The organism is Bacillus cereus group sp. BfR-BA-01453, assembly GCF_022662915.1.
GTDB lineage: Bacteria > Bacillota > Bacilli > Bacillales > Bacillaceae_G > Bacillus_A > Bacillus_A paranthracis.
In genome coordinates this window covers 230,686-346,028 of record NZ_JAKUEN010000003.1, presented here as the reverse complement: position 1 = coordinate 346,028, position 115,343 = coordinate 230,686, and the positions used below count along the sequence as shown (strand labels likewise).

The following is a 115,343-nucleotide window of genomic DNA, read 5'->3' as shown; positions in this document are numbered from 1 at the left end:
TATACAAAGATACACTGTTATACACTATACCTTCTATACTCATGTTAAGAGTAAAAAGGAGGAAGAGTAATGGTCATTTTTAATTATATTTTAGTATGTATTATTTTCGGAACAACATTTTTAACGATAAAAATCGGAATTGAAGCAGGAGCGCCCCCATTATTTTCAGCGGGAATTCGTTTCTTTTTAGCAGGAGTAATCTTAATGATTATATTTAAGATAAAACGAAAAAAAATTATGCCACACATATTTTCAAGACGAATTATATATGCTGGTTTTTGCTTAACATTTATGACATTCGCAACATTATATTGGGCAGAACAATATATTTCTTCAGGGTTAGCTGCTGTGTTATCTGCTACGGGACCGATGATGATTTTGTTATTACAGGCAAAGAGAAATAAGACAAAATTACAAAAGGAGCAACTTCTTGCTTTAATTATTGCACTAATAGGTGTTGTTTTTGTTTCTTTACCTGGAATTCACCAAGAAATAAGTTTCATATGGAGTATTGCTTGTTTTGTATTAATAATAGGAGAGTTATTTTACGGAATAGGCTCAATTCGCTCAAAAGAAATACTTTCGGATTTACAAAGTGTATCGCCATTTCTCATAAATGGTATTCAAATGTTTTATGGAGGAGTGTTACTACTAATCGTCTCCATCATAGTAGAACAACCGAATGTAACTGTATTAGCTTCATGGAGTGTACAGTGGCCTATTTTATATCTCATATTTATCGGATCAATTGGTGGGCACGGATTATATTATTGGCTCTTATCAAAAACAAATCCTGTATTCCCGTCAACCTGGTTATATGTCTCACCATTAATTGCTATTATTGTAGGATATATCATATTAGGAGAACCTTTAAACCCTACAATGGGAATAGGTGCTTGTTTCATTTTGGTTGGTGTATTTTTAGCTAATCGATCCACACTCCGGTCTTATTTCAAACAAGGAAGATTATTTGAAAAAGAAATGTAGTTGTATAAAGTAGCAGCCCTGCATATAACAGGGCTGCTTTCATTTTATTCATGATACGGATTGACCTTATTTATTGGAAAGGCGTAATATTATTAAGCTATATGAAAGAAATCTGTAAGAAGAGGGGAGTTATTATGAAAATAAATTGGACTGAAGTAAAGGAAAAATTCGGCCGCAAATTTCAAAACCATCATATGAAACTTGGTTTACGAATACTACTGTTTATTTAGAGGATGATATATTAACAATTTATTGTCCAAATGAATTTGCACGTGACTGGTTAGAATCTCATTATAAAGAATTAGTATTTAATACATTAAGAGAAATGTTTAATACGACGTTTGAAATTCAGTTTGATCTATGTAATGGCGAGCCATCTAACTTGAAAGATGCTCAAAAAGAAAAGCTTAGTAGCTGGGATGAAGTAAAGAAAGCATTAAGACCTAAAATAGCAGAGAAAACATTTATGACATGGATTAGAAATACAAACGCTACGATAAAAGATAGTAAAGTAATAATCTTTTGTGAAGATGCGTTTCATCGTGATTTGCTTGAAGGGGAGTATAAAAATATAATTTCAAGTACCGTACAGAAAATTACTGATGAAGAATATTAAATTTGGTTCGAAATAGGATCAAGTGCTACTTCTAAAGCACAGATCCATCACGTGCAAAATAATCAACGTACTTCCGGACAAGAGGAATCAAAAACAATTTGGAATAAAATAAAAGATAAAATGCAATTAAAAATTTCGAGACCGTCATATGAAACTTGGGTCAAAGAAACGACAGCTAGAATAAATGAAGATTCATTGATCATTTATTTTGAAAACGAATTCCAACAAGAGTGGGTTAAAAAGTCTTATAAAGATTTAATTTCGCAAATAGCTAAAGAGTTAACTGGAAATACATATGAAATTCAATTTGAATTAAAATCAAATACAACCAGTAATAATGAAAAATCAACAATTGAAGATATCACTTCCGAATTAGGAGAGCAGTTCAAAGTCTCTAATAATAGTTTAAAATATAATGATGTAGATGAGAGCAATAAACGTATTCGAGCGTTAGAAGAAAAAATAATGAACTTGGAAAAGATCATTGGTACATTAGTAGAAAAATTGGATGCAGTAGAATTAAAAACACAGTTGGAAAAATAACCAACTGTGTTTTTTTACTTAATTCGCTTTTTTTATAAACCCTTTATAATGACGTTTTACAAGCTGACTTTCTAACGTTTTCATTGTTTCAAGTGCCACACCGACAATGATCAGTAAGCTTGTACCACCAATTTGTGCAGAAGGTGGTAATGTAGCAATCTTTGTGAATACAAGCGGTAAAATTGAAATTGCACCTAAGAAAATTGCACCGATAAATGTTAAACGGTATAAAATTTTCGTTACATATTGTTCTGTTGATTTACCAGGACGAATACCAGGTACATATCCATTTTGCTTTTTCAAATTCTCTGCCATTTGCTCAGGATTTACTTGAATGAATGCATAGAAGTATGTGAAAGCAACGATAAGACCGACATAAAGTGTCATTCCAATTGGATGTGCGAAATCAAGGTTTGCAACTAACCATTTTGATACGCTTGAATCAGGGAAGAGCTGCGCAATTGTACGCGGCGTCATTAAAAATGCGGAAGCAAAGATGACTGGAATTACACCAGCACTATTTACTTTTAGAGGTAAATGAGTGTTTTTTGCTCCTTGATATTGATTGTTTCCTGAAACAGCTTTTGCATATTGAATCGGTATTTTACGCACAGCTTGTTGAATGTAAATAACCCCAACAACTATCGCTAAAATTATAAGACCAATTAAGACCATTTTTATGATGTGCATGAATAATTGATCGCCTGCATTTTGAAATTGTTGTAAATAAATTTGATTCGCAACATTTGGAATCGCTGCTACAAGTCCTGCAAAGATAATCATTGAAATACCATTACCTACTCCATTAGCGGTAATTTGTTCGCCTAACCAAAGTAAAAATGCAGTACCTGCAGTTAAAACTGTCGCAATAAATAAGTATGTAGTCCAGCTTTGATCTGTTATTAATTGTCCACCTGCTATATTATTAAAGCCATAAGACATCCCAATGGCTTGTATGAATGCGAGAATGATTGTAAAGTATCGAGTGAATTGAGCTGATTTCTTACGGCCCATTTCTCCTTGCTTTGCCCATTCCGAAAATTTAGGTATAACGTCCATTTGTAGTAATTGTACTATGATGGAAGCTGTAATATATGGTGTAATACCTACAGCAAAGATTGAGAAGTGTTGTAGTGCTCCTCCTCCAAAGACGTTTAGCATACCTAAAACGTTAGCTTGATCTTGTACTTTTAATACCTCTGCGTTAGTATGAGGAACTGGAATAAACGTGCCAATTCGGAAAACAATTAACATCGCTAATGTAAAAAGGATTTTCCTTCTTATCTCAGCTACTCTCATGAAATTTGAAATCGTACGAAACATAATGTCGCCTCCTATATTTTTATCAGTTTAAAACTGATTATTATATTCCGATGAAGTAACCACAAACCTCCTTCCGCATTAAATTCATTTGACAAATGGAATTTTATACATTTTGTAGTTTTCATGGATATAAAAATATAAGGTGTTTTTTAGCGACCTATAAGCTTTTCGTAATCATTCAATACACATAATATATCGAATAAATTAACAAATGTACATACATACGCATGAAAAATGAGTGAATAGAGCCATTTTTTACATTTATTTAATGATAAATTAATAGGACATTATTATTAGGGATTGTTATACATGTTATAAAAATAAAGGTGAGACATTATGATTTATAGCTAATATTCATTCGAATGTGTCAGCTAATAGTTTCTCCCAATCTTTAAAGGATAATTTAGTAGTTATATGTTTTAGTGCATTAGGTACAATAATATGACAAATAAGTTCTAAGCTATTACCATCTGGATCAATAAAATAAACAGATGCATTACCTTGATGTGGACGGACAAAAGGTGCAATAGATTCATTACTATAGCTGTTAAAAAAGAATATAGAATCGAGTAAAAGTATGAAAGTACATACAACTTTAGTAGTAAATAATCTTATTTCAATTAAGATTTATGCAATTAAGAAATTTGTTTATTTAAAAGGGATTTATCAAATTGAAAGATAAATAAATTGAATAGATACTTAATAAGGGGATGATATAAATGAAAGTAGTTGTAAAAGAATTACGACCATTAGAAGTGGCATTCATAAGAAGAACTGGTAGTTACTTTGAACCACAAGATCATTGGGGGAAGTTATTGAACTGGTCTATTGAAAATAAACTTTATCCACCGGAGCAATCATTTATCGGAATCTCATTAGATAATCCTGAACTTGTTGCAAGCCATATGTGCCGACATGATGCTTGCGTGACCATACCTGAAAACTTTGAAAAAGAACAACATGAGGGTGTGCAATTTAAAAGTGTAGATGGAGGTCTATACGCTCTATACGAATTCTATGATGAACCTCATAAATTAAGTGTAGCGTATCAATACATGTACGCAGAGTGGCTACCAAATAGTGAGTATGATGCAGATTATGATAGAGATAATTTAGAGTTTTGCTTAAATAATGTTGCAGAAGATTTAGAAGGAAAGTTAAAGGTTGATTTATTTGTGCCAATTAAAAAAGTACCAATAAATATGAATGCAAATAAGTAGTATGTTTCTATCTAGCATTATCTTTACTATATTTTTTATTTGCTAATCAAACAGTAACGGAGGATACCGGCGTATTGGATGATATATTTTTAAAAGATTATTGGGTAGAGAAAACATTAAATAAACAATTAAATGAGACGAGCATATACTAATAAATGACACAATGCATAATTTATAATTGTATTTGAAGAGCACCTTAAAGTGCTCTTTTTTTATTGAAATTCATGCACTTATATAAGTTGTTCTTAATTTGAATCATCGTCCTTATATTATGTAATTTTGCATAATGTTACATAAATTGTGTATTTTCCCTTTTTTTCGACAAGAACAGCAAGTATACTTTGTACAAGCTTTCTATTTCAAAATTATACGAGGTGAAAAAATGAAAAACAAAAAGACGTTAACTAAGGTAGCATTAACAACAGGTTTAGCTTTAACAGCAGTAGCACCATACGGAGTAGGTCATGCAGAGGAAACAGATCAACTACAAGTTCAAATTCAGGAGGAATCATTCCGTTCAGGTGAACTTACACAACCGTCACAAAAGGCACCAGAGAATGTAGTAAAAGATGCTCTGAAGGAGAAAACAGAACAAGCTCTTTCTCCAAAGCAAGTCAATGGAGAAACAGGAGTAGATTATAAAGTTCTTCAAAAACGTGGTTCATATGATGGGACTACACTTGTACGTATACAGCAAACATATGAAGGAAAAGAAGTATATGGCCATCAATTAACTGCACACGTAGATCATAACGGTGTTATTAAAAGTGTTTCAGGCGATAGCGCGCAAAATTTAAAACAAGAAGAATTGAAAAAGCCTATCAATCTATCAAAAGATGAAGCGAAACAATATATTTATACGAAGTACGGGAACGATATCAATTTTATTTCGGAGCCAGAAGTTAAGGAAGTTATTTTTGTTGATGAAAATAATGGACAGGCTAGCAATGCATACCAGGTTACATTTGAAGCGGCAACACCAAAATATGTTTCCGGAACATATTTAGTAAATGCACAAAATGGTGATATGTTAAAAAATATGGTACAAGAGTCTAACTTGAAAGCAAGCGAAAAACTAGTTGGAGCCTTAAAGAAAAGTAAAAAAAGCAGTCTTACATCATTAACGGGCACTGGAAAAGATGATTTAGGGATCTCTCGTTCATTTGGTATTTCTAAACAAAGTAATGGCAAATATGCTCTTGCTGATTATACAAGAGGGCAAGGAATTGAAACATATGATGTGAATTACAGAGATATTACGAAAGAAGAAAGCTATTATCCTGGTACATTAGCAACTAGTACTTCGACAACCTTTAACGATCCAAAAGCAGTAAGTGCCCATTACTTAGCAACAAAAGTGTTTGATTTTTATAAAGATAAATACAATCGTAATAGCTTTGATAATAAGGGACAAAAGGTAGTTTCAGTTGTACACGCTTGGGATTCTGGAGATACGAATGATCCGAAAAATTGGCAGAATGCGTTAAGTGCTAATAATGGTAGTATGCTTGTATATGGAGATCCTATCGTCAAAGCATATGACGTAGCTGGGCATGAATTTACACATGCTGTTACTTCTAGTGAATCTAATCTTGAATATTACGGTGAATCTGGTGCGATTAATGAGGCACTATCTGATATTATGGGAACATCTATTGAGAAATATGTAAATAATGGAAGCTTTAACTGGACGATGGGAGAACAAACTGGATCTGTCTTCCGTGATATGGAAAACCCAGCTTCTGTTCCATCTTCACTTGGAGTACCTTATCCAGATGATTACAGTGAATTTAATGATTTTAATGGATGGGATCAAGGTGGCGTTCATTTTAATTCAAGCATTATTAATAAAGTTGCGTATCTCATCGCAAAAGGCGGAACTCATAACGGTGTAACTGTTAAAGGAATTGGTGAAGATAAAATGTTTGATATCTTCTATTACGCCAATACAGATGAGTTAAACATGACTTCTAATTTCAAAGAATTGAGATCAGCATGTATTCGAGTGGCGACTAATAAATATGGTGCGAATTCAGCTGAAGTTCAAGCGGTACAAAAGGCATTTGATGCAGCAAAAATTAAGTAAGTTAGAAATATAGTTCTTATTCATATATTATTACATTATGAAAAAACAGCTAATATCCTTAAAAGGACATTAGCTGTTTTTTTACGTAATTATGCATTAGTGAAAATATACTTACTTAGCAATAATTAGGGAGGATATCTTTAAAAGTTACGTCAAATATGTAAGGTTTATAGTATGTAAAAACAGAAAATTAATAATATATTGACCTCTTAACGGAAAGTGCTATAAAATGAAAGCGATAACAAACGGTTGCTTTAAAATAATTTCCCTGATCTTTTTGTATTTACAAATATATGAAGACACAAATAAACTATTTTTTTAACAATTAATGCAAACGTTTTCGTATCGAAAAGATCATTGAAATACATATGTGAAAATAACCAATACGGGGGTGAAGCAAAAGAGATTTCTAGATTAATTTAAATTGTGTAATGTAGTACGGGCATAATAAATCGTTCGTACTATTTAAAGAAAGGGTGTATGTGGTGCAAATGACAAAAAGATTAATTAACAAAACAGTTTTATTACTTACTTTAATCGTTATGTTATCATCTGTTTTCTCCTTTCAGAATGTGAAGGCAGTTTCAAATTCGAAAACAACTGAAGTTATCATTCATTACAAAGAGCAGTCTGGAAATACAAAAGACTGGAACCTTTGGATATGGGGAGAAAATTCAAATGGAAAATCATATGAATTTACTGGTGAAGATGAATTTGGAAAGTACGCAAAGATTAATATAGATGGTGACTATAACCGTGTAGGATTTATCATTCGTACAAATGAGTGGGAAAAAGATGGTGGCGATCGTTGGATTGAAAATATAAAGGACGGTCGTGCTGAAGTATGGGTTCTTTCTGGTGATGAAAAAGTATATAACGCTAAGCCTTCATCGGATCTCTCAATTCAAAAAGCAACTATTGATAGTTTCCATGAAATTACTGTAACGACGAATGTCCCGTTTCATATTAAGGAAAAGAAAATTGAAATGGAAGGCATTAAAATTAAGAGTATTAGTCCTTATGATATAAACAGTGGAGATATTACGAATAAGGTGAAAATAATTACGGAAAAGAAAATTGATTTAAAACAAACATACAAAGTTAAAATAGAAAACTTAGCTGATACGAATACTGAAATCGGTAAAGTAATTCGTACTGAGGAGTTTGACCATTTATTTTATTATGGTGGCAACGATTTAGGTAATATATATACACCACAACATACAAAGTTCCGTGTATGGGCTCCTACTGCGAGTGAAGCGAAGTTAGTTACATATAAAAAATGGAACGATAAAATAGGTACTGAAATAAACATGCAACAAGGTGAAAAGGGCACCTGGAAAGCAGAACTTAAAGGGAATCAAAAAGGTCTCTATTATACGTATAAGGTGAAAATTGGTGATAAATGGACAGAGGCCGTTGATCCTTATGCACGTGCTGCTTCTGTAAATGGAGATAAAGGTGCGGTTATTGATTTAGAAGAAACAAATCCGAAAAAATGGAACACTAACAAAAAGCCTAAATTAAAAAATCCGGAAGATGCTATTATTTATGAATTGCATGTACGTGATCTTTCTATTCAGCCCGAAAGTGGCATTAAACAGAAAGGAAAATATTTAGGTGTAACAGAAAAAGGAACAAGAGGGCCTGAAGATGTGAAAACAGGACTTGATCATATAAAAGATCTTGGTGTTACACACGTTCAGCTTTTGCCGATATTTGATTATGCTTCAGTAAATGAAGAGAATGTAAACGAACCACAATATAACTGGGGATATGATCCAAAAAACTTTAACGTACCAGAGGGGTCCTATTCTACAAATCCATACGAGCCAACTGTTCGAATCACTGAATTAAAACAAATGATTCAAACACTACATGATAATAATCTTCGTGTTGTTATGGATGTAGTTTATAACCATATGTATAATGCTGCTGAATCTAATTTCCATAAGTTGGTTCCAGGTTATTATTATCGTTACAATGAAGATGGAACATTTGCAAATGGAACAGGAGTAGGAAATGATACAGCTTCAGAACGAAAAATGATGCGAAAATTTATGGTGGATTCGGTCACATATTGGGCAAAAGAATATAACTTAGACGGATTCCGTTTTGATTTAATGGGTATTCATGATTATGAAACGATGAATGAAATACGTAAAGCTGTTAATCAAATCGATCCTTCTATTATATTGCATGGAGAGGGCTGGGATTTAAATACACCTCTTGCAGCAGAGTTGAAAGCAAATCAAAAAAATGCGGAGAAAATGAAAGGAATTGCTCATTTTAACGATAATATACGTGATGGATTAAAAGGTAGTGTATTTGAGGAGAAAGAAAATGGCTTTGTAAATGGAAAGGAAAACATGGAAGACCGTATTAAAAAAGGCATTACCGCAGGCATTGACTACGATATAAATTCGTCGACTTACCAAGATCCAGAGCAGGTGCTAACTTATGTGGAAGCGCATGATAATCATACATTATGGGATAAACTTGAGTTGACTAATTCAGGTGACAGTGAAGAAGTGCGAAAACAAATGCATAAATTATCTTCTTCGATTTTATTAACATCACAAGGTATTCCATTCTTACATGCGGGACAAGAGTTTATGCGCACGAAATATGGTGATCATAACAGTTACAAATCTCCGGATTCAATTAACCAGATGGACTGGTTGCGCCGTGCTGCGTTTAATAATGAAGTAGATTATATGAAGGGCTTAATAGAATTACGCAAAAAGTACCCATCCTTTAGAATGACATCTGCAGAACAAATAAAAAAACAAGTATCTTTTATTGATACTCCCAAAAATGTAGTAGCTTATTCAATAGATGGAAAGGGCAAAGGAAATAAAAATGAATACTTTATAGTGGCTCATAATGCAAATAGGGAATCCGTTGAAATCTCGCTTCCATCGAAAGGTCCTTGGAAAGTACTAGTAGATGGGAAGCAGGCGGGAAGTAAACCACTTTATGTTGTCCGTGATAATAAAATTAAAGTTCCTGCGTTAAGTTCTTTAGTTTTAAAAACAGAGAAACCGATTAAATAAATGCCAAAAGCGGAGTGAAGGGTATTTTTACTTCGCTTTTTAAATCAAAATGATATAATTTCACATACTGTAATTATATTACAAATTAATAAATAAAAAAGAGAAGAACTCACCAAGGTTCTTCTCTTTTTTATTTGTAATTATTCTTTCTGTGGTTGTGAATATAGCAAAAGGCTAGACGATGAATCTATTTTCAAAGTGACGAGAAAATGACAAAACTGTAAGAATGCATGAATGATTGTAAGAAAGTTCGATGTTTTCCTTTTTCTTTTTTTATTAAAGTGAAAAAGAAGAAAGCGGTGTCATAAGAGGTTGGTATTTTTAGATGGTGGACAATAACCAACACTATCCATGTAATAAAAGTATATGGCAATCAGTAAGACACCTTACTAATAAGGAGGGATTTGAAATGTCTTTTTCTCAATTCAATATCGATATTTTTCGAGCCATTAATGATTTAGGTAAACAATATTCATTCCTAAACCCGGCCATAGTATTTTTGGCAGAATATATGGTATATATGTTTGCTTTAATTATTTTAGCTTATTGGTTTACTAGGTCCAGAAAAAGTAGAATGATGGTTATTCAAGCGATGGTTGCTTTTGTAATTGCTGAGGTAATCGGGAAAATAGCAGGGAAATTCCATCTAAATTATCAACCATTTGTAGTATTGCCTCATGTTAATAAACTTGTCGACCATGCTGTAGATAATTCATTTCCTAGTGATCATACAATTCTCTTTTTTTCGATTTGTTTTTCGTTTTGGCTTGTTCGTAAAAAAACTGGATGGTTATGGCTTATACTTGCATTTTGTGTAGCGATCTCACGGATTTGGGTAGGGGTTCATTATCCTTTTGATGTTGCAGTAGGGGCTTTAATAGGATGTATTTCAGCGGTATTTTCGCATTGGTTAGTACCGAAATTATCTTTTATTAGGCAATTACTTACTCAATATGAAAGAGTAGAGAAACATGTTTTACCATCCAAAAACAAATCAAAAGGATTGTGAGTATAGACCTTTATCACCCTCATTACTATTCTCCACAAGTTGAATGTTAAATGCACTTATTTACATCCATGAAGACGAAAAGGAATAGGTAGTACGTCTAGGTAATAAAACAGTTTATTACCTACTATTTAGATAACAATGAAGGCCATATCGCAAAACATTTAGTTAGCACCGAAGTGTATTTTTATCGTTTTTGAGGTAACTTATTTTCTTCAGTTGATAGACATGTGGCGTGATCCCAATATATAAATTTGGAACGATGTTAATTTTCCATATAGGATACCGTCATATTGATATAAAGGCGTTATCCTTTCCTATGATTTCTCAGAAAGAATAACGCCTTTTTCTTTTTAGGGGAGATTTTGTCTTATTACCTTGATAGTGATGTGGTTCTCCCCCGTATAAAGGTTACAAAAATCTTTCGAATTGATCTAACTTGCACAATGCTTCCCGTTAATATAATACGCTGATTCTGTGAAAACCGTAAATACAACCTCAACTTCTGAAAGTCCAAAATTCATTACATATGTAGTAATGGCCTTGGCAAATCGATCACGAATTTCCTGTCCACGCTCGAACCATTTCACTTCAATAAGAGGAAACGCTTCTATTTCTTCTCCATTAAATACAAACGTAGAACTTGGTAGTTCCAACGTAAAATTATCCGTACCACACTCACAAATCTCTGCGAGCTCTTCTACTAATGGCTTGCTTATGTGTTTTAATTGTTCAGTAGTAATTCCACGAAACACAACATGCGGCATGTGAACCCCTCCGTTAAATAGCTTTTTATTTGTTCACATCATAGCACAATTTATTTTGCTGCACTAGAATCTATTGATACATTTCAATGACATTCTTCAGAATGGGGTCCCGTCCCGAAAAGGCGGATTGAATTTTGAAATGAGTCATAGGAGACATTCAAAAGCCTTATTCCACGTTATATTAGCCTTGTCTCAATAGGCTTTCCTCTATTGGAACGAACTAAAAAACATTGATACAAAAGACTTTTTATCTTTAACTTTGTAAAAGCGCAAAATCCTGACGCTATCCGATCACTATCAAGCTAAATTTTTTAGTACCTTCAGAACGAAATTTTGTGTTAACTTGTAACAAAAAGTGCATTTTTTTGTTTTGGGGTAATTCTGAATTCTTAAGTTGATGGATATGCGACGGTACCCTTATAAGGGCTAGTTTGTATCTTATGTGGTGAATTTTACAAATAGCGAAAAAGAGTCCTATATAAATGGGACTCTTTTTCTTCAAGTATTAACTTACTGGATATGCATTAGAACCTAGATAACGTTCTTTTATAATTTGTAGATGATGAAGCTCATGCCCAGCTATGATGTATGCTAATGCACGAACTGTAACTTCAGATTTGTTCGCATATCCTTTTTGTAACCAAGTGTCTTTATCTAAGCTTTTCAGTAAATGCAAGGTAGATTGGCGAACAACTATTAAATTCTCAAGAAGATCTTGCATAGATTGCTTATCAAAAGTAGCTTTGAGAACATACATATCATCGTTATAGCCTGGAAGTTCTGCTGTCTCGCCTCGAGCGATAGATAACAAGCGATACGCCATAACACGTTCTGTATCCGCAATATGGCCGATTACTTCTTTTATACTCCATTTAGTAGGAGCATATCGAAAAAGTCCCTCACTATCAGAAATCTCTTTTAATAAAAGATTCGTTTCCTCTATTTGTTGTGCTAAAATTTGTATGATATTTCCGTCTGATACTAAGTTAACATACGTTGCATAATAGGAGTTATATTCACTTGCCTTTGGTCTAATTTGCATACGAATCATCCTTTACATTTAATCTTTAAGTATAGCTTATCACAAAATAGTTTTTAATTAATCTGAAAGTTCTAAAATAAAATAAAAAACCCATCTACTACTTTAGTCGAAATCGTGTACTTTCACATCATTTAACAAACAGAAAAAGGGTTTTTGATTTAACTCTTAGAATATTGTTCTATTACAAGTAATTGGATATTAATTACTTTTTTGATTACTTTTGATTATAACTAGGAAATATAGAAAGGTTGTGAAGTTATTTGATGGGTTATAAAGCTATGCTGTTTGATTTAGATGATACGTTACTTAATAGGGATAAGGCAGTAGATAATCTGTTTTTATTACTTTTGGAAAAGTGTTATGAGGATGTTAGTGATACAATCAAAAACAATATGCTACAGAAATTCAAAGAATTTGATAAAAGAGAATATGGCATGAGTGATAAAACGATAGTATTAGAATCATTGTTTGATGAATTCCCGCCGAAGTATAGATTGCCACGCAATTATATCCAAGATTTTTGGAATGAAAACTTCCCAAAATGTTTTTCAATAGACCAGAATACTATCCATTTCTTAAATCATATAAAGAAGCACCTTGAAGTTGGAATTATAACAAATGGCTCAACGCAGAGGCAAAAGGCTAAAATAATTAACACAAATTTAAACAATTACTTTGATACGATCATTATTTCTGAAGAAGTGGGATTTAGTAAACCGGATAAACGTATATTCGAGTTAGCATTAAATAAGCTAAATGTACAGCCAGAAAATACTTTATTTGTTGGGGATGACTTAGAAAAGGATATTGCTGGTCCTCAAAATGCAAATATAAAAGGTGTGTGGTTTAACCCTCAGAAAATCAAGAATACTACCAAAATACAACCATATGCCGAGATTAACACTTTGGATAGCTTGTTAAGTTATGTTACGCCACAATATTTTTTTAACAAGTAAAATTAATTTCATTGACCGTATTAGTAATAAAAAATAGAGGCGATTTTAATAGCTGCGGCTAATTTAATCTATGATTCATACGAAGTTTTGTAAAACAATTTTACTTATACTGTGTAAATTATAAAAGGGTGAGACTATGGAAATAAAGAAAGTAGTAATCGATGGAATCAATATTGCGGTCATTAGAAATGATACGGTATTAATATCCGATGTTCAATCTGCATTAGATACTATGGCAACTGTTCAATATGAGGTAGATGCGAAGCATATTATTATCCATAAATCTTTAATAAGTGAAGATTTCTTTGATCTAAAAACACGTCTTGCGGGCGATATTCTTCAAAAGTTTATAAACTACAAGGTGAAATTTGCTATTGTTGGAGATTTCTCTATGTATACTAGTAAAAGCTTAAAGGATTTTATTTATGAATGTAATAAAGGTAAAGATATTTTTTACTTAGCAACTGAACAACAAGCAATTGAAAAACTAAGTACATTAAAGTAATAACAATACCCCAGTAAAATTACCCTCTTTTTCACATCGCTTATTATTTATAACATAGAAGAACTGACGTTTGTGTTAAACTAAAAAATGAATAAAGGGGGAGTTTTCTTGAACAATTTTAATGATACAATCCGACATTTAAACAATATAGTTTACAAACCTAACAATTTAATGATTACAAATCTAAAAGAAGAACAGCAAAACGCAGAATATGCAGGATGTTTATTTCACTTAAATCATAAAAGTATTCGTTTTAGAAAATCAAAAATTACTCCTAATAAAATTGGACAATTTGTTTCTTTTTGGGAGAAAGATGACAATATGCAAAATCAAGCATTCTCTTATGACGCTGCTCCTGACTTATTAATTATTACTTGTATAGATGATAACAAACTAGGACAATTTATTTTCCCTAAAGAGATTCTTCTTAAAGAAAAAATCTTGAGAACACAAAATCAAAAAGGCAAGATGGCCATGAGAATTTATCCTATATGGGATAACCCTGTCAGCAATCAAGCTAAAAAGAGTCAAATGTGGCAACTTCAGTATTTTGTGGATTTAAGCGATCATAATAATTTACCTATAGATAAACTATTACATTTGTATTCGTAGTTTCTTATCTTAAGTAATCTTGCGAGTTAGACTTTTTGTACCGGTACAGTTAAATGAAATGTACATTGTTTTAGTACCCCATCGAATTTACAATCAGCATATACTATTTTAACTTATATATTTTAAGGGGTGCTAACTATGACAAGTCTACAACATAAGCTGTTTACAAGATTGAATCTTGCAAATCGTACTGAGGTAAAGTTTGAAGAATTAAATACAATTCTCTTTGCATTTGCACACACTATACCATTTGAGAATTTAGATGTTATAGTAAATAACACAAATACAATTACTATGGAAAATTTGCAGAATAAAATTTTAAGTAGATCCCGCGGCGGACTTTGTTATGAATTAAATACGCTTTTTTATTACTTTTTAAAAGATTGTGGTTATGATGTACAACTCGCATTAGGTACCGTATATAAAAATGATATAAACGCATGGGCACTTGAGAATGGACATATAACGATTATTCTAAATTATGATAACGTACGATACGTAATTGATGTAGGTATTGCTTCATTAGTACCTCTAGTCCCTGTACCTTTTAATGGTGAGGCTGTTTCTTCTAAAAATGGTACGTATCGAGTGAGACGAAAAGATACGAGTAAAGGGAATTACGTTCTAGAAAGAAAAGATACGAACGGTGAGTGGAAAGTATGTCATGCTTTTTATAATCGTATCATTGATGAGGCAGTAGTGAATGATGTTCAAAAAAGAGTAGTAGAAGATGAGAAATCTATTTTTAATAAAGGACCAATTGCAGCCAAATTAACGGAATCTGGTCATGTCTCTTTAACCAATACTAGTTTCACTGAAATAGTTCATGGGGAAAAAACGAAACGTGAAATTACAGAAGAGCAATATAGAGAGCTTTTATATACTTTATTTGCTATTGAGTTATGATAAAACAAATAGCTAACCGATTCTTATGAAGAATCGGTTATTTTAATTTAAAACAATTATTAAAGTTTGATTTTCTTAATAGATATAATACACTAGAACAGTATAAAAAAGGATAAACAATGAATTTTAAATGTAAAGGAAGATTTTCATGTCAATAATTGATAAATTAAAGCTTAATAAGTATACAAATATGGTCGTAATTAATGAACCAAGTGATTATGACATTTTTACCGGGAAAGAAACTGCATTTTCAAAAGAACACGATGCTATTTTTATTTTTGTAGAAACACTAGATGAAATGGTAAAACAAACAAATTTTATTATTAGTAATGAAGAATTACTAATTGAAAAAGGATACATATTCTTCGCATATCCGAAAAAGGGTAATTCTCGTTACAGTACTTTTATTCACCGTGATGAGATGTTTCCAGCATTAAACGTTGGAGAAGATGGATATGTGGGCGAAAGCGAAATTAAATTTGCTCGAATGGTAAGTATGGATGACATCTTTACCGTTGTAGGTTTAAAGCGTGAGAAGAAAAAGGCGACGAAAACGCCCGCAATGAGCCAATGTGTAGCTGATTATGCAGATCGAATTCAAGATGTCGAAGCTTTATTAGCTAATCACCCAAATGAACTTAAGTTTTATCAAAGTTTAACACCTGGATATCAAAAAGATTGGGCACGTAATTTATTTTCTGTAAAACAAGAAAAAACACGTGAAAAACGTCTTGAGAAAATGATTGAAATTCTTTCACAAGGATATAAAACAATTGAATTATTTCGTAAAAAGAAAAAGTAAAACTAGGTAATTCACAATGATGCAACAATTAATTGAGCTTGGCACATTGTAAAAAGGATTCCTTTCAGTATACTAAAGTATGTTCTTATATTTAAATAATTAGCAAAAGAGAAAAGGTGTTTGAAATGAAATCGTATATTGTAGTTGGAGCGGGAATTTTAGGTGCGTCTACTGCTTATCATCTTGCTAAGGTTGGCGCGAACGTTACTATCGTGGATCGCCAACAAGTAGGTCAAGCAACAGATGCAGCAGCAGGTATTGTCTGTCCATGGCTTTCACAACGTCGTAATAAAGCATGGTATAAAATCGTTAAAGGCGGTGCACGTTACTATTCTTCGTTAATTCAGCAATTAGAAGAAGACGGTGAAACGGATACAGGTTATAACCGTGTAGGTGCAATTAGTTTACATACTGATGAGAAAAAACTAAATCAAATGGAAGAGCGAGCTTATAAGCGCCGTGAAGATGCACCAGAGATTGGTGAAATTACTCGTTTATCAGCTGAAGAAACGAAAAAATTATTCCCAGCATTATCAGAAGAATATAGTTCTGTTCATGTTAGTGGTGCTGCACGAGTAAATGGAAGGTTATTACGTAATGCATTAATAAGTGCTGCGAAAAAACATGGTGCAATTTTTATAAAAGGCAATGCAGTATTAGTCCGTGAAGGTAGTCAAATTACGGGAGTTAAAGTAAAAGATGAAACAATTTTAGCAGAGAAGGTTATTGTAACGGCAGGTGCATGGGCGAACGAAATCTTAAGCCCTTTAGGAATTAATTTCTTAGTTACGTTCCAAAAAGGACAAATTGTTCACTTGCAAATGGAAAATACAGCAACAGAAAATATGCCAGTTGTTATGCCGCCAAATGATCAATACATTTTAACATTTGACAATGGCCATGTCGTAATTGGTGCAACACATGAGAATGATACTGGTTTCGATCACCGTGTAACGGCTGGTGGTTTACATGAAGTATTCCATAAAGCATTAACAGTTGCACCTGGCTTAGAAGATGCTACTATGCTTGAGACGAGAGTTGGATTTAGACCGTTTACTCCAGGATTCTTACCTGTTATCGGACCACTTCCTAACTTCGACGGTATTCTCGTTGCGAACGGATTAGGAGCTTCAGGTTTAACTGCTGGTCCATATTTAGGATCAGAACTTGCTAAGTTAGCGCTGGGACAACCAATTGATTTAGATTTAAATGATTATGACGTTGCTGGCGCAATTGAATAACATCGGGTATGAAAAAATACACTAAGCAAATTCGATAGGAAATAAGTAGTTTTTTCTCCGTTAAGAGTAAGACTGTTTACGAAAAATAAAATTCTTTAAAAATAAAGAGCCGACACCATAAACTTGCATTATTAATGTAGAATTATGATGTCGGCTCTTTATTTCTATTTATTTAAAGCTTTTTTGGAGAGGAGGTTAAGCAATGAGAGCGCCATATCAAGTATTAATATTTCCTTATATAAAAATTGACAACTCTATTCAATATGCGATTTTCAACCGAAGTGATTATGGTTATTGGCAAGGAATAGCTGGTGGTGGAGAAGACGGTGAGATTCCTATTGAATCAGCAAAACGTGAAGCGTTTGAAGAGGCTGGTATTACAAGAGAATGTTCATATATACAATTAGATTCTGTGTCTTCACTACCAGTAGAGGATGTAGTTGGAGAATTCCTTTGGGGAGATGACGTTTATGTAATAAAAGAATTTTCGTTTGGAGTTAAAGTACCTACAAAAAACATCTCATTATCTAAAGAACACTTACATTATAAATGGTTATGCTTTGAGGAAGCCGTAACGTATTTGAAGTGGGATAGCAACAAAACAGCATTGTGGGAATTAAACAAAAGACTATTAAAATAGTAAAAGTATTAGCAAAGACGTTAGTGGAACAAGAATTGAACAATTAAAAAACTTACTATTCTTCATATGTAGCAAGTTTTTTTCTATACAGTTACCCCTGGAAAAATAAAAATAGTTAGAAATATTTTTTTATTGTATGGTTTTTGGCTCTGAATAGCGGAATACATATTAAGTATTCAACAGTTCAAATAAAACGAGTCATCTTTTTATTTGAAGAAGAAAGATGACCAGTTTTATGCTAAAATTCGCTTAGTGTATATTTTCGTTAAAATGTGGGCAGGCCCACTTTTAGCAAAACCGGAGTGGAAATGATGAGTATAAATTGTTTTGTGGGATTGATAAAGAATGAATTATTAAAAGAGATAAGCATAAGAAGCGAGGATGAATCCGAACCTGTAGTAGTTAAAGATATTCCTAGACTTTGGAAGTGTTTAGGGAAAGGTAATTATGCCGCAGTATTCATGCACAAAGAATACAAAGATTGGGTAGTGAAAGTTTACGCGCGAGAAGGAGAAGGCATTGAAAAAGAGTCAGAAGTATACCGCAGAATCGGAAATCATCCTTCTTATTCAAAGCTTATTTATAAAGGGGAAAATTTCATAGTATTGAAACGGTTAAAAGAAATTACCTTATACGATGCTGTTCATAAAGGGATTAAAATCCCTAAGCAGGTGATCCTTGATATCAATCAAGCTTTAGAGTATGCAAGAGAACAAGGATTAACCCCCTGCGATGTTCACGGGAAAAATGTGATGATGGAAAAAGGAAGGGGATATGTAGTCGATGTATCTGATTTCTTAAAAACAAAAGAAGATAGTAAGTGGAAAGATTTAGAAAAGGCATATTTTACATTTTATTTGCCTTTCATTTATAAATTGCCTTTCCCTGTTAAAATACCGTATTTTATGTTAAACATTGTTAGACGTTCGTATAGAAGATATAAGAAGCTTAAAAAGAAATTCAAATTGTAAAAGGATTACATACTAATAATTGAACCAATAGCAAACGAAAGGACCGTACATATTAGAGATGTACGGTCCTAATCTTTTTTATGTATACATATTTTTGCTAGTTATATCACTATCAATTCCAAAACGAGATATTTTGAATAAATGAAACTGTTAAAATAAATGTTGATGCGCAACCAGCAGTTAATAACATTATTATTTTTCGTCCATTCTGTTCTTTTGAAGGTTTTATCAGTTCTGTAATCAACACAATCCAAATTATTATAGATACTATCGAGATAATATTTATGGACATATGTAACACCTTCCTTTTTGTTTTCACATAAACATTTCTTATTTTGTAAAATGAAAGCAATTTAACTAGAAAATATGTACAGTATTACAAATCAGGTTTCTCCTGTTAAACCACCTTTTTTAAATAGAAATACGACTAATAAAACGATAATAACTGCCTTTAAACTGCCCCAATATGGATAAATAACATGATCTGTTAGATGAGCATGTTGAAAAATGTTCTCTAATCCATAAATTCCAATAATGACTGCTAAAAGAAAAGCGGCTTTTCCAATAGCTGTATTACGATAGAGGGTAAATAAATATAGTGCAACTATAAGTGGTAAGATGATTTGTAGCAATAGTGTCATAAGGTAGCCCCCTAATTTATTTATAATTATATTATATACAAAATTGTAATAAAAAGGAATGCGACTTATTTGATACTAATAAGATTACTCTAAACATATTCTTCTATTAAAAAGAATATAAAGGGGTGTAAAGTTAATTGACAAAAGTTAAAGTTCGTTTACGACCCATTGTTCATAACATAAATTTACCCACTGTAATAAAAACAGCAATTCTTCCAGGTGAATCGGCTGAAAAGCTATTTATCGCAACGCAATTAGGAGAGGTTTTTCACATAGGAGATGGCGTCATAAAAACATTTTTAAATATTCGTCAACGAATTATAAATTTAGGTACATCTGAAGAAGGCGTTTCTAGTAGTGGTTATGATGAACGAGGATTGCTTGGACTAGCATTTCATCCACAATTTTATCAAAACGGTTTATTTTATCTTCATTATTCTGTCGCTGGAACCCAAGGGCCAGGTGCACTTTCTGAACAATTTAAACCGAATCCTTGTGACCCAAAAACGTTAAACTTAAAGTGGACAAATAGAGATACGCAATATGATCATATCGATACAATCGAAGAATGGATTTTACAATCAAACGGTCAACCTCAAAAACGTAGAACATTACTTAATATAAAACGCCCATTTTTTAATCATAATGGAGTAAATACTTTAAACTTTTCTCCAGAGACGGGGAAACTTGTTTTTACAAATGGAGATGGTGGTTCGGGTTATGATCCGTTCAATTTAAGCCAAGATGATTTAGAAATAGCAGGTAAAATTATTGAAATCGATGTAAGTAAAAATACATTCATAAATAATCCTCCAGTCGTTACACGCTTTAATGAACTTCCTCTATCTATACAAGAAACACTTACAGTAATTGCGAAAGGTATTCGTAATATAACCGGTATTTCATTCCAAAGGTTTTATAATCAGTATATTAAATATGTAGGTAATGTCGGACAGGATATTGTAGAGTCTATTTTTTCATTTGTTCAATATAAACCAATACCGGTTACCGAACTTGTTCAAATACATGTAATGAGACTCACTTCAAATCAAGATGGATTTATTAATTTTGGTTGGAGAGGATGGGAAGGAGAATTGCCTACTTCTTTTATAAAACACTGTTCTGAAAATCCTACTTTGGATGAGAGAACAATGGCTTATTATAATGAAACAATAGAAACATCAACGAAGCGAATTCAGCCACTCATTAGTTATTTTCATAAGGATCCTAGACCAGATAAGTTTGGCGGGACTTCTCTAACAGGAGTTCAGCCATATATGGGAACTGCAATCCCGAATTTAAATGGTAGCGTTGTGTTTACCGACCTTGCTAGAAAAGAAGAATCTCCGCCGCCAGTTAAAGGTGTATTAGCATATACTAGAGCAGGTACAGATGGTAAACATACTGATTTTCATGTTATTGAAACTGATTATGATTTTGGTACGCAAGCAGCTTATTATATGAGTTTAGGAACAAATTTGGATCAAACTAGGTTATATTTAGGAGTTTACGGTTCTATGAAAGTAACTGATTTTAACAAAGGTACCATTTTTGAAATTATCCCTTAATACGATATACACTCGTAGTTTAATCATACAAGGAATTCCCTTTGTTTTAAAACGTACAAGTTCTCCCCCTAAAAGCCTTTTATTGTATAGTAACTCATAACAAGTAGAAAGCAGCTCATAAACCACTAGTGTATGAATAAGATAGAAAGTGATGAATGAGATATCTTTAGGGGGTATTTTGATGAATCGATTTGTACGTTATTGGTGTCAACTTATGATAGAGAATAATGGGGACTTTGTTCATAAAAGAAAATTATCCCTAGCAAATAAAGTAGTCATTACAGCTTTAATGAGTGCTTTGGCCACCATGTTTCAAGCAGCAGGTAACTTAATTCCTGGTATAGGGTTATTTATTAGCCCTTTTGCGACGTTACCAATTTTTTTGGCTATTTGCTACTCTATTCGTGAGGGAGTACTTTCTTATCTCCTTACTATCCTCCTATTATTTATTATTGAGCCAAGTGAACTAATTGTTTTTCCATTTACTACAGGCTTATTAGGTATAGCCTTAGGGCTTTCCTTTATACAATTCAAGAGGAGAATTTGGGTAATTTCCTTTTCTGCGATTTGTCTACTTATAGGAATTACGATTGTTCTAGATATTTTTCGCTTTCCCGTGCTTGGTCCTACTATTCATACAACTATGGATATAAAAATTATTTTATCAATATTTATACTGAGCTTTCTATACTGCTGGATCTATGCAGGGCTTTGTAGAATATTGTTGAATAGGTTATATAAAGTATTGTTTTAACAATTGCATAGAATGGAGATTTAAAACATGTATAACGTTGAAATTAGGAGACCGAATTCGGATGATTTAGAGGAACTTCACTCATTTTTTCGTATAGTTATTACGAATACCTTTAAAGACGAAGGTTTATCACAATTATCGGATGACATAGAAAATGAAATTAACACGAAAAAGCAATATTTAAAAACAGATTTTGATAGTAATGGAGAAAAACGTTACTTTTTATTAGCAATAGATACAAATAACGATAAAATCATTGGTACAATCGAAGTTGGTCCAGCAAGTACATTAATTAATAGTTGTACAGGCGGTGTACTTAAGGATTTGTATGAAATAGGAACTGTTTTTATACTGCCGGAGTATCAAAAAAAGGGTATCGGGAGTTTACTACTAAATGCAATATTTCTTACGTTACTTAGCAAAGGTATAACAGAGTACTGTTTAGATAGTGGATACAAAAAAGCGCAAAGTATATGGACGAAGAAGTTTGGAGAGCCTAGTTATGTACTGAAGGATTATTGGGGAGAATCAAGTGATCATATGATTTGGAAAAAGAGTTTACATGATGCCCCTATAATATTTAAATTATAAAATGAAAAATGCCTCTGAACGTAGCTTTTCTTACATATGTATGCTATTATTTACCTTTATAATAAAAGAGGACGTGAATGAACTTGATTAAAATTAGTATCCCTGAAGTTGATGTTACAATTACTGAACGTAAACAAGTTATTAGAGGAGACGAGCCAAGAATTACGCCAATCAATGGTTTTATCGATTTCCACTTGTTCCCACGAGATAAAGGCGGCATTTTTATGTTTTACAATATTAATGACGAACTTCTTTTCGTAGGTAAAGCTCGTAAAATTAGACAACGTATTAAGAAGCATTTCGAAGATAACGTTTCGCCAATTAAAAATCACCGTGACGAAGTATACCGCATTGATGCATGTATCGTAGAAGATCCAACAGAAAGAGAAATTTACGAAACATATATCATTAATGAATACAAAGCAAAATATAACGTTGATAAAGTATTCTATAAATAAGTAATAAAAAACAATCCTAGTACATATACTGGGATTGTTTTTTATTTAGAATTATTCCTCATATTTGCCTCCTTTTTTTAAATGATTAGCAGCAATAAAACAAACTACACCTATACATATAAGTACAATTCCAATTGTTTTATGTTTTCCAAAAAAGAAAGGAATATCAGAAATAACATTTGTCATACATAACCCTACAAATACGAGGATAGGTCCTATCCACAGTAATACATTGCCGAATTTTGTATGTTTCCACATAGTAAGCCTCCTCATCCCTTTTTACATATATATCCATGAATTAAAAGGAAATTCATAGAGAAATATAGTTTTTTTCATATCGAAAATTTAACCTTCATATATTGGTACAAGCAAACAAGAAAGGGGACCATCATGAATTGGTTAGAAGCTTTTATATTAGGGATCATACAAGGTTTAACAGAGTTTTTACCGATAAGTAGTACAGGTCATCTTTATTTAGGAAGGCATTTGTTTCAATTAGATGAAGCAGGCTTATTTTTAGATACGATGCTTCATATTGGAACTTTACTTGCGGTGTTTATTTATTACAAAAAAGAATTTATATATTTAATCAAAAATCCGTTTTCAAAACTAATGCTACTACTTATTGTCGGGACGATACCCGCAGTTGTAATCGGATTGTTATTTAAAGACTTTTTTGAGGATATTTCAAAAACAGGTATTACGATTGGTTGGGAGTTTTTAGTGACAGGATTCTTTCTCTACATGGCGGATAAACAAAAGGATGGTCGTAAAAAAATGGTCAACATTACATATAAAGATGCATTTATCATTGGTTCATTTCAAGCGGCTGCTATTTTTCCGGCAATTTCTCGTTCTGGAATGACAATCGTCGCTGCATTATGGAGAAAGTTAGACCGCGAAACTGCTGCTTACTTTTCTTTTTTATTATCAACACCAGCCATTGTCGGAGCTATTATTTTGCAATTTGCAGATGTTTTTCAAGGGAAAGCAGAATCTATTTCTAGTACATCTTTAATTGTTGGAACTTTATCAGCAGCATTTTTTGGTTACATAGCTGTTTCATGGATGATTCAATACTTAAAACGTCACTCTTTAAAAGTATTTGCGTATTACGTATGGGGATTAGGTATTTTAATTATAACGTTGCAATATACTCATGTGTTTTAATTATAATAGTAAAGAAATTAATTAGTTTAAGATCCTGTTTCATTCATAAAAGACAGGATCTCTTTTTATTAAGGAGGAAAATATGTTTAATAAAGCTATCGTTATTGGCGGAAGTATCGCAGGAAAGCTCGCAGCAAAAGCATTATCAACTGCTTTTAAAGAAGTAATCATTATAGAAGCCGGTGAAAGATGGGATGGAAAGTCTTCGAGAAAAAGAGTCCCACAAAGTAATCATCCTCATGTGTTATTAAAAGGTGGAGAAAAAGCCATTGAGGAATTGTTTCCTAATATTACGAATGAATTAATAGAAGCAGGTAGTGTCGTACATAACTTTACTCGTGATTTAAAATGGCATCAATTTGGTTTATGGAAACAACCATTCACAGGAGAAGTACATATGATTCAACAAAGTAGATTTTTGCTTGAATGGCATATTCAAAAACGAATAGATCAGGTTTCTAATATTACTATTAAATATGAGACAGTGATTGAAGGGTTATTAATAGATGGAAAACGTAATAAAGTATGTGGAGTAAAAGCGAAATGTTTAGAGACTGGTACACAAGAAGAAATTCAAGCAGATATAGTTGTTGATGCAAGTGGATTCGGTTCAAAAAGTATAGCATGGTTACGCGAATGTAATATCGAAGTGCAGGAAGAGAAAGCACGTATTGATTTATTTTACACAACTAGAATGTTTAAACTTAAAGAAAATGAGAAATTAGATTACTGTAATACGCTAATGTCTCCAAGTTTCCCTGACAATCCGTATGGCGTTCTTATTCAAACGATTGAGGATAATCGTTATTTTGTTACTTTCAGTGGATATGCAAATGAAAAAGCACCACAAACAGATGAAGAATTTTATAATTTTGCTGAAAACCTATCAATCTCTAATGTTACTGATTTTCTAAATAAAGCTGAAGCCATTTCACATACCAAAACGTACAAAATTCCATATCAAGTACGTAGGCGATTTGATTTAGTGGATAATCTACCCGAAAGATTGTTAGTAGTTGGAGATGCACACTGTCGTTTTGATCCTGTTTTCGGTCAAGGTGTTTCCGTTGCTGCTATGGAAGCTCACCAGTTGCAATTACTTCTGCAAGGTAGAAAACAACTTGATAAAGCATTTACACAACAATTTTATAAAAAGGCAGCTACTATAATAGAAACCCCTTGGGATATGACAACAACAGAAATATCACGTCACCCGGAGCTACAGACAGCATTAACTACAAAACAAAAATTTCAGCTATGGTATACAAAACAAATATATCGACTATCCGCAAATAATTCTGATGTTTATATTCGGTTAGTACGAGTGATGAATTTAATTCGTAGTCCATTTCACCTATTTCATCCAAAAGTACTACTTGCTGTGTTACTAAAACAAAAGAAATAGCAGGAAAGTAGTTGATTAAAAACGAATATATAGCAGTTAGTAGATATAGGAGGGGTAATCGAGATGAAAATATACATAGAACAATTAAAGAAACACGATGCTAAGGATTTATTTACGTTTGAACTTACGAATAAGTCTTTTTTTGAAACAATGGTACCTAATCGTGGCTCGCAATATTTTGATTTTGAATATTTCCAAAAACTACTAGATAATTTATTAATAGAACAGGCGGATGGAGAATCTTATTTTTATTTAATTCGTAACGAAGAAAATGAAATTGTAGGGAGAATAAATTTAGTAGATATAGATTCGGAGACTCGAATCAGTTCGTTAGGTTATCGGGTCGGAGAAAAATTTACTAAAAAAGGAGTTGCAACTGCAGCCGTAAAATTAATTTTAGACGTAGCAAAAAATAATGAAATTAATGAGGTTCATGCTAAAACAACTTCTAATAATCTTGCATCACAAATTGTACTAGAAAAAAGCGGGTTTTCTTCTTATCAAAACGAAGCAGATACAACATCTGTACAATTGAATGGGGAACAGGTGAATTTTGTACATTATATTTGGAGAAATACTTCGCGCTTATAAGAAGGGGGATTTATTCATGAATGATTTACGTTATCCAATTGGACAATTTACATACAAACGTCCTATAACGGAAGAAATGATAGATACATGGATTCAAGAAATTGAAGATTTACCTAATGAACTAACAAAGGCTATCAAAGATTTAGATCAGAAGCAGTTAGACACACCGTACCGCGTTGGTGGATGGACAGTTCGTCAAGTAGTCCATCACGTTGTTGACAGCCATATGAATAGCTACATACGTTTTAAATTAGCACTAACAGAAAAGAATCCAACGATTAAACCATATAAAGAAGAGAAGTGGGCAGAATTACCTGATTCTAAATTACCAGTAGATGTTTCACTAGTAATGTTAGAGTCATTACATAAAAGATGGGTTAACCTTTTATATTCTTTAGAACTTGAAGATTTAGAAAAGACATTTAACCATCCAGAGACTGGTGAAACAAAACTTGCTGCTGCAATTGGACTATATGCATGGCATGGTCGTCATCATACAGCTCATATAACTTCATTAAGAAAACGACTAAATTGGTAACATGGAGATGCATTTAGAGAAAGCGAAAGAAACCGACGCAGAAGTTATATTTCAGATGCAAATAGACTCATTTAGCCCTTTATTACATAAATATAAAGACTACGAAACAAACCCAGCAAATGAATCTATTGAAAAAACGATTTTGAGGATAAATAATCCCAGCAGTAACTATTATAAAATGATAATAGATTCTAACCTTGTTGGAGCGATATGTATATCCAAAAAAGAACTACCTTATAAATTTTGGATTAGTCCAATGTTTATTCATCCAGTCTATCAAGGGAAAGGAATTGCTCAGCAGGTACTTATTTTAATTGAAGAGATGTTTCCAGAAGCACGAAGCTTTGAACTTGCTACGATTTTAGAAGAAGAAAGAAATTGTTTTCTATACGAAAAGATGGGGTATAAAAGAACAGAAGTAATAAAGAAATTAAATGATAAAACTACACTTATTTATTACAAAAAAGAAAGGTAAAGCATTTAAAATACGCTTTACCTTTTTCTGTTATTTTAGATTAAATATACAAAATTGATGAATATTCTTCCAAAATAATCGGGTTAGTAATTTCAGAAATGAATAAACATACGGAAAGACGTTATTTTGTCGTATATGTTACTAACGCTTTTTGAATGCTTAAAACACTATCGTCACCTTTAAATTCTTTCGTAATTGGGGCGCTCAAACTAGATACCCAAATTTTAAGTTCAGCATCCAAATCAAAATGCCCAGCTGTTTCAATGCTGAATTGTGTAATGCTTTTATAAGGGATAGAATGGTATTCTGTTTTTTTACCTGATATTCCTTGTTTATCTACTAAAATAAGACGACGATTTGTAAATACGATTAAATCACGAATTAATTTATAAGCATGTTCAACTTTCTCATCGTCTAACATAATCTTCTCTAAATCACGTTCTACACTTTCTGTACTCGCATTTGATGCATTTCCTAAAATACCGCTAAATAAACCCATAGGAAATTCCTCCTCCATTATTTGTGGAATGTGTTACTTATATTGTACCATGCAACTCAGTGTGAAGTTATGATATTACATTAGTAGTTTCTGGCTATTGTTGTAATCCTTTTATATAACCTCGTCTTAATATCTTATGCTAATATAAAAGTAAGAAAAAAGAAGCAGAGGGATATAGCATGAAAAATATCGGTTTAGTATTAGAAGGCGGAGGAATGAAAGGTTTATATACGGCAGGCGTACTCGAATATTTTATGGAAAAGAACTTATTCTTTCCTTATGTAGTTGGCGTATCCGCTGGAGCTTGTATGGGAGCAACGTATTTGTCACGTCAAAAAGGGAGAAATAAAAAAGTAAATACAGAGTTAGTTGCAGATCACCGTTATATATCTTATCGAAATTTAATTCGAAAACGTGAATTATTCGGAATGGACTTTTTATTTGATGAAGTACCTAATAAAATTGTCCCATTTGATTTTCAAACTTTCTTAAACTCAAATGAACAGTTTGTTATAGGGACGACTGATTGCGAATCGGGACAAGCTATTTATTATAATAAAGCAGAACACGGAAATGATATTTTAAAAATCATTCGTGCATCTAGCTCAGTGCCGTTTATAGCGCCTGCTGTAGAATATGATAATCGAAAATTACTAGATGGAGGAATTATAGATCCTATACCAGTTTTAAAAGCTCAAACTGATGGTTATGAAAAGAACGTTGTAATTATGACAAAGCCAGAAGGATATGAGAAGCAGCGTAATAAGTTTTCTGGCCTAGCTAAAATTTTATATAGGAAATATCCGAATATCGCACAATCTTTAGTAGAACATTATCGTTTTTATAATGAGACGATATCTTATATGCATCAAATAAAACAAAAAGACAACTTTTATATTATTCAGCCTAGCGTACAGCTTCCAATAAGCGGAATAGAAAGAAGTAAAGAAAAGCTCGTTAATTTATATAATCTTGGTTATACAGATGCTCAATATCATTATGAAAACTTATTAAATTGGATAGAGAACTAAAGGGGTGGAAAGTTGAAGTTAGGAAAACAAATTATTTTTAAGGAATTGCAGAAAATGCATAGTCCACTGTATAAACCGTTTCCGAATTGTGACATTCGAAAAATACGAAAAGATTTTAATACTATGTTTACAGAAGATGATTGTATAAGCGCTGATTTAAATTATTATTGGATGCATACAGCAGGTACTTTAAGTTACGTGCTTAATAATAATGAACAGGAGATTGTGTTTAATCAAATAAAGTGGCTAAGGAAATCTTTTTTTGAATGGTTTCCACAATATCGTTTTCTAGAAACAGAAATTGTTAAGTATCCCATTTTGTATAGAGGTTTCATGAATTATGAAAAGACCCGAAAGCTATTACTTTATTACCTTACTGAATAAAAACGTACAAGTTATACTGCTTGTACGTTTTTTGTTCATAAAATATACAATATTAACAACTTGTCCATGTAGGTATTTTAACGAGAAAAAAGAAGTACATATAGAGAATGTGTGAGGGAGGAGATAGAAGTTTGTTAGTTGTTTCCCTTTAAATTCATGTCCAACTCAAATATTTCGAGTAAAATTCGCTTCTAAATGGTATTATCAAATATCAAGAAAACTAATTTAGAAACGAAGAAGGGACAGATTTAATATGGAAAACGTATCAAATGTAGATAAAGTAGAATCAATAAAGTCTTTACAGTCAACAATCCGCAAACTAGAAAATGCCTTATCACAGATGACTCAAAAAGGCTCAAACACTACTTTAGTGAAAAAAAGACTCAAAGCAGCTAGTATCGGCTTAGCTATGTTAGAAAGTATTTGGAATCAAGAAACCCATCATTACACGCAAGAGGATTTAGCAGACGCTCGAAATGTTCTAATTGGTTTGCTTCCATCAATTGAAAAGATTTATGTTAAGTCAAAGCTTGGGAGTCCTCAAAGAACACTTTTAGAAAGAAGAATAAAATCATTAGAACTGTCTATTCAGGCAATTGATTATTTTTCTAATAAATAACTTCGCTAAACAAATAACTTACGACTACTTTTATATAGGGATTCTAATGAAAAAAACTACATATAGAATACTACAAAGGAGAAAGAGAGGTGACTACAATAATCAGTCCTAAGTTAGAGAAGCTTAAAAATCAATTAAAGAATGGAAATGAAAAAGCTCTTTATACTTTTTTGCATGAAAATAAAGTCAAATCACACGCCACTAATAGAACAATGCCCTGCAGATAATCAGTATAAGCTTATAACGTATATATGGTTAGGGGATCAAAACACTGAAAACGTTTATGTATTCGGTAGTTTTCCTGGTTGGGATCTGTCTGTAAATCAATTACAACGATTGTTACAGACAGATATTTGGTATGTTACGTTTAGGACGAATAAGAGTTTTATTTCAACTTATTATTTTACAGTAAATGATTTTTTTGAAAACGATTGGATAAAGCGTAGTGAACAGTACCAACTAGACCAATTTAATGAAAATGTATTTGGAGAAGGTGCCAATAAAGCGTCTATGTTAAAAATAGGTATGGACGTGCAGTATAGCAATCGTTTTCCTTCAAATGATTATCCATCCGGAAAGATTGAAACATATTCTTTTTATAGTTCGATTTTAAATAACACACGCAAAATTCATATTTATACGCCTCATGATTATTCTCACACTTCATATCTTCAAGAACTTCTCATTGTATTTGATGGGAATTCATTCATTAATGACCTTTCAATCACAAAAACACTTAATTATTTAATTTACGAAAAAGAAATCCCATCTTGTATTGCTGTTGCTATAGATCCAGTTAATCGGCTAGAAGAGCTAACTTATAATGATAAAATGAATGCATTTTTAACAGAGGAATTACTTCCGTGGATTCAGGCGAAGTATCGTGTGCATCAAGAAGTAAAACATATAACAATTGCCGGTTTCAGTCTTGGTGGCCTAGCAGCTTGTTATGCAGCGCTTCAAAATCCACACATTTTCGGGAACGTGTTGTCTATGTCTGGATCTGTACATTGGAAAAAGAATGGATATGAAAATCAAATTCCTTGGATTGAAAATCAAATTTCATCTATAGATTCAAATGCGACACAGCCTCAATTTTATTTAGCAGCAGGCGAACTTGAAAACAAACCTCTTTTAACGGCTAATAGACGCCTATATAAAGCTTTAAAAGAAAAAGAATACCAAATTACTTGTGAAGAGTTTCAAGGCGGCCATGACGGTGTTTGGTGGCGAGAAAAGTTATTTGATGGGTTGAAAGCATTGAAACGTACAAAAACGCTACTATAAAATATAAAGAGGAGAGATTCTATGAATCAAGAAGAACTAGATAAAAAACTAAAAAAGCAAGAGATTTTAGTAAAAGATGAGAAAGTTTGGTCCTATACGTATGAGGATCATATTAGTTCTATCGTGAAGGAAGCAGAAAAGAAAGGGTCTTTTGATAATATGCCTGGTAAAGGCAAGCCTCTTAATTTAGATAACGACCTTTCGTACAATCCTGAAAAGCAACTTTATAGAACGTTAAAGAATAATCATGTTTTACCTAGGTGGATTGAGCTTTCAAAGGAAATTGATAATTTAAAAGAAAAGCTAAAAGAAAATACAAATACTGCAGAAGCAGCGGATTTAATTCGAACTATTAATAAAAAGGTTTTAGAACATAACCTACTTTGTCCACCAAGTGCGCAAAAAACGAGGGTGAAAACGGACTTTTAACAATTTTTAATAAAGCTATCTCTTGCTATATAATTAAGTAAGGCATTTTCAATTCATTATTAAAGGGAGGCAAACGTAATGAAAAATACGTATCAACTTCAAATTCCGAAAGAACTAGAACAGTATCGTACTATTTTAGAAGAAAGTGTGAAACCGTATATTAAAGTGTCTGGAACATTAGCAGAGACAACGCTTTTTGAGAGTAAGTTTGGTGGTTATCCGTATGTACCTATAGATCAAGAGCATCCTAAAGATTCAAATGGACAACCTATGATGTTACTTGCACAGCTAAACTTTGAAGAAATGCCACATGTTGAATATATGCCTCAAGAGGGAATGTTACAGTTTTTTGTAAGTGCTGATGATGAACTTTACGGAGCAGATTTTGACCATCCAACAACCCAAAAAGACTTTCGGATTATTTATCATTCTACAATTACAGAAGATTTGAATAAGGTTATTACTGATTTTAGTTATTTAAATACTTTAGAATTAGAGGACTTTATCATACCTGAAGCAGCTAAACTACGGTTTGAATTAAGTTATCAACCCATAACATCAAGTGATTATCGATTTGAAAAGATGTTTAGTGAGGAAATTGATTGGGAAGAAATTGTTGATGAAGAAAATAATACAGAATTAGGAGAACTGTATGACGATATATATGTTTGTCAAGGGCATAAAATAGGCGGTTATCCATTTTTCACACAGACAGATCCAAGAGAATGGGAAGAAAAATACCAGCAACATGACATGTTATTGCTGCAAATCGATACAGATGATTCATTAAATATTATGTGGGGAGATTCTGGTGTTGCTAATTTCTTTATTAAAAAAGAAGATTTGTTAAATCTAGATTTTTCCAATGTTATTTACAACTGGGATTGCTACTAAAAAGATATAAATGAAATACTAGCAAGCTAAAAAATCTTCCTGAAGGTGAGGGAGATTTTTTTATGTTAAAAATAAACGTTATGTTAACTAGAGTGTAAAATAATAGGAATAATAAAAGTCAAGCGTAAATAACAGAAATAACAAGAAATAATGTAAAGTTGTAAAACGTGTGTAAATAGCAATAAATTCATACAGTAAAACATAAAATATAATTATTAATTTATGTTTTGTTTAGAAATGATTTTTCTGTATAAAAATTTCTCGCTGATCAAAAATGATTTTAATTCGTTTAATCTGAATCGATTATTGATTCAGAGTTGTTGCGATTGATTGTATAGCAAAATAAACGGTAAAAACTGTAGAAATCCGTTTAGATAAGATTTTATGTAAATCTCACTAAAAATCTCCGTTTCGTCTCATTAAGTATAGTTTACTTGGTTTTTGATACCTGATATTGCTTTGTTTTTATAACTGCCTATAATATATATTATGTCAACTAGTAAAAAGTAATAAACTTATTATATGTTAGTTTCGTGTTTTACACTCCCCTTTTCTTTATTGATTATAGTGATTAGTTCATTATTTTTGAATTGGTGTGATTTGATAGCTGTGGAATTTGAAATTTATTTTCTTGTCTATAATGTAAATTAACAAAATTAAAAACAACTTGTTTAGAATTAATAATTAAACAAGTTGTTTTTAGATTGACCAAACTATATTTATAATTAGTTTGCTATAGCAATTACTTTGATTTCGATTAATACTTCATCGTGAATTTAAATTTTTTAATTGAACTTGCTCGCGTATTATTCGATTATCATTACAATTATTCTTTTTCTTGAAAAATATTGTATTTACGCTTTAAATACAAACCTTTATCTTTATAAATCCACCGTGAAAATTTATTAACATTATTTTTACCACTTAGATATATACGATATTGTTTTTCTTTGTCAACAAAACTCAATCGGAATTTATTATCCTCAAGGATACCTTTAAAAGAATTCATAAAATTATATGATCCTCCAACAAAGCTAACGAAATATTTATGGGAGTTCACATGACCGTCCCCATCAAAATACCCACGAACAAAATGATGTAAATATTCTTCTGGCACGTATGGAAATTCGATGTTAAAAGATTTACATGGATTAATTCCGTGTATGTTCATAAGGTCGTCTTTTATTGTTTTGCTATTAATATTTAGCATATATACGCCTGTTTTTTTATTTTGATACAGTGGCTGGCTGGTGTTTAGTTCTTGTTTTATATCTTCTAAAATGTAACTTTCTTTTTGAGATATACTCACACATTGATTTTCTTTTTGTATGACACCATCTGCTGCTATAAATCCTAATATATAAGCCATATTATTTGACCACGTTTTAAAATAATCTTCTGTTATGTCATACTTTCTCTTCCAGCTCCCTATAGCGCGCCTTGGCACGTTGCTGTCTGATAGAACCATACGAATATACCTTGCAGATACGTTAGCAAGCATAGCGATTTCTGAGGTACCCTTCCCTTCCGCATACAGATGAATGATTTCAGGTTTTGATAGTTTACATTTTGATTTCTTTTTTCTCTCTATTTGCACTTACATCCTCTCCTTCCCTTTAATAATTAGAGACATATTTTCTTCTATAACATATAACGAAACATATGTTCTTTGTTGCTTATAAGAAGAACTTTACTAAATTAAAACAATTTACATTTACTTCATATTCCTTTTATCTGCTGCTGTAGGATTTACATTTTATATACACAAATAATGAATTTGACAAATTTATGAAATGTACTGTATTTAAGGTGAAAGGTAAAATGATTTCGTTTAAACTGCAGATAGCTACAATAACAACATACGTATATTGTTAAACGTAAAAAGGAGAACGAATGAAAAAGAAATATATAAATCAAATTCATACTGATGTAAGTTTTAAACCGAAAGATATTATAGGTTTAATGACGGATTACTTTAAAATGAAAACTAAGCTGCGTCCTATAAAGAATTTACCTATTGTTTTATCGGATAAAAATAATGAGTCTTTAGAGAGTGTGACATGGTTTGGGCACTCTGCTTCACTATTAAAAATAGAAGGTAAAACATTGTTATTAGACCCAATGTTTGGAGATGCCTCTTCCCCATTTCCTCTGTTTAATAGTAAACGTTATAGCGGTGCTTTTTCTTTAGAACGTGAAGACCTTCAAGAAATTGATGCGATTATCATTTCTCATAATCACTACGACCATTTGAATTACAAGAGCATTATGCAGTTAAAAGATCGTGCAAAACACTTTTATGTTCCAACTGGAGTTGCGCAATATTTAATTAAATGGGGCGTTTCACCTAGTAAAATTAGTGAGCATAATTGGTGGGACGAAATTACGTTTGATACTATAAAATTAGTTTGTGCACCTGCAAGGCATTTCTCTGGACGGAGTATGATGGATAGAGATTGTTCGTTATGGTGTTCATGGCTTATTCTAGGGCAAGAGACTAAAGTTTTCTTTAGTGGTGATAGCGGTTATGCTCCTCACTTTAAGGAGATTGGTGATAAGTACGGTCCATTCAATCTTACGTTAATGGAATGTGGGCAATATGATCCGAGGTGGTCTGCGATTCATATGTTGCCTGAAGAAACGGTACAAGCTCATATGGATGTTAAAGGAGAACTCCTTCTTCCGATTCATTGGGGTGCTTTTACATTAGCATTACACGAATGGAGTGACCCAATAGAACGTGTTACGAAAGAAGCCAAACGTTTAGAAGTTAAAATTACAACGCCTCAAATTGGCGAATCTATTACGTTAAAATCTACAGATTATCCATCATCAGCTTGGTGGAGAGAAATTTAATTATAAATAAAAAAGAGCGAACTCTCTTATAAGGAATTCGCTCTTCTTCTGTATTTAAACTTATTTCACTATATTTGCTTTCCCGCTATCTAAAATTCTATTTGCTGGTACACTGGACATTTCAATCACTGTATTTATACTCTTATCAGTTAGTTCAACGAGTTCGTTTTCGTGATTGATTTTTTGTAAATCCCACACCATTCCATTGAACTCGTTATGCTGTCCACTTACCTTTGCAATACTTTTCGTTTTATTTGTAGGTTGTATTTGAAGGTTTGTAAATAGGTTACCACTAATTTCATTTGGCGTTGTTACATTACTATCCATATAAATCATATTTACACAATCTTCGAGAGAGAAGTTCATAAAACGGTTGGCATTTATCCATGCATGTCCAGATTGTGGTTTCTTTGCTACTAATTTCACCCCAGTTTCCATTCCTACAACTTTTATATTTTCAAAATTAATAAATGAAATTTCATTTTCCTTCCCACCAGAATACAAAGAAATGCCGGTACCTTTATTCGTTTCTGTCCAATTGATAATATTTATATCTTTTATTTTTGTTTTGTGCCAAGTGTTATAATACTTATTTTTTCCGTCTAAATATATAACTTCAGAATTAAATGTAGGATCGTCTATAGCTATATAAGCTCCTTCAATAGAAGCGTTTTTTTCTAATTCTAGAACTCTAAAATTACCTTCAACAACAAATTGTGTTCCATAACCAAATAATAACTTTACACCCTGTTTCACTACGATTGGTGACGTGATTTTATACTTCTTATCATCAAGCAATACTGTTTTAATTTTACTAGATTCTGCTTTATTAATAGCAGATTGTATTTTATTTGAATCATTTTTACCTTTAAAGTCTTCTACATACACCTTATCATTTTTAGCTAAACCTTCTTTTTTGTTGTATTGATAAAAAGCAATAGTAATTAGAACGATACCTATAAGTAAAGTACTTATTTTCTTCATCACACTCATCCTCATATAAATTTTCTCCTTAGCTACTCTTCGAATAATCTATGGCTTTTATATTTAGGTGATAATTATTTTGCTGTGTATGATAGATTAAGATTCTTACTTTTTATAATGGAATTATATTATCTATAGAGTTGTCCTGCTTAGCTAATTCTTTATTCCTATAATCTATTAATTTATGATTAGATAAAATAAAATTATGCTCTAATATTAATTCATTGTGGAGCACTTCAACTAAAAATTTAGGTATCATCTCTCCTACGCCGTAATTATAGTCACTAAGAATCCAAGAAACCTCTTTCCAATCTAAAATTCCTTCTGAGACTTTTTTTGGAGTGTGATATGTAAATTCATGAAGTAATTCTACTAGATAAACATACATACCGCCAGAATATGAAGAATCCTCCCATGTAATAATGCCTTTAAATTGAATTTGGTCATACGTAACTTTTATATTAGTCTCTTCCTTTATTTCACGAATCGCATTTTCTAAAGGTGTTTCGCCCTTTTCTATCTTTCCTCCTACACCATTCCATAATCCTTTTACCGGATCATATTCTCTATTTAACATAAGTATCTCTTCATTTCTTTTTATAAAACATAAAGTGTGCTTGTACATAACGTGATTCCTTCCTAAGTTTTTAATAAGCTCTTACTGGAGATATAAGATGGATTGCTGCAGAGTGTGTCCCTGCTTCAATTAATATTGGTCTCATAGAACCGCTGAAACTTAAAGTAACCGTTTCTTCTTTTATTGCCCTTAAAGCATCCAACATAAATCGTCCATCGAAAGATATATGTAATTGTTTTTTACCTTGAATTACATCTATCTGTTGAGTCTCAGATATTTTTCCAATCTGAGAAGCGTTAGAAGAAATTTGAATTGTAGATTCGTTTACAATTTCTAAGTTAACATTGTTATTTGCCCATTCACTTGCTAATAAGCTTGATCGATCTACCCCTTGAAACATTCTTTGTCTATCTATGTTAATGACTGTTTGAAATTCATTTGGAATTAAACTAGATATATTAGGATATTTCCCTTCAATTAATCTTGAATATAATGTAGTTGTACCGAATGTAAAAATAATGTGGCTTTCTGATAGATAAATAGAAACAAATTCTAAATTGCTGTTCATTAATTTTAAAAGTTCATTAATGGTTGCACTTGGTACAATACAATTCGCTTTCATATTAGTAGAAATTAGTGTTTCACGTATAGCTAGTCTATGAGAGTCAGTTGCAGCGCATATTAATTTGTTATAGTCTAACTCGATATGTACGCCAGTAAGAACGGGTCTAGATTCATTTTTCGCTACCGCAAAGACTGTTTGTTTAAACGCATCAATCAATTGTTTTGTTTCTATTTGTATTTCTGCATGATCGTCTATTTGTGGTACGTTAGGAAATTCATTCGCTGGAAAGCCATTTAAGTTTAATGTGATTTCTTCTGATTGTATGGTAATTGTTTGCTCATTCTTACTTTTTATTACTATATCGCTTGGCATTTTCTTTATAATTTCAATGAAGTATTTTGCAGGTACAACAATTGTTCCTACTTTTAAAATAGTCGTAATTTGTTCGTCATCTATGGAACTAGGGATAAATTTTTTGATGAAAATATTTGAATTACTTGCGATTAAAGTAATTCCAGATTGATCTGCAGTTATTTTTATACCGGATAGTATAGGAATTACAGCTTTCGTAGATATTGCTTTACTTACTTCTGAAAGTGCTTGAGTAAACTGTTTATGATTGACGATAAACTCCATTTTTTCCCCGCCTTACATGAAATGATAATTTTATGAAGATTGATGAATGATTGTTCCATTAAAAAAGTAAGGTACTGTTTCTTTCCTTTGTAATGTATTTAATAAGTGTACTGGTATACGTAAATGCGGTGCTGCTCTATGTAATTCCATCCAAGTAATCTCTTCAATTTCTTTTGGCCTTGTTATATTTGTTTCCCCGCCAATTATTTCACCTAAAAAATTAAAGAATATTGCATGGTGTCCTCTCTCCTCGAAAAAAGCTTCGCTAATGTAACAAATACCGTTTACAGTTATATGTAGACCGGTTTCTTCTTTCACTTCCCGAATGACTGCCTCTTCTAACGTTTCTCCCAATTTAACCGCGCCACCTGGTAGTGTGTAATAAGAACCATTCTTCCCTTTGTTTTTAACCATTAAGATCTTTTCGTTTGTTTTATCGTATAAAAGTGCATATGTAACATTTACTTTCTTCATCTAAGTCCACCTCTAATAACGGGAATTTTCTATCTTTGTTACATTCTACCATTTAATCGTTTTAAAATATAAAAAAATTAATAGAGTATTTCATTTATCTATCCTTAGTAAAGGTAATAATTGATCCCCCTTCATTTCTAAATAAAAAGAACGTATTTTGAAAGTAATTATTCAACGTACGCTCTTTATGGTTTGATTGATTTTGGGATTCTATATATTTTCTAACCTTTTTTCCAAATAGTATCGATTATGCCCTTTAGGGTGATCTTCACTTACTCCAATTACTTTATACCCATGTTTTTTATAAAAAGCAGGTGCCTGAAAGCTAAAAGTATCTAAATTGATTAGGCTACACTCTTTTTCAATTGCAAATTCTTCAATAAGTTTTATTAACTTGGTTCCATAACCTTCGTGTCTATATTCTTCAGAAACCCACAGAAAATCAACATGTACGTGATGCCAAAATGTAATTGCAGTTATTCCACCTACTATTTCTTCATCTTCATTTTTCACTATAAAACTAATTTTTTCTGAAGGCTTTTTCTCTTCATCTGAAATATGTTTTTGATTATATTCAATTACTTTTTCTCTTATGTAATCACTATCTTCTTGGACCCATTGTTTTACTATTTTCATTGTAATCATCACGCTCCTTTTAAAGTATCTATTCAATTTAATAATCGTAATATCCTGTCTAACTTAATAGTCGTAGTGCACTGTTTCATTTCACTAAAATTGTAAAAAGCCGTACTACATTTTATTTGTAGTACGGCTTTTTACCGCGTTTGATTCTTTTTAATTAAAACTTCCGTTAGTTTGAACGTATTAGTAAAATAATTCTATTGTATTACTGCGAAAAAGAATGAACATTCCTAAACCAATTAGAACGATTGGAACGATATTATGAGGACTCTTTTTAAAATTAAGCTACTTTCCGATATAAATGTTGTGTTTCTTTTTTCTTCTCTGCTTTAGGTGGACGAATTAATATCGAAATGATGAAGGAAATAACGCTTAAAACACCGATTATAATAAAGGTCGGTCGAAATCCACCAAGTAACGCTCCAATGAACGATCCTGCAAGTGCACCAAACCCGAAACCTTGATATACAATCCCGTAATTTGTACTATGGTTTTTTAATCCGAAGAAATCCCCGACAATTGCTGGGAATATAGTGATATTACCACCGAAACAAAAGGCGACACTTGCTACACAAGTAAAATAAATTCCATAATTTAGAGGAATGTAACTTAAAGTAAAGACTGACAATCCAATAATAATAAACGTTGCAGAAACGATTTTCATGCGGCCAATTTTATCTGATAACGTTCCAAGAACAATACGACCTACTGTATTAAAAATTGCAATCATTGCAACGGCGTTAGCAGCAGTTGCTGCACTAAGTCCAACGAGTTGTACCCCAATATCTTTTACCATACCGATTAAATACAGACCACCCATACACGATGTAAATAACATAAAAAACAAGAGATATACTTGTTTCGTTCTCATCATTTCACGCGGAGTATAGTCATTGTGTAATGTTTCAGTTACAGCATTACTTACAATTGCCTCGCGTAAGAAGAACGATCCAATTAATACTAAAAGCAAAACGATAATGCCCCAATATAAAAAGGCTTGTGATACACCAAGGCTGTCGATAAGATTTCCGTTTATATATCTAAAGATTAAGCTCCCCATTCCATATGCTGATACAGATATACCGGAAATAAGCCCTTTCCGATTCGGAAACCATTTAATTAAATTAGATAGTGATGTAATATAAGCAGTCCCATCTGCATAACCAACTACGACTCCGGCTAATAAATATAGTAATGGTAAGGAAGAAACTTGCGAACTAAGTATTAAACCGAGTCCCAGCACAATCCCTGCAGTAGCGATGAGTTTTCGAAGCCCTAATTTTTGCTGTAACTTTCCTGCAAATAATGTTGAAAATGATAAAGAGAAGCTTGTAATGGAGAAAGTTATAGCAACTGAATTAAGGTTCCATCCAAACTTACTTACAAGGGGCTGATTAAATAAACTCCATGTATAAATTGTTCCAAGGCCAATTTGAACAATGATTGTACCTAGAACAATTAGTAACGGATTTGTAGAAGTTTGTTTCATACTAACTGTCCCCTTCTTTTATCGTGACATGAAGTTTCACAGTTAGTATAACCATCATAAAAAGCAAGATACTGCATGAAAAATGGAAATTGAATTCATGTACACAAAAAGACACTCCATAATGAAGTGTCTTTCTGCAGGTTATATTAGATTTACTTAAAGAAAGCTTTGTTAAGATAAGACATTTTCAAATGCTTATGTATATAGAGTACCAAAATTTTTCAATCATGTGATGGGACTTAAGATGTATTTTTGATTCATCATATGGTCGGATAAACGAAAAATTAATATTCAATTTCATCAAAATCTTTCGGCTGCGGTACCGTTTGCATATTAGCTGCATCTTTTGGATCGCTATAGATCGCATTTTGCTCTGTATTTACAGCTTTTATATTTTGCTTTTTATTTTTGTTCACTTTATCTTTCACTTTCAATCACTCCTTTTTGTTATAGGAGTAATTATGCCCTATTACTGTTACGAAATGTATCAACGACTAAATTGCTAAATTCATGTAAATAATATAAATAATTGTCACCGCCGTAGTTGTATCTTTTATTGTACATTTTTGCAACTACTACATTATATGCAGGTATTACTAATATAGTTGGTCCCGTAATTCCTAATATTTGATACGAGCCTTTGGGTACACGTTCGCCTAGTTCACTTAATTGTGCAGGTTCATTTTGAACGAACCAAAACAATCCATTTTGCGGTAGCTCTTTATTTACATATGTTGGACTCTGCAAACTCGTAGCGATTTTTATAACTTCTTTTGGAACAATTTGTTTATCATCTATCATACCTTGATTTAAATGAAGGTTGCCCCACTGTGCAAATTCTCTAGCGGAGACAAATAGATTTTTTCAGTACCGTCATCTACTGTACCAATTTCACTAATTGCGTCTTTATTTGGATCATCAACAACTGCAACTAAATTGTCATCTTGCTGTATTCTCCATCCTGTTTCTTGGAAATTAGCAGGTTTAAACACACGCTCTTTTAACAATTCAGGAAAACTTTTGTTATATAGCTGATAAATAAGACGTGTCATCATTCTTACATTAATATCTCTATACGCCCATCCTTGCCCCGGTTCAAATTCACGAAAAATTATCCCGTCATTCGTTTCTTCTAATCCGTGCGAATGTGTTACTAAATGTCTTATCGTCGTTTTACTAAGCAATACAGGATCAAAGTCTTTAAAATATTTTATCGCTTCATCATCAATAGAGTTTATTTTCCCCTCGTAAAGCGCATACGCTATCATTAATCCTAAATAACTTTTTCTAGCAGAAGCAACGTTAAATTGTGAAGATGCTGTTACTCTCTTGTTTGTAGATGTATTTGAGTGATAACCACTATAATACTCTAGTACGATTTTATTATCTTTTATAATACAAAGTGCTGCTGCAGAGCTATGGTTTTGTTCTTTTATATTCTCTACCCAAGAAATCAACTTATCATATGTATACAAATAAATCCCCCTTAATACACATAAAAACTACAGCTTGAAAGAAAAGTGCAAAATAGTTTTCACACCTTTCCTTCAAGCAAAATATCTTTGATGTTCTATACTTAAATGATCCACCAGTTCCAGCAGTTAAAACAACCGAAACATCCAGCGCATCCTATGCATCCGCCGCAACGACCTGCACAACCACCACATCTGCCGCCACATCCGCCACAGCGTCCACCACAACCTCCGCATCCACCGCAACGACGTGCATCGTCTTGAATGTAGTAGTATGGATATTGATTTTGTTGTTGATCCCAATACACAACATTACCAGTTTGATAATCATTAAGGTTCAATGATTGTAATTCTTGTTGAAACTGATTCATTATGAAACCCTCCATTTATAAATGTAAATTCCGCTCAAATATGAAAAGTAATATATTTTTGCAACCAAAGTAGAAACAAGGCTATAGACTAAATGCGTACATCAACAAAATATGAAATTACTCTAGGTGATGTACCTTGTTTTTTAGCCTATTTTCTTACTTTCCTTTTGGCAGACGGATTTACTATTGATAGAGGCGTTTAAAAATTGCTAATCCAACAGTTTAATAGTTCATCACTTAACTTTCTTTCTAGTAACTCTTTAACTGAAGGTGCGGGCATGATTTTATACGTATGTAAAGCTTCTTGATTATAATCTATCCAGTGAAACGCTAAATGGGATTCTTTAGATTTTGGTATGAAATCAATGTGTAACTCTTGTGAATCTATCTCAAAAATATGATTGATTTCATGGTGAAGAACTTCTTGATCTTGCCATTTGTTTTCTATGACTCCTAAAAATTGTTTTATACTACAATTTACTCCGATTTCTTCTCGTAGTTCTCTTATTAATGCATTCTCAGCCGATTCGCCAACTTCAACATGACCACCTGGTAAAAAATAATGATGGCCAATATATTCTGCCACTAACAATTTTTTATCCTTTACCATAACAGCTCGAACAATATGATGAAATTTATTTTCCAATTGTTATTCCTCCCATTCATTTACTTTATATTTGATTAAAATAGTCATTTAATATCGGGATAATATAAATCATAGGTGTTTCATACGGATGAATTTTATTGATAACTTCAAGAGCATTTTTTACAAGTTCTCGTTTACACTTTATTTCAATTTTACATTCTTGCCCTTCACAAATCTGACCAATTTCCCCGTTAAAAGGTGATGCACCTTTTAACGGTCTCCAGTATCCTTTCACAGAACTATAGGACAGACAATGATCATATTCTCCCGTTTTACAAGCACCAAGTTTATTTAACTCATTCCTCAGTATTTCAATGTATTCTTCAGGGATAAATACTTCAATTTTGACTTCAGTAAATTGCATAATTCATTTCACACCTTTGCTACATAATAATTAAACGAATAAGCGATATACTTGCTCGCCATCATAATCATGTCCCAATGACTGAAAACCGGAACTTTCATATAGTTTCTTTGCAGAGATATTATCTTTATGTACTGTTAATCTAATTTCTTTACACGCCTTAAACGTATTTTTTATTAAGTGTATACTTTCTTGTAATGCCGCTTTTCCATAACCGTTACCTTGCTGCTTTTGATCGATAATAAATCCATTTATCCAATACATATCTGCTGTCTCTTTTATAACAGCATGCATAACAAAACCGACCATTAGATCGCCGTTGTATATCGCAAATGGTATATATTCTACATTTTCACCATCTGGTTTTATATATACCTTAGCAAGTGAAACTGCTACAGATGGAACAAATTTCGTCTGATTATCTTTAACTTGCAGCTTTAAAGCATCTTCCCAATTCTCTCTCGTAACAACCTTTAACTGGATATTCAATATGGTAAGCTCCTTTATAAAAAGAATGTATTTATATATTCAACGCAGTAAAATAATTCCCTGTTTCTTAATTTTAAGAAATGTGTTGAATTATCACTTCTAAAAAATCTATCCAGTTATATCGCTGTACATTTCACTTCGAGTATCTTTCTTTAATGATACATGCGCTATTAAAACTCCAAGTATAGTAATTACTCCACCAACTACCGAAATAAAAGTAGGTACTTCACCTAACCATACCCAAGCTATAAAACACGCAATTACTGGCGTTAAATATAAAGAACTTGTTGCCTCGGAAGCGCCAGTATGAGATATAATATAGGCCAATGCAATATACGGGAGTACTGTTGGGAATAAACCTAAATATATAACGCTCAAATTCACTTCAAGAGGAGCTACTAGTATTTCTTGATACATTCCTGGTAAGAAAATAAGCATACATACCGTACTAGATAAAATTGTATATATGGTAAATGGTAAGAAGCCGTACTTTTTTAAGTAAGATGTTTGAAAAACGAAAAATAGGCTTTCTGAAACGGCTGCTAATAATATAAATAATCCCCCGCTATTAAATTGAATAGAACCCCCTTGACTAAATGATATGAAAGCAATTCCTATAAAGCTAATTACACCACCGATCCATCCATTTAATTTCATTTTTTCATTCAAAAAAACAAAAGCAAGAATTGCCGTTACTATAGGTGTGACGGAAACGATTAAACTTGCCGATCCAGCATTTACTGTTTTTTCACCATAGTTTAGTGCAATGTGATAAAAAGTAAATCCTAAAGCACCAAATAAAAAAATCGCTGGAATATCTTTTAGATCAGGTAATCGTAGTTTGTATATAAACGAAAACAAAAGAAGTATGAATGAAGCAATTAACAAACGAAGTAAAGTAAGATGTTCAGGTGTGTAAGATTCAAGACCCATACGAATTGCCGGAAAGGCCGTTCCCCAAATTAAAATTGTAAAAGAATGAGCACATATAATTCGATAATCCCATTTTTTATAATTCATGTTTTCTCTCCCCCTTCAAACCAACCACTTTATAATTACCAATTATTTCTTTTCATCATATGTAATAGTTGATACAATGTCTTCAACCAGTTTATTATCGTAAAAACCAACCACTTGGTATTTTTCAAGTGAACGAAGGAGTTTTTTGATGACAACTAGTAAAAAACTGCCTAAGTATCGGCAAATAGTAGATTATATGAAAGAAAAAATTGAAAATGGAGAATGGCCAATTGGAAGTAAGACCCCTAGTCAAAGGCAGTTAGCGAAATTATTTCAAGTAAATCGTAGTACTGTAATAACTGCACTAGATGAACTTATGGCTGATGGATTGATTCAAGGGAAAATTGGAGCAGGAACAATTGTAACGAATAATACATGGTCACTATTAGCGACGAATCCCCCGCCCGATTGGAGTGAATATGTAAAAGCCGGTATTCATAAACCAAGCAAGTTAATGGTACGAGAAATAAATGAAGCAGAAGCAAATAACAAACTTATCCATCTTAGTAAAGGCGAACTTGCTCCTCATCTTTTTCCGCTAGAAACGATGCAGTCCATTATGAAAAAAGTAAGTGAGGAATTAGATTATTTTGGATATGAGGAACAAAAAGGGTTTTATCCGTTACGTAAAGCAATAAGTAAATACGTAAAATCATTTGGAATACATGCATCACCGAGTTCTATATTAATCGTCTCGGGTGCATTACAAGCATTACAATTAATATCAATTGGTCTTTTACATAGAGAGTCCACCGTTTTACTTGAACAACCTTCTTACTTATATTCGCTTCATGTATTTCAATCAGCAAATATAAATTTATCTGGTATAGCTATGGATCATCACGGTGTTTTACCTAACGAATTATTAAAACGCATTAAATATAGTAAAAAGAAAAACATTTTATATTCTATCCCTAGTTTTCAAAACCCAACTGGGATATTAATGTCTCAAGAACGAAGAAAAGAAATAATAAAAATATGTGAAAAGGAACAGTTACCTATTATTGAAGATGATATTTACCGCGAGTTATGGATTGATGAACCACCTCCAGCTCCTTTAAAGTCGATAGATAAACATGGACATGTATTATATATTGGGAGCCTATCTAAAACACTTAGCCCAGGACTTAGAATTGGGTGGATTATTGGACCTGAACCAGTTATTGAAAGATTGTCAGATATAAAAATGCAAACAGACTATGGATCAAGCTCTTTATCCCAAAGAGTTGCTGCTGAATGGATAAAAAAAGGTTTTTATGAAGAACATGTAGCAAATGTAAGAATTCAATTAAAAGAACGAAGACAAATCATGATACAAGCTTTACATAAGTATTGTGCAGATATTGCCACCTGGGATATACCTAGTGGTGGATTTTTTATATGGCTAAAGGTAATACCTAGCATTCCGATGAAGAAATTATTTTCAGAGGCGCTATCAAAAGGAGTTCTTTTAAACCCGGGACGTATCTATGAAGAAGAATCAGATCGATACATTCGTTTATCATATGGATATGCTTCTCCAGAGCAAATGACTAACGGGGTTAAATTGTTGAGTGAATTAATTCGTAAGCTAACGGCATAACAAAAACTCCTCTTTTTCTATAGAGGAGTTTTTGTGTATTTTATTTACCACAACCGCATTTCCTGCCCCAACACAATAAGTCCTTCATAAGGATCCCCGTCAATGTTTAATACTTGAGCAAAAGCAGGTTCTGTTTTTAAACCGTTCTCTTTTAAGAGAAGAATTTCTTCCCTTATATGAGGATGCTGCATTAATAACATGTGCTCTACTATCATATGTCTATATGCATTTTGGTTACGAACTGGCTTAGGCTGAGCAAATAATTCAAATTCAAAACCTTCAAATTTAAAATTTACCTTTATCGATTCAGTATTTTTAATTTTTTTCTTTTTTATTTTGAACCCTTCATAAGAACCATATAAAGATCTCATTTCTTGTTCAAAAACATCAAAGTTATGTACTTCCATTACTATATCTAAGTCAGATTGAAGCGTATCAATTCTTATAGGGATTGTCCCACAAAGTACGGGACTATACAAAGCTAAATCCTCCATTATATTTAGTTTGTTCAAAACATCATACACTTTTTGTTGCTTGTCATTCCCTGATTGTAAATATGTAATAGATGTAAACATGGAAGTCTCTCCTTCATTTCACGTAATACGTGTTTCACTAAATTCAAGAAAATTTGTCCGTTTAAATTTGTTCTAAGAGTACCTTTATTTCAATATATTAAGACGAACAAACGATGTTTTTCAACTTTTCTCCTATACTGCAATACTATAAAAATAAAAAAGGAGGAATTATTATGAGCATTTTTAACATTCTTTTAACCATCCACATATTATTTGGAACAATATGCTTAATTACCGGTATTGTAGCGATGGTTGCTCAAAAGAAGAAAGGAAAACATACGGAATGGGGTGAAATATATCATGCATCCTATGTTGTGATCACCCTTACTGCAATTATACTATCCATTATAAACTGGGATAAAATCGCATATTTATTTTATGTAGCAATTTTCTCTTATGCTTTTGCGATTTATGGCTACCTTGCACGAAAAAAACGTTGGAAAAATTGGCTTCATCACCATATTAGAGGTATGTTAGGTTCTTATATTGGTGCCGTTACCGCGTTATTAGTAAACATCGGTATTCATATTCCAATTATTAATTTATTGCCGCCTATATGGTTTTGGTTTTTACCTACATTAATCGGTATTCCTCTCGTAGCCAGTGTATCAAAAAAATATAAAAAGCGTAGTTAAAATTCATTACATTTTCGTTACTTTCTGATGATTATTATAAAAAATTATACTCAATGTAATATTTTATTAATAAGTTCAAAATTGTACTGCTTTAAGTTAGTCACTTAGCGCTAAATAAAAAGAATCCAATACTTTTATTGGATTCTTTTTCGGATTTCATTTCAATGTCGGCTCTATGTATTCAATGATATTACCATCTGGATGACGAACTATCATTTTTATACCTGTGGGTACTTGTATTGGTTCAGTAATCATTACGCCGTTATAGTTTAAGATTAGTTTTCTTACTTCATTGAGATCATCAATTATAATCGTTGCAGCAACATGATTCTTAATTGTTTCATTTAATTCTTCAATTAAAAGTAAATTTGTAAATCTAATCACATGCGTTCCATTCATTTGAAATTCCTGTGGTTTTTCTTGCTTTAATAGTACTTTGTAAAATTCTAGATGAGTTTGTAAGTCTGAAACATAGAGGCGTGGAACAACAGCTAATATATTCATCCTACTTACACTCCTTTTTAGTTTAAATAGATTAATTTAATTATATATTACTCGAAAACCTCTATAAACTATTACGTTAAAAATAATATCTTTTAATTAAGACTTTAATAATGAATGTAAACGATCCGGATAATTCGTAAACATCCCGTCCACTCCCCATAAAATTAGCTTTTTCATGTCTGTTTCATTATCTACAGTAAATGGATGAATTTCTAATCCATGTTTCTTTATTTTCTTTACATAAGCTGCATCAATATATTTGTAGTTCATACCAAGACCGATGCAGTATGTTTTATACTTTTTTATCTCTGATTCAGTTAATTGAACTGCCTTTTTGTAAGATAGTAATTGGACTAGAGGTATATTAACATATAAACTATGTAGCTTTTGCAAACTTTCTTCACTAAATGATTGAATAATAAGTTTATCCTGTATTCCATAATGATTGATAATTTCTAATAACCTTTCTTCCATTCCTGGATATTCATCAGGTGATTTGGTTTCAATATAATAGTTCGCGTCATGCCCAAACACTTCAATTACTTCTTCTAGTGTTGGAACTTTAGCATTTTCATATTCTTTCTTTGCTAAAGTTGGATGTTTTTCATTAAAAAAAGAACCTGCATTTAATCTCTTTAATTCTTCTAATGTATGTTCCTTAACTAGCCCTGTACCGTTTGTAGTACGATTTACTGTTTCATCATGCATAGCTACTAAATGTCCATCTTTTGTCATTTGAAGATCTATTTCTATATAATCGCCTTTTAATTGTTGTCCCAATTTATACGCAGCAATTGTATGTTCCGGTGCATACGCCGAAGCCCCTCTATGTGCAATGTTTTTTATATAATTCGATTGATTAATAGCTTTTGTGTACTTAAGTTCATTTACTTTATGAAAAACAAAAGTACCTATTACTATAAAGATGCAAAGTATTGTAACGATATATATCTTTTTCATAATGATGTATTAACTCCTACATGAAAGCAATTTGGCTTGGGTAATTTATTCAAATAAATGTCGATTTTCAAATACAGTCATTTGTCCAACAGATTGAAAACCAGCCTTTTTATAAATAGTAATCCCATCAGGTGAAGCTTGCAATACGCATTGAGCAACGTTTAATTCCTTTGCTTCTTGCAGCAGGTAATTAAACATAGTAGAGCCAAATCCTTTCCCCCTCATTCTTTCTTTCGTTGCTATATCATAAATACCAATACTATCTAGTGTACATACTAATGAACCAACCGATACGACTTCATTTTTATAAAGTCCTAAGTACAGGTTCATATTCCCACTATTCCATAAGTCGAAAGACGCAGCTTGATTGTAGAATGCTTGTACATGTATACCTTCCTCTGATGAACCAAACAAATTAGCTAACGTTTCTCCAAACTTTTTAATTTGTTCTGGTGAAGATACTTTTTCTATTCTAAAACCTTCTGGCATGTTTATTGTCGGATGAATTGTATTTAATTCTGCGACCATTGCAATATTCTGTTCTGCTTCTTTTAAGTCCAGTTTTATTAATTCGCTTTTTATAGTCTGCTCGTACCTATCATCCCAAAACCAAACACTCATTGGATATTTCTTTTGATTATAGTATACTACCTCCTTATATAATTTCTCGATATTTTCCGTTACATTATTGTTTAGTAAAGTAATGATATTAAATGTATCTGCAGGTAAACCACAGTCGACAGCAATGTAACCCTTCGTTTCTTTTACATTCATTCCCTGTGCCTGCCGCGCAATATATGAAGTTTTATATGTAAAATTATCTATTAGTAACTTTTTAAAATTCATTCATTTTGCCCCTTTCATAAAAATTCAAATTCGAATCTTTCAGTATTAAATATAACATATAAGAAATATACCTATTTCTATAAAAATATCTCTATAAATCACACTTTGTCTTCTAAAAGAATTAAATATGATATAACGTTGTCGGAATGAAAAAAGTGGTATATAATAAATATTAACATTACTAGTAATTATTTTAGGTATTCCTAGAATAAAGGAGCGATACATATGAAAATTACTATTTATTTCGGAAGTCATGAAGATCAAGATGTTCGTACAATGGACTGTCATTTAGATGTAGAAGATACGGAAGAGATCGTTTCTGTATCATAATATAAATAGTTGGGATGAACCCTCTTCCCTACAACGTTTAAGGCACCTTTTATAGGTGTCTTTTTTGTTGTTTTTTCGTCAAAAACCCTTTACTTTAGAGCGTTTTAATAGTAAAATATAAATATACGAACAAACGTTCTTTTTTATTTTAATTGTACATGAAGGGATGATTTTTACAATGGCTCAAGCAAAGCGCAGAGGAAGAAAAAAGCAAACACCTATCATTTCAAATACAGGCTTTATCGGCTCTGTCTTTATTGATACATTGGAGTTACAAAAGAAATCCTATTATTTCGCTCGTAAAAAACTTCAAATTGTGCATCACGTACTAGATGGTCTCTCTGGAGCAACGAGTTCTCTATTTAAAGAACATAACATTTCAGCATATATGTCTTGTGTGTATTTACATAAACAAAAGAAAATCGGCTTTGTTCTTTCAACGAAGCCTTTTGAACAAAGTGACGGTGTTGCTTACTTTATAAATTATTTAATCGAAAAGAATTTTTACGGTAACGAGGAAGTAGAATATCAAGAAGTATATAATACAGGTTTTATTGGTGTAGTATTCGCTGATTTATGTAGTATAGATCGATTTAATTTCGAGTTTGAAATGGGTATGTTAACAAAATTAATGAAAGATATGATTATTCCGGTTAAAGAACTCTTTTTACGCCACAATGTACCGGCATACATTTCCACTTCTCATTTAGAGGAACAAAACAAATTAGGTTTCGTTCTATCTGTAAAACCATATGATGAACGTGCAGAAGCAGATTTATATTTTGAGGCGTATTTAAAAGAACGTGGGTTATTTATTGGTGATGAAGAAGATGATATTGATAAGATTGTGATAAGAAAAACAGCTGAATTACGATAGAAAAGCGCAGGATGATGATCCTGCGCTTTTTATAATTTATGAAACCGATTTACCAAATAAATTTTCGTTTTATAGTATTTGTTTTTCTTAGCTTGAAAGAAGTAGCAGTATCCATTCTAAAAATAATCTAAGAATCTATTAAGCACTATAATCTTTCGAATGAACCTCTAATATGAAACGATTTGATGAAACTTTAATTACTATTAAATATAAGAATCCCCCTACAATTGGAATGGTGTACGCTGGGATATAATTTAATAATAGACCGGATAGTGCCATTGCTATAGGGAGCATCATTTTACCTATACTTATTCCAATACTGAGAACCCTTCCCCTGTATTCATCGGGAATCTCATTTTGCATGAAATAAATTAAAGGAATATCAATTAGCGCTATAATAAACCCTAAAAAGATCATAACAAAACAATACGTAATAACGAATACTAAATCATTCACTTCAAAACTTTTGAATAAAACTGGAATTCCTAAAATAATCATAAAAACTGACAACATAGAACTTAGTTTTTTCAAAAGATAAGAGTAAGAAAAACGATCAGTTATCTTTTTTACTACAATTGCACCGATTATCATCCCTACTGGAAAAGTCCCTTGAATGATACCAAATTGCTTAGAACCAAGATTGAGTACTGTGTTAATAATATATGGCAATGGAACAGTTACAGCAAAGCCTAAGAAGAAATTAAACGAAATTAAAATATGAAACGTATTCTTTAAGCTTTCCTTTTCAAGTAAGTAAGAAAACCCCTCTTTTATATCTTTAATAAAATTAACTTCTCTTTTTGAATTTCGCTCATTTATGTTGTACTCGAACAGTCTAAAATGAATAAATAGTAATGCTATCCCTGAAAGAATAAAAGAAATACCGTTTATAATTATAAAAGTTTTAATATTAAATATTGAAAAAACGATACCACCTAACATAGGGCCAAGAATTAAAGATACAGAATCGATAATTTTACTTATAGAATTAATACTCATAAGCCTCTCTTTAGAGACGATATTCGGTTTCGCAGCTTCTAACCCTATTCCAAAAAAGGTTGTAAATACCGTCATAAGAAAGGTTGTAGTATAAATGATGAATAAGTTTAATCCATAGTGGCTGCTTACTACATAAACAGTTATTAATGAGCAGCCACTAAGTAGATCCATACAAACGACGAGTTTCTTTTTATCAACTTTATCAGCAATGACACCAGCAAATGGATTCAAAACAATCATAGGAATTGTTCCTAAAATGAGCGTAATCGCGAAATTCAACGCAGATCCGGTGATTTGTAAAACATATAATCCTAATGCGAAACTATAAATAGAGCTACCGAGTATTGATACTGTTTTCCCAATGGAATAGAGACAAATATTTTTTAGTTCTTGGTTGCTTTTTTTATTTTCTATATGTAATCGTAAACTTCTCATCACTTTTCCCCCTGCCTAACTATATGTTACGTACATTGTAAGTTCTTGGGTCAACCCAATAGCAATATGTACAATTTGAAAAGTTTTAAGGGAAAATAAATAAAAGATAGGGTTAACCCCATCTTTATCAACTAAAGATTTTTGTCGTTCTCTATGTTGGTAAAAATAAATAATAGGATTACGTGTACAAATACAAAATTTTTTATTGAAATATAGAATTTAATATGGTATCTTCTATTACATTGATTAATTACATATGAGAATCATGTATAACTCCAAGAATATGGCTTGGGGGTCTCTACCAGGAACCAATAACTCCTGACTACAAAATGCGTATTATAGCGTTTGTAGTCAGGAGTTTTTTTGTTCTACGGTAAATAATGACGAGAAGGGAATACATAAAATGAATTTCAAAGTATTTATATTAGCTCTAGCAACAATAGCAGTAGGACTTGTAGAGCTTATTGTTGGAGGAATATTGCCAGACATCGCTAAAGATTTTAATGTTTCATTAAGTTCCGCTGGGCAATTAATTACAATTTTCGCCTTTACTTATGCAATAGCAGGTCCTGCATTATTAATTTTCACAAGTAAAGTGGAAAGAAAAAAATTGTATGTTATTTCACTTTATATTTTTCTAATTGGTAATATACTTACGTATTTCAGTCCAAACTTTACTTTTATGATGATAGCAAGAATTTTAACTGCTATGAGTACAGCTTTAGTTGTAGTACTTTCCCTTACAATTGCAGCAAAGATTGTTCATCCCTCTTACCGAGCAAAAGCATTAGGATTAATTTATATGGGTATTAGCTCTTCACTTGTTCTAGGAGTACCACTAGGGATTTTAATTTCAAACACATTTGGCTGGAGAGTTATTTTTTTATGTATTGCTATTTTATCATTGGGATCCATCATCTTAATCTCAGTATTTTTAGAGAAAATACCTGGAGAGGAAAACCGAACTCCTCTATCTATTCAATTAAAGGCCGTGTGTAGTCCAAAACTAGGCGCTGCTCATCTAGCTACCATGTTTATGTTAGCGGGACACTATACTTTATATGCTTATTTTACTCCTTTTTTAGAAGATAAGTTTCACCTAAGCCCTTATTGGATTAGCATATTTTATTTAGTGTTTGGTATAGCTGCAGTAAGTGGTGGAGCGTTCGGTGGTGTTTTATCAGATAAAATAGGCGCTCCAAAAAGTATTGTGATAGTTATTACTTTATTTGCTCTAATCTTATTTATATTACCATTCACGGCAGTTTCTATTATCCTGTTTATTCCTGTTATGATAGTTTGGGCTGCTTTGAGTTGGGGGCTTGCACCACCTCAACAAAGTTATTTAATCCAAACTGCCCCAGATACGTCAGATATACAGCAAAGTTTTAATAATTCAGCCCTACAAATAGGAATTTCACTCGGCTCTGCAGTTGGAGGTATAGCTTTAAAACAAGTACATAATGTTGCCAACATGGCCTGGGTTGGTGGATCTCTAGTTCTATTGTCTTTAGCTTTGGCTATCTTTTCTCTTACTAGACATATACCGACAAGAGACTGTCATGTAAGTGCTAAATATGTAGATTAACATTCTCCTTTTCTTTTAATCAAAAAAAGTATAAATCAACATAAAAAGTCCGGTTTTATAGCCAGACTTTTTATGTTGAGGTTAATCTTATCTTTTTCCGAAAAATGAATATGTATAAATCTCTTCTCCTTGAACAATGAAATCCTCGTACTTTCCACCTCGTTTCAAATAATTTGAAGTACTTTCATCTATGAATTGAAACTGTAGATTTTGGATTTCTTTTGTTACTTTTGAACGTGTAAAATTTGCTCGAAAGTTATTTGTAATTTGGCTATTTAAGCTGAAATTTTTAAATAAAATAAATAAACTTAATAAATAACAATCAGATTTAAAAAGTGGGTTTAATTCGTGAAGTAAAAAATCCTCATGTTCAAAACTATAATTGCTCGTACCAGAGTGATCAATTACAATATCTACTGACCGATTTTGAATAGGGATGTTCAAAAAATCCGCACAGATAAAGAGAATATTTCTTCTCGGATTTTTTCTCGCTAATACGTCTTTTAAAAATAAAAGTTTATTGAAATCTCTATCTACTGCGATGTATAGGCAATCTTCGGGTAGTTCTTCATAAATATTTCTCAAAAAGAATCCGAGTCCTGATCCTATATCCAGTATTAATTTGTTATTTAAATCTAAACGTAGTAGTTTCTTTTTCGCCCATTCCCCTTCTCTATGCATATTTTCCAAATATGTATTATCAGTTTCATGAATATAATCTGAAATAGTATCTTCAAGTAAGGTCCGCTCATTTGCTTTAAATAATTCACCAGCAGTTATAATTCCTGATGTAATCATGTATTCTTCACCACAATTACAAATTAATTTTCCTTCAATAATTTGATTGTTAGTAATAATTCCATCTTGAAGAATTAATTTTTTGCTACACTTAGAACATGTCAGTAAATGTAGTACACTTAAATCTATCCCCATAATTGAATTAGAAGTTTCATTTGTTAATAATAAATCCTGTAACACTTCCTTTAATTTATCCCGTTTCTTCTCCAAAAGTTCTATTTCCTGTTCTATCTTGTCATATTTCAGTTTAAATAAAGATTGGTAAAAAGTATCTTTTTCGTAATTCATAGATTTCGCTAAATTTTTATAAAAAAATAGTTCTTTAATTTCATTCAAGCTAAACCCTAGGTCTTTGTAGTGTAAAATAAGTTCTAAATCTGTTTGACAATACTCATCAAAAAAATAGTGGCCTCCCTTTTTTTCAGGAATAATAAGACTGAGATCCATATAATGTCTAATCGTATCAATACTTATATTATTTACTTCTCCAAACTTACCGATTTTCATAATATCCCTACCATTTAAATATTTTTTTATATAGATTTCTATTTTTACCTTTAAAAATCCTTTCCCCTTTTTTATCAACATTATTTATGGAATGAAAAGAGGGTATTTTTTATATAGGTGTGCCTAATAATATAGTACCAAGCTTTAAAGCTTGGTCAATTCTTTCCGAGATAGGTTGATGAATTTCTTCACTCCAGTAATTTGTATGTGTAATAAATTACACCTATTTCCTTGAGAATTTTAAAGATTCTCATCCCCAATACCTTACGAGTTATTGCTACAGATCTTGGTTTTGTACACAAAATCTATAGAAACCAAGAAAAAGATTTTATATCTTTTTATGTTTAGAGGCGTTAAAAAATCACTACACCTCCTTCATATACGTGTAATATACAGGGATTTATAACTGGATATAGAACATAAAAAAGAGATGTTTATATTATTAATAAAATGATATACATAAGTGGAGGGTTAGAAAATGAAAATTGCAATAGTCTGTTTCGATAACTTTACCGATATAGATGTTTTTCTACCATGGGATTTATTAAATCGTGTACGTTTAGTCGGTGGTATTTCCGATTGGGATGTCCAGCTTTTAGGGACAGAACAATCTCATATATCTATGTCTGGCTTGCGTATTCCCATGACAGGAAGTATATCTGATATCCCTTTTGCCGATGCTGTAATATTTGCAAGCGGTAAAGGTGTAAAGGATTTATATAAAAATCAACAATATATTAATAGCATTCATGTAGATCCTCAAAGACAATTAATAGGATCTATGTGTTCTGGTTCACTACTATTAGGAGCTAAAAAATTACTAACTGGTAAAAAAGCTACTACATATCCCTCAGCAGTAGAACAGCTAAAAGAATTTGGTGTAGACGTTATTGAGAAAAGTTTCGTAAACGAAGGAAATATATCGACTGCTGCGGGTTGTTTTGCTGCTCAAGAACTATCGGCTTGGATTATAAGGACCCTACTTAATGAAGAAATGGTTGATATTGTACTAGAAACTGTTCAGCCAGTAGGAAAAGGTTTATATTTTTAATCTCAAATCAAGTCAAGAAATTGTGGTTCCTCCCCAAAAATGATAAAATAAGATTTTTGTTTCGAGTTAACACAAATTTCGTTCTAGAGTGCTATAAAACTTCAACTTGATGGTGGCGTGGTATGCACCATTTATAAATAAAAAAAACCCGCGAATCATTCACGGGTTTTCTTCTTAATAACTAATTGCTATTGTACCTTCACCTGCATGAACTGCAAATGAAATTGGTAATGGATATAGTTTGAAATCCATTTCAGGGAATGCTTGTCTAATATCTGCAATCCATTCTTCAGCTCCATCTTTATCGTTAGCATGGAACATGTGAAGTACTTTTGGCAATTCTTTTTCAAGTTCATTTTTAATGTATTCTCGGCATTTTTGGATTTTACGTACTTTCTTTTCAAGTAAAAGCTCTCCACCTTTTACTTCTAATATTAAGTTGACACTTAATAAACTTCCAAGTAAAAATTGAACTCCCTTTACACGTCCACTTGCATAAAGGCCTTTTAAACTTTTCGGGAATACATGGAAAGGTCTTCTTTTTTCATCTACTAATGTTTTGTGTATATCTTGTAAAGTCATACCATCATTGTATAACGATTTCGCTTTTCTAATTAGTTCGTCCATTGGATAACTTGTTGTTTCACTATCTAATACCGTTAATGGGAAACCTGCCATTTCTGCAGCTAACTTCATGTTTTGATAGGTTCCACTTACTTTTCCGCTAATAGCAACTGCAAATCCTTCTTCATATTCTTCTTTGCATTTCGAAAATAACTCTACCATTTCCCCTATGTTAGGTTGTGATGTAGTGACAGTTTTACCTTCGTTTAAAGCATTATAAACGCGCTCACGCACACCTTCTTCACAATCTTTGTACGACACACCATCAATAATAACTTCAATTGGGATAACAAAGTTATCTCCTTCTGTTGTAAAACTCGCAGTTGTACTATCAGTAATCCAAGCAACACGCTTCATGTTGTTCCTCCCTTAATTCAATTCCTCTTTTCTAATTTTTCTATATATTTATGTTATGAAAAGAGAATATCCCTGTAATAGTAACAGGACTTTATTGTTTTGGCTATAGTAGATAGATGATAAATGTGAATATTTCTTGTCTTTTTCACAAATTAAAAAGAAAATCAAGAAATTTGCTTGATTTTCCTTTTATCTTACGTTATTTAAAAGTTTCATTATCTAAAATCACAACATAATCATTTGTTAATCGTCCGGCTTCTTTCGTATAACTAACAAGTCTTTGTACATTATCACAGCTAAGTTTTGCACCCCATACGAGTAATGGTACACCAATAAAGTCGATGTGAAACCTTCTAGAAAACAGACCGCCAAAAGTCATTGGTAAAGGTACTGTTGGTGATGTATTAGAAAAAATAATCTTTTCATGACTTTGATAATGTTTTTGCAGAATCTCTCCTAAATGCTTCATCGCAGGTACAACGATTTTTGATGCGCCGCATCCAATCGTATAAACCGGGTTACCATTTTCATCTACTCCATGAAAAATAATTTTCCCCATATCTTCAGTTTTCAATTTATTAAAGTAATCCACATTTAATATTTCTTCTTTTGTTAGCTTACGATCCATTGGTAATTTATTTAAATGATAAGCTGCTGCAAGTGCAGTTGAATGCGTTCCACCGAAATCCGTGTAAATGAATATCATATTATCATCCCTTGTTATAAAAGTTCAATGTTATTTAGTATTACCGTTCACAGCATTGATAAACAAGGGGTGAATGTATTTATACTTTTTTATTAATGTATTATTCATTTCCGATTATACTATTGTCTATTTATTATGTTACACCATGTAATAGCCATAAGCTTATTTATAAAAGTAAAAAGACGTACTTTTGACTCGTACGTCTTTTATCATCTTTATTCAAAATAAATGTATACTTTAACACGTATGAATTGTTAGTTAAAATACTTTTCAAAACAAAAACAATCATGCACTCGTTTAAATTGTTTTCTTATGTCTTCTTTATTTTCACCTGTATAATGAGCAAATGTTTGAATTGGATATAACTGATCTATATTACTTTTCATTACACCTTTTATCTCATCTGTATGATTGGAATATACATGTAAATATGAATCTACGTTTACAAATCCGTTCTTTTCATACCATCCATGTACCCATAGATTGTCCCTAGTCCATGCTTCTAGGCGATTTAGGTTACGTTCATTCGCTAACTTCTCCGCTTCCTTTAATAGCTGATTACCAATTTTCATTCTACGGAAATCCGGATGAACTGCAATATGCCAAATCATGCCGCCAAGACCAGTTCCTCTTGAACAAACTGTACGTTCTTCTAATTCATATTCAATATCTATTAAACCTACAATTTGATTTTCATATACAGCTACTAGTTCAATAGCCGGATGTTCATATCTTTCCTTTTCTCTAAATACATTATCGTAATAAGCTGTATCTAAAAAAGATAACACACGGCAACGTACCCAACCGGTTTCATCCTCTTTTCTATACGCTCTAATTTCTATATCCATATAATTAAAAACCTCCTTCTATTTCTATCATTAATTTTTCGGGTCCTGCTCCTTTATTTGACGGAATAACTAATGTAATCCCTAAGTCTGGATATACGGCCGAGCGAAAACTGACGCCTGGATCATATCCCATTACATGATATTTGAATATCTTGTTTTCTCTTATTTCAATCCATATTCCATAGCCGTAAGATTGATAACTATTTACTTGGATGTGAGGAGTTAAAAGTATTTTTGTATATTCTTGGCTTATGATTTCATAGTTAAATAACGCTTCCCAAAACTTCATCATGTCTGGCGCAGTAATAAAAGCTCCACCATCAGAACCACCTTTTATCGGAATAGAGTAAGCATTTGTTCTCCATGTCTGGCTAATTTCATCTTTTATATATCCGAGAGCTGTCTGCTTTGGTAATCTATCTAAAGAAAAATAGCCAGAATCATTCATACCAATTAGTTTAAATATATTTGTTTCTATATACTCCGTAAATTTAAGTCCTGTCTGTTCTTCGATTATTAACCCGAGTATGATAAAACCAGCATTGTTGTAGTGAAACTTACTTCCAGGCGCAAACATCATATCTCTGTTTTGAAATAATGGTAAAAAGTCTTTTAAATTTTTTAATAGATACATAGGAGTTTCTTTCCAAAGATCCTCAAAGTTATCCAAAATACTTTCATCAAAATAATCCGGGATACCCGAACTATGTGTCAGAAGGTGATGTATTGTAATATCTTCATTGAAATTTGAAAATTTAATACTTAAACAATCTTTTAACTTTGTATGAAAAGTAATTACACCTCTTTCAACAAGTTGACAAATGCCAATTGCTGTGAATATTTTACAGCCGGAGGCAATTCCAAACCTAGTTTGTAGCGTATTGTTTATACACTCATTTCGATTTGCATAACCAAACGCTTCTTCATAAACTATGCCCTTTTTTTCTTTCACTAAAATTACCCCAGAGAAATCTATATGACGATATGTTTCTTTTACAATGTTATCTATTTGATTTTTTGTTTCCATTACAAAAATCACCCTCGTTTATCAATTTTGTTCTCCTTTTTTATATTTCCATATATAGGAGGGATAACCCTCCTATTGAACATCGTAAGATTCAAATCAAAACTAAGAGAATTATTTCGAATGTATTGACTCAGAAGAATGCACTTTAGAATGTGATGGCAATAAAGTAAACACACACAAGATGATAGTAATCAATAACATTACTAAAGAACCTACAATAACCACAAGTTGTATAGAAATAAATTGAGTGGCAACTCCAAACAAAATCGTAATTAAAATGGTGATACCTGCAATAAATAATCCATATATGCTCCCAATCCGTCCCATTATATGGACAGGGACATTATTTTGATAAAAGGTATTAAACCCTGTATTTGCATATGCCATAGAGAAAGATAAAATAAAAAATCCGATAGCAGCTATTAAAAACTCATTTGAAAAAGCATAAATTATATAACCGATTGCAATGAATAATGATCCTATCCCAATTAACAATGAAGGTATTAGTTTTTTTGATAAAATTGTATTTGTAATTGCTCCTAAAATAAATCCAGCTCCAGCAATACTAACTAAAAAACCATATTCACTATCTGTTAACAATAAAACTTCTTTCGCAAATGACAATTCAAGTGAATCATTTGCGGCAGCTAACACCATCATCCCTTGAAATAAGAAGTACACGAAAACGATATACAAAGATTTTTTACTGAAATTTAAAACGATGGTCCAATCTTTTTTTAGTACAGCTAAAGACAACCTGTCATTTGATGTATGAATATCAGTTTTTTTATCAAGATTAGGTAGCAGCAATGTAATTACTCCTGATAAAAGAAATGCTATAGCATTCATATATATAGCAAACTCTGATGTACTTGCTATTAACAATGCTCCCGCTATCGATGGACCAATTACAGAGGCACCAGACCCTATTAAACTACGCAATGAGTTGAAACGTTGTCTTTGTTCAACTGGTATTAATTTCGTCATATACGTCATCGCAGTTGGCTCATAAATTGCATTTGCCATACTAATAAAGAATACAAATATATAAACGATCCAAAGTGATGGAAGTAATGGTAAAATAGCGATACATACCGCGCGATATATATCGAGGTGAATCATTAATTTCCGTTTATTTAAGCGATCAATCATACTTCCTGACCAAGCGTTTGTAAATAGAGTAGCTAATGGTTTAATTACATATAAAGTAGCAACAGCTAAGGCTGAGCCACCCATATGATAGACAAGTACATTCAGTGCTATTAAGTAAATCCATGCCCCTAAATTTGCAATACCAACCCCGGACAGTAGTAATAAAGGATATTTCCAATCTTTAAGTACGTTTTTCATTTTAGGCCCCCGCTTTCCAAAGTGTTTTAAACCAATAAAAAAATCCCACCCCCAAGACTTTTAGTCTTAGGGACGAGATTTATCATCGCGGTGCCACCCTAGTTTGTTAATATGTCACCATATTAACCTTATCTGGTACTGCATTCTAATTCATGCTTATACCATAGCTCTATAACGGGAGCTCCCGTCACACCACCCCCTAATTATAGGTTCCGATGCGCTGCTCAGAGGCTTGGTTCAATAAAGAATTTTTACTCCTTTTCAGCTAAATGGAGCTCTCTGTGAAAAATTCATTTTATTTACTCTTCTCTTCACTGCATTTGATTTTTTCCATATTATCACAGAAATATTTAACTGTAAATAAAAAATAATCAGAAATTTAATAACTTCTGTTAATTCTTTTATTTATTATTTTTTCTAAAAATTACGGTGCGTGAAATTACTTAAACCTATAAAATAAAGAGCCTATTGTATATAGACCCTTCACTTTGTCCGAATTAATTTGTATTCGCCTCTACTAACGGTTGTAAAGGTGGTTCTAAGTTCAGTTCTAATGCATCGCCTTCTTGTATATCTTGTCCCTTTTCAATACTTTGACTCGTTACATAGCCCGTACCTGTAGTTTTTAAATCTAATTTTAATAGCTTAGAGAAATACATAACATCACGCATGGACCACCCTTGTAAATTGGGCATTGTTCCGTTGTTTCCTAATAAAAATATACGATCACCTTCACTCATTACTTCACCAGACTGCGGATATTGTTTTTTTATTTTTCCTTCTCCTAAAATTATCGGCTGGAGTTTCTCTTTTTTCACCTTATTCTCTACCGTATCTATTGATTGATTCACATAGTTTTGCACTTTTAATTGGGATTTTTTCGTTGCATCGGCCATTTGTTGTTCTGTATATGGTTTCACCTTTAAATATTCAAGGCTATTTTTCACAACTGGTTTAAATATTTCAGCGAGTGGCTGAGCTCCATATTCATCTCCCTTTAACTTTGGCTGCTTAATAGCTAAGTATACAATTAACTCTGGGTCATCAATTGGAGCCATACCTAAAAATGAAAAAATATAATTTTCTTTCCCTTCCATATATCGTCCATTTTCAGGATTCGGAATTTGAGCTGTTCCTGTCTTACCTCCTATTGGGTAACCATCCACTTTATACATTGTACCAGTACCTTTTGAAGACGTAATAACACGTTCCATTAAGTCTCTTACCTTGTCCGCTGTCTCTTTTTTTATCGGATTCCCAATTTCTTTCGGTTGATTTTCCATAATAACTTGCTTATTTGTTGGATTTACAACTTTGTCAACGATATATGGTTGCATCATTTTCCCGTCATTTGCTATAGCCGTAGCAGCTTGGATTAATTGAATTGGAGTTACTGTAGAACCTTGTCCGAAAGAAGTTGTTACTTGTTGAATTTGTGTATTTAATAGTAAAGTATTTTTACTTTCACCAGGTAAATCTATTCCCGTTTTTTGGTTAAAACCAAATTTATTCATATATTGCTTAAATTTATTTGGTTTTAATAACTGATCTTCTAAAATAGAAAAAGCTACGTTTGATGACCTTTCAAAACCTTCATCAAATGTAATAGATCCCCATCCAAATCCACCATTATGATCTTTTATATCCGCTGAACCTACTGAATACTTGCCGGATTGAAAATATTCTTTCCCGTTATATACCCCTTCATTAATTGCTGCAGCTAACGTAAATACTTTCATTGTTGAACCTGGTTCATATGCATTGGCGATTGGATCATTTAAAAAGTATTCAATATCCCCTTTATTAGGGTTAAAACTAGGTTTACTAGACATGGCTAACACTTTCCCCGTCTTTGGATCCGCTATGATACCTAATAACATAGAAGGATCATAGTGATCTTGCGCCTTGTTCATCGCTTCTTCTAAAAAACTATTAATTTGTTTATCAAGCGTAAGATATACGTTATTTCCATGTTTAGCAGGTTCTATTTTTCCTATATCATTTGTAAGCGGGATACCTCCTCGTCCTCCCACATACTCTATATTCCCATTTGTCGAGCGCAAATATTTATCCAAACTTTTTTCAAGCCCAAATTTCCCTTCTGTATTTCCTTTATCGTCTGGTCTAGCAAAACCAAGTATATAAGATGCAAAATCTTCATTTGGATACACTCTTGCTTTCTCAGGCATAAAAGAAACACCTGGGATTTTCAATTTTTTTATTTGTTCTTTCTTTTCCCTAGACAAATTCCGGCCAACTTTTCCGATTTCAACTTGCGTACGCCCCTCATGGAAATTTTTTAATACGTCCTCTTTATCAATTTCAAGCGCATCAGCTAACTGCGCTGCGGTTTCATCTTTATTTTTCAATTTGCCATTACCTTTCAAATTCACAACAACACGATACGTTGTTGAATCTTGAACGAGCACTTTTCCAGTTTGATCATAAATCGTGCCACGATTCGCTTCCAAAACACCATTTTTATTATGTTGTTCATTTGCTAAATCCTTTACATTCACATTATGCACGACTCCTACTGCTTGAATATAGAAAAAACGCAAAAGCATAATAAGAAACAAAACAATAAAAGCAATCATAAAATACCGCGCGCCTTTATTCGTTTGAAGTTTATGCATATTTCGCTCCTTTCTTTTTATTGATACATGCAAGGATGTGCTTCAAAATATGTAATTTTTACTTTCAATACTATATGTTTCGAAGTTTTCGTATGAATTCCTTTAAAACAATGTGAAACTAGTTATAGTTATTGTCAGTTTATTTAAATACTTAAAATACAGTACGTGAAATTTAAGAATATTCATTCTTTTTCTGCATAAAACTCAAATTGTTATTGCAAGTAATCTATTCACTTGTATACAACAAAAAATCCTCCTCTGAATTTCCAAAGGGGGATTTTTTCCTAAGCTATAAAAGGCTAGTTATGAAATTTAAGCTACATGGTTATATTTCTCTAAAAAACGAATTCGTTTCGCTACGAATGCATACATTTTGAAAACAAGTTTTGCTATTGGTTCAAAAATACGTTTTTTCTGCAATAATAAACAGCTTGTTAAAATCGTTATGACAGCCGCACCCATTACATCTAAAGGAAAATGAACACCTACATACAAACGTGATATACAAACTAATACTGCCCACAAAAGTGCGATATATCTTAACTTTTCTCCTCTAAGAATAAACATGAATGCAATCGATAATACAAGTACAGAATGATCACTAACAAAGGATGAGTTTTCTGCGTGGGGTACTAATTGATTCACATCATATGATACAAAAGGACGTGGATGATAGTATACTAAATGAATAAAAACATTTACTAGCAATGCAATTATTACTGAAAGTGTCGTATACAACACTGTATATTGTTTTCTTATCGCATTCTCTTTCTTTCCGTTATGAAACCATAAGATAAGCATGAATAGAATAGCCACATATGCAGCACTATTTGTAATAGCAATCATTACCTTATCTAAGAGTACAGATGTACCTGCTAAATTGTTTATCCATTGAAATACTGCGTAATTCACATTACTCTCTCCTTATAATTTCTTATTTCACTTGAAATTAAGATACAAGTTTACTTGATTTACACAGTATACAACATTTACACACATTTAGATTTTCACTTTATTCATGTTACTATTTTTCATTTGACAATTATGTAACTATTTACACGCATTAAAAATATATATGATGGAAAAACCTTTAAAATCATATAACCCACTAACTAAAAGTGTATATATTACATAACATATACATATAAAAACATAGGTTATTAAATCATATTTTTATTCCATACGTAGAGCGATATTACCGAACTGTTCTCCCTGCTCCATACGTCTTAACGCTTGAATCGCTTCTTCCAACGAATAAACTTTATCCATAATTGGTTTGATCTTATATTTCTCTATAAACTTAATCATTTCATTAAATTCTTCACTGCTACCCATAGATGTCCCCATAATATCGATTTGATTATAAAATAACGCTCGTAAAGGTAATTCAATTTTATCTCCGGAGCTTGCACCAAAATTAACAATTCTCCCATTTGGTTTTAATACATCAAAGTATTTTAAGAATGTTGCTGGACCTATACTATCGATTATTAAATCTACTTTTTCTCCGCATAAACTCTCTTCCCAATTTCCGGAACTATTAAAAGAAAAATCTACGCCATATGTTTCGGCAAACTTTCTTTTGTTCTCTACCCTTGAAGTAACACTTACTTTTGCGCCAATTGCTTTCGCAAATAACATGGCAAATGTCGCTACACCGCCGCCTATCCCCGGAATTAAAACATGTTCTCCACACTTCAATCTACCCTTTGTAAAAAGCGCTCTATATGCAGTCAGTGCCGATAAAGCCAAAACGCCAGACTCTTCCCAAGTAAGATATGACGGTTTTCCTACTACATTTTCAGCGGGCACTATTACATATTCAGCAAACGTTCCATCTTTTGGTCCCCCTAACACCTCTGGTAATTCTGGTACTTCGGCAATATTCTCCCATCCAATACTAGGATTAATAATAACCTCGGCTTGTAATAAATCAGCTGAAACACCTTCTCCTATTTCTGTAACAATACCTGCACCATCTGACCCTATTACTAACGGTAGATCCATTTCTTTTCTATTGTTTATAATAAATAAATCCCTATGATTTAATCCTGCTGCTTTTAACTTTACTTTTACTTCACCGGCATTAGGATTTGTTTCAGATAAAAATTTATATTCTAACCCCTCTACCCCTTTTTTATATTGATGTACAATTGCTTTCATTGCTTCATTCCCCCTTAATATTTTCAATGTACTAGAAATATCGAAATAAATAAACTAATCTGTCTCCAATAATTAGATGTATATCGTTATGACAAAAGAAAAAATCCCTCCCTATAAATAACGTAGGAAGGGATTTTTTAAATTTTTTCAGATAAAAATCTGTAATGTTAATTCTTTTGAGTTTTAGCTAATTCTAATATCTTTTGAATAAATGGTGCTTTTACATTTGTATAAGAAACACGATCAAAAGGATATGTAGCTGCAAGTCTCTCTTTTAGTTCTCTATATTCTTTACGTGCCCATTCATGCTTTATTAGAAAGTCTCGAAATAAAAGATTGTTTTTCCATTCGTCACTATTATAAATATAGACATGTAAATGATGAGTACCCGCTCTCCATTTTCCCTTTCTAAAAAAACGCCAATTAGGTGTTTCTTTTGGAATATACTTATATCCAATTTTTAACAAATCTTCAATCCACTTTTTGATAATTTGCAAATCTGTTACGCCAATCATCATATCAATTAAAGGTTTCGTTCCTAACCCTTGTACAGATGTGCTCCCTATATGTTCAATAGCAATACAATCTTCCCCGAATAAAGAAATAAATTTCTCTTTTTCTATTAAATACTCTTCGTGCCACTCTTTTTCATATGGTTTAATAACGATTTGTTGTTCCATTTTATCCACCTTTTTATAATTATTTATTATTATATTTATATAAATTTCATGTGATTCACATAGGATTTTTACAAAATGTGTCGAATACTGAAATATATAACTTAATTATAATAAATGCGAGGTATAATATGAAAGATATTCCAGTTGAAATTCAGTTGAATCAAGTTACATTCCAGTTAAAAGAACATCATAATTTTGATTGGCTATTGAAATTAGGAACCGTATTTGCGGTTTTTGACCAACAAGATTCAGGTAATATAAGCTTTGGTGTAGAAAAAAATGGGCATAAGAAATTCATTAAATACGCAGGAGCACAAACAATTGCATACGAAGGAACAATAAACGACGCTATTGAACGTTTGAAAAATTCAGTTTTCCTATACGGAGAATTAAAACACAACTCGCTTATAAAACTAATTGAACACTTTCCAGTTCAATCTGGATATGTATTAATTTTCGATTGGTTTGATGGTGAATGTCTTCATTCGCACTGGAGTTTCCCGCCTCCTGAAAAATATAAAAATCCAAACTCTCCATTTTATAAATTTAAACATTTACCTGTTAGAAAACGAGTTCAATCCTTAAATTCCATTTTTTCTTTCCATACATATGTCGAAAAGAAAAACTATGTAGCGATAGATTTTTATGATGGTAGTATTATGTATAATTTTAATACAAATGAAACAAAAATTTGTGATATTGATTTATATTCTAAAAAACCATACGTAAATAAAATGGGAAGATTATGGGGTTCCTCACGTTTTATGTCTCCTGAAGAATTCGAGCTAAACGCTATAATTGATTCGAGAACAAATGTATTTAATATGGGGGCAATGGCTTTCGCGATTTTAGGTGGTGGAAAAGATCGCTCCTTTACAAAATGGGAAGCAAGTAGGGATTTATATGAAATAGCGTATCGCGCTGTAAATGAAAACCGAACCGAACGATATGCATCAGTTGAAGAATTTTATGAAGAGTGGGTAAACGTGTAAAATACTAAAAAGATATAAATCTATATTATTCAAACAAATATATAGTTTATACTATTATCATGATAATATATATGAAAAGGAAATTAAAAATAACGAGGCAAATATTATGAACTTTGTGTATATCAATCAACACGTGTTAAATAATCTTTTATACATTTTAAGTAGTATATTTATTTTTTATTTTATATATGATAGCGGGCGCTATGTGAAGAAATATAAAAAACTACTTATTATACTTTGTACAAGTATCCCTCTTATTTTATGTATGCGCTATCCTATCTATATGGATGAAAATTGTATTCATGATTTAAGACAAATACCGGTTATAGTAGGTACGCTTTATGGTGGCTTCCCTGTCGGTATAACATTGTTTGCTATTTTATTAATTACAAGATTTTCATTTTATGGATTTAGTATGTTAACAATAGTAGTGTATGGAACAATGTTTATCATTACAGCATTCGCATCCGCAAAATTTAATACGTATAATAGAAAAATTAAAGTAGCTTATGCAATGTTTTTAACATTTTTCTTAGCAATATTTACAACTGTAATTGTATTAACTTTATCAGATTTTGAAGTGAATAATTTGTACATCATTTATTTCATAATATTACCAACCGTTTTAATGTTGTTTGTAGTTTATTTTAATGAAGTTTTAAAAGATGCAGTATGCATGCGATCGAAGTTAATTAAAATGGAAAAAATGGAGATTGTTAGCCAACTCGCTGCTAGTATATCGCACGAAGTAAGAAATCCCTTAACTGTTGTAAAAGGATTTACACAACTTTTAAAAACACCAAATTTAACTCCAGAATCAAGAGACGAGTATATTAAGCATATACTGGAAGAATTACATCACGCCCAAGGAATTATTGATGATTATTTAACGTTTGCCAAACCTGCTTCAGAAAAATTAGATGAGATTTCAGTAGAACAAGAATTAAATCGAGTTATTAATATGATCTTACCTTTATGTAATATGAATACGATCCATATTACAAAAGATTTCTCTACGGCAACAATAGTTGGTAATAAACAGCACTTTCAGCAATGTTTTTTAAACTTATTAAAAAATGGTATTGAAGCAATGCCTAATGGCGGTACTTTAAATATCTCCTCTTCTATTAGTAATAATAAAGTTATCATACGAATTGAAGATAGCGGAATTGGTATGTCACAAGAGCAAATAAATCGATTTGGCGAACCGTATTTTAGTACAAAAACGAAAGGTACAGGTTTAGGTACAATGGTTGCTGTTAAGATCATTGAAACGATGCAAGGTAATTTGAAAATCCGAAGCGTTATAAATAAAGGTACTACTTTGACAATTACATTTCCGAAATGTAATACAAACGCATCTAACAATAAATAAAAAAGGAGCAATTATGCTCCTTTTTTATTTGTTTCGATACATAAGTATCTTCTATGTTTTTTAGTTTTACATTTGTGGAGACTAATTAAAAATTAGTAACCTCCGCCCCAGCAGCTGCATCCAACGATAATTAATAAAATAAATAACACAACTAATAAAGCGAAACCTCCACCAAAACCACAAGAACCACCGTAACTCATATTTTCTCCTCCTTTTGGTTTGAAAACTAATAGGTAGTTGATCATTTTAACTGGTTCGTATTATACATTATGTAAATATCCCTTTTTTGAGCATGTCTATATAAAAATAAGTAAAAGCACTCATTTGAGAGTGCTTTAAAATGGATACCAAAAATTTTGAAATACATGTAACTTTACATATACTGCAGCAATTAAAATAAAAACACCTACAAATAAAGCAATGAAATCCTGGCTTTTCGCTTTATTTGTATAGAACCACGTACGTGTATCCTTCTTTCCAAACCCTCTTAAATCCATTGCGTTTGAAACTGTATCGATTCTCTCTAAAGAATGAATAATTAAAGGCCAGAAAATTAAGACACGGTTTTGCATGCGAATCCATAAACTTGCTTCTCCTTTTTCAAAAGCTACTCCTCTCGCCTCTTGGGCATGTTTAATAACTTTATATTCGGACTGAATATCAGGTATATAACGTAATGCAATATTTATCGCATAAGTAATTTTATAATGAATTCGAAATTTACTTATGCTACTCACAAATTTGCTTGGATCAGTCGTATAAATAAAAATAAGTGTAAATGGTAATAACGTAAAATACTTTAACGAAAGTGTAGCTGCATAAAATAATGTTTCGTATGTAATTGTTGCATATCCAATATACATAAATGAAGTATACGATCCAATTAATTCAGATCCATGGGTTGGTGTAATAAATAAGATCATGACAGAATTTAATAAACTAAATGTAAATATAACAGTAAAAACAATAAAAATTTTACGAAATGGAATTTTAGCAACTACAAGTCCGATACACCCAATGAAAAATAAAAATAACAATACGCGAAAATCAAAAAATAAAAAAGTAAGTGTCATACAAAAAATAAATAATAACAATTTCACTGCTCCGTCCATGCGATGAAAATATGTACTATACACCTTCCTCCCTCCTAATAACATCAAAATAAAGTTCCATAAATCTTTCAGGATTTGCAATACCACTAAATTTAACGAGTTTAAATAAAGAACTCTCCTTTAAGTTCGCTCTTTTTAATGTTTCTGGATGCCCTAATACAGTAGACGCGGTATGATTCGCAATAATTTCCCCTTCATGTAGAACTATTGCTCTGTCCGCATATTCTAATGCGAGATTCATATCGTGTGTGATGAAAATAAAAGACATTCCCTTTGCAGCTAGTTTTCTAATAAACGTCATAAATTGTTTATAATGATAATAATCTTGTCCCGCTGTCGGTTCATCTAATATGATAAGTTTTGGATTTGTTGTTAGTACAGATGCAATCGTTAATCTCTTTTTTTGCCCATAACTTAATGCCTGAATTGGCCAATTTCGAAATGGAAACAAGCCACAAATTTTTAATGTTTCCTCTGCTCTAAGCTTAATTTCTTCCTTCGAAAATTTTTTTAATTGTAATGAAAATGAAATCTCTTCCATTACAGTAGCTTGTGTAATCATATGATTTGGATTTTGCATCACATAAGATATAACTTCACCGCGTTTACGAATAGACCAAGAATTGATATTTACTCCATCAATTAAAATCCTATCATTTTTTGTTTTATTTATCCCTATAAGACTATGAGCTAATGTTGATTTTCCAGCTCCATTATGGCCTAGAAGTGCTACTATTTCCCCTTTATATAGAGAGAAATTTATATTGTCTAATACTTTTTGTTTATTAGGATATGAGAATGACAAATCCTCTACTTTCAATAATTCTTTTTTTGTAGGAGTATCTTTACAAAAAGTTTGCTTCTCCATCCACTCATTTATTACTCCACTAACATTTTCCCTTTGAAGATTTTCAAGTGGGTATATTACGTCATTATTACTATCAAATTGCAATCTCTTTAATCCTTCTATGTACATAGGTTCTCTTAATCCGATTGAGGGTAATATATTTGACGCTAAAATCTCATCTGGTGTCCCTATCGCAACAATTTCCCCTTCATCAATTAAAATGATCTTATCTAAATCCAGATTTAACATTTCTTCTATTCGATGTTCAATAATTACAATTGTTTTATTATATTGCTTATGTATATTTTTAATAAGTTCAATTGTATGTAAGCTGCTAGCTGGATCTAAATTTGCTAACGGTTCATCGAACAATAATATAGGAGCATTTGTTGTTAACAAACCCGCTAAAGAAACAGTTTGTTTTTGCCCTCCTGATAATTCATGAGGACTTTGTTTATGAAAAGTATGCATCCCTACCTTTTTTAATGACTCCGAGACAATCTTTTTCATTTCATCCTGATTTACACATTCATTTTCTAAATAAAAGGCTACATCTTCTTCTACTGTAAGACCAATAAATTGTGCATCTTGATCTTGCAAAATTGTGCCTACATGTTTACTTAATTCAAAAACACTCTTTTTCCTCGGGTCTTTTCCAGCAATTAAAATATTACCAGTACTAGTCCCTTCATAAGAAAACGGGATTAGCCCATTGATACAATGAGCTAACGTTGATTTTCCTGAACCACTTCGTCCAGCAATTAGCACTTTTTCCCCGGGATATATATGAAATGTAACGTTTTTAACAGTAGGCTGCGCCGCATGCTTATATTGAAAGCTGAATTGTTCAAAAGAAATAATTGGTTGCATGTTAACATCCCTACTTTTCAATTTTTAATTGTGTATGTTTCTTATTCGATTTAGCTAGGCCTATTGTAATTGGCAATCCAAGAACTAAAAATACGATAACATCAGCAATTGTTGCACCTAATACTTGTATTACAATTTTGTCAAACGGTTCTCCCATGACAATAATATCGAATGCACCCGCAAATATAATAGCAATGACGATACCAATTAACCCAGTAATAGCTAAATAAGAAATATCGCCTTTATTATACGTCCCGTTTTTCACACTAAATCCGACTCTTTTTTGAATGAGTCCCATTGCAAAGCCGATAATGCCGGAACTAAAAACCCAGCCCCACCAAATACCCCAGCCAGCGATTGTGTCTGTTACGGTATGACCGATAAGTCCTATTAACAGTCCTGCCACTGGGCCAAATAACGCTCCAAAAATGGTTAAAATAGCTAACGCAGGTTTAATAAATGTATTTGGTGCAATAGAAAAGCCCCAAAGTCCTAATATCCCGTACAATGCTGCTCCAATTCCGATTGCTACTACTAACTTTGTTGATAATTTGTTCATTACAATTCTCCTCTCATATGAGTCAACTTTTATTACTCTATATTTATTTTGAAAATGAATTATGCATCGACACCCCCTTTCTATACAACAAAAAATGACCTCTTACATAAGAGGTCATTTTCTTTCACGTTCAAGAATCCTCTTATCTTTCAAAAAACACATCGTGTCCTCTGCGGAATTAGCACCTTCCTATACATTTACATAGGGGTTGCTGAGGTTTCATAGGGCCGTTCCCTCCACCTCTCTGGATAAGTATTAATTTGTAATTCGTATTATGGCATTAAGAAGTATAAATTTCAATACTTTTCTAATTATTTTTATTTTTTGTTCAACAGTACATTTAAATCATTGTATTCTTATCGGAATTATGGAATAATACATTTAACATAGTTACGGGAGGAATGTACGATGAAAGTAATCGGTTTAATTGGCGGACTAAGTTGGGAATCTACATCATTATATTATAAACATATTAATACACTTACACTCTCTCAATATGATCAAAATGCAAAGCTTGTTTTATATAGCATGGACTTTGGTGAAGTAACTACTTTATTACAAAATCATCAATATGAAGAAGTGAAAAATGCATTAGTCACAGTTGCAAAAAAGGTTGAAAAATCTGGAGCTGAATGTTTATTAATGTGTTCTAATACTGTCCATTTATTTGCTGAAGAAGTAGAAAATGCAATATCCATTCCACTTCTTCACATCGGTGATGTAAGTGCTAAAGAAATGGTAGAACAGAATATAAAGCGTATCGGATTATTGGGTACGAAACAAACGATGGAACAAGACTTCTATAAATCACGTCTAGCACACTATAACATTGAGACAATCATTCCAAATGAAGAGGAAAGAAATTTTATCCATCATGTTATTTTAAATGAATTAAGTAAAGGAATTATTTCAGAAACATCCAAAGAAAAACTATTACAAATTACAAAATCATTAATTCAAAATGGCGCAGAAGGTATACTGCTAGGTTGCACCGAAATACCGTTGCTCATTTCCCAAAACGACCTTACTGTTCCTGTTTTTGATACCGCTTTTTTACATGCAAATACTGCTGTGCAGTTTGCGGGATAATCATATAAAAGCATAAAGGTGCCGCCTCTATGCTTTTATATTACACACACTATTTATTTAAAAGAGATGTAATCACTGTGATTGCTTCATTCGAACCACCACAATCTAAAAAACTATCTTTCAGTTTTCGTATTCCATGCTTATACTTTTCATTTGAAAGAACATCGGTTACCGCTTCTTTTAACGTTTGCACATTAACATTCTCTTTCAATAACCGATGCGCTGCTTCAAGCTCAGTTAATCTTTGTGCTATCATTGGCTGGTCTTTATCGTGTGGAATGATGACAAATGGGACATTAAAATAAATAGCGTCGTGTACACTGTTCATGCCGCCATGTGTAATAAAAACATCTGCTTCATTTAATATTTCTGATTGAGGTACGTATGAAGTAATTATAAAATTGTTTGGCGCTTCCTTAATTTTAGAACGGTCATTTCTATCACCAATTGCCATTACAACTACCCCTTTAAAATCTGAGAAAGTATCAATACACATATTAAAGAATGATTCAAGTCCTTCAAGCAGCGTCCCCATTGAAATATAAATAACTTTCTTACCTTTAAGCAATTCAAGTGGAAACTCTACATTTGTTTTACGCTTTGAAATACTTGGTCCAATAAAAATGTTATTTTCTCCAAACAAATCGCTATTAGGTTGGAAGTAACGACTTGTGTACACAAGAGTAATATCTCCCTTGTTATGCATAAATTGAAGATTGTTTTTAGGCTTTACTCCAAATTCATGTTCCATTTGATATAGTAACTGTTCAGAAATTTCATCAGGTTGGAATGGTATTTCTGCATTAGGATGAAAAGGTAAAGTCTCCAAAAATTCAGTAGGAATTAAAAATATAGGAGAAGAAACTATGCCTGGAATTTGTAAATACTCCTTTACTAACTCTCCAGCACCAAATATATCATACATTACGAAATCAAAATGTATGCTGTCACATAATTGTTTCGTAATTTCTAATATATATAAAGAAGTTTGAACATGTACATGAAAGAAAGAGTTCAGTCCATATGAAGTTTCAGTATCAATAGAAATATCCTTTAATAAATCTGGATGGGTATATACAGTAGCTCCCAAATCTTCAATTCTGCCTTTAAAGTGTTCTGTTGTAATATAGTGTACGTGATCCCCCCGTTCAGTAAAGGATTTGACTAAACTTAATGTAGGATTTACATGTCCCTCTGCTGGAAAATTAATCATTAAAATATTTAGCACTTCTTTCTCACTCCTTACATTTCAACGCTCTTAATAATCATACTGTAATGATTACCGTCATCCTTCCCCTAATAGTCCTAATATACTTGCTACTTTAGATTGATAAATAATTATCAGTTATTTAATTAAAAAAAGCATCTACATAAGTAGATGCCAAACCGTGATAAGGAGTGTTCTGTGAGGTTAGAATAAGCTTTTCAGCTTGTCCTATGCTATCAATATATGATTTATTTTATAAAACGTGAACAATTGATAGAATGATTTTACCTTTCTATCACCCATTTTGAATCTATCCCTAAATTAAATGACTCTAGTTTCTATATTATTTCATATGTTTTAACCTTCTTGAGAGCTATCTATTTGTGAATTTTCTCCAGTCAATCTCTTGTTTTTCAATTCAAAATAAGCATCTAAAACTTCTTTTCCAATATCAGAGTTAATACCAGATTTATCATTCATAACCCACGGCACAACTACAGAGAATGCTACTTCTGGATTATCATATGGCGCATACCCTGCTAACGTTAAGTTATAACATTTTCTTCTTTCACCCTTTTCATTTCTTCCGATATCACTTTCTCCACCGTAAACTGTCTGTGCTGTCCCTGTTTTACCTGCTGGTTTATAAGAGGCTTTTTGGAACGCCCTTACTCCTGTTCCATCACCTTCTTGGAATACCCTTCTAAATCCTTCTTTTACTTGATTTATATATTCCTCTTTCATATCTATTTTATTTAGAACGATTGGCTCTACTGCATGTACCACTTTACCAATCTCATCTTTTTGCGACGTTTGCTCTCTTACCTCTTGAACAATTTGTGGCTTCATTCGATATCCACCGTTTGAGATTGTTGAAATATACTGTACGAGCTGGAGTGGTGTATATGTGTCATACTGGCCAATTGAGTAGTCTAATAAAAACCCAGGTTGATTATCTTTTTTACCAATTTGTCCAGCTGTTTCATTCGGTAAATCGATACCCGTTGGAACACCTAATCCGAATTGTCTGAAATAGTACCTCATTTTATTAAAGTATTCCTGTTTAATATTTAATGAACTATTTTTCACATAATCCACACCTGCAATTTTTAATGCTGTATGAAACATATAAACGTTTGAAGAGACTTGTAACGCTCTTAAATCATCAATGTTTCCAAACTCTTTCCAAGATTTCTTCTCCCTAGTACCTTTAAACTTCATAGGTGTATCATAAAAATAAGTACCTGGTGTTATAGCTTTCGTTTCAAATCCAGTTAAAACGGTGGCACCTTTAACTGTTGATCCCAGCTCATATGAACTAGTCATTGTACCTAATGCATAGTCTTCAATTTCTGTTTTCCCGTCTTTTTCTACAAGTCTTTTCCCAGCCATTGATAATACTTGTCCGTTTTTCGGATTCATCATTACAACGAAAGCACGGTCCAACATGGATTCTGATCCTTTATATGCTTTTAATATTTTTTCTATACTTTCTTCTACTTTTTTCTGTAATTCCATATCTATTGTTAAAGTTAAGTTCTTACCGCTCTTTCCCTCCGAAATTGTTTCCGTTCTAATTGTAGTACCTTGTTTATCTGCAACGCTTCTTACTTCTTTTTTTGTACCATGAAGTACATCTTCATATTGCTGCTCGATATAACTTTTTCCAACCCTATCATTTCGGCTATAATCACGTACTAAGTAATAATCTAATCGTTCACTTGGTAATCCTTCATCAGAATTAGAAACATTTCCAAGAACGGATCGGAATAATCCATCATTCACATACACTCTCTCCCAATCAACCGACACGTCTACACCTGGGAGATTTGCTAAACCTTCACTAATTATAGTAAATTCCTTTTCACTAACGTCTTTTTTAATAATTTGTGGAGCCATTTGATAACCAGAAGTCATTTTACTTTTAATAGCTAACACTTTTATATCTTTATCTGTTAAATCCTGAAGATTTTTATCTGTAACTCGTTTTCTTTTTAACTCTTCAATTTTTTTATCTAAATTTTTTCCGGTAATATCTTTATCTCTGAACTTATTTATTTCTTTTTTAGATACTAATTTTTCAGTTAGTTTCGGATTTAATTGCATCCAAAAATCTTTCTTATCCGTCTCAGTTAGCTTGTCTATATCTTCTTGTGGTATTTCAATTATGTCTGCAAGTTGTCTTGCTGTTTTTAATATTTCTTCTGATTTTACACCTTTCATCTTTGTATATGTAATTGTACGTAAAGACTTATTATCAACTACTGGATTCCCTTCTCGGTCAAATATTTTTCCTCGCGGCACAGAAAGGCTTACGGTTGCATTTTCTCTCTTCTCCACTTCATTTTTATACGTCTCACCATCGATAATTTGTACTTTACCTAATTGTATAATCATGGCAGAAAACAATATAAATACACATAAGAATAAAATGTTTAACCGCATCGGTACTGCTCTACCGCTTTTTTTCTCTTGTTTTTTCACCTTGTCATAATCTCCTCCTTACTGTATTTCTATTAATAATTGAATCTATATATTAAAAGTAATGCACATTTTCTATACATTACTTTGCACAAATACTAATATATTGATAAAAACTTAATAGAAATTAAAGCAAATCTAAAGAAAAGGTAAAGTTTTCTAAATTAAATACAAAAATACCCAATAACCAAAAGCTTAGCTTTTGGTTATTGGGTATTTAATAATTTAAGAGTTAATAATTGGACGTATCGATTCAAATCTATCATCATAATTTGATAAAGGCTTTTTACTCTGAAATTTTGGCAAATAAATCGTTACTGTTGTTCCGACGCCAACCTCACTCATAATACTTATATTCCCTTGATGACTTTCAATAATTTTATAACTTAACATCAATCCAATACCGGTACCTTTTTCTTTCGTACTATAAAAAGGTTCACCTAATCTTTTAATTCGTTCTTCAGGTATTCCTATTCCTTTATCAATTACACTAATAATGATACCATCTTTGCCTATTTCTTTTATGTGAATTGAAATTCTCCCACCATCTGGCATAGCTTCGATTGAATTTTGCAAAATGTTAATAAATACTTGTTTCAGTTGATTTTCTGAGCATTCAATGATTATATCTTTAGAATCTGTATATAATTCAACTTGAATATTTGTCATAATTGCTTTTGTATTTATTAACGAAACGACATTTTTAAATATTTGATAAAGATTTTTCTTTTCCGTGCTTAGTTCATCTGTTTTAGCAATCGACAAAAATTCTTGAAGAATCGCTTCTATTCTTTCAATTTCAGAAAGCATTAGATCAAAATATTTTTCTTGATCTTCTTTATTAATTTGAAATAGCTGTATAAAGCCTTTAATGACTGTTAATGGATTCCTAACTTCATGAGCAACACCAGCTGCTAATTGACCAATTGCTGCAAGTGTATCTGATTTATTTAGCAATTCTTCTGTCTTTTTTCGCTCTGTAATATCACGTACAATAATCATAATTTTATCATGCAATAACGGTAAACATCTAGCTTCGAAGAAATCGATACTTTCATTAATTGTAAGTGGATATTCCACAATTACATTTGTCCCTTTTTCTTTCACTTGACAAATTGCTTCTTGAAATTTTTTTGCTACTGTAGATGGTAATACTTCGTAAAACTTTTTTCCCATAAAAGCTTCTGCGGGTACGTAAAATTTTGTAGGGGATCCTGCTTTATAATCAATAATTGTTCCATCATCTTCCGTTAAGAAACATAAATCTGGTAAAGCCTGAAAAATTAATTCTAATTCAGACGTTTGTTGTTTTAATTTCTCTTCTATTGCTTTTAAATGTGTAATATCCACACCAACAGCCCAATAACTAAATCCACTTACAGGAAACTGTTCTGATATATTGGACCACATTATCGTTTTAATTTCACCATTTTTACAAGTTAAACGCATTTCCCAGTCTCTAAAGTTCTTTCCACGAGTCAAAAATTTCTTTTGTATCTCGTGACGATAATCATGATCCGGATACAGTAATCGAAGTGCGTTTGGATTTCCAATTACCTCTTCCGCAGTATAGCCTGTCACAATTTCACATTCGCGATTCCACAAAACAAAATCTCCATTATAATCAAGTGCATCAACCATAACAGGCATGTTTTGTAAGATTGTATGTAGTTCCTCCTCTTTTCGAGTAAGTAACGTTGTATTTTTATTTTGAAATCCTTTCATTACTCCATCTATAATTAAATTTGAAAGCATTTCAAAGTATTTTTGGCAATTGAAAATTTCGCTTTTCTGAGACCATACAACAAAAGATCCTAAATATTGATTGTATAAAAAAATGGGGATTTCAATTTTGGGAAGTTTACATATTTTCTTTTCATTTATTCCAAATGAAAATATACATTCTTTTTCAGCATCAAGAAGTTGATGTGATATGTTGGTTAATTGATAAAATTGTTCTGCCATGGTTTCTATTGTACTCACATCAATAAGTTCCATTAGCCGCGCATTCATTCCTTTTTCACCTCAATATGTAAAATTCATACAAATTTTAAATTCATACTTCTCCATTATACGAAGAATGTGCCTGTAGGTATATAGCTGAAGAATAATTATTCGAACAAATTTTATTTTTCAATTAAAAACAAAAAATATATCCGTGCAAAATTGAAACTCTAATTAGTAAGTTTTTTCATCTCCGATTAATTATTAGCTGTGCCAATCATGATCTTTTATGTTGCACAAACTCTCCTTAGGTCCTTACATTTGTTAAGTTTTGTCATGAATTCATACGCATTAGTTGTATTATAAAAATGGATTAAATGTAAAGTTCATAAATTTTTCACAATTACTATGAAAAATATAAACATTTATTCCAATATATTCTATATAATAAAATGTAATAAGGCTTCTATGAATCTCATAGAATACCTTACCCCTAATAAAAAGAAAAAAAGAATCTATTTAGATTCTTTTTTTCTTTTTATATTACATTACATATTTATATAAAGCATGTGCAACACCATGTTCTTCATTAGTCAAAGTTTCATATTGACACATCGCTTTTATTTCTTCGACTGCGTTCCCCATTGCAATTGATAGGTTTGCTTTTTCCATCATGGATACATCGTTTAGCCCATCACCTATCGCTACAGTATTTTCAACTGGAATATTTAAATGTTCCGCTAAAGTATATAGTCCATTTCCTTTTTGAGCGTCTCGATGATTAATCTCTAAATTATGCCAATAGGAAGATGTAATTGCTAAATCCGTATTATGCAGAAACGTTTCTTTTAACTTTTTTAATTTTTCCATGTCATAAGAAAATGGTAAAAGCTTATGAACATGTATATCTGTTTCTACAATTGGTTTACAACTTTCTGCACTAAGAAATGCTGTATGTTCAAGGTATAATGCTGCGATCGTTTCCAACTCTTTCAAATCGATATTTTCATTTGAATTTTTCACATAATCGATTTCATTACGTACACTCTCTACTCCATATTCCGGTACGTACACACCTTTATTAGTATAAAGCTGATAATACAATCCATTTTCTTCAAGATAATTCACAATCTCGAGTGCCTGCATATTTTGAATTGGATATCTCTTCATCATTTTTTTATCATTATATATAAGCGCACCATTTTCGGCAATAATTGGACACTTCAAATTAACTTCTAACAACAATCGTTCAATATCGACAATAGAACGTCCTGTACAAATTGCTACAACATGGCCAGCTTCCTGACATTTTCGAATTGCTTCTGCATTCTCGTTACTAATCATTTTGTTCCCCGAAAGAAGAGTTCCATCTAAATCAATTGCGATTAATTTCATTATTTCTTCACCACTTTCTATATATACACGAGCTCAAATTAAATGAAAGGTATCGTTTTCATACTGATCTCGTAAAGTACTCCTTATTTATAATTTATGAAAAGCGTTTCAGGTCAAGAAATAATTATAAATAAAATCCAAAGCAAGAGCTTTGGATTTTAAACTATGAATTATAACAAATATATTTTGTCTCACACGTGTATACATTCTTTTCTTTAGTTGGGATATATACTTTAAACTTTTCTAAACGTTTTCCGTAAACGTGAATAGTTACAACGCTTTCATTTTTGGCTATTTCAAGGATATGACAATCAGCTGGTGGAATGACTTTATCTGTTTCTCCTTCTCCCAAATAAAGACTTCCTGTATGAGTTAAATAAACAAGTGAATTTTCAAGTTGCTTCGTTTTTATAAAGTTCTGCACCATTATTCTTCCTGTAAATACGCCTTCTACTCCCCATGTGCCATCATGATCATGCAAAGGAGTCGATTGTCCATCTTTCCATACAAGAGCTAATACTTCAAAACGATTTAAAGGATCTTCATATAATAAGTGTCGTGCATATTGAGCCGAATTCGCCTTCTGCTTTTCTAACGGAAGCCATGTTTTCTTTTCTAAAAGTTCTTCTAGTAATTTTTCAATCCCACAAACAATTTGATCTTCTAACAAATTACTATTTATTAAATCCGTTACAGCTTTAATAAATGTTTGGAACGTCTTACTTCCATTACACGTTAACATAAGCATCCTCCTCTACTCTTATTCACACACTTCCATACTAAATAACCAACTAAAATTTTACAATTGAGAAATAAAAAAACAAGGTACAGTAAATTTGCACCTTGCTGAGCGATTTACCTAGTTTTCAAAAGAATAGGTAAGTAATTTAACGTTTGTTCATTTTCCAATAGACATTTTTCTAAATTGAACGATGGAGATAACTCTATTTTTTCAAAGGCATTTATGAAAGTTCTTAATGCAATCTCAGCTTCTAAACGTGCAAGTGGTGCCCTAAGCAAAAGTGAGCACCTTTACCAAATGTTAAATGCTTTTCATTTCCTATATTTTCTTTATGAGTTATTAGAAAAATAATTGTCTATACAAGTCTTTATTTTTTCAAAATCCTTTTCCATAAATAAGATTGCTGGTACTTCAATTATTGGAAGATTATTTTCATTATCAAAAGGTGGACACGGTTTGGGAACTACCAAATAGTCAACTGAGTTTTTATCCCTAATATAATTAATTGAAACATCATAATACTTAGAAAAATATTCCTTCAAATCATCCTGATTCCTTAAAAATGGTAGCGAGAATATTGAACCATAATTTATACCAGCGTCGACAATTAATACAAAGCATATTTTTTTCATGATACACCCTCCTCGTATAATAAGTTTTAAGTTAATAACTGTTCCTTGAAAATTAAATAGTTTTTATCTTCAAGAGCTACATCAAAAAAATGATGTATGGGTTAAATTTAGTCTTGGATAAGGTAACACTGATAAAAACAGGTTTCCTTTTTCTTTATATTCAATTAAATTATACCATTATTTTACATGAATTGGAGGGATATATATGATAGATTATAGAATAATTTCAAGAAAAAACTATTCAAATAGGATTGGAGAGCTTGTAACAATGCTTGAACATACAAGAGATGTTACATTGAGCGAAATCTCCAATTTAAACCAAAGTGATTTAGATTTCTTACCAAACGGTAGTTCAAACACTATTGGTTCTCTCTTATCACATATTGCAGCGATGAAGTTTGTTCATCAAGTTATCTCGTTTGAAAAAAGAGATTTAACTGAAAGTGAATATCTAAAGTGGCGAATTTCTTTAGAACTTGGAGACAAAGCAAGGGAAGGAATAAAAAGCAATCTTTAGATTATTATTTGAATGAATTATCACAAGTTAGAGAAAATACACTAACATATCTGAAATCAAAACAAGATAGCTGGTTATTCGAGGAAAACAAGTGGGATAATGGTGTGCCTTATAATAATTACTACTTGTGGTTTCACGTTATGGAAGACGAAATTAATCATCGTGGACAAATAAGAACAATTAAGCGATTGATGGGAATGAATAAATAAATCTTATTCAACCAAAGGTTGCTTTACTTGAGAAAGTCACTAGAAGAGTCAAATGATAACTATGAACTGCCCCCAATTACATCACTTATGAAGAAAATATGAAAAAATTAAAAGAAAAGTTAAAAATAATGAATGAAAATGAGATTTATTATCAATACTATAATTAATAAAAGGGCAACCACGATTTGGCTACCCTTCAAAAATTTATACTTCTGGATCGAAAGTTTTGCAATCTGTTTCTTCCGTAGTAGATGCTTGTTTCCCTTTATGACTTACTACATAAATTGCATCTGCACTACATTTATTGCCGGTTGCCCAAAATTTACAGTTATTTACTTCACATAAAACGTCTTGTGCCATAGTATCACACCTCCTCGTTCTATTATCATTAACAAAATTCGGGGGTATGATACTCTTTGTTATGCATTTTTTATTCTCTTTTTAGCTCTCTTAAAGGTTCAATATCTCCTCGTACAATAGCATCTATATTTTCGGTTATTTTTTCAATGTCAAAATGCCACCATTGAATTTGCAATAATTCTTCTATTATTGTATTTGTAAATCGTTCCTTTATTTTATTTGCAGGGTTTCCACCAACAATTGTATATGGTGCAACATCTCTAGTCACAACAGATTTAGCTGCAATGATTGCACCATCTCCTATTTTTATTCCAGGCATAATCGTTGTATCCATACCAATCCAAACATCATTTCCTATAACTGTATCACCTTTGTAAGGCAAATCAGACAAATTAGGTGTATACTTCTCCCACCCATTTCTAAATATATTAAATGGATATGCCGAAAATCCATCCATCCGATGATTCGCTCCGTTCATAATAAAGGTAACTCCATTTGCAATACAACAAAACTTTCCAATGATAAGGCGATCTCCAAGAAATTCATAATGATGTAATACTCGATCTTCAAATGTTTCTCCATCTTTCGCATCATAATATGAATAATCTCCGGCGAGTATATTAGCTTTCGTTATTGTATTTTTTATAAAGTGAACATTTTTATTTCCTTCAATGGGATATTTAACATTTGGATTAGGATTCATGTTGCACAGCACTTCCTTTACTGTTTATTTCACTTTCTACCGCTATTACTGGCTTTAAATTGTATATAGGTAAAATAAATAATAATCCAATTATAAATAGTAAAGCTGTGCCTTCATACATCGTACTTAATGAGAACATTTCTTTTAATGAACCAGCAATACTCATTGTTACTACCATTGAACCGGTGAATAGCGGACTTAAAATGCCATTTACACGACCGATAAAATCAGTATCACTATTTTGAATAATGAGCGTATTAATACCTATTTGAATACAAGGAAGAGCTAAACCGCTAAAAAGTTGTGCTGTGAGTGTTACCCATAAATTGGTGGAATAACCTATAATACCGATGCCGATTGCCTGACCAAGCATACCGATAATTAACATCTTTTGCGGCGCAACGTTTTTTGCAAACACCATCGCTAAAGCACCGCCAACAATCATTCCTGCACCATTTACTGTTAGTAACCATTGTAAACTCTCTTTTGATAATCCTAACTGCTCAGTTACAATAAAAATACCTAACGGCTGAATTAAACCAATTCCTAGTCCTGCTGCCATAAAACAAAGCCCTAGCAAAGTTAATGCTTTTTTCTTTTTCACATATTTAATACCATCAAGCATTTCCTGTAATATAGTGATTTCTTTCTTCTCATTATCATTCTCAAGATCTTTCGGAAGAAATAACAACACAGCTGCTGCAAGTAAAAAAGCGATACCTGTAATAATGATTGAAATATAAATTCCAAAACTATGAAAAATAAATGTTCCAAGAATCGGTCCTAACACCATAAATATCGCAAATATTGTTTGATAAATAGACATTGCTAATTGAATTTGTTCTGCCGATAAATGCTGTTTAAACAATTTCATGCCAGATGGCTGAGAAAATTGCGAAAGGATTGCAGAAATAAGTGTGACAAAAAACACGATTTTCCACGTTCCAAACATTAGAGTAATTAATACTGCAAATACTGATAAAGAACTTAAAGTCTCACACCATATCATAGTCCTCTTCGGCTTCCACCTATCAGCAAACGTTCCACCAATAAAGGAAAAGATGAAAATTGGAGCAAACTCCGCCACTGAAATCATCGAAATAGCAAAAGCATCACCTTTTGTCATTTCCATTACGTAAAGTAATACCGCAAAGTTCCGAACCCATATTCCAATTTGTAAAAATAATGCTGATGCTAAAATCCCTTGAACAAACCGATTTTTTAATACTTGTGATACCCCATTATTTTGTTTCGTTTCTACATTTGTCGACATAAAAAAGCCCCCTATTTCATGTTCTGAACAGGAGGCAGCACAAATCATATGAAAAGACTATATTTTTCGCAAAGCGAAATACATCCCTTTTCTATAAATGTACAGACTAATCCTATTCAGAAGAATATTTCGTTTTTTAACGAAGATCTCTTACAAATAGAATTAGTTGATCATTGGGATGTTTTCACCCTTCCGTTTCGAATTTAAATAACACATACATACTCTATGTAAAGTATTTTCGATGTATGCATGTCTTACAATAAATATTCTAGAATGTTAATGGTAATTCCTCTAAAGAACGCATTAAATAATTACCTTGCCATTTAATTTCTTCACGACTTCCTTTTATTTGCAAATCAGGCATTCGATTAAACAAAGTAGTAATAGCAATCTTTGCTTCCAGCCTAGCAAGTGGAGCGCCTAAGCAGAAATGGCTCCCATGGCCAAATGCAATATGACGATTATTCTCCCGAGTAATATCAAATACTTCTGGATTCTCAAATACTGTTTCATCACGGTTCGCCGAAGCTAATGCAATGACAACCATATCCCCTTTTTCAATTGTTCGATCGTGAATTTGAAAAGGTTCATCTGCCCATCTTGAAGTTGTAACCTCAACTGGAGAATAATAGCGTAATCCTTCCTCAATAGCTACATCAATTAATTTTGGATTTTCTTTTAATAACTGTAATTGGTCCGGGTTTTCAAGAAGCGCTAATACCGTATTTGTAATTAAATTTACCGTTGTTTCGTGTCCCGCCACAATTAGTAACATTATCATTGAATATAGTTCCCGAGCGCTAAGTTTATGACCTTCACTTTCTGCAAGTATTAAAGCACTCACCAAGTCCTCTTTTGGTTCTTGTCTTTTAACATCAACTAAATATTGGAGATATGTAATAAATTCAGATAGTTGCTTTTCGGTTTCTTTTATTTCCTCTGGCGTTTCTGGGTAAGCAATGACCGCATGGGACCAAATTCTAAATTTCGCTTGATCTTCTTTTGGAATGCCAAGCATTTCACTTATTACAATAATCGGTAAAGGAAACGAGTAATCATCAACAAGATTTAATGAACCTTTGCGCTCAACTTCATTTAACAAATCATCTGCAATATCCCTTATTCTTCCTTCCAATTGCGTGATCATCTTCGGTGTAAAAGCTTTTTGTACGAGTGATCGTAAACGATTATGGTTAGGTGGATCTGAATTTAGCATGTGTGTCGTTAAATAATCACTATTGTCAACAGTAAGAAAGACATTCAATGTATCTTGAGAAAATACATTGGCCGGATCTTTTTTTAAGCGATTATCTTTTAATAGTGGTAAAGCATCTTCATATCTTGTAATAAGCCACTCTGCACCTAATTCAGTTTTATTCACAAATAAGATAGGTTGCATTTTTCGAGATTCTTTATAAATTTCATATGCATCTTCTTTAAACTGAGCTGAAGCTAAATTGATCCCATCCTCTATTCTTAGCCCAACTTTATTTTTCATTGACATCGTATTCCCTCACTCTCATTTGTTTTTGAAAACGAACCAACATATGCATTATACTCTAATAAAAACGTGAAAATTGTAAATTTTTAATCAAAATCTTACTTCATATATTGAAAAATAAAAAAGTGAGGGAGTAAAATCTTTCTACTCTCTCACTTTTCTTTATGCGAAGCACATAAAATTACTAATTTGTTGATAGCGGTAACTTACTTTACGACGACGACCACCTTGCCAAGTGTAACCTGATACTCCGTTTCTTCTCACTTCAGTCGGAAAGAACCATAAATCTCTCCCGAAAGGCCCTGGACGATGTAAACGTAAAAAGCCCCATCTTCCTAGACAGTTACACATCCATGATTTCATATTTCCTGGTTGTGCTGGAGAAGCAAATGTGGATGGTAAGGATGGAGCTTGAGATGGTGGTGGTGACGTTGGAGCATCTTCCGCATCATCTGGTCTATAATCTTCTTGTTCCATATCTCTCACTTCATTTACAGGTTCATACCCGTAGTTTTGTGGATTATAATACATCCCTTGATCATATGAATAATTTTGCTGGTTATACATATTAACAAATCACCTACTTTTCATTCACAGTACCTTTAACATTCATATGTGATAATTGCTCTATAGGAAGCTTATGTATAGCCTAAATTCAATAAAAAATAAAGCTCGTATTTAAAAATACGAGCTTCTTCATAAACGAAATAGATGTATTATTTTCTTAATTTCACACTATAGAAACGCATTTCATCTAATGAACCTTCAAATTCAAATACTTCTTGTTTAATTAATTCTTTTAAGCGATATTCTAAAAACGTATCGCCAACTAACTGCTCTACATGACCTAGCGCTTCACCAATTACTCTAGGGGCTTTTAGGAATTCTCGATCAGCACCTATACTTTTCGCGCATTCAATAATAAATTGATCAAAATAATCTTCTTGTACAGAACGCACTTCATTGTCTGTCCAAACTCTTAAAAATTCCGTACTTTTCGATAGACTATCCCACTCATTTTCAAACTGCGTACGATTCTCTACAGTTAAATACGGAGATTCTACAAAACTTTTTTGAATTAGAGCTAAACTTTCAGGTGCTAACTCTCCCGTTCCACGAATCGCATATTCTAGTTTTAATATTTCTTTACTTGTTTCAGATGTATTCATAACGCGAATATTTTTCTTATCTTTTAATTGCGCCATTACAAAACATAGACCTACATGTTCATGTGCGTTATCGGCTTTCCAAATTGTAATAGGCGTTTCACTAGGAATAGCGTATAGTTCTTCCATAGTTTCTAAAAACCTTGGTAAATACTCTTCTTCAAAATAATTTTCATAAGCAGTTAAGTTGTTTACTAACCATTCCTGTCTTGCTAGTTGCCCTTCATTCATATGTAACTTATTTATCGGCCCAATTGAAAAGAATTCAGAAAAAGCAACAACCATCTCTTCCAATCGTTCTTCTTGACCAAGCATATGCTTTAAACATCCAGCTGTTGAATCATCAAATGCAATATGTACGTGTGAGACTTCTTTTACATTTCTTTTATAAGATGTATTACTCGTTAGTTGCTTAGAAATATCCATCAAATTTTTAATAGTATCTTCACTATACTTTTCTTCTAATAAATTTAATTGGATTAGAATACTTTGAAGTAAATGTTTTGCTTCATCTTCGTGCATATCCTCTACAGCATTTTTAATTTTATCTATCATGTAAACCCCTCAATTCATTTCAAAAATAACGTGGATTATAGTGTATCATTTAAGTGTTACTCTTTAAAAGTTTTTTAGTCAAATCATGTATTAGAAAGATTGCTAAATAACCTTTTGTAAATCCTTTTATTTAAATGTATAATTATATAGAAAATAAAAAATATAGGAGCTATGTTTATGGAGAAAGTATTTCCTAATTATAAACATTATCTAAAAAATTGGAGATTTATATTTATTTGTATATTACCTACTATCGCCTTTTTATTTGCTTTTGATGTCATCTTTGAATTAATATTTCATCAAGATTTCTATTTATCTAACTTAATTTTTGCTATTATTTTATTTTTAATATTTATGAGCATCAAAGATATGTTTAAAATTAAAAGTTAAAGATCCGGATAAAGTGGGATAAAAAAAGAGAACCCTGCAATCAGATGCTCTCATGTGATAGAGGTTTTTCTGAGTATTAAGTAGGACACGAAGGTCTTGTCCCACTATCTAATATATGCTTGTACTTATTTTTTGTGCATGTACGAAGTATCACTATAAATTCTCCTCATAAATTCCTTGTACAATTAACATATTTATACATAAAAAAACATCCCCCATGGATGTTTTTTTATGTACCGATTTTTAAGCTTCCATAAACTTAGCCGGTACACCAATTTTTTCAACTACAGAAGATATATTAGTAGGATTAATCATTACATTTTCAATACTAACTAATTTATTTTCTAATAGTCCATTCTCTGTTGTAATAAGTTCTTCAAACCGTTCTAAAGTCATCGAGAATTTATGTTCACTTCCGCCATTCATACTGACTTTTACATACTTCATCGTGCACCCGCCTTTCATAATAATCTATAATTCGATAAAAAGGCGCTTACATCCTTTTTATTTAATACTAGATTTTACACTTGCCAATTTACGTTTATATTTAATATGAAAAAAGCTGATACTATTTTTTATTCACATTATAATTGCGAGTAAAAATGATAAAGATAGAAATGCACAAAGTGGTATAAATAAAACAGTATCCATTCTAGCAAAACGCGTATCTTTTTTTCGTTTGAAGATACCAAAATAATGAAATTCACCTATTACTCTTATAAAAAAAACAACCATACAAACCCAGGATCCCATTTGAACAATAATATTAGGAAATGCGAAATGAATAATATTTGTTTGTTGTAATAAAATTATTGCGGCCATACTTAGTAATAACGCAATGAACAAAGTCATCCCTGTACCTGGTGTAAATGCCTTTTCTCCAGCTTTTGTTGGAATGACACTATTTGTCGCCCACTTACCTCCAAAAGCCCAATAAACATGTAAAAAGCTAACTAAAAATAATATACAGACAGAAATATATGTAATAATAAGCATTTTGTCCTCCTATTATTTTATTTAAGCCCTCAACTTTAGAGTATGCTATAAATTTCACCTTAGCAATCTATTTTTAATAACATAAAACCCCTTAATGATTTTTCTTAAAATTGATTAAGGGGTTTTAACTTTATTATGCATTATACCGATTTCTACGACGTTCCATCCTCGTTTGTCCTTGAGCAGTCTCTTCTTTATATTGAGGTATTTGCTCTGTCATTTCATATGTTGCAACTGCAGTTGGTTCTTCGTAATTATGCTCACGTATTTTTTCAGGCGTTTTTTGTTTCGATACTTTTCCACCGAACTTAAATAATTTTAACTTAAATTTCGGTAATCTTGGGATCGGAATCTTAAATGATCGCTTTTTACGTTTCTTTTTTTGTTGAAATAAAGTTATATTTTCTTTATAATCCTCTTCTTTACGGTGTAATAACATAGCAATTAATCCACCTAATATAAGTCCACCAACTAAAAGCATAAGATATTTGAAATGACTTGTCATTAAACTCGACATACGTTCAAGTATGACTAACGACTGCACTTCTTTAATATCCCATAATAAAGCGGCCCATAATGCGAATAAACCGAAAGTAAGTCCATATGTACGAAAACGGAATAAACATGGAATTAAAGCGACACAAGCGGCAATTTTCGCGTTCGCTATAATTGAACTTGTTGAAATATCTTGATGCCAAATTACTAGCAGTAATGTTATAAATGGCGCATAAGCTATCCAACTACATATACGTGAATATATTTTTTTCGCAAAATAACTACCGAAACTGGTGAAAAATAAAAGGCCTCCAATATATAAAGATTGTTCAAGTGGGATTTGTTTCATAATTCCTGCAACTGGAAAGAGGCCGCTTAATAGCATGAATAGCACATCTAATTTCTTCACAATTCCTCATTCCTTTCAAATTTCTTTTGAGTCAATTCATATTGCTTTTCCACATGGTGTAGTTTTTCATTTCTAAAAAACATCTTAATCCTGTATGGAAATAAAGTAAATATGTAAAAGAGAAGATACATGACAAAAGATATCCTTATTTACATGAAAAAATGACAAATCCTGACCTATATAATGAACAGGATTTGTCTATTATTATTATTTAAAGTAGAATAATTGAATCTTTCTTTTCTATTTTTATAATATCTACATCCAATTCATCATCAAACTCTTTAAACTCTCTTGCATCTATATCCGTCATATAGCTCTTTATTACTTTCGCCATATGCATAGAATATGGCATGTGTATATTCTTTTCCAAAAGCATACTTGAATTACAGCACATGTAATGTACCATTTTGGCAATATAGTTCCTTTCAACAGCTTTTACACCTAGAGGTAATATTTCAAGTATATATCGATGCAATGTTTCACTATCATTACACAGATACTCACCAGTGCTATAATACATTCCCTTTTGATCTATATATAAACTCGTACTATCTAATACGTCATCACATTCTATCACACCGTATTTGGGTACATCAAAAGATGTATTTATTCTTACAGCATTTAAGTTTGGAACCTTTAGCACATCTGGAACAATGTCAGGGAAAGTATCTATATCAATTTTTTCATTTTGTAACTCTTTTATCCAATGTTTTCTTACATTCGCATCTATAATGAAGTATACTTGCTCATTTTGCTCTTTTGCAGGTTGTAAAATTTCCGCTAATGTTTCAGAAACGAATTGTTTAAATTGAATACCCATATCATTTCTTTTTGAAGGCTGCGGCAAAAAGGTGTTATGTTTATCTACATTTAATAATAAACGATCAATCGTTTGCCACTCTATATTCCCATATAATTTATATGAAATTTCTTTTCCTTTTATTTTTGAAAAAATGGGTAAGAAATCAAATTTCGAGATTCGTTCAATTGATAAATTAACATATGTACAAGGTAAATTTATCTTATTCCAACTACGTTTTAAAAATCCTTTTTGTTCTAATAAACTCAAAATACCATTTATAATCGTTTTACGAGACACACTTTGGCCTATAAATAAATTAATAAATGCTGAAATACGGTTTGTTCGTGCAAATCCTTCTCTAACAATTTGCTTTGGATCAATTTTTTCACGTCCATCACAATTTTTCATTGCAATTAACGCCAATGTCGCATCATTACGCTCACCTGCAGTAGCATAAACCGCTTTCATAACATCCTCTACTAAATTCGTTTTATACTTCTGGCAATATTGCATTTTATATGGATTTTGCAATACCTTTTCAATATTACATCTTACTATTTTTAACAACACTGGAGAATCTGCATTTAATATATATGATGACTCACTGATTTGAGCTAACACCATTTCACTTTCAAATAACGCTTGTTCTACTCCCAGAGATATTTTTTCAGACCATATTTCTAGCGTTATAGTCTCTAATCCTTTTGGTGCAATTAAAGGGAATACTTCTTTCTTATTGCCCATTTCCATCTTTTTACATTCCGGTAGTAATGTGAAATAAGAAAATTTTTGCTGAAACCCTTTAAATAGATACTCTCTTTCTTTTGCTTTTATACCAGATCTTATTTTAGTACCTTGAACTTTATATATTCTCTCATTGTATGGAAGAAGTACCCTAAGATTTGCTCCTAGCATATAATCTTTCGGATATTGAAGAATATGATCTAATTCAACTTCTCCACCTATACGAAAATCATCTTTTAAATTTCTAAATATCTTAATCCATTTGATGCCGTTTGTAGCCTGCTGAACTTTTAGTTTTACAAATCGTAATTTCTTATTATTCGATGCAAATTCTGGGGTAGAAATTAATATCATGCCCCGTTTTCGTCTTAATAGCAAAGGAATGTCTGGATGGTTATATTCTTGATAAAACCTCCGAATTCCTATTGAAACATTTAATAATGGAATGTTCTCTCCTCCGCGCGTTATATATTCGAACCGAAATACATAGGCGAAATAGTCTTGTGTTTTTTCATCTTTAATAGGCTCTGACATCGCCTCACAAATATTTTGTGATCTAAGAGGAGAAAAATATATATCTTCTTCATTTATATTTTCTAATTGTACAGGACGTTCACAAAAAATATGTGAAATTAAAGCGGGCACCCATTTAGAATATACTTCCTTATCATGTAGTACTGTTAAATTAGAAATTGAATCGTAATGCCATTCATATTTTGGCGATTCTATTAATTTATTAGGTTTCCAATCATGAATAATCTCATACCAACTTTGAAAAATATAATCAAGTTGTTCTTTTCTAATAGGTTCTTTACATACAATCCATGGTGTATTTTCATTTAGTACATATGGATTATGCTGAATAAATAATATATCAGAAAACATATCATATAATCTTTCATTCAATCGTTTCAACTTACTCGTTAATAAAAATGTCTTATAATGTATCTCTACAATATCGAGCCATTCAATAGGAAAATATATAAATGATACGCTTTCGTTTAAAAGAGGTTCTATTATATTTTCAAATGTTAACAGTCTTAGTTTGTTCATAAAATCATTACTTCCTTTCTTTATTTGTCTTGATTGTCAAAAAACTAGCACTTGCTCTAATCCATTTAAATCAAGTATTTAAAAGAAAAGTAAAAAACATTTCTCCGAATCATATATTATTGAAACAGCTCATTTTAAAATAAAAAGTAATTATCATATACAGCCCCCTTAAAACAATATTTCAATACATGCAAATTATACAATATAAATAACTTAATGTATTTATCATTTACAATAACTTTACAATAAAACTAAAAAAGAACACCTTAAGTCGGTGCTCTTCTTAAAAATATGAACCATTATGTAATTGAACATAAGGATAATATGAATCCTCCAAATGAAATTGCTCCTAGTAAACCTAATACAAATCCTGTTAAACAAATACAATCAGCAAGACAAATGGAAGACTGCGATAACGGAACAAATGACCTACTTGTATTCGATCCATATTGTTTTATTTTCTCATAATTCATATCTAACATGTAATGTAGACAGTTTACACCATCCTCAATAGTATGTAGAGATTCTTTTTCTAATCGTTCCAATAATTTACTATTACAAGCAACTGGAAGAGGATACAGCTTATCTAATTTCATATTTTGATAAATTAATTCTAAACGAGATAATATATTATCTTTCTTCTTTTCAGATGTTACAGTACTTTTCATGTAATTAAGTTCATTTAATAACATTGTCAATTCATCTCTTTTTCCGTATAAATCCTTAGCTATTTTTCTCTTTAGTTTGTAAGAATGGATAATAGATTTAAATTCAATCATTTTAATACACTTCCTAATTAAATATTATTTACCCATTATTCTATAGATAAACAGTACTTTTTAATCCTATTTAAAATACACTAAAGTATCTTAATTTACTATCGATAAACATTACATTAATCTTACACAATTGTAATCATTTCATGACCTACACACTAACTAAAAGAAATCACTCCTTAAATTAGACAGATATTTGATGGTAAAATCATAAGAAAAAAAACAATAATTAGATTTAAAATCTAGTCATTGCTTTATCTATCTCATCTTGATTTACACCTATATATCCATTAGCGATAGCTATATTCTTTGTCGGCATGTACATGTATAAAGCTAATGTTTTTTATTAAGAAATGTAGTCAATATTCATATATTACAATAGCATCAGAAGTACCATTAAAACAATTAGAGCAACTACCACAGCTGCCACAACCTCCACAACTAAAACAACCAAAACAACCGAAGCAACCAAAACAACGGAATCCACCAAAACAACGGAATCCACCACAGCGACCTGCACAACCGCCACAACGACCACAACCTCCACAGCGACGAGCAGCATCTTCAATATAGTAATATGGATATTGGTTTTGCTGATCCCAATACACAATATCTCCAGACCGGTAATCATTAAGGCTTAACGCTTGTAGTTCTTGTTGAAACTGATTCATTTTCATAACCTCCGTTTATAAAATAAAACCTCATCGATGCTTTCCTATATCTCTGTTCGTTAAATCTAAGTAGAAATAGCGCTATAAACTAAGTTCAATTCATACACCAACAAAGTATGACTTATCACTAGATGATGCACCTTGTTTATGTACCTATTTTTACTATGGGCTCATTTTTATAAATAGAAATTATAAAATTTGAATTCTAGTGTTATATCTTCATGCTTACTAAGTTCAATTCATTTCTCAATAACCATGATGCCGTACCCTTTATGTTCAAGGTAGAATTTCATTCCATTACGCTGTTCATCTGAAGTTGGAGCAGTAACGAAATATGTTAATCCGTTTGTTTGTAATATAAAGTGAAACTTTAATCAGTGGGGGGGGTCTTCATCCCCACTGATTATCAGCCCTCACCAATCGGACTTTTATGGGCAGTTGATCCCCGCCTAACTTCTTTGCTTTCGCTGAATTTTGCGGTGGGGGTCTTACTGCCCATTAAAGCGGGATAAATGTGGGAGAAGTTTAACCAGTTAATGCGCAAAAAATTAACTTAACTAACTTATCGATATGACATTTTGCCGTATCCGTAACACTATCAACTTTACGCAAATCTAGCAAGAAAAAATATATAGATAGGCATTATCCATACCTATCTATAATGTTACTTTCATTTTTATCCAATTACATCTTTTACGTTTGTATCCACTGGCCACTTTTCTAAAGTATAAGCCATTTCCCAAAATGAATATTCATATTGACTGCTAATAATAAAATGTTGTTTCATTCGTTTACGGTCTGCCTCTGTTACTTGTTCAGCGATAGTATCTAACCTTGTAATTTGCTCTTCAACTAATGTTCGGAACCAATCGGATCCATAAGCAGAAATCCATTCCTTATAAATTGGCTCTTCTGGCTTACACTCTTTTAAACGCTCACCAATTTCATAATACAACCAATAACAAGGTAAAATGGCTGCAATAACATCCCCTAAATGTCCTTCATACGCAGCACGATACATATGTGAAGTGTACGCATATGCAGTTGGAGCAGGGATAAAATTATCTTTTTCTTCTTGTGTTATCCCTAATTTCTTCGCAAAATTCTCATGTAAAGATAATTCCGCCTCATATGTATTTTGGGCATGGTGTGCCATACGAGCTGTCGTTTCTAATTCCAGTGCTTTTGCAGCTCCTAAAGTTTGTACTCTAGCAAAGTGACTTAAATAATATGAATCTTGAAGCACGTAATAGCGAAAATTAGCTAAATCTAACGTTCCTTCACCGAGTTTTTTTACAAAAGGATGATGAAAACTAGCTTCCCAAATTGAATCTACTTCTTTACGTAATGATTGTGAAAAAGTCATTTTATTTCCTCCAATAATTCATTTCATATAAGTATTTATCCACAGCAATTAACGCTTTATAATAAAAAAACTTTCTTTACAGGCGTAAAGAAAGTGAAATTGACAGTATTTATACATGAAACAGCAATGTCTTTCCCACTTCCCTACGCTGGCATTAACCAGATCAGGTACTAAGAGTCTCAAATTCCAATTTGATCTCAGCCTATAAAAGGCCCCCCTAGTGGATAAATATTTTATTTTCGTATCGTATTCATCATAACATACTTCTTGTTACTGTCAAAAATATTCATGATACCATTGCTTAAAACCCTTCTTCTTTTCTTACTCTCAATGAAGTTTCAATAATCATATCTAATAGTTTACTATATTCAATTCCCGCTGCAGCTGCACTTTTTGGTAGTAAACTCGCTTGCGTCATCCCTGGTAATGTATTAATCTCCATTACATATGGAATACCATCCTTCACCATCATATCCACCCTTGCATAAACGCTGCATTTCAATGCTTTATAGCAAGCCAGTGACGCTTTGTTTACACGTTCCTTAAGTTCAGCTGGAAGTTCAATAACTTCTTCAATTGTACTAGTATCATCATATTTCGCATTGTAATCAAAGAACTCAGCCGCATGTCGAATTGAAATGATAGGTAACTGTTTTCCATCAAAAATGGAACATGTAATCTCATCACCTTTAATGTACTTTTCTATTACTACTTCAGAATCCCATTCGAACACAGTTTCCAGCATTGAAATTAGTTCGTCTTTATCATAGACAATCTTTACCCCCACACTCGAACCACCAGAGTTTGGTTTTACCACTAATGGAAATCCTAACTTATCTAATTCATCAACATTTAGATCCTCCATTTTTGTAAGTTCAATCCAATCTGGTGTTTCTATTCCTTCATAACGTAAAATCTTTTTCGAAATATTTTTATCCATACATATACCGCTAGATAACATATTACTCCCGCTATAAGGAATACCTAAACTTTCAAGCGTTCCTTGAACAGTCCCATCTTCTCCGTATTTTCCGTGTAATGCGAGCAGCGCAAAATCAATGTCTTTCGCTTTTTCAATTAAATCCATTTTTTCATTTAACGTAATTGGTACTATTTCATATTTATTTTTATCTAAATTTGCAATCATTTCATTTCCAGTCATAATTGATACTTGTTTTTCAGAGGATACTCCTCCCATAATAACGCCAACTCTCATTTCCTCAACTCCAAATTTCATTTTTTATTGTATCACCAATTATTTTAATTCCACGAACTATTTCGTCTTCTTTCAAACGTGAAAATCCTAATCGAAACGTGTTCGCTCCTCTTCCATCAGAATAAAACACATCTCCAGGAGAAAAAGTAACCCCTTGCTCATAACATTTTTGTAAAAGTGTACGAGCATGAATTTTTTCTTCTAACTCTATAAATAAATGAAGTCCACCATCACCAGTCATTCTTTGAAACGGAATGTACTCGTTACACATCCCAACAGCTAACTCATATTTTTTCTTATAAACAGATCTTGCCTTTTTTAAATATTTTTCAAAATATCCTTCATGTAAATATTGAAACAGAACAGCTTGATCTAAAGTAGATGTGTGAATTGTTCTTGCTCTTTTTACACTTTCTAAATGATGGATCAATTCTTTATCTGCAATGATCCATCCGACACGTAAACCAGGGAAAAGTACCTTCGAAAAGCTACTAATATAAATCACATTATTACCAGCGCCAGCAAAAGTTAATAATGGGGCTAAATGTGAACCTGAATAACGTAGTTCCTCATTAAATCCATCTTCTATAATAGGAACCTTATATTTTGAAAATAATCTCATCAGTTCCGTTCTTTTCTCTGAACTCGTCACAATGCCGGTTGGATTATGATAGGAAGGAATTAAATATGCAAAATCAAACTCTTTTTCACGCAAGCTTTTTTCAACTTGATTCGTATCAATACCATCTTCATTCATATCAATACCATGAACTTCAAGGCCATGTAAGCGGAATAGCTTCAGCGCAGCATGGTGAGTTGGATTCTCACAAATAACTCGACCTGATTTCTTTGATAACGAGGATAGAACAATGTCTAACCCTTCAGTGAATCCATTTGTAATTAAAATATCTTTGTTCAAAATATCTACACCTTTCATTTCCATATAATGAAGTAGATATTTCATTAACGGTCTATAGCCTTTTGCGTATCCGTAATTTAATACGACATCACCTTCAATGGACATACGAGTAAGAAAAGCTCTTTTGAAATTTTCCACATCAAATAGCTTTTCGTCCGGAGCAATACTGTTAAAAACAATCATTCCTTTTTCCCAACGAACACCATGTTTCATTAAATCTAATTCATCCGCTAATAAAGTAACTGTATTAAGTTTATTTTTCCAATCTATTTCAACAGACGAAGTGTTCGATATATCAACCTTCGCAACAAAATTTCCTTTTCCTTTAACTGCATAAATGAGCCCTTCTTGCTCTAAATCTGCATAAGCAGCGAGTACAGTGTTTCTGCTTACACTAAGTAATTCACTTAGTTCCCTTGTTGAAGGAATTTTTTGATCCCCGAGCAAATGCCCTTTCATAATCATCTTCTTTAAATAATCTTTTAATTGAATATAAACGGGACGATCTTTCACAACTTTAAAATCTTTAAACAAATTCTTACCCCCTGCAATTATTTTTGCATAATTATTTCATTCTCAAAAGGTCCACTACATATGTATTTTTTATAAAGGGCGGTACGGTTTTATAAAATACAACTTTAATCAATTAGTAACTTTACTCCCCGTTAATACGTGACAAATCTTTACGATATAAATTAATTATATCTTTTAAAGCTGCTGCTGCGGCTCCGCGTGGATTTGATGCACCACCAATTGTAGTAACTTGGCCCATCGTATCTGTAAAGAACGTAATCCCTTTTTCTGTCCCATTTACATTTGCTAGCGGATGATCCTTATCTATTTCGTACGGTTCAACATTTAAATTCACATTGCCATCCTCATCTTTATATGCTGATGCAATTAATTTAATAAATTTATTTTGTTCCTTAGCATTTCGAATTTGTTGTTTTGTAACATGTTCAATTCCTTTTATATGTATATCTGTAAGCATATGCTCTGTTCCCATTAAACTGTTTGTCAAAAGTAACAATTTACACGCACTATCAGAACCACTTACATCTAATATTGGGTTCGTTTCAGCAATTCCTTTACGTTGCGCTTCTTTCAGTGCTTCTTCAAACGTAATATCTTCCTCATTCATTTTCGTAAGAATATAATTTGTTGTCCCGTTTAATATTCCTTCTATTTTTTCAACATGGCAACCAGCTAAACTAAATTGACCAATATCAAGTGTCGGTAATGCGGCCGCAGTTGCACCACTATATCGAATTCGTACATTCGCAATTTTTGCTGCTTCATTTATTTCTCTCCAGTTTGTAACAAGCGCACCTTTTGAAATAGCTACTATATCCATTTGTTTCTCAATCGCTTGTTTTATATATTGTTTCCCTGGATTTCCATCTTTAAGGTTTGTAACTGTTGATTCTACCAGCACTGTACCACTTATGTTATCTGTTGCACGTTCCTCCGGATGATATTCTATATACTTCTCAATTGCTGCGCTACTGCTACCATACGTTAATAAGTCCTGAATAGATAACCCATCCTCATTATGTATTGCAACATTTCTACCTAATACGCCACTTACAACTAACTCTATACCATATGTTTCATATATATATGAACATTTTTCATGTAGTAATTTTATAAACTCTCTTCCTACTGTTCCATATCCTGATAATACAACTTTAATTTTCATAATATCCCCCCATATTTTTCTACCAAATCCCTCTTTCAATATAATATAAAGCGCCCCCGAATTCCATCGAGAGCGCTTTATTATTACCTATTTCGGTAAACGTGATAGCTTTTCAGCAATTGTTCTATAAAACTCTTGAATGTTAGAAAAACCTAACGTGTCTGAAATACTTAATCCCACCATGTCGAGATGGTCCCAATTTGCTTTCATTTCGATATGATTCCATTTTCCAATCTGTAATGACTCATTATTATTTACAGTTGCATTAGATGATGGTGCAATCATAGAATTTGTATTTACTACACCATCATTTTGCCACCAAGAAGTATTAATTAATGGGCGGTTTTCTTCATATCTCGCATAAGAGCCTAAGAAAAATGCATTCCCCATTAACACTTTATTCATCGTTATATGAGGCAAATGTAAACCTGTTATAGGTGCCGCTTGTGATGCATGTCCACTATAGGATAAGTAATACACATTCGGTTGCGTCTTTACCCAAGTATTTAACTCCTTTGCACCATCAGTACTTAAATCCCATTGACTTATATCTTTTGTATTTTTCCAAATTGAACTATTTAAAATACGATCAGTATATTGTAAAGAGGACTCTCCAGCATTCTTCTTTAACCCCCATTGATCCAATTTGAAATCATATAATGATAAATTGCTGTTTCCTCCTAAACTTGCAGCTGTAATGAGTAAATCTTTAACGAACGGTAGTAGAAGACTACCATCCGCAAGTGTTGTACCGTTGTGAGGGGTTGCTAATGTTGTAACACTATGAACATATGATTTCTCGCCCTCAAATAGTGGTGATATTTTGTTGTTTGGGTGATTTTTCACATAATTTTTTTCTTCAAAACTGCCTTCTTTTAATAGCTGTACCAATGTTCTAATCGTTTGTCCACCCATGCTATGTCCGACTAAATGTACTTTATTTGTTTCACTCCAACTCGGCATGAAACCACTATAAGTTCTTCCAAAACGATTATGTCCATGTTTCTCAGCATGTGCGGCACCGTAGTCTACTGTTCCACCGTTAATTTGGGCATATAATTCACATGCACGATCCCAATTACTAGAAACTGGCCCAACGGCTGCGGTATGAACTGTATAACCATTGCGTTTCAAATCTTCCTGTATATCATGAACACCCCCCCAATATTTAACCCCTAGCATTTCTTCTCTACCCCATCCGGCAAATCCGTTTACTAAAATGATCGGATAATTATTTTGTTGACTCTCTTCAGCGTATATTACTTTCGTGGCGAATGAACATACAGTCATCAATGCAAAAAAACATATTTTTAAAAATAACTTCCCCATACTTCCTCCCCCTAATAAAACGTTTACATTTTTTAAATTTACAGCATGCTTTAATAACTTAAACATAATGTAAAGTATTTTATATACGTTGTATATATAGAAAACATATACAAATGTTGATAAATATTTACTTTTTACAATACAACTTGTAAATCTGTTTATTTGAATTTATAATTAGATATAGTTTCCTCATGTTAAAAAGATTTAATAACCATAAGAAAACTAATCTCATTGCTTGAAAAGGAGGAAAAATCATGCAAATCGGATCAAATATTCATACATTGTCTCAACCTACTAAAATAACTCCATCTAATCTTGAGCATAATACTATCTCTTCTACTAAACTTGAAAGTAAGAAAGTAAATGATCCTATCAAGTTCGATATTCGTTCATCCGAAAAAGAAATGAAACAGCCTGAGCATAAATTTAATGAATTAGATTTATGGAAGATGCTAAAAGATAAAGGTGTTCCTTTATGGATTATACTTGAAATGCTACAAAAGGCTCGTAAAGAAAAAGAAGCACAAAATAATTCAGTTCAAAATTCAAATGCGATTGAAGAAACAAGTGAGACTCGATTAAATGAAGTAATGTAATCTATGTTTTATGAATGCTCTAAAGTAAAAAGAGTTCGAGATTGATAAAATTTCTATCAACCTCGAACTCTTTTTTAAGATTTTTCTCCAATCGTTACAAACTGAAATGATACTTCCCCTTGATGATCTTTAATTAACTTTTCTACTTTTACTTTTTCATTTATTAATGTATTATCTGTTGACATTTTAGGTTTTTCATCACCTAAAGACTTGTTCAGGTGGAGAAGATGCATTTTCGTTTCATTTGCTTTTAATTCTTTATACACACTATCTTTTGCTACAATTACATACGCTTGTGTTGGATATTTACGAGTGTTACCTATCCAAGCATCACTACCGTATTTAACAGCAAACTCCTTTCCTTCTAATTGAATACTTTTTAAATTTTTTTCATCTTCTTGTGCCAACAAAATCGAGCCTTCTTTTGGTAACTTAGGTAACGTATCTATAGGTCTAAATTTGGATCCGTTCTCTCTTTCACGAAAAATCTTTGTTTTAATCAACGCTTGTGCTGTAGATTCATTTAAAATTAAAACTTGTCCATTTCCAAATGTACCCGTTTTCACAGAAAACACTTCATTTTCTTTCGTAATTTCCTGATAACGATTCATAATTGATAAAGTATTATTTTCATCTCCAATGATTAATACACCGTTAGCTGGAAATCTATTTTCATTTTTAGAGCATGCGCTTAAACTTATTAACAATAATATACTTAATATAAAAATAGATAATGTTTTTTTCATTACAGTTCCTTTCATAACTCAAATTGGTTTATACATGCTTTTCTGCAAGCTTACTTGCTTAAATTCTCTATTGTTCCATCGTTTTATAAAGCTTTTGTAAATAACGCCAACGAGTTATAAAGAAATATAAAACTTGTATACATATAAATGAAATTAAAATGACGATAGAGCTATTTAGAATAGAAAAATCGACTAATTGTTGTAATGCAGTATAAGCTACTACAGTATGTATTACTGCAATGATAATTGGTAAAAAGAACATTAATAATAACTGTCTCGTTACGACTTTCTTTAGCTCCCGTTTACTTAACCCCATTTTCGAAATCATTTTATACTGCTGTTGATCGCGGTCCAAATCAGTATATAATCGAAAATAAATAAAACTAGCAGCAAATGTGAAGAAAACAATTCCGACTAAAACACTAGCCATAAGTAATAATCCATTCGTTTGTTTTGCACTTAGTAACTCTATTGTTAGTGCTCTAAATTCAAAATGTATATCTCTAGGATCTTGATTAAATATATTATTTAATTGGTTTGAAACCTCTTTCGTTTTTATCCAATCTTCTACAACAAATCCGTATGTACGATATTGAATAATATCTTCATTATCTGGACCACTATTAAGTGGAATTCCGTCATATACATGATCTTGAATAGCAATATATATTCCTTCCGTATCATGAGGTAAAACTAAATTATCGACAGTTTTTTTCACATGAAATGTCTTTGTCCAATCGCCTTGAATGACTTCAATATCCTTCTTATAATCACCATTTTTAAATTCTTGTTTTTGTGATACCATTCCAGGAATTAATAACATTTCATCTTCTTTTTCAATCGTTTCTTGTTGATACCCTAGCGCTCTCGCAAGTTCGTTATATTCACTTAATTTCATTACATATACATTACTTTCCGTATATATATATGAAGATGAAGCCATTCGATACGGAATATTAGCATCAGCCAGATGTTTTTTTATAATAGAGAGATGCTTATCCGCTATTTTGTTGTTTTCAGGAGCCATGTATAGTAATGTATACGGATTCGTCATTCTTACTAAATCTTTATTTCCAAGAGCAGCTGTCGTGCCAATTGCTGTAAAAGCTACTGCTGAAATAATAGATACTATAAAAAACATCGTTGCATTATCTTTCATACGATAAATTAATTCTGAAAATGTTAGTATATTTGTTCTCTTTAAAAAGAAAGTTTCTCTCCTTTTAGCAAGATGCAATATATAAACGCTACACTGTGTATATAAAAAGTACGTTCCAATAATCACCAGGAATACTCCTATTCCTAGCAGAATAAAACTATGATTTGGGATAAAGCGAAATACTAACATATAGCCATACCCTATACTAAATAAAGAAAAAATTGATAATAAAATTGACGATTTTGGTTCAGGTTTTGGCTTTTCTCCTGCTTGAATCAGTTCCACTAGCTCTGTAACTTTTATCATTTTAAATGTTACTAGCGAAACAATTAAAAATAAGAACAGAAATGTAATGATTGTTAATAATACAGCCTGTACTGGTATATAAAAAGGCAAGCCGTTACTAATCATTAATACACTTGCGCTTATTAACAAAACTAGTTTAGAAAATATGAGTCCAATAAGAATACCTATACAAATGGAACCAAGTCCAATTAACATATTTTCAATTAACAATAACTTCTTAAGCTGTCTCATTGACATACCTTGCATCATTAAAATGCCAAATTCTTTCTTACGTGTTTTTAAAAACGAACTAACTGAATATAAAATAAAGAAAAATGAAAATACAAAAATCAAACCTTGCGAAATTATAAATCCCATCGTACCATATGCACTTATTGTTGCACTTGTTGATTTTAACTCCCCTTGTAAATCAGGATGAAATAATAAAAGGGCATATGTAAAGAAAATCATAATAGAAAATGTACTACTTAAAAAATGGGCAGCATATGTACGCTTATTACGAAAAATATTATTAAATGCGAACTGACGAAAAGTCATGCCTTTTCCCTCCTAACAAAGAAAGGACATCCATAATCTTTTGATAAAACGCTTGCCTGCTTTCACCGCAATAAATTTCGTTATATAGTTGACCATCTTTAATAAAGATTACTCGGCTGCAAAAACTCGCTGCATACGGATCATGAGTAACTAACATCATCGTTGCTTTTTCTTCTTTATTAAGAGTATCAAGCATCTCCATTACATCATTTGAAGATTTAGAGTCTAAATTCCCTGTTGGTTCGTCAGCAAGTAATAATTGTGGCTTATGAACAATCGCACGTGCGATTGCCGTTCTTTGAGCTTGTCCCCCTGATATTTCAAACGTTCTTTTACTTAATATTTCTGTAATGTTTAATTTCTCTGCAATTTCTTCCACTCTTTTGTTCATTTCTTTCACAGAAACACCATCTAAAGTCATTGGCAATACGATGTTTTCTTTTACAGTAAGTGTGCTAAGAAGATTAAATGATTGAAAAACAAATCCTAATTGTTTTCTGCGGAATAACGCTAAATCTTCTGATGATAATTGGAAAGGATTTGTGCCATTTATTAAAATTTCTCCAGATGATGGAGAATCAATAGTAGATACCATATTTAATAACGTTGTTTTCCCACTACCAGATGGCCCCATAATCCCTACAAATTCACCTTCTTGAATTGATAAATCAATATCAACTAATGCCTTATAAGGTACTTTCCCTTTATATACTTTACTAATACTTTTTGCATGTAAAATTTCCATGTATATTCTCCCTTCATTTGCACGTCTCATAACAGAGTGTAAATGAATTGTCTTACAGCTCATATTGATTCTTCTTTCATTTATCTTACACGCTTGTAAGGTTTCTGAAAAAACTGATAATAAAACTAATTTCAAACTATAATCGATGTATAACTATTTTATAATATTTGCATAGTGGTTTGAAATACAATACTATTTTCTAATCTTTATTATAATAATAAAAGACCGATTGCTTTATCGGCCTTTTTACTTTCAAATATTATATTTTTAACTATTGTATTTAGTTGAAGCATATTTTAGGTACAAATAAAATACTATTTCACTTGATAATAGCCATTGCAAAAAACAGCGTTCTTCGGTTTAATTGCAATTAATATTGAATTGTAAATATCTGAAGCCGAAATGAATGTGTTTAACCAACATATAAATAACATGATTGATTTGATATTTCCTGATACAAAGAACGACATCACGGCAGGAACTACTGATAATACAACAATGGGTAGGCTCATAAAGATCCAAAATCTCATTTTAGATAAGATTGCATTTGTATTTAACCAAAAGAATATTCCACTAAATGTTAAGCTAACATCACCTTTTTTACTTATGACAAAAATATGTAGACATTCGTGAATGATGAAGACAAAGATACCTATTATGATAAGATAAAATATATTAATATGAGTGAAACCTGTTTCAAAAAAATAAGGTATCATAAAAATGATTATCTGAAGTAAATATACAAACTGCATATAATGTTTTCGGTACCAATTACTCTGTATAAAAGGCGTCCATTCTGAAAAATCCATACTTATCTGTGGTAAGTGGCGAAACCAAATAATGATATGCATCTCCTCCTTCATTTAGACTATTTCATAGATTAAACATTTTATCCCACTAGCACTCAACCGTAAGTTTTATATGCCCCTTTCTCACTAGACTTACCAATATATTTTTTGACTAAGATAGAATTCTTCCTTATACCATCCCACTCTTCCCTTGCATTCTTCTACTTGTGCTTAAAAAATTCACTTGCAGGATAATTAAAGTAAAAAATTGGTATTTCTATAGTTTTATGCATTCGACAAAACATTCCAATCCCCTTTTCGTAAATGATTTTTTTATGATTATCACATTTACAGCTTGATGCCACTGTTTTGGCGAAAAGCAATTCCATCGATAAGTCATCTCAATTGTAGCTTTCATATATTAACAGCTATAAAATGAATGTAAAAAAGCTTAGAGTTTTAACTCTAAGCTTTTTTATAATTTCGTTTCAATTCCTTTTACAGAGCACTATTTTTTATCCATTCGGATTTACTCAATACATAATGGTTATAAATTTGATTTTCTATCGTCTGTTGACCCAAATAAGTAAATCTACATTTTTCAATAACTTTATTTGATGCTATATTGTTAATTAAAGCAATTGCGTTAAGGAGATCTACATTCGTTTTTTCAAACAAATAGTTAATCAGTCCTTTCGTTGCTTTCGTTGCATAACCATTATTATGATATTCACTTGAAACTGCATACATAATTTCTCTGTTCGGTGCAGGGAGTTCATCTTTCATACCTGTGCAGCACCATCCAATAAATTCATTTGTGGTTTTCTTAAATATTCCTAGTTTTAATATGTGATCATCTATGTTAGCCGTAGTTCTCACTGCATGAAGAAACGCTTTATTTTCTGGTATTTCATAATTTACAACCCAATTAATCCTTTGTTCTTTTGTTGATTTCCAGTCTGGTAAAAATTTTTCTATTTCCGTTTGATTTGCTATTTTATAAATACTCTCTGCATCTTTGACCGTAAACTCTTGTAGGTATATATCTCTACAATCTATTTTAAATAATTTAGTGAATCTATCTTCTTCCATGTTAATCCCCCTTACTTACATTAAAGCTCCTTAATCTGCTTCGTAAGTTCCATAAACCGTTCATCCAGTGCTTTATATTCTTTGTCTTTAGAAGTTAAAAAGCTTAATTTACCTAATACTTCTTGCCTCTCTGTTTCTAGTGTTAAACGTAGCTCTTCAATTTCATCTCTTGTTTTCGTAGGTTCTTCTAGCTGCTTTTGTATCGTATTGTTTACAAACACAAGCTTTGTATTAGTTGTTTTCTCCAGAAAATATCGATCGTGAGAAACGATAACAAGCGTTCCATTATACTCAGCTAAAGTATTTTCAAGCTGTTCACGTGAAGGAAGATCCAGGTGATTCGTCGGTTCATCTAAAATAAGTACATCTTTTTCATCTAAAATATAAGACATTAGCTTACATTTCACTCGTTCACCCATACTCATATATCGAATCGGCTCTTTCCATTGGGAAGATTCAAACCCTAAATGTTTCATTAAATTTTGGACTTTTCCTCTTTCTTCAAATGTCTCTTTATAAAATAAATCTTCTGGTGTTTTATCAAGTGGTAAATCAAATACTTCTTGTGTTAAATAACCGATGTTTACTGATGGTGAAATCCATACTTCTCCTTCAGCAGTTTCCGCTCCCATAATCATCTTTAGTAATGTTGTTTTCCCGCTACCGTTTGGGCCAACAATCGCAATCTTCTCACCGTGCTGAATTGTAAAATTAACGTTTTCAAATAATATCCGATTATTAAATTCTTTCCGTAATTGTTTTACTTCTAAAAAACGTTTCCCTACTTTTTTATTCGCTTGAATAGAAAATTCAACCGAATAATCTTCTTTCACACGTTCAACTTTCGTTTTCTCAAGCTCTTTTTCAAGACGTTTTCGTTTCGATTTTACTTGCGCATCCATTCGCTTCGCCTTTACACGATAAAACTCTTTCACACCTTCTTGTTTTGTGGACTGCGCATGTGCCTTTTGTGACCATGAGCTTAATTCTTTTATATGAGTTTCTACTTGTTCTATCTTCTTTTGTTGTTTTTCATATTCACGCTGCTGCGTCATTCTTTTGTGCTCACGTGCTTTCATATAACTTGTATAATTACCGCTATGGTCAATTAATTTCTTATCCTCAATTGACCATATTCTAGTCGCGACAACATCTAAAAAATATCGATCATGTGATACGACGATAACTGTACCTTTCATATTTTTAATTTGCTTAATGAGAAATTCTGTACTCATCTCATCTAAATGATTTGTCGGTTCGTCTAATATTAAGACATTAGGATTTTCAGCAAATCCTTTTGCTAATCGTACTTTCAGCTTTTCACCACCACTTAAAGTATGAAAGTCATTCGTTGGCACGCCCCATTTCGCAAGCAGTTCTGCTTCTTTTGCAATTATATGCTTACTAACGAAAGATTCTTTTTCTTGTTCAACATATGCTGTTGTCATATTCATTTGCAGCCATTCAACAGTACCTTTTGAAGGTTCAATCTTCCCATTTATTAATTGAAGTAACGTTGATTTACCAGCACCGTTTTTACCAATTAATCCGATAACATCCCCTTGTTTTACTGTCACATTCATTTTCTCTAACAACATATTTTCTTTTATTTCAACATAAACATCATTTAATTTTAAAATTTCTTTCATAAATACCGATCCCTTTCATTAAGGGAGAATAAAAAAATCCTCCCAAATAAATTTGGCAGGATTAGTCGTTAAAATATTTATACCCAAATAAGCTATTGCGCAACATAAATAGCAATACCGTTGTATGGAAATTGGGCAGACTAATCCTATTTTTTAGAAATTGAAATGTATTGAATTTCAACATTTAAAAATAAGATTAGTTAATCATCGTCCACCCATCATTCCTTTCCGTCGTTAATAACCATATTGTACCATACTAGTACTGTATGAGTAAATGCAATTATTTGTGCTGTTAAAAAGATTGCTTTCTTTTAGGCTTATTTATCATTTTTCAACTTCATATTGAACAAGCACAAATTACATTGATTGTAATACGTCCTTTAGATTCCCCCTATAAAAAACTTCTAAACACTCTATTATATAAAAATAAAATGTTATTCGTTATCCAATAATAACTTATTGTTTTTCAATAAATTATTATTGATTACTCCTCTTTAATAAGCTATTATATAGTTGCAGAAAATATTAATGTAAGGATTGAATTTATGGACAGGACATTAGAAATCACAAAGTTAAATATGTTTGTAAGGATTTTTATCCTCCCGATTATAGTAGGGATACTTGTTGGTATACTAACGAAATTGGGGCAAGGTATACTTCCAGGAAATTGGCATTCATTAGCTAACTTAGGAAGCGTTTGGTTAGTTCCATCCTTTTTCGTGGCTAGCCTTAGTTATTCTAAGCGTACAGCTATGCTTTCTGGTATCCTTGCACTACTCGGTATGGTATTAGGCTATTATGGTTATGCAATAGTTATTAAAAATGTAGCTCACTCTATTTATTTTATATCTGTATGGATTGTATGTGCATGTATAGGAGGAACGATCTTTGGAATTGCAGGTTTTCTATGGAAAGATACTACAAATCCACTTCATAAATTCGGAAGCGCACTTTTAAGTGGAGTTTTTGTAACGGACGGACTTCACATTCTATTAAACTTTGAAGATTACAGTCACATGTTACCTGTTGGATATACGGAAGTAATAGTCGGAATTATCTTGATTCTTGTATTAGAACGCTCTAATGCTTATCGTGTGTCTTCTTTCTTAATGATGATTCCTATCACTATTTTAGGATTAATTGGGTATAAATTATTAAGTTTGTTTACTTAATTACAATACTGTATCATGAAAAAACAAAAGACTAATTGTATTATAGTCCACAAAACATATCACGTATTCGAACATTACACTTATACATAGGATAGATCCATGAAGCTATCTCTTTCAAAGGGGGTGGCTTTTTTCTTACAAAAATATTTATCAGCTTTTTATTAAATCCTTCAAATTTAACAATCGTATTTATTAGTGTGTCATTATACATACTAATATGACGTTTTACCATTTCATATAACCGCTATACAAAAAGGCTAAAAAACTTAACTCCAAAGTTCTTTAGCCTAGATTACTTATTTTTACACATTAAAAAATTTAATACGTACAACAGTACCTTTACCAACTTCTGAATGGATTTCTACATTATGTCCTAATTGCTTCGTAATTTCATATACGAGATATAGCCCCATTCCAGTTGATTCTTTAAAATCTCTACCATTTTCTCCTGTAAAGAAAGGTTTAAACACTCTTGGCAAATCTTGCTTCGGTATGCCTACACCGTTATCAGCAATTTCAAGTATAACATTATTACCTTCCTTACAAGCTTTCACTTTAATCTTCTCTCGACTACCAGATGAATATTTAATCGCATTTGATAGTATTTGTCCAATTAAAAATTGTAACCATTTCGCATCACTTTCTACTGTAATGTCCTTATCAATTTTAAGCTCTGGATATACAAAATTCCGGATAAAGAAGCGTTTATGTTCATGCACAGAATCATTCACTATTTTATGTAATTGTACTCTTTCCACATAAAAATCTTGTGTAAATGCTTCTAAACGTGCGACATACAGTGCCATCTCTAGCCCCTTTTTCAGCCTATCTGTTTCCTCATTTATACTTTCAAAACGTGGATCCACTTCATCCTGTGTAATTAATTCTATTACAGATAAAGGTGTTTTCATTTGATGAATCCACTGATTCATAAAAGTTAAATGATCATTATTTTTTCTCTCTTGTATGTGGAGTTGATTTTGATAATGGCGATATTGTACCTCAAGCAAGTCTTGAAGAGCAGCAGATATAGCTGCAAAATCAGATTTTTGAACCGATTCATCTAAAGATTGCATCGGGTTTGCTAATCGTTCATAGAAAGTACGATGAGTAAAGTAACGAAATACTAAATAGCCTACCATAAAAAAGGCACCTAAAAACATTGCATACAATGCCGTCGCGATATGCTTATGCCCATCAAACCAATATACGAGGAATATGGCTAGTAGTTGGATTGCTGTAAAGCAAATAAGTGGTATATGATCACGTATAAACAGCTTTATCATTTTTCCATACCAGTATCCCAAGTAATATGCAATCTATATCCAACACTACGAATCGTTTCAATCGCATCCTCAATATGTAACGTTTTTAACTTTTTTCGAACACGTGTCGTATTTACACTTAATGTATTATCATCAACATAGGATTCGCTATCCCATAATTTATTTAATAACACTTCTCTACTCACAACACGCGGATAATTTTTCATTAACATTTCTAATAAAATAGCTTCATTTCTCGTTACATCAATTTCTTGATTCTTAAGCTTCAATACAAGCCTTTCAGGATATAAACAAAGACCCTGTTGCTCAACCATCCGTTCTTCTACTTTCGGTGCATAATCTCCGTAAGCACGCCTTAAATGACTTCGAATTTTAGCCATTACAACTTCGTAATGGAATGGCTTTGAAATGAAATCATCGCCGCCGTTTTCTAGCGCCATGACTTGATCCATCGTACCTTCACGAGCTGAAATAAATAATATCGGACATGTAGAAACTCCGCGAATTTGACGACACCAATAGTACCCATCAAAACTCGGTAAATTAATATCTAATAAAACTAACTCTGGTTGTTCTGCTAAAAAAATATTTAATACATTATGAAAATCCGATACAATAATTCCTTCATACCCATATTTCGCAACATGTGTTGATAATAGTTCTGCAATTTTCATATCGTCTTCTACAATCATAATTTTAACCATGTGTTTACTCCTTTTTCGATCCACAATCTTATATGCAATTATATAAATAATACCTTTTTTTATTTAATCCGTAAATTTAAAAAGGATACTTTTATACAAAAGCACCCTTCTTCTATTATTCTTACTTAATATGAAATTTACTCAAATTAAAACCTAGCTTCTCCACATAGTCCATACTTAGTTCCATTCGTGCCGTTTTAAGCGGGTCCACAACTTGACAAACTTTTAAATCGCCGGCTGCTGATAATAAAAGCGTGGCATCAGCTTTAGACATTTCTAATTCTTCATGTAAAAATGTCACCATATTACGTACAGCTCGATTCGCTGCATCATCTAGCAATTTCTCTGAAGCAATCGTCATTACTTTTTCTTTTTGAATAGCCATTGGCAATGGTCATTTCTTTCCTTTTATAATCTGAACTGTTACCGTCACCTCACCAGCAACCTCTACTCCACTAATACCAATTTCACCGTCACCCATCGCTGCGTGTAAATCACCTAATGCTAATAAAGCACCAGGAACATTTACAGGTAATAATAATGTTGTCCCTTCTTTTATCTCTTTACAGTCCATATTCCCGCCGTGATCATGCGGTGTGCCACATGAAATACTCTCTTCTTTCGGTGCAGTACCAATTACACCGATCATTGGATTAATTGGGATTTGTAGTTCATTCGAAAACAATACATGTTTATTATGTATTGGGACAATTTTCACTGTATTTTCATGTAGCTCTTCACCCATTACACCAAGATTCGTACCTGTAGTTAAAACACCTTGCTCTTCAATTTTTATCTTTTCAATCGTTACAACTAATATGTCACCAGGTTCTGCACCATTAATATATACCGGACCAGTCGCTGGATTAATCCGGTTCCAATCTAATTCTTGGGACACAACATCTTCAGAATCAATTTGATTTTCAAAGCAATCATATGTTTCAAATATAAGGCGACTCCCAATTTCCACTTCCATACATGGTTTATTTTCGGGTGACATTGCGTAAATGATATGTTCTTTCTGAATTCGAAACATTTTATCTCTCCCCTTTTATATTGACCTACAATTACTAATTAGCTTTCTTCGTAAAAGCTCCTGTTAAAAATTAATAAATTTACATATAGAAAAGCACCTAGCTTATTTTCATACATACACTCTTTACTATAACAGGTAAAGAAAGGTGGTATCACTATGCCCCTTATTCCATATAACGAAAGCGATGTTGATTTACTAGCTCGTTTAATGCGTGCTGAAGCTGAAGGCGAAGGTCGACAAGGTGAACAACTTGTTGGCTGCGTAGTAGTAAATCGTGTATTTTGTGATTGTTTAGACTTTAAACAACTCCGTACCGTACGTGATGCAGTGTATCAAAGCCCAGGTGGATTTGAAGCTGTACAATACGGATATTTTTATCAACGTGCTCGTGAATCAGAAAAAGAAATCGCACGAAAAGTTTTACAAGGTGAGTGGCGCTGGCCAGCAAGATGGGCTCTTTGGTATTTCCGTCCAGTTGGAGCTTGTCCGCCCCAATGGTATAACCAGCCGTTTGTAGGACAGTTTAAAAGTCATTGTTTTTATGAACCTAGTGGCGACGAATGTCCGAAATTGTATTCACGGTAGTAAAATTTGCAACGCAAGTACTTAGAACTGTGGGTATTTGCGTTACTTTTAACTTTGTTTTAGCACTCTAATAATGCAATGGTTTTTTCTATACCTACCACATGTATTAATAATGGTATACGAGGACCATTTGATTGATTCATAATGAGTTTATATATAATAGTGAATAATTGTTTTTGATTTTCTTTCATTATTTTTTTATTTTCATGATGACAAATCGAATAAAATTGCTCCATTATGTTTGAATAATCTTTATTTGAACGCAGTATTTTACAAACTTCTACTAGCCATTTTTTTTGCCTTTCCTCTAATGTGTTATAAAACTCTGTATTTTTCTCCTGATTTACCGCCATTAATTTTTCAGGTTGAAAGTTTCTTATCCAATGCTCTGCACGATTACTTATCGCTCTCATTTCATCTAACGCATAGCTCCTATCTATTTTCTCTAATATCTCCTGTAAAATAAATGAGTCAAAATTTAATAACGGCAACGTTCCTGCTACTTGATTAAATTTCGGATATTCTTTAAATCCGCTATCAACTCTAGAAAGTTTAATTGCATCAAATAAATCTTCATTTTTGAGCGTTTTATTTTCATAACTATCTTTCAATCGTTCATACTCTGTATAATTGCGAATCACATCTTCATCAAGACCGATATGAAACGCTGCGTCTGGTCTATATTTTGCAAACATAAATAGAATCACTTCGGGCAAATACACTTTTAGCAACTCGCTAGGTGTAATACTATTCCCTGAGGAACTAGACATTTTTTCATGATGCCCTTTAATTCCAATAAAATCGTAAGCAATGTAATGAGGCGCTTCACGATTGAATATTTTTCTCGCAATTTCTTTTGATACATTATAACTACCCGTTTCTGATGAATGATCTCTTCCGCCCGGCTCAAAAACAACATCCTCTATCATCCATCTCATCGGCCAATCGATTTTCCAATTCAGTTTCATTTCATTTGTATTTAATACCGATAATTCAGTTTGATTTCCGCATTCACATTCATACCGAACTGTTTTTAATACTTCATCAAAATGTGTAATCGTTGTCGCATCTTTCCCGCATTTCTCACAATATAATGTAACCGGATAAAAGCCCTCTCGCTCTTCTTCACTACACTCTCCCGTTTTAAAACTCATTAAAATATCATATATTTCTTTTCTTTTATATAAAGCCTCCAATATGTTTTTGTTATATCTTCCACTTCTATATTCAGCATGTTGATATATGAATTCCACTTCAATCCCAAATACTTGA

The 115,343-nt window shown here is 32.1% G+C and carries 111 protein-coding genes, 11 pseudogenes, 3 riboswitches and 1 other annotated feature (1 of these 126 running past the window's edge); of the genes and pseudogenes, 43 read left to right on the top strand and 79 right to left on the bottom strand.

The window, feature by feature from the left end:
* Positions 1–69: 69 nt before the first annotated feature.
* Both MR070_RS09145 and MR070_RS09140 read left to right on the top strand, forming a co-directional pair.
* Complete coding sequence (locus MR070_RS09145) at positions 70–987, top strand: DMT family transporter (RefSeq protein WP_044792216.1); 918 nt, start codon at positions 70–72, stop codon at positions 985–987.
* Between the two features lie 134 nt (positions 988–1,121).
* Positions 1,122–2,146 (top strand): annotated as a pseudogene (locus MR070_RS09140) (DnaA N-terminal domain-containing protein).
* An 18-nt stretch (positions 2,147–2,164) separates the two neighbouring features.
* Here the strand turns inward: MR070_RS09140 and secY are convergent.
* Together secY and MR070_RS09130 are read right to left on the bottom strand one after the other, a co-directional pair.
* Positions 2,165–3,469, bottom strand: coding sequence for a preprotein translocase subunit SecY (gene secY / locus MR070_RS09135; RefSeq protein WP_000490140.1), 1,305 nt, complete (start codon positions 3,467–3,469; stop codon positions 2,165–2,167).
* 354 nt (positions 3,470–3,823) lie between these two features.
* Positions 3,824–4,009: pseudogene (locus MR070_RS09130) on the bottom strand (VOC family protein); the annotation flags it as partial.
* 179 nt (positions 4,010–4,188) lie between these two features.
* Here MR070_RS09130 and MR070_RS09125 point away from each other — a divergent pair.
* The 4 genes from MR070_RS09125 to MR070_RS09110 all read left to right on the top strand — a co-directional run bounded on the left by MR070_RS09125 (position 4,189) and on the right by MR070_RS09110 (position 10,840).
* Positions 4,189–4,689, top strand: a complete 501-nt coding sequence (locus MR070_RS09125) for an AraC family transcriptional regulator (protein ID WP_000869972.1) — start codon at positions 4,189–4,191, stop codon at positions 4,687–4,689.
* A 382-nt stretch (positions 4,690–5,071) separates the two neighbouring features.
* Positions 5,072–6,775 (top strand): M4 family metallopeptidase, encoded by a 1,704-nt coding sequence (locus MR070_RS09120; protein ID WP_000791433.1) that lies wholly within the window; start codon positions 5,072–5,074, stop codon positions 6,773–6,775.
* A 485-nt stretch (positions 6,776–7,260) separates the two neighbouring features.
* Positions 7,261–9,831, top strand: a complete 2,571-nt coding sequence (pulA, locus tag MR070_RS09115; protein WP_313933800.1) for a type I pullulanase — start codon at positions 7,261–7,263, stop codon at positions 9,829–9,831.
* Positions 9,832–10,240: 409 nt separating this feature from the next.
* Complete coding sequence (locus MR070_RS09110) at positions 10,241–10,840, top strand: undecaprenyl-diphosphatase (protein ID WP_138321913.1); 600 nt, start codon at positions 10,241–10,243, stop codon at positions 10,838–10,840.
* A 431-nt stretch (positions 10,841–11,271) separates the two neighbouring features.
* On the opposite strand, the gene MR070_RS09105 is transcribed toward MR070_RS09110, so the two are convergent.
* Both MR070_RS09105 and MR070_RS09100 read right to left on the bottom strand, forming a co-directional pair.
* Positions 11,272–11,604 (bottom strand): DUF1904 family protein, encoded by a 333-nt coding sequence (locus MR070_RS09105; RefSeq protein ID WP_138321914.1) that lies wholly within the window; start codon positions 11,602–11,604, stop codon positions 11,272–11,274.
* A gap of 505 nt (positions 11,605–12,109) precedes the next feature.
* A complete protein-coding gene (locus tag MR070_RS09100; RefSeq protein WP_001167119.1) occupies positions 12,110–12,646 on the bottom strand; it encodes a DinB family protein in 537 nt (178 codons plus the stop codon).
* A gap of 263 nt (positions 12,647–12,909) precedes the next feature.
* Here MR070_RS09100 and MR070_RS09095 point away from each other — a divergent pair, with 263 nt between their 5' ends.
* From MR070_RS09095 to MR070_RS09060, 8 genes are all read left to right on the top strand, one after another.
* The gene (locus MR070_RS09095) at positions 12,910–13,602 is read left to right on the top strand and encodes an HAD family hydrolase (protein WP_242261100.1); all 693 of its coding nucleotides are present in this window, start codon (positions 12,910–12,912) and stop codon (positions 13,600–13,602) included.
* A 136-nt stretch (positions 13,603–13,738) separates the two neighbouring features.
* The gene (locus tag MR070_RS09090; RefSeq protein ID WP_087963989.1) at positions 13,739–14,107 is read left to right on the top strand and encodes a DUF4180 domain-containing protein; all 369 of its coding nucleotides are present in this window, start codon (positions 13,739–13,741) and stop codon (positions 14,105–14,107) included.
* A gap of 108 nt (positions 14,108–14,215) precedes the next feature.
* Entirely contained in the window at positions 14,216–14,719 is a 504-nt protein-coding gene (locus MR070_RS09085; protein ID WP_001058780.1) for a MepB family protein, read from the top strand.
* A gap of 138 nt (positions 14,720–14,857) precedes the next feature.
* Positions 14,858–15,625, top strand: coding sequence for an arylamine N-acetyltransferase family protein (locus MR070_RS09080; RefSeq protein ID WP_000202778.1), 768 nt, complete (start codon positions 14,858–14,860; stop codon positions 15,623–15,625).
* Positions 15,626–15,773: 148 nt separating this feature from the next.
* Positions 15,774–16,427 (top strand): YdeI/OmpD-associated family protein, encoded by a 654-nt coding sequence (locus tag MR070_RS09075; RefSeq protein WP_000022227.1) that lies wholly within the window; start codon positions 15,774–15,776, stop codon positions 16,425–16,427.
* 125 nt (positions 16,428–16,552) lie between these two features.
* Positions 16,553–17,668: an NAD(P)/FAD-dependent oxidoreductase gene (locus MR070_RS09070; protein WP_242261099.1), complete on the top strand. Its 1,116-nt coding sequence runs from the start codon at positions 16,553–16,555 to the stop codon at positions 17,666–17,668.
* 202 nt (positions 17,669–17,870) lie between these two features.
* Positions 17,871–18,308, top strand: a complete 438-nt coding sequence (locus MR070_RS09065) for an NUDIX hydrolase (protein WP_001202582.1) — start codon at positions 17,871–17,873, stop codon at positions 18,306–18,308.
* A 308-nt stretch (positions 18,309–18,616) separates the two neighbouring features.
* Positions 18,617–19,279: a protein kinase family protein gene (locus tag MR070_RS09060; RefSeq protein ID WP_142285835.1), complete on the top strand. Its 663-nt coding sequence runs from the start codon at positions 18,617–18,619 to the stop codon at positions 19,277–19,279.
* Positions 19,280–19,391: 112 nt separating this feature from the next.
* Here the strand turns inward: MR070_RS09060 and MR070_RS09055 are convergent, their stop codons facing one another.
* Both MR070_RS09055 and MR070_RS09050 read right to left on the bottom strand, forming a co-directional pair.
* Positions 19,392–19,571: a hypothetical protein gene (locus MR070_RS09055; protein WP_000026319.1), complete on the bottom strand. Its 180-nt coding sequence runs from the start codon at positions 19,569–19,571 to the stop codon at positions 19,392–19,394.
* Positions 19,572–19,662: 91 nt separating this feature from the next.
* A complete protein-coding gene (locus tag MR070_RS09050; protein WP_242261098.1) occupies positions 19,663–19,920 on the bottom strand; it encodes a hypothetical protein in 258 nt (85 codons plus the stop codon).
* Positions 19,921–20,057: 137 nt separating this feature from the next.
* On the opposite strand from MR070_RS09050, the gene MR070_RS09045 reads away from it, so the two are divergent.
* From MR070_RS09045 to MR070_RS09030, 4 genes are all read left to right on the top strand, one after another.
* Positions 20,058–21,488 (top strand): PQQ-dependent sugar dehydrogenase, encoded by a 1,431-nt coding sequence (locus tag MR070_RS09045; protein WP_242261097.1) that lies wholly within the window; start codon positions 20,058–20,060, stop codon positions 21,486–21,488.
* A 181-nt stretch (positions 21,489–21,669) separates the two neighbouring features.
* Positions 21,670–22,242 carry a hypothetical protein gene (locus MR070_RS09040; RefSeq protein ID WP_001079215.1) on the top strand — a complete coding sequence of 191 codons (573 nt, stop codon included), beginning with the start codon at positions 21,670–21,672 and terminating at the stop codon, positions 22,240–22,242.
* A gap of 27 nt (positions 22,243–22,269) precedes the next feature.
* Positions 22,270–22,833, top strand: coding sequence for a GNAT family N-acetyltransferase (locus tag MR070_RS09035; RefSeq protein WP_000282935.1), 564 nt, complete (start codon positions 22,270–22,272; stop codon positions 22,831–22,833).
* Between the two features lie 77 nt (positions 22,834–22,910).
* Positions 22,911–23,291, top strand: coding sequence for a nucleotide excision repair endonuclease (locus MR070_RS09030; RefSeq protein WP_001048949.1), 381 nt, complete (start codon positions 22,911–22,913; stop codon positions 23,289–23,291).
* A gap of 51 nt (positions 23,292–23,342) precedes the next feature.
* On the opposite strand, the gene MR070_RS09025 is transcribed toward MR070_RS09030, so the two are convergent.
* Positions 23,343–23,549, bottom strand: coding sequence for a hypothetical protein (locus MR070_RS09025; protein ID WP_000265468.1), 207 nt, complete (start codon positions 23,547–23,549; stop codon positions 23,343–23,345).
* Between the two features lie 132 nt (positions 23,550–23,681).
* Between MR070_RS09025 and MR070_RS09020 the strand changes: the two genes are divergently transcribed.
* The 5 genes from MR070_RS09020 (at position 23,682) to MR070_RS09000 (ending at position 27,470) form a co-directional block, all read left to right on the top strand.
* Complete coding sequence (locus tag MR070_RS09020; protein ID WP_001104259.1) at positions 23,682–24,461, top strand: undecaprenyl-diphosphate phosphatase; 780 nt, start codon at positions 23,682–23,684, stop codon at positions 24,459–24,461.
* 82 nt (positions 24,462–24,543) lie between these two features.
* Positions 24,544–25,866 (top strand): FAD-dependent oxidoreductase, encoded by a 1,323-nt coding sequence (locus tag MR070_RS09015; protein ID WP_000482030.1) that lies wholly within the window; start codon positions 24,544–24,546, stop codon positions 25,864–25,866.
* 63 nt (positions 25,867–25,929) lie between these two features.
* Positions 25,930–26,457 carry a GNAT family N-acetyltransferase gene (locus MR070_RS09010; RefSeq protein ID WP_000708334.1) on the top strand — a complete coding sequence of 176 codons (528 nt, stop codon included), beginning with the start codon at positions 25,930–25,932 and terminating at the stop codon, positions 26,455–26,457.
* A gap of 16 nt (positions 26,458–26,473) precedes the next feature.
* The gene (locus MR070_RS09005) at positions 26,474–26,995 is read left to right on the top strand and encodes a YfiT family bacillithiol transferase (protein ID WP_000999077.1); all 522 of its coding nucleotides are present in this window, start codon (positions 26,474–26,476) and stop codon (positions 26,993–26,995) included.
* 1 nt (position 26,996) lies between these two features.
* Positions 26,997–27,470 carry a GNAT family N-acetyltransferase gene (locus MR070_RS09000; RefSeq protein ID WP_070806168.1) on the top strand — a complete coding sequence of 158 codons (474 nt, stop codon included), beginning with the start codon at positions 26,997–26,999 and terminating at the stop codon, positions 27,468–27,470.
* A 121-nt stretch (positions 27,471–27,591) separates the two neighbouring features.
* Here MR070_RS09000 and MR070_RS08995 read toward each other — a convergent pair whose 3' ends face one another.
* Entirely contained in the window at positions 27,592–27,969 is a 378-nt protein-coding gene (locus MR070_RS08995) for a PH domain-containing protein (RefSeq protein ID WP_000522462.1), read from the bottom strand.
* Positions 27,970–28,148: 179 nt separating this feature from the next.
* On the opposite strand from MR070_RS08995, the gene MR070_RS08990 reads away from it, so the two are divergent.
* The 6 genes and pseudogenes from MR070_RS08990 to MR070_RS08965 all read left to right on the top strand — a co-directional run bounded on the left by MR070_RS08990 (position 28,149) and on the right by MR070_RS08965 (position 32,613).
* Positions 28,149–29,000, top strand: a complete 852-nt coding sequence (locus MR070_RS08990; protein ID WP_242261096.1) for a patatin-like phospholipase family protein — start codon at positions 28,149–28,151, stop codon at positions 28,998–29,000.
* A 12-nt stretch (positions 29,001–29,012) separates the two neighbouring features.
* Positions 29,013–29,384: a YxiJ-like family protein gene (locus MR070_RS08985; RefSeq protein WP_242261095.1), complete on the top strand. Its 372-nt coding sequence runs from the start codon at positions 29,013–29,015 to the stop codon at positions 29,382–29,384.
* 253 nt (positions 29,385–29,637) lie between these two features.
* On the top strand, positions 29,638–30,003 hold the full coding sequence (locus MR070_RS08980; protein WP_000432682.1) for a hypothetical protein: 366 nt from the start codon (positions 29,638–29,640) through the stop codon (positions 30,001–30,003).
* Positions 30,004–30,092: 89 nt separating this feature from the next.
* A pseudogene (locus MR070_RS08975) lies at positions 30,093–31,290 on the top strand (alpha/beta hydrolase-fold protein).
* A 21-nt stretch (positions 31,291–31,311) separates the two neighbouring features.
* A complete protein-coding gene (locus MR070_RS08970; protein ID WP_001070920.1) occupies positions 31,312–31,719 on the top strand; it encodes a DnaJ family domain-containing protein in 408 nt (135 codons plus the stop codon).
* A 78-nt stretch (positions 31,720–31,797) separates the two neighbouring features.
* Entirely contained in the window at positions 31,798–32,613 is an 816-nt protein-coding gene (locus tag MR070_RS08965) for a YwqG family protein (RefSeq protein ID WP_070806164.1), read from the top strand.
* Positions 32,614–33,439: 826 nt separating this feature from the next.
* Here the strand turns inward: MR070_RS08965 and MR070_RS08960 are convergent.
* A complete protein-coding gene (locus tag MR070_RS08960) occupies positions 33,440–34,210 on the bottom strand; it encodes an LAGLIDADG family homing endonuclease (protein ID WP_130983707.1) in 771 nt (256 codons plus the stop codon).
* A gap of 296 nt (positions 34,211–34,506) precedes the next feature.
* Here MR070_RS08960 and MR070_RS08955 point away from each other — a divergent pair, with 296 nt between their 5' ends.
* The gene (locus MR070_RS08955) at positions 34,507–35,469 is read left to right on the top strand and encodes an MBL fold metallo-hydrolase (protein ID WP_242261094.1); all 963 of its coding nucleotides are present in this window, start codon (positions 34,507–34,509) and stop codon (positions 35,467–35,469) included.
* Between the two features lie 60 nt (positions 35,470–35,529).
* On the opposite strand, the gene MR070_RS08950 is transcribed toward MR070_RS08955, so the two are convergent.
* The 14 genes and pseudogenes from MR070_RS08950 to MR070_RS08890 all read right to left on the bottom strand — a co-directional run bounded on the left by MR070_RS08950 (position 35,530) and on the right by MR070_RS08890 (position 45,198).
* A complete protein-coding gene (locus tag MR070_RS08950) occupies positions 35,530–36,468 on the bottom strand; it encodes a hypothetical protein (protein ID WP_044792252.1) in 939 nt (312 codons plus the stop codon).
* A 97-nt stretch (positions 36,469–36,565) separates the two neighbouring features.
* Complete coding sequence (locus MR070_RS08945; RefSeq protein ID WP_044792254.1) at positions 36,566–37,078, bottom strand: NUDIX hydrolase; 513 nt, start codon at positions 37,076–37,078, stop codon at positions 36,566–36,568.
* Positions 37,079–37,100: 22 nt separating this feature from the next.
* Positions 37,101–38,231, bottom strand: coding sequence for a DNA polymerase III subunit beta (gene dnaN / locus MR070_RS08940; protein ID WP_242261093.1), 1,131 nt, complete (start codon positions 38,229–38,231; stop codon positions 37,101–37,103).
* A gap of 30 nt (positions 38,232–38,261) precedes the next feature.
* Positions 38,262–38,705: an NUDIX hydrolase gene (locus MR070_RS08935; protein WP_138321926.1), complete on the bottom strand. Its 444-nt coding sequence runs from the start codon at positions 38,703–38,705 to the stop codon at positions 38,262–38,264.
* A gap of 210 nt (positions 38,706–38,915) precedes the next feature.
* Positions 38,916–39,341 (bottom strand): GNAT family N-acetyltransferase, encoded by a 426-nt coding sequence (locus MR070_RS08930; RefSeq protein ID WP_038357105.1) that lies wholly within the window; start codon positions 39,339–39,341, stop codon positions 38,916–38,918.
* A 189-nt stretch (positions 39,342–39,530) separates the two neighbouring features.
* Positions 39,531–39,611: pseudogene (locus MR070_RS27210) on the bottom strand (cadmium resistance transporter); the annotation flags it as partial.
* Positions 39,612–39,627: 16 nt separating this feature from the next.
* Complete coding sequence (locus MR070_RS08925; protein ID WP_242261092.1) at positions 39,628–40,836, bottom strand: L-lactate MFS transporter; 1,209 nt, start codon at positions 40,834–40,836, stop codon at positions 39,628–39,630.
* A 284-nt stretch (positions 40,837–41,120) separates the two neighbouring features.
* On the bottom strand, positions 41,121–41,264 hold the full coding sequence (locus MR070_RS08920; protein WP_242261091.1) for a hypothetical protein: 144 nt from the start codon (positions 41,262–41,264) through the stop codon (positions 41,121–41,123).
* A gap of 31 nt (positions 41,265–41,295) precedes the next feature.
* Positions 41,296–42,311, bottom strand: a pseudogene (locus tag MR070_RS08915) (serine hydrolase domain-containing protein).
* A 101-nt stretch (positions 42,312–42,412) separates the two neighbouring features.
* A complete protein-coding gene (locus MR070_RS08910) occupies positions 42,413–42,679 on the bottom strand; it encodes a heterocycloanthracin/sonorensin family bacteriocin (RefSeq protein ID WP_001071384.1) in 267 nt (88 codons plus the stop codon).
* A gap of 199 nt (positions 42,680–42,878) precedes the next feature.
* On the bottom strand, positions 42,879–43,325 hold the full coding sequence (locus MR070_RS08905) for an NUDIX domain-containing protein (protein ID WP_139895387.1): 447 nt from the start codon (positions 43,323–43,325) through the stop codon (positions 42,879–42,881).
* A gap of 25 nt (positions 43,326–43,350) precedes the next feature.
* Complete coding sequence (gene cutA / locus MR070_RS08900) at positions 43,351–43,689, bottom strand: divalent cation tolerance protein CutA (protein WP_044792261.1); 339 nt, start codon at positions 43,687–43,689, stop codon at positions 43,351–43,353.
* Between the two features lie 30 nt (positions 43,690–43,719).
* Positions 43,720–44,178 (bottom strand): GNAT family N-acetyltransferase, encoded by a 459-nt coding sequence (locus tag MR070_RS08895; protein ID WP_001025606.1) that lies wholly within the window; start codon positions 44,176–44,178, stop codon positions 43,720–43,722.
* Between the two features lie 108 nt (positions 44,179–44,286).
* Positions 44,287–45,198, bottom strand: a complete 912-nt coding sequence (locus tag MR070_RS08890; RefSeq protein ID WP_044792263.1) for a DMT family transporter — start codon at positions 45,196–45,198, stop codon at positions 44,287–44,289.
* Positions 45,199–45,343: 145 nt separating this feature from the next.
* On the opposite strand from MR070_RS08890, the gene norG reads away from it, so the two are divergent.
* On the top strand, positions 45,344–46,780 hold the full coding sequence (gene norG / locus MR070_RS08885; RefSeq protein WP_472927048.1) for an efflux pump transcription regulator NorG: 1,437 nt from the start codon (positions 45,344–45,346) through the stop codon (positions 46,778–46,780).
* Between the two features lie 44 nt (positions 46,781–46,824).
* On the opposite strand, the gene MR070_RS08880 is transcribed toward norG, so the two are convergent.
* Positions 46,825–47,355, bottom strand: a complete 531-nt coding sequence (locus MR070_RS08880; protein WP_139895391.1) for a DUF4269 domain-containing protein — start codon at positions 47,353–47,355, stop codon at positions 46,825–46,827.
* Positions 47,356–47,528: 173 nt separating this feature from the next.
* Between MR070_RS08880 and MR070_RS08875 the strand changes: the two genes are divergently transcribed.
* Entirely contained in the window at positions 47,529–47,990 is a 462-nt protein-coding gene (locus MR070_RS08875; RefSeq protein WP_000021740.1) for a DUF2306 domain-containing protein, read from the top strand.
* A 156-nt stretch (positions 47,991–48,146) separates the two neighbouring features.
* On the opposite strand, the gene MR070_RS08870 is transcribed toward MR070_RS08875, so the two are convergent.
* The 3 genes from MR070_RS08870 to MR070_RS08860 form a co-directional block, all read right to left on the bottom strand.
* A complete protein-coding gene (locus tag MR070_RS08870; protein ID WP_242261089.1) occupies positions 48,147–48,494 on the bottom strand; it encodes a VOC family protein in 348 nt (115 codons plus the stop codon).
* Positions 48,495–48,590: 96 nt separating this feature from the next.
* Positions 48,591–49,454, bottom strand: coding sequence for a glycerophosphodiester phosphodiesterase (locus MR070_RS08865; protein ID WP_070806146.1), 864 nt, complete (start codon positions 49,452–49,454; stop codon positions 48,591–48,593).
* A 45-nt stretch (positions 49,455–49,499) separates the two neighbouring features.
* Positions 49,500–50,300: a GNAT family N-acetyltransferase gene (locus MR070_RS08860; RefSeq protein WP_242261088.1), complete on the bottom strand. Its 801-nt coding sequence runs from the start codon at positions 50,298–50,300 to the stop codon at positions 49,500–49,502.
* Positions 50,301–50,808: 508 nt separating this feature from the next.
* On the opposite strand from MR070_RS08860, the gene MR070_RS08855 reads away from it, so the two are divergent.
* Positions 50,809–51,507: a hypothetical protein gene (locus tag MR070_RS08855; RefSeq protein ID WP_000035797.1), complete on the top strand. Its 699-nt coding sequence runs from the start codon at positions 50,809–50,811 to the stop codon at positions 51,505–51,507.
* Positions 51,508–51,645: 138 nt separating this feature from the next.
* Here MR070_RS08855 and MR070_RS08850 read toward each other — a convergent pair whose 3' ends face one another.
* The gene (locus MR070_RS08850) at positions 51,646–52,941 is read right to left on the bottom strand and encodes an MFS transporter (RefSeq protein ID WP_001257236.1); all 1,296 of its coding nucleotides are present in this window, start codon (positions 52,939–52,941) and stop codon (positions 51,646–51,648) included.
* Positions 52,942–53,186: 245 nt separating this feature from the next.
* Positions 53,187–53,286, top strand: a riboswitch (purine riboswitch).
* Positions 53,287–53,344: 58 nt separating this feature from the next.
* Here MR070_RS08850 and MR070_RS08845 point away from each other — a divergent pair.
* Positions 53,345–54,529: an MFS transporter gene (locus MR070_RS08845; RefSeq protein WP_001009820.1), complete on the top strand. Its 1,185-nt coding sequence runs from the start codon at positions 53,345–53,347 to the stop codon at positions 54,527–54,529.
* Positions 54,530–54,616: 87 nt separating this feature from the next.
* Here the strand turns inward: MR070_RS08845 and MR070_RS08840 are convergent, their stop codons facing one another.
* Together MR070_RS08840 and MR070_RS08835 are read right to left on the bottom strand one after the other, a co-directional pair.
* Positions 54,617–55,834, bottom strand: a complete 1,218-nt coding sequence (locus MR070_RS08840) for a methyltransferase domain-containing protein (protein WP_242261087.1) — start codon at positions 55,832–55,834, stop codon at positions 54,617–54,619.
* A gap of 127 nt (positions 55,835–55,961) precedes the next feature.
* Positions 55,962–56,030, bottom strand: a pseudogene (locus tag MR070_RS08835) (glutamine amidotransferase); the annotation flags it as partial.
* A gap of 282 nt (positions 56,031–56,312) precedes the next feature.
* Here MR070_RS08835 and MR070_RS08830 point away from each other — a divergent pair.
* Positions 56,313–56,885, top strand: coding sequence for a DJ-1/PfpI family protein (locus tag MR070_RS08830; protein WP_000684439.1), 573 nt, complete (start codon positions 56,313–56,315; stop codon positions 56,883–56,885).
* A 174-nt stretch (positions 56,886–57,059) separates the two neighbouring features.
* Here the strand turns inward: MR070_RS08830 and MR070_RS08825 are convergent, their stop codons facing one another.
* From MR070_RS08825 to MR070_RS08785, 9 genes are all read right to left on the bottom strand, one after another.
* A complete protein-coding gene (locus MR070_RS08825; protein ID WP_000831945.1) occupies positions 57,060–57,866 on the bottom strand; it encodes a DegV family protein in 807 nt (268 codons plus the stop codon).
* A 199-nt stretch (positions 57,867–58,065) separates the two neighbouring features.
* Positions 58,066–58,572 (bottom strand): DUF3189 family protein, encoded by a 507-nt coding sequence (locus tag MR070_RS08820; RefSeq protein ID WP_000576323.1) that lies wholly within the window; start codon positions 58,570–58,572, stop codon positions 58,066–58,068.
* Between the two features lie 254 nt (positions 58,573–58,826).
* Entirely contained in the window at positions 58,827–59,420 is a 594-nt protein-coding gene (locus MR070_RS08815) for a GNAT family N-acetyltransferase (protein WP_242261086.1), read from the bottom strand.
* Positions 59,421–59,424: 4 nt separating this feature from the next.
* Complete coding sequence (locus tag MR070_RS08810; RefSeq protein ID WP_242261085.1) at positions 59,425–60,447, bottom strand: serine hydrolase domain-containing protein; 1,023 nt, start codon at positions 60,445–60,447, stop codon at positions 59,425–59,427.
* Positions 60,448–60,558: 111 nt separating this feature from the next.
* The gene (locus MR070_RS08805; protein WP_242261084.1) at positions 60,559–61,797 is read right to left on the bottom strand and encodes an MFS transporter; all 1,239 of its coding nucleotides are present in this window, start codon (positions 61,795–61,797) and stop codon (positions 60,559–60,561) included.
* Positions 61,798–61,862: 65 nt separating this feature from the next.
* Positions 61,863–62,121, bottom strand: a binding site (T-box leader).
* A gap of 173 nt (positions 62,122–62,294) precedes the next feature.
* Entirely contained in the window at positions 62,295–64,433 is a 2,139-nt protein-coding gene (locus tag MR070_RS08800; protein WP_242261083.1) for a penicillin-binding protein, read from the bottom strand.
* Positions 64,434–64,745: 312 nt separating this feature from the next.
* Entirely contained in the window at positions 64,746–65,345 is a 600-nt protein-coding gene (locus MR070_RS08795) for an undecaprenyl-diphosphatase (RefSeq protein WP_001104979.1), read from the bottom strand.
* 261 nt (positions 65,346–65,606) lie between these two features.
* Entirely contained in the window at positions 65,607–66,596 is a 990-nt protein-coding gene (locus MR070_RS08790) for a zinc-binding dehydrogenase (RefSeq protein ID WP_242261082.1), read from the bottom strand.
* Between the two features lie 167 nt (positions 66,597–66,763).
* Positions 66,764–67,276, bottom strand: a complete 513-nt coding sequence (locus tag MR070_RS08785; protein ID WP_242261081.1) for a GrpB family protein — start codon at positions 67,274–67,276, stop codon at positions 66,764–66,766.
* 128 nt (positions 67,277–67,404) lie between these two features.
* Between MR070_RS08785 and MR070_RS08780 the strand changes: the two genes are divergently transcribed.
* The gene (locus tag MR070_RS08780; RefSeq protein ID WP_242261080.1) at positions 67,405–68,268 is read left to right on the top strand and encodes a protein kinase family protein; all 864 of its coding nucleotides are present in this window, start codon (positions 67,405–67,407) and stop codon (positions 68,266–68,268) included.
* Between the two features lie 106 nt (positions 68,269–68,374).
* Positions 68,375–69,643 (top strand): sensor histidine kinase, encoded by a 1,269-nt coding sequence (locus tag MR070_RS08775; protein WP_001012267.1) that lies wholly within the window; start codon positions 68,375–68,377, stop codon positions 69,641–69,643.
* A 92-nt stretch (positions 69,644–69,735) separates the two neighbouring features.
* Here MR070_RS08775 and MR070_RS08770 read toward each other — a convergent pair whose 3' ends face one another.
* The 4 genes from MR070_RS08770 to MR070_RS08755 form a co-directional block, all read right to left on the bottom strand.
* The gene (locus MR070_RS08770) at positions 69,736–69,843 is read right to left on the bottom strand and encodes a YjcZ family sporulation protein (protein WP_000120182.1); all 108 of its coding nucleotides are present in this window, start codon (positions 69,841–69,843) and stop codon (positions 69,736–69,738) included.
* 135 nt (positions 69,844–69,978) lie between these two features.
* Entirely contained in the window at positions 69,979–70,779 is an 801-nt protein-coding gene (locus MR070_RS08765) for an energy-coupling factor transporter transmembrane component T family protein (RefSeq protein WP_242261079.1), read from the bottom strand.
* Positions 70,772–72,472 (bottom strand): ABC transporter ATP-binding protein, encoded by a 1,701-nt coding sequence (locus MR070_RS08760; RefSeq protein ID WP_242261078.1) that lies wholly within the window; start codon positions 72,470–72,472, stop codon positions 70,772–70,774. The genes MR070_RS08765 and MR070_RS08760 overlap by 8 nt, the downstream gene beginning before the upstream one ends.
* A 10-nt stretch (positions 72,473–72,482) precedes the next feature.
* Positions 72,483–73,031: an ECF-type riboflavin transporter substrate-binding protein gene (locus MR070_RS08755; RefSeq protein ID WP_242261077.1), complete on the bottom strand. Its 549-nt coding sequence runs from the start codon at positions 73,029–73,031 to the stop codon at positions 72,483–72,485.
* Between the two features lie 139 nt (positions 73,032–73,170).
* Positions 73,171–73,286, bottom strand: a riboswitch (SAM riboswitch).
* A 153-nt stretch (positions 73,287–73,439) separates the two neighbouring features.
* On the opposite strand from MR070_RS08755, the gene MR070_RS08750 reads away from it, so the two are divergent.
* Positions 73,440–74,120, top strand: a complete 681-nt coding sequence (locus MR070_RS08750) for an aspartate/glutamate racemase family protein (RefSeq protein WP_242261076.1) — start codon at positions 73,440–73,442, stop codon at positions 74,118–74,120.
* 49 nt (positions 74,121–74,169) lie between these two features.
* Here the strand turns inward: MR070_RS08750 and MR070_RS08745 are convergent, their stop codons facing one another.
* From MR070_RS08745 to MR070_RS08715, 7 genes and pseudogenes are all read right to left on the bottom strand, one after another.
* On the bottom strand, positions 74,170–75,348 hold the full coding sequence (locus MR070_RS08745) for a macrolide family glycosyltransferase (protein ID WP_242261075.1): 1,179 nt from the start codon (positions 75,346–75,348) through the stop codon (positions 74,170–74,172).
* A 336-nt stretch (positions 75,349–75,684) separates the two neighbouring features.
* The gene (locus tag MR070_RS08740; protein ID WP_242261074.1) at positions 75,685–77,811 is read right to left on the bottom strand and encodes a peptidoglycan D,D-transpeptidase FtsI family protein; all 2,127 of its coding nucleotides are present in this window, start codon (positions 77,809–77,811) and stop codon (positions 75,685–75,687) included.
* A 222-nt stretch (positions 77,812–78,033) separates the two neighbouring features.
* Positions 78,034–79,821 (bottom strand): PAS domain-containing sensor histidine kinase, encoded by a 1,788-nt coding sequence (locus MR070_RS08735; RefSeq protein WP_242261073.1) that lies wholly within the window; start codon positions 79,819–79,821, stop codon positions 78,034–78,036.
* A 474-nt stretch (positions 79,822–80,295) separates the two neighbouring features.
* On the bottom strand, positions 80,296–81,147 hold the full coding sequence (locus MR070_RS08730; protein ID WP_242261072.1) for a Cof-type HAD-IIB family hydrolase: 852 nt from the start codon (positions 81,145–81,147) through the stop codon (positions 80,296–80,298).
* Positions 81,148–81,310: 163 nt separating this feature from the next.
* Positions 81,311–81,889, bottom strand: a complete 579-nt coding sequence (locus tag MR070_RS08725) for a cysteine dioxygenase family protein (protein WP_139895400.1) — start codon at positions 81,887–81,889, stop codon at positions 81,311–81,313.
* Positions 81,890–82,002: 113 nt separating this feature from the next.
* Positions 82,003–82,211: pseudogene (locus MR070_RS08720) on the bottom strand (cytochrome P450); the annotation flags it as partial.
* A 7-nt stretch (positions 82,212–82,218) separates the two neighbouring features.
* Complete coding sequence (locus MR070_RS08715; RefSeq protein WP_000717612.1) at positions 82,219–82,521, bottom strand: hypothetical protein; 303 nt, start codon at positions 82,519–82,521, stop codon at positions 82,219–82,221.
* A 205-nt stretch (positions 82,522–82,726) separates the two neighbouring features.
* Between MR070_RS08715 and MR070_RS08710 the strand changes: the two are divergent.
* Positions 82,727–83,247, top strand: a pseudogene (locus MR070_RS08710) (DinB family protein).
* 204 nt (positions 83,248–83,451) lie between these two features.
* Here the strand turns inward: MR070_RS08710 and MR070_RS08705 are convergent.
* From MR070_RS08705 to MR070_RS08680, 6 genes are all read right to left on the bottom strand, one after another.
* Positions 83,452–83,607 carry a DUF1540 domain-containing protein gene (locus tag MR070_RS08705; protein WP_242261071.1) on the bottom strand — a complete coding sequence of 52 codons (156 nt, stop codon included), beginning with the start codon at positions 83,605–83,607 and terminating at the stop codon, positions 83,452–83,454.
* A 70-nt stretch (positions 83,608–83,677) separates the two neighbouring features.
* Positions 83,678–84,310, bottom strand: coding sequence for a Vat family streptogramin A O-acetyltransferase (locus MR070_RS08700; RefSeq protein ID WP_001069221.1), 633 nt, complete (start codon positions 84,308–84,310; stop codon positions 83,678–83,680).
* Positions 84,300–85,583: an MFS transporter gene (locus tag MR070_RS08695; protein ID WP_139895403.1), complete on the bottom strand. Its 1,284-nt coding sequence runs from the start codon at positions 85,581–85,583 to the stop codon at positions 84,300–84,302. The genes MR070_RS08700 and MR070_RS08695 overlap by 11 nt, the downstream gene beginning before the upstream one ends.
* A 268-nt stretch (positions 85,584–85,851) precedes the next feature.
* On the bottom strand, positions 85,852–87,087 hold the full coding sequence (cypA, locus tag MR070_RS08690; RefSeq protein ID WP_242261070.1) for a cytochrome P450: 1,236 nt from the start codon (positions 87,085–87,087) through the stop codon (positions 85,852–85,854).
* Positions 87,088–87,246: 159 nt separating this feature from the next.
* Complete coding sequence (locus MR070_RS08685) at positions 87,247–87,651, bottom strand: hypothetical protein (protein ID WP_044792297.1); 405 nt, start codon at positions 87,649–87,651, stop codon at positions 87,247–87,249.
* Between the two features lie 149 nt (positions 87,652–87,800).
* Positions 87,801–88,805, bottom strand: coding sequence for a DUF1835 domain-containing protein (locus tag MR070_RS08680; RefSeq protein ID WP_242261069.1), 1,005 nt, complete (start codon positions 88,803–88,805; stop codon positions 87,801–87,803).
* 177 nt (positions 88,806–88,982) lie between these two features.
* On the opposite strand from MR070_RS08680, the gene MR070_RS08675 reads away from it, so the two are divergent.
* The gene (locus tag MR070_RS08675; RefSeq protein WP_000416564.1) at positions 88,983–89,195 is read left to right on the top strand and encodes a hypothetical protein; all 213 of its coding nucleotides are present in this window, start codon (positions 88,983–88,985) and stop codon (positions 89,193–89,195) included.
* A 243-nt stretch (positions 89,196–89,438) separates the two neighbouring features.
* Here the strand turns inward: MR070_RS08675 and MR070_RS08670 are convergent, their stop codons facing one another.
* From MR070_RS08670 to MR070_RS08615, 13 genes and pseudogenes are all read right to left on the bottom strand, one after another.
* Positions 89,439–89,642: a hypothetical protein gene (locus MR070_RS08670; protein ID WP_000878375.1), complete on the bottom strand. Its 204-nt coding sequence runs from the start codon at positions 89,640–89,642 to the stop codon at positions 89,439–89,441.
* A 132-nt stretch (positions 89,643–89,774) separates the two neighbouring features.
* Positions 89,775–90,191 carry a DUF3995 domain-containing protein gene (locus MR070_RS08665; protein WP_044792300.1) on the bottom strand — a complete coding sequence of 139 codons (417 nt, stop codon included), beginning with the start codon at positions 90,189–90,191 and terminating at the stop codon, positions 89,775–89,777.
* Positions 90,192–90,324: 133 nt separating this feature from the next.
* Positions 90,325–91,095, bottom strand: a complete 771-nt coding sequence (locus MR070_RS08660; RefSeq protein ID WP_139895404.1) for a DUF3959 family protein — start codon at positions 91,093–91,095, stop codon at positions 90,325–90,327.
* 211 nt (positions 91,096–91,306) lie between these two features.
* Complete coding sequence (locus tag MR070_RS08655; protein WP_242261068.1) at positions 91,307–93,694, bottom strand: RNaseH domain-containing protein; 2,388 nt, start codon at positions 93,692–93,694, stop codon at positions 91,307–91,309.
* Between the two features lie 299 nt (positions 93,695–93,993).
* The gene (locus MR070_RS08650) at positions 93,994–94,473 is read right to left on the bottom strand and encodes a homoserine dehydrogenase (protein ID WP_172801685.1); all 480 of its coding nucleotides are present in this window, start codon (positions 94,471–94,473) and stop codon (positions 93,994–93,996) included.
* Between the two features lie 232 nt (positions 94,474–94,705).
* Positions 94,706–94,813, bottom strand: a pseudogene (locus MR070_RS27205) (site-specific integrase); the annotation flags it as partial.
* 16 nt (positions 94,814–94,829) lie between these two features.
* A complete protein-coding gene (locus MR070_RS08645) occupies positions 94,830–95,141 on the bottom strand; it encodes a heterocycloanthracin/sonorensin family bacteriocin (RefSeq protein WP_242261067.1) in 312 nt (103 codons plus the stop codon).
* Positions 95,142–95,380: 239 nt separating this feature from the next.
* Positions 95,381–95,503 (bottom strand): annotated as a pseudogene (locus MR070_RS08640) (N-acetylmuramoyl-L-alanine amidase C-terminal domain-containing protein); the annotation flags it as partial.
* A 314-nt stretch (positions 95,504–95,817) separates the two neighbouring features.
* Positions 95,818–96,507 carry a thiaminase II gene (gene tenA, locus MR070_RS08635; protein ID WP_242261066.1) on the bottom strand — a complete coding sequence of 230 codons (690 nt, stop codon included), beginning with the start codon at positions 96,505–96,507 and terminating at the stop codon, positions 95,818–95,820.
* 123 nt (positions 96,508–96,630) lie between these two features.
* Positions 96,631–96,736, bottom strand: a riboswitch (TPP riboswitch).
* Between the two features lie 72 nt (positions 96,737–96,808).
* Positions 96,809–97,723 carry a D-alanine--D-alanine ligase gene (gene ddlB, locus MR070_RS08630; protein WP_044792457.1) on the bottom strand — a complete coding sequence of 305 codons (915 nt, stop codon included), beginning with the start codon at positions 97,721–97,723 and terminating at the stop codon, positions 96,809–96,811.
* 4 nt (positions 97,724–97,727) lie between these two features.
* Positions 97,728–99,176: a MocR-like pyridoxine biosynthesis transcription factor PdxR gene (pdxR, locus tag MR070_RS08625; RefSeq protein ID WP_000471616.1), complete on the bottom strand. Its 1,449-nt coding sequence runs from the start codon at positions 99,174–99,176 to the stop codon at positions 97,728–97,730.
* 121 nt (positions 99,177–99,297) lie between these two features.
* Positions 99,298–100,341 carry a homoserine dehydrogenase gene (locus MR070_RS08620; protein ID WP_242261065.1) on the bottom strand — a complete coding sequence of 348 codons (1,044 nt, stop codon included), beginning with the start codon at positions 100,339–100,341 and terminating at the stop codon, positions 99,298–99,300.
* An 87-nt stretch (positions 100,342–100,428) separates the two neighbouring features.
* Positions 100,429–101,670 carry an esterase/lipase family protein gene (locus MR070_RS08615; protein WP_061402861.1) on the bottom strand — a complete coding sequence of 414 codons (1,242 nt, stop codon included), beginning with the start codon at positions 101,668–101,670 and terminating at the stop codon, positions 100,429–100,431.
* Between the two features lie 254 nt (positions 101,671–101,924).
* Between MR070_RS08615 and MR070_RS08610 the strand changes: the two genes are divergently transcribed.
* Positions 101,925–102,266 (top strand): DUF3914 domain-containing protein, encoded by a 342-nt coding sequence (locus tag MR070_RS08610; RefSeq protein WP_001165498.1) that lies wholly within the window; start codon positions 101,925–101,927, stop codon positions 102,264–102,266.
* 74 nt (positions 102,267–102,340) lie between these two features.
* On the opposite strand, the gene MR070_RS08605 is transcribed toward MR070_RS08610, so the two are convergent.
* The 6 genes from MR070_RS08605 to abc-f all read right to left on the bottom strand — a co-directional run bounded on the left by MR070_RS08605 (position 102,341) and on the right by abc-f (position 109,288).
* Complete coding sequence (locus MR070_RS08605; RefSeq protein WP_044792391.1) at positions 102,341–103,012, bottom strand: lipoprotein BA_5634 family protein; 672 nt, start codon at positions 103,010–103,012, stop codon at positions 102,341–102,343.
* Positions 103,013–103,079: 67 nt separating this feature from the next.
* The gene (locus tag MR070_RS08600; RefSeq protein WP_242261064.1) at positions 103,080–105,014 is read right to left on the bottom strand and encodes an FtsX-like permease family protein; all 1,935 of its coding nucleotides are present in this window, start codon (positions 105,012–105,014) and stop codon (positions 103,080–103,082) included.
* A complete protein-coding gene (locus tag MR070_RS08595) occupies positions 104,989–105,759 on the bottom strand; it encodes an ABC transporter ATP-binding protein (RefSeq protein WP_000404281.1) in 771 nt (256 codons plus the stop codon). The genes MR070_RS08600 and MR070_RS08595 overlap by 26 nt, the downstream gene beginning before the upstream one ends.
* A 314-nt stretch (positions 105,760–106,073) precedes the next feature.
* Positions 106,074–106,610: a DUF3267 domain-containing protein gene (locus MR070_RS08590; RefSeq protein ID WP_000547457.1), complete on the bottom strand. Its 537-nt coding sequence runs from the start codon at positions 106,608–106,610 to the stop codon at positions 106,074–106,076.
* Between the two features lie 435 nt (positions 106,611–107,045).
* The gene (locus MR070_RS08585; protein WP_098314029.1) at positions 107,046–107,639 is read right to left on the bottom strand and encodes a GNAT family N-acetyltransferase; all 594 of its coding nucleotides are present in this window, start codon (positions 107,637–107,639) and stop codon (positions 107,046–107,048) included.
* Between the two features lie 20 nt (positions 107,640–107,659).
* A complete protein-coding gene (gene abc-f, locus MR070_RS08580; protein WP_242261063.1) occupies positions 107,660–109,288 on the bottom strand; it encodes a ribosomal protection-like ABC-F family protein in 1,629 nt (542 codons plus the stop codon).
* A 545-nt stretch (positions 109,289–109,833) separates the two neighbouring features.
* On the opposite strand from abc-f, the gene MR070_RS08575 reads away from it, so the two are divergent.
* Entirely contained in the window at positions 109,834–110,460 is a 627-nt protein-coding gene (locus tag MR070_RS08575; protein WP_000376251.1) for a DUF6518 family protein, read from the top strand.
* 302 nt (positions 110,461–110,762) lie between these two features.
* On the opposite strand, the gene MR070_RS08570 is transcribed toward MR070_RS08575, so the two are convergent.
* The 3 genes and pseudogenes from MR070_RS08570 to MR070_RS08560 form a co-directional block, all read right to left on the bottom strand.
* The gene (locus MR070_RS08570) at positions 110,763–111,746 is read right to left on the bottom strand and encodes a sensor histidine kinase (protein ID WP_014481678.1); all 984 of its coding nucleotides are present in this window, start codon (positions 111,744–111,746) and stop codon (positions 110,763–110,765) included.
* Positions 111,743–112,450 carry a response regulator transcription factor gene (locus MR070_RS08565; protein ID WP_138321953.1) on the bottom strand — a complete coding sequence of 236 codons (708 nt, stop codon included), beginning with the start codon at positions 112,448–112,450 and terminating at the stop codon, positions 111,743–111,745. The genes MR070_RS08570 and MR070_RS08565 overlap by 4 nt, the downstream gene beginning before the upstream one ends.
* Before the next feature lie 121 nt (positions 112,451–112,571).
* Positions 112,572–113,486: pseudogene (locus MR070_RS08560) on the bottom strand (acetamidase/formamidase family protein).
* 156 nt (positions 113,487–113,642) lie between these two features.
* Here MR070_RS08560 and MR070_RS08555 point away from each other — a divergent pair.
* Positions 113,643–114,071, top strand: a complete 429-nt coding sequence (locus MR070_RS08555) for a cell wall hydrolase (protein WP_001128420.1) — start codon at positions 113,643–113,645, stop codon at positions 114,069–114,071.
* A gap of 59 nt (positions 114,072–114,130) precedes the next feature.
* Here the strand turns inward: MR070_RS08555 and lysS are convergent, their stop codons facing one another.
* Positions 114,131–115,343, bottom strand: partial view of a lysine--tRNA ligase gene (gene lysS, locus MR070_RS08550; protein ID WP_044792393.1) — the 3' portion only. 341 nt of this gene lie beyond the right edge of the window; only the last 1,213 of its 1,554 coding nucleotides appear in the window; its start codon lies beyond the right edge, outside the window; its stop codon occupies positions 114,131–114,133.

What these genes read in the sequence shown, in the direction of transcription:
- MR070_RS08910 (WP_001071384.1), bottom strand. Translation starts at nt 42,679, where the DNA reads ATGAATCAGTTTCAACAAGAATTACAATCATTGAACCTTAATGATTAT.
- cypA (WP_242261070.1), bottom strand. Translation starts at nt 87,087, where the DNA reads ATGTCAATGAAAAATAAAGTTGGGCTAAGAATAGAGGATGGGATCAAT.
- MR070_RS08735 (WP_242261073.1), bottom strand. Translation starts at nt 79,821, where the DNA reads ATGAATGCGCGGCTAATGGAACTTATTGATGTGAGTACAATAGAAACC.
- MR070_RS08570 (WP_014481678.1), bottom strand. Translation starts at nt 111,746, where the DNA reads ATGATAAAGCTGTTTATACGTGATCATATACCACTTATTTGCTTTACA.
- MR070_RS08800 (WP_242261083.1), bottom strand. Translation starts at nt 64,433, where the DNA reads ATGCATAAACTTCAAACGAATAAAGGCGCGCGGTATTTTATGATTGCT.
- MR070_RS09095 (WP_242261100.1), top strand. Translation starts at nt 12,910, where the DNA reads ATGGGTTATAAAGCTATGCTGTTTGATTTAGATGATACGTTACTTAAT.
- MR070_RS08830 (WP_000684439.1), top strand. Translation starts at nt 56,313, where the DNA reads ATGAAAATTGCAATAGTCTGTTTCGATAACTTTACCGATATAGATGTT.
- MR070_RS08845 (WP_001009820.1), top strand. Translation starts at nt 53,345, where the DNA reads ATGAATTTCAAAGTATTTATATTAGCTCTAGCAACAATAGCAGTAGGA.
- MR070_RS08760 (WP_242261078.1), bottom strand. Translation starts at nt 72,472, where the DNA reads ATGCAACCAATTATTTCTTTTGAACAATTCAGCTTTCAATATAAGCAT.
- MR070_RS08650 (WP_172801685.1), bottom strand. Translation starts at nt 94,473, where the DNA reads ATGATTGAATTTAAATCTATTATCCATTCTTACAAACTAAAGAGAAAA.
- MR070_RS08600 (WP_242261064.1), bottom strand. Translation starts at nt 105,014, where the DNA reads ATGACTTTTCGTCAGTTCGCATTTAATAATATTTTTCGTAATAAGCGT.
- MR070_RS08725 (WP_139895400.1), bottom strand. Translation starts at nt 81,889, where the DNA reads ATGTTAACGTGTAATGGAAGTAAGACGTTCCAAACATTTATTAAAGCT.
- MR070_RS08715 (WP_000717612.1), bottom strand. Translation starts at nt 82,521, where the DNA reads ATGAAAAAAATATGCTTTGTATTAATTGTCGACGCTGGTATAAATTAT.
- MR070_RS09090 (WP_087963989.1), top strand. Translation starts at nt 13,739, where the DNA reads ATGGAAATAAAGAAAGTAGTAATCGATGGAATCAATATTGCGGTCATT.
- MR070_RS08685 (WP_044792297.1), bottom strand. Translation starts at nt 87,651, where the DNA reads ATGTATAACCAGCAAAATTATTCATATGATCAAGGGATGTATTATAAT.
- MR070_RS08930 (WP_038357105.1), bottom strand. Translation starts at nt 39,341, where the DNA reads ATGAAAATAGTAAAACAATGGGTCCAAGAAGATAGTGATTACATAAGA.
- MR070_RS08890 (WP_044792263.1), bottom strand. Translation starts at nt 45,198, where the DNA reads ATGAATTATAAAAAATGGGATTATCGAATTATATGTGCTCATTCTTTT.
- MR070_RS09070 (WP_242261099.1), top strand. Translation starts at nt 16,553, where the DNA reads ATGAAATCGTATATTGTAGTTGGAGCGGGAATTTTAGGTGCGTCTACT.
- MR070_RS08585 (WP_098314029.1), bottom strand. Translation starts at nt 107,639, where the DNA reads ATGGAAGAAGATAGATTCACTAAATTATTTAAAATAGATTGTAGAGAT.
- dnaN (WP_242261093.1), bottom strand. Translation starts at nt 38,231, where the DNA reads ATGGAGTTTATCGTCAATCATAAACAGTTTACTCAAGCACTTTCAGAA.
- MR070_RS09030 (WP_001048949.1), top strand. Translation starts at nt 22,911, where the DNA reads ATGAACTTGATTAAAATTAGTATCCCTGAAGTTGATGTTACAATTACT.
- MR070_RS08820 (WP_000576323.1), bottom strand. Translation starts at nt 58,572, where the DNA reads ATGATATTCATTTACACGGATTTCGGTGGAACGCATTCAACTGCACTT.
- ddlB (WP_044792457.1), bottom strand. Translation starts at nt 97,723, where the DNA reads ATGAGAGTTGGCGTTATTATGGGAGGAGTATCCTCTGAAAAACAAGTA.
- MR070_RS08655 (WP_242261068.1), bottom strand. Translation starts at nt 93,694, where the DNA reads ATGAACAAACTAAGACTGTTAACATTTGAAAATATAATAGAACCTCTT.
- MR070_RS08610 (WP_001165498.1), top strand. Translation starts at nt 101,925, where the DNA reads ATGCAAATCGGATCAAATATTCATACATTGTCTCAACCTACTAAAATA.
- MR070_RS09015 (WP_000482030.1), top strand. Translation starts at nt 24,544, where the DNA reads ATGTTTAATAAAGCTATCGTTATTGGCGGAAGTATCGCAGGAAAGCTC.
- MR070_RS08870 (WP_242261089.1), bottom strand. Translation starts at nt 48,494, where the DNA reads ATGAATATATTAGCTGTTGTTCCACGCCTCTATGTTTCAGACTTACAA.
- MR070_RS08565 (WP_138321953.1), bottom strand. Translation starts at nt 112,450, where the DNA reads ATGGTTAAAATTATGATTGTAGAAGACGATATGAAAATTGCAGAACTA.
- MR070_RS08785 (WP_242261081.1), bottom strand. Translation starts at nt 67,276, where the DNA reads ATGGAACAACAAATCGTTATTAAACCATATGAAAAAGAGTGGCACGAA.
- MR070_RS08875 (WP_000021740.1), top strand. Translation starts at nt 47,529, where the DNA reads ATGAGCATTTTTAACATTCTTTTAACCATCCACATATTATTTGGAACA.
- MR070_RS08575 (WP_000376251.1), top strand. Translation starts at nt 109,834, where the DNA reads ATGGACAGGACATTAGAAATCACAAAGTTAAATATGTTTGTAAGGATT.
- MR070_RS09120 (WP_000791433.1), top strand. Translation starts at nt 5,072, where the DNA reads ATGAAAAACAAAAAGACGTTAACTAAGGTAGCATTAACAACAGGTTTA.
- MR070_RS09050 (WP_242261098.1), bottom strand. Translation starts at nt 19,920, where the DNA reads ATGACACTATTGCTACAAATCATCTTACCACTTATAGTTGCACTATAT.
- MR070_RS08925 (WP_242261092.1), bottom strand. Translation starts at nt 40,836, where the DNA reads ATGAAACAAACTTCTACAAATCCGTTACTAATTGTTCTAGGTACAATC.
- MR070_RS08750 (WP_242261076.1), top strand. Translation starts at nt 73,440, where the DNA reads ATGAAAGTAATCGGTTTAATTGGCGGACTAAGTTGGGAATCTACATCA.
- MR070_RS09075 (WP_000022227.1), top strand. Translation starts at nt 15,774, where the DNA reads ATGTCAATAATTGATAAATTAAAGCTTAATAAGTATACAAATATGGTC.
- MR070_RS08675 (WP_000416564.1), top strand. Translation starts at nt 88,983, where the DNA reads ATGGAGAAAGTATTTCCTAATTATAAACATTATCTAAAAAATTGGAGA.
- MR070_RS08965 (WP_070806164.1), top strand. Translation starts at nt 31,798, where the DNA reads ATGAAAAATACGTATCAACTTCAAATTCCGAAAGAACTAGAACAGTAT.
- MR070_RS09035 (WP_000282935.1), top strand. Translation starts at nt 22,270, where the DNA reads ATGTATAACGTTGAAATTAGGAGACCGAATTCGGATGATTTAGAGGAA.
- MR070_RS09020 (WP_001104259.1), top strand. Translation starts at nt 23,682, where the DNA reads ATGAATTGGTTAGAAGCTTTTATATTAGGGATCATACAAGGTTTAACA.
- MR070_RS08825 (WP_000831945.1), bottom strand. Translation starts at nt 57,866, where the DNA reads ATGAAGCGTGTTGCTTGGATTACTGATAGTACAACTGCGAGTTTTACA.
- abc-f (WP_242261063.1), bottom strand. Translation starts at nt 109,288, where the DNA reads ATGAAAGAAATTTTAAAATTAAATGATGTTTATGTTGAAATAAAAGAA.
- tenA (WP_242261066.1), bottom strand. Translation starts at nt 96,507, where the DNA reads ATGACTTTTTCACAATCATTACGTAAAGAAGTAGATTCAATTTGGGAA.
- MR070_RS08730 (WP_242261072.1), bottom strand. Translation starts at nt 81,147, where the DNA reads ATGAAATTAATCGCAATTGATTTAGATGGAACTCTTCTTTCGGGGAAC.
- MR070_RS08855 (WP_000035797.1), top strand. Translation starts at nt 50,809, where the DNA reads ATGGCTCAAGCAAAGCGCAGAGGAAGAAAAAAGCAAACACCTATCATT.
- MR070_RS08620 (WP_242261065.1), bottom strand. Translation starts at nt 100,341, where the DNA reads ATGAAAATTAAAGTTGTATTATCAGGATATGGAACAGTAGGAAGAGAG.
- MR070_RS08990 (WP_242261096.1), top strand. Translation starts at nt 28,149, where the DNA reads ATGAAAAATATCGGTTTAGTATTAGAAGGCGGAGGAATGAAAGGTTTA.
- MR070_RS08595 (WP_000404281.1), bottom strand. Translation starts at nt 105,759, where the DNA reads ATGGAAATTTTACATGCAAAAAGTATTAGTAAAGTATATAAAGGGAAA.
- MR070_RS08555 (WP_001128420.1), top strand. Translation starts at nt 113,643, where the DNA reads ATGCCCCTTATTCCATATAACGAAAGCGATGTTGATTTACTAGCTCGT.
- cutA (WP_044792261.1), bottom strand. Translation starts at nt 43,689, where the DNA reads ATGCAATTTACTGAAGTCAAAATTGAAGTATTTATCCCTGAAGAATAC.
- MR070_RS08665 (WP_044792300.1), bottom strand. Translation starts at nt 90,191, where the DNA reads ATGCTTATTATTACATATATTTCTGTCTGTATATTATTTTTAGTTAGC.
- MR070_RS08865 (WP_070806146.1), bottom strand. Translation starts at nt 49,454, where the DNA reads ATGAAAAAGATATATATCGTTACAATACTTTGCATCTTTATAGTAATA.
- MR070_RS08810 (WP_242261085.1), bottom strand. Translation starts at nt 60,447, where the DNA reads ATGGAAACAAAAAATCAAATAGATAACATTGTAAAAGAAACATATCGT.
- MR070_RS08605 (WP_044792391.1), bottom strand. Translation starts at nt 103,012, where the DNA reads ATGAAAAAAACATTATCTATTTTTATATTAAGTATATTATTGTTAATA.
- MR070_RS08805 (WP_242261084.1), bottom strand. Translation starts at nt 61,797, where the DNA reads ATGAAAAACGTACTTAAAGATTGGAAATATCCTTTATTACTACTGTCC.
- MR070_RS08935 (WP_138321926.1), bottom strand. Translation starts at nt 38,705, where the DNA reads ATGAAGAAAGTAAATGTTACATATGCACTTTTATACGATAAAACAAAC.
- MR070_RS09125 (WP_000869972.1), top strand. Translation starts at nt 4,189, where the DNA reads ATGAAAGTAGTTGTAAAAGAATTACGACCATTAGAAGTGGCATTCATA.
- MR070_RS08790 (WP_242261082.1), bottom strand. Translation starts at nt 66,596, where the DNA reads ATGAAAGCAATTGTACATCAATATAAAAAAGGGGTAGAGGGGTTAGAA.
- MR070_RS08970 (WP_001070920.1), top strand. Translation starts at nt 31,312, where the DNA reads ATGAATCAAGAAGAACTAGATAAAAAACTAAAAAAGCAAGAGATTTTA.
- MR070_RS09080 (WP_000202778.1), top strand. Translation starts at nt 14,858, where the DNA reads ATGACAAGTCTACAACATAAGCTGTTTACAAGATTGAATCTTGCAAAT.
- MR070_RS08680 (WP_242261069.1), bottom strand. Translation starts at nt 88,805, where the DNA reads ATGATAGATAAAATTAAAAATGCTGTAGAGGATATGCACGAAGATGAA.
- MR070_RS08645 (WP_242261067.1), bottom strand. Translation starts at nt 95,141, where the DNA reads ATGAATCAGTTTCAACAAGAACTACAAGCGTTAAGCCTTAATGATTAC.
- MR070_RS08980 (WP_000432682.1), top strand. Translation starts at nt 29,638, where the DNA reads ATGGAAAACGTATCAAATGTAGATAAAGTAGAATCAATAAAGTCTTTA.
- MR070_RS08945 (WP_044792254.1), bottom strand. Translation starts at nt 37,078, where the DNA reads ATGTACAAGCACACTTTATGTTTTATAAAAAGAAATGAAGAGATACTT.
- MR070_RS09110 (WP_138321913.1), top strand. Translation starts at nt 10,241, where the DNA reads ATGTCTTTTTCTCAATTCAATATCGATATTTTTCGAGCCATTAATGAT.
- MR070_RS09060 (WP_142285835.1), top strand. Translation starts at nt 18,617, where the DNA reads ATGATGAGTATAAATTGTTTTGTGGGATTGATAAAGAATGAATTATTA.
- MR070_RS08670 (WP_000878375.1), bottom strand. Translation starts at nt 89,642, where the DNA reads ATGAAGTATGTAAAAGTCAGTATGAATGGCGGAAGTGAACATAAATTC.
- MR070_RS08850 (WP_001257236.1), bottom strand. Translation starts at nt 52,941, where the DNA reads ATGAGAAGTTTACGATTACATATAGAAAATAAAAAAAGCAACCAAGAA.
- MR070_RS09025 (WP_000265468.1), bottom strand. Translation starts at nt 23,549, where the DNA reads ATGTGGAAACATACAAAATTCGGCAATGTATTACTGTGGATAGGACCT.
- MR070_RS08995 (WP_000522462.1), bottom strand. Translation starts at nt 27,969, where the DNA reads ATGGGTTTATTTAGCGGTATTTTAGGAAATGCATCAAATGCGAGTACA.
- MR070_RS08950 (WP_044792252.1), bottom strand. Translation starts at nt 36,468, where the DNA reads ATGAGGATGAGTGTGATGAAGAAAATAAGTACTTTACTTATAGGTATC.
- MR070_RS09000 (WP_070806168.1), top strand. Translation starts at nt 26,997, where the DNA reads ATGGAGATGCATTTAGAGAAAGCGAAAGAAACCGACGCAGAAGTTATA.
- MR070_RS08815 (WP_242261086.1), bottom strand. Translation starts at nt 59,420, where the DNA reads ATGGATATAGAAATTAGAGCGTATAGAAAAGAGGATGAAACCGGTTGG.
- secY (WP_000490140.1), bottom strand. Translation starts at nt 3,469, where the DNA reads ATGTTTCGTACGATTTCAAATTTCATGAGAGTAGCTGAGATAAGAAGG.
- MR070_RS08700 (WP_001069221.1), bottom strand. Translation starts at nt 84,310, where the DNA reads ATGAATCCTAATCCAAATGTTAAATATCCCATTGAAGGAAATAAAAAT.
- MR070_RS09040 (WP_001079215.1), top strand. Translation starts at nt 21,670, where the DNA reads ATGAATCGATTTGTACGTTATTGGTGTCAACTTATGATAGAGAATAAT.
- MR070_RS08860 (WP_242261088.1), bottom strand. Translation starts at nt 50,300, where the DNA reads ATGAATTTTAAAAAGTTACTAATAGATAATTTTACATATAAAACTTCA.
- MR070_RS08880 (WP_139895391.1), bottom strand. Translation starts at nt 47,355, where the DNA reads ATGTTTACATCTATTACATATTTACAATCAGGGAATGACAAGCAACAA.
- MR070_RS09055 (WP_000026319.1), bottom strand. Translation starts at nt 19,571, where the DNA reads ATGTCCATAAATATTATCTCGATAGTATCTATAATAATTTGGATTGTG.
- MR070_RS08775 (WP_001012267.1), top strand. Translation starts at nt 68,375, where the DNA reads ATGAACTTTGTGTATATCAATCAACACGTGTTAAATAATCTTTTATAC.
- MR070_RS08840 (WP_242261087.1), bottom strand. Translation starts at nt 55,834, where the DNA reads ATGAAAATCGGTAAGTTTGGAGAAGTAAATAATATAAGTATTGATACG.
- MR070_RS09100 (WP_001167119.1), bottom strand. Translation starts at nt 12,646, where the DNA reads ATGCAAATTAGACCAAAGGCAAGTGAATATAACTCCTATTATGCAACG.
- MR070_RS09065 (WP_001202582.1), top strand. Translation starts at nt 17,871, where the DNA reads ATGAGAGCGCCATATCAAGTATTAATATTTCCTTATATAAAAATTGAC.
- MR070_RS09005 (WP_000999077.1), top strand. Translation starts at nt 26,474, where the DNA reads ATGAATGATTTACGTTATCCAATTGGACAATTTACATACAAACGTCCT.
- MR070_RS08755 (WP_242261077.1), bottom strand. Translation starts at nt 73,031, where the DNA reads ATGAACAAATTATCAACAAAGTTAGTAGTAGCAATCGGAATTGGAGCA.
- MR070_RS08955 (WP_242261094.1), top strand. Translation starts at nt 34,507, where the DNA reads ATGAAAAAGAAATATATAAATCAAATTCATACTGATGTAAGTTTTAAA.
- MR070_RS09010 (WP_000708334.1), top strand. Translation starts at nt 25,930, where the DNA reads ATGAAAATATACATAGAACAATTAAAGAAACACGATGCTAAGGATTTA.
- MR070_RS08770 (WP_000120182.1), bottom strand. Translation starts at nt 69,843, where the DNA reads ATGAGTTACGGTGGTTCTTGTGGTTTTGGTGGAGGTTTCGCTTTATTA.
- MR070_RS08695 (WP_139895403.1), bottom strand. Translation starts at nt 85,583, where the DNA reads ATGTCGACAAATGTAGAAACGAAACAAAATAATGGGGTATCACAAGTA.
- MR070_RS08705 (WP_242261071.1), bottom strand. Translation starts at nt 83,607, where the DNA reads ATGGCACAAGACGTTTTATGTGAAGTAAATAACTGTAAATTTTGGGCA.
- MR070_RS08590 (WP_000547457.1), bottom strand. Translation starts at nt 106,610, where the DNA reads ATGCATATCATTATTTGGTTTCGCCACTTACCACAGATAAGTATGGAT.
- MR070_RS08780 (WP_242261080.1), top strand. Translation starts at nt 67,405, where the DNA reads ATGAAAGATATTCCAGTTGAAATTCAGTTGAATCAAGTTACATTCCAG.
- MR070_RS09105 (WP_138321914.1), bottom strand. Translation starts at nt 11,604, where the DNA reads ATGCCGCATGTTGTGTTTCGTGGAATTACTACTGAACAATTAAAACAC.
- MR070_RS08615 (WP_061402861.1), bottom strand. Translation starts at nt 101,670, where the DNA reads ATGGGGAAGTTATTTTTAAAAATATGTTTTTTTGCATTGATGACTGTA.
- MR070_RS09145 (WP_044792216.1), top strand. Translation starts at nt 70, where the DNA reads ATGGTCATTTTTAATTATATTTTAGTATGTATTATTTTCGGAACAACA.